Origin of the sequence: Glaesserella parasuis, from assembly GCF_002015085.1 — a bacterium.
GTDB classification, from domain to species: Bacteria; Pseudomonadota; Gammaproteobacteria; order Enterobacterales; family Pasteurellaceae; genus Glaesserella; species Glaesserella parasuis.
The window spans coordinates 57,672-155,894 of sequence record NZ_MUXW01000005.1 but is presented as its reverse complement, the minus strand read 5'-3'; the positions used below and the strand labels follow the sequence as shown (position 1 = coordinate 155,894).

The following is a 98,223-nucleotide window of genomic DNA, read 5'->3' as shown; positions in this document are numbered from 1 at the left end:
ATGACGGTCTTAGATGTGTAATCGTTACGTGCATTTTTACCTTTTCTAGGCTGATGTTTTTCATAACCAAGATGGTCGGTCAGTTCACCATTTAACGCAGCCTCGACGGTGATTTTCTTGAGCATCCGTGAAAATTGATTGAGGTCTTCTGGTGTTTTTAGGTTTTTGGCAAATTCCGCTGCCAAGGCGTGAAGTTGTTTTTCGTTCATAATAAAATACCTGTGTCTGAATGTATTATCTCAGAAACAGGTATTTACACAAATTGTGGGAGAGGCTCTTGCTAATATCTATTTTCTTTAAATATTAGCAACTCTTTTTATTAAAAAATCCTGTATAAACAACATCTTATGTTTTTTAGTTAATCCATTGTGATTATTTAATTTTCGCTTAAGTTCACTAAATAATCCTTCTAAGCGATTTGTCGTTTTTTCTATATTTAATTCAGAATGTTTTTCATAGGTAAAAATATAATCCATATAACGTATTAAACTGGCATAAACACTTCTTTCATTGCGATGTTTATAAGGAAAATAGCCTTTTTCATTGGCTTTATTACTCCTTTCTTTTAAAAACACTTGGTACTTTATGAACCAAGAATGTAATCGCCGATAAAATTCATTTTTTGAGCTTTTTGTGAGTGTTTTTGTAATTATTTTTAATTCTTTACCCACTTGTGATTGATGTTTTTTTCTTAATTTACGCATCACAATTGCCACCATATGAAATTGACACATCTGTACCGGCGTATTAAATAAATCTTTCATCAAACCTCGCCTACCATCGCAAGTAATTGATTGAATTATATAGCCTTTTTCTCTTAACCTATTCAGGGCAAGTTTGTAGTAAATATCTTTTTCGGTTCGCACAAAATAATGGGAAATCACATTATTTGAATTAGAATCCATTAGCACTAATACGCCAAAATAACGACAGAAAAACGTTGTATCCATAATGATGTTCAGGTATCTATTTGAAGTCGGTTTTAAAGCTGTTTTAGGCGCTTTATCAATATATCTTTGAATCGTTCTGACTGAACAATGATATTTAACAGCAAGTTGTTGATAGGTTTGTTTTCCGGATGTGTAATCAGTCCAAATTTTTATTGGATCTAATTTATTCTTAAGGGAAAATATTTTATGACACTTATGACAAAATATCGTTGAATATTATTTGATGTACCATGTTTCTTTATTTTCAGACTTTGGAAAAATGGGCAGTTTTTTGTTCACATTTCAAAAAGAGGGCCTAAAACCTTGTACTATAGGGCTTTAAGCCACTTTTTAGCAACAAATTTGTCTATTACACCAGTAAATATCGCACAGGACATTAAAGAAACTGCAACCTTATTGAGGAAAATTAATTATCCCTCTTATACAGTAATGATTTGATTTTTTAATGTCTGCTATTAACATCTCACGGTTAGAGCAATCTAACCGTGAGATGTTAATAGCTATACTCAGGAAGACTCTAAAATATAGGAGTTTTTAATATAGAAACTAAGATAGATGTTCTAAAAATGCTGGCAAATTTTGAGCCCCTACTTGTTGAGCTACGACTTCTCCATTTTTAAAAATCAATAAAAATGGAATACTACGAACACCAAATTCTGCTGGAATCTGCTGATTTTCATCAACATTCATCTTCACAATACGAGCCTTATTTCCAAGATTTATGGCTAAATCATCTAATACTGGACCAATTGCTCGGCAAGGACCACACCAAGGAGCCCAAAAATCTAATAATACTGGGACATCCGATTTTAATACATCTTGTTCAAAAGATGCGTCAGTTGTATGAATTACTGTACTCATAATTTTTCCTTAACTAAAATAAAAAAGAAACGCTTCTATAACATCTAAAGCGTTAAGACGTGCACAAGATAGTGCTTTATTCCTGACTTTTCAAGTAGGAATTAAGTATTAATGTAATTAATTTTACCTAGCGTGCTATGAAGTTTTATACTTAGGGAAATTTCCACTATGTATAAGAATACTAAACGGCAAATCCTCATATAGTTCAGTGAATAACTAACACATTGATACATTATATCTTATTTACAACATTTTTATGGGACATATCTGTTGATGCCTTTGTCTACCTTACAAATTTAGGAGAATATCCATAGGCTAAATACCCCCTCATACACCAATTTCCCCCCAAATAAAATAAACACTGCCCCAGCAAAATTATCTAGATAGCGGTTATATTTCGCATAAAAATGGCGAATAGCTGGTCGAGAAAATAGCAAAGCGACAAGCCAGAAATAAACCACTGCACTGCCCACTAAAATGGCAAGTACCGCAAGTAAGTCCGCTAATGCAGAGAGATTAGCAACGTAACCAGCTAACACACTGCTGAAAAATACCACAATTTTAGGGTTGGCAAGGTTAATCATTAATCCTTTTAGAATTTCTTTAACGGTTGAAGTTGCTTGTGATGTCGATGTTGCCGAGCCAATTTCCGCATTTTTCGTGATTTGCACCATTTGAATGCCGCTATAAGCAAGATAGCTTCCTCCACAAATCACCAGCACAAATTGAAATGAAGGGAAATGTTTATTGAGAAATGCCAAGCCAAACAAAGTGAGTAATGCCCAAAATGCAACACCGATAGAGATACCGATAGCACCTAAAATCGCATTTCGGCGAGTGTCTGCCATTGCTTTACGGCTGACATAGAAAAAATCAGGGCCGGGGCTAATTAAGCCGAGTAATTGTACGAAAAAAATTGTCCACATTTTAAATGCACCAAGAGATCAAATAGAGAGCAATAATGGAGTAGAGTGCCGCTAAAATATCATCAAACATAATGCCTAATCCGCCTTGCAGATGTTCATCAAAATAGCGGATCGGGTAGGGTTTGAGAATATCAAATATACGAAAAGTAACAAAGGTCAGCAGATAATAGAGCCAGTGATGTTCAGGTAGAAAACAGAAGATCACAAACACCGCAACAATCTCGTCCCAAACGATCCGCCCATCATCGTGTACGCCAAGATCGTGACTGGTTTTGTCACAGATATAGCACCCAGCAATAAAAGTGATCAAACTAAGTAACATAAAAAAGAGCCTGCTTTCTGTGATATGCCACAACAAGATCGCAACCCCTAAACCAGCTAAAGTTCCCCAAGTGCCTGGGGCAGGTTTGATCAGCCCTGAACCAAAGCCGAAAGCAAGAAAATGAATAGGATTTTTTAAATTTATCTTCATTGTTAATTAAAATGATCAAAGCCAATTTGATTAGGCTGTGGATAAACAGAGCCGTGTTTTAGTAAGGTCAAACGACCGCTTGTTTCGGTGATTTTACCAATGCAATGACAAGGAATGCCTAAATCAGCAACGGCTTGTTCCATTGCAGAGCGATTTTCTTCCGACACGGTAAAACAGAGTTCGTAATCTTCCCCACCCGTTAAAGCAAATTGTTCTGCCTGTTCTTGTGAATAAGTCTGTAACAGTGGTGCTGAAAGCGGTAACTTATCCACATTAATTTCCGCACCGCAACTACTTCGCTCTAAAATATGCCCTAAATCTGCCAACAATCCATCGGAAATATCAATGGCACATTGTGCGTAGTTGAGCAAACATTGTCCTAATGTCACTCTAGGTGTTGGGCGTAAATGGCGTTGAATTAAGTAGTGTTGAGCGTCGGTCAATGTGGCTGGCGGATTGAGCAACAGAGCTAACCCTGCCGAGCTATCGCCTAAGTGCCCTGAAACATAGATAAGATCGCCTACCTGTGCTTTATGACGGAATAACCCTTTGCCTTTGGGTAGAAAGCCTTGTGCGGTCAAAGTGATCGCTAAGTGACCTTTGGTGGTATCACCGCCGATTAAAGCGGTTTGATGATCGGCTAAAATAGCAAAAAGCGATTGACTAAAGCTATCAAGCCATTGATGATCAACTTCGGATAAGGTTAATGCCAAGGAAACCCAAGCTGGTTTTGCTCCCATTGAAGCGAGATCGCTCAGATTGACCGCAACGGATTTATAAGCCAAATCAGCAGGGGAAATCGTAGGAAGAAAATGCGTACCAAGGACTAAGGTGTCCGTCGTAATGGCGAGTTGATGATCCGTTGGAACTTCGGTCACTGCACAATCATCGCCCACGGAAAGTAAAATATCCTGGCGATCTAACCGCTTGTCACGGCTAAAATAGTGCTTTATCAAATCAAACTCGCCCATTGTAATCCTTATTTGCGGTTCAACGCAGGGGCTAATTTATCTAATACGCCATTGACATATTTGTGGCTATCGTCAGAACCGAATATTTTTGCCACTTCAATTGCTTCATTAATTGCCACTTTGTAAGGCACGTCTAATTCAAATTTTAGTTCATAGCCGGCTAAACGTAAGATCGTACGTTCAATCGGATCTAGTTCATTATCCGCACGATCTAAATATGGACGAAGAATATCATCAATAGCATCTACATTTTCTACTGTACCGCGTAATAATTTACGGAAATAAGGCATATCTACGCCTTGCATATCTTGATCGGTCACAAAGGCTAATTCAACTTGTTCAATGTTATTTTGCGAAATGTACCACGAATAAAGTGCTTGTACCGCACATTCTCTCGCTCGACGACGGGGAGAAACTTTCATAAAACCTCAATTTATCGAAATGAAAATAGTCGACAATTCTAGCACATTGTAGCCTTTTCCCGCAAAATAAAGGTGAAGTTATTTCTGCTTTTCCGCTCCTATTTTTTCAGATTTTACAATATAAGGCGTAACAAAAATCACTAATTCTCGTTTAGAGATTCTATCTCGATTTTGGCTAAATAAGCGTTTAATCACGGGGATACTGCCTAACAGCGGTACTTTATCTTCGCCTTTGGCGATCAGATGTTGAAAAATACCGCCTAATACGATGGTTTCACCGTGTTTAGCTAGAACTTGCGTTTTGATTTCCTGTTTATCAATTGTCACCATTGTATTATTTATTTGGTTATTGGGCGAATTTTGGCTGATAGCGAGGTCTAACAAAATCTGATTTTGTTTAGAAATATGTGGCGTGACCTCTAACCCCAAAACGGCTTCACGAAATTCAATATCGGTGATTTCCTCTTTCTTACTGTACATTGCATAAGGAATTTCTGTACCTTGTTTGATACTCGCTGTTTTTTATCTGTTGTGAGTAAGCGAGGGCTTGCAATGATCTCTATGTTATTTTCGCTTTCTAATGCAGTAAGTTCTAAATCAAGTACACGGCTGTTGATTGCAGCAATTTGTAAGGCAACAGAAGCGGACGGATTTACTGGAAAATTTACGTTTAAGTTGTTGGTAGTTAATCCGTTGCCTTCTAAATTGCCTGCCAATTTGTAGTGATTTTCGTTAGGGGAAAATAAGCCCCAACGCACGCCAAGTTGTTGTAAATGTTCACTGCTGATAGTGACAATTCGGGCTTCAATTGCAATTTGTTCCGTTGGTTTATCTAGGCTTTCGATAAGTTGAGTAAAGTTTTTAACTGAGGCGGCACTGTCTTTGACGATAATGCTATTACTGCGATCATCAAAGTGAAGATAACCACTTTCTGATAGTAAATTGCCTTGCCCTTTTGTTAAAGACTCTATAACTTCAGAGGCTTTGGAATAGTGTAACTTGATTGTTTTGGTGATTAATTTAGGCAGAGCATTAACTAATTGTGCCGTAGTATGTTGTTTATGTTCTTGGGCTTGATGAATATAGTAAATGCCATTTTCTTTTTTTAAATTTAATTGATGTGTTTTGATTAAACTATTTAATATCTCATCAAAATGGCTTTTTTCTACTCTGAAATTTTTTGTATCTTTAATTTCATCCGAAATTGTAATATTCTTTCCCGTTTCCTCCGCCAAATAACTAATAATCTCTGCCGTTGGGGCATTTCTTATCGAAAGTGAAATTTGTTGGTTTGCTAATACAGGAAAAGTAGCAAAGAAGAGCAGAAATAAATAACGCATAAGATACTCCTAAAATTTTGAAGTAAACAATTTAGGAGATTGGCAATTTTCTGTTTTTTGCCAATCAATATAACTAACAGATTTAAAATTAATTTCTTTAATTTGAATAAAAGAATGGCTTAAATAGTCGTCAGGATATAAATCTATAAGCTGTTTTTTATCATCTAAAAAAATGGCTCGGATTTTATCGTCGATCTGAATAATACCGATAAGCTGTAATTTATCAAAATCCGTGGTGAGATTAATTTCATTCACCTTGTCCGTTGGCATACAAGCGGTCGTTTTGTTTTGATCTTTTGCCGTGTGTGGCTGATCTTGGGCGTTATCCTTAGCATAAAAAGGATCTGCCATAGTGACAGCACTTAGAAAGATAAAATAGAAAAAGCATAATCGCATTAGGGTTCTCCTGTGTCAGCTTGAAAAAGTAAAGTGGCATTGAGTTGAATATGTTTCTGTTTTGTTTTTTTAGTTAAATGGATTTCCTGAAATTTAACCGTGGTTAATTGATTAAGATCAGCAATCACATTAAGTACCTTTTGCGTAGATTGGCTGATTAATAAATAGATTTTTCTTTCTTCCATATTCCATTGAATACTGTCAATTTCTACGCTGTTTTTATCCAAGATTTTTTGAATTTGTTGATTTATTTGGGTTAATAATTCACTTTTATCTTGAGCAAGTTGATAACGTTGTTGTAATAATTTTAATTGTTGCTGTTTATGTTCGTTAATCTGTTTAAATTCAGTGAGCTGTTTTTGTTGTTGAGCTATTTGCTGATTAAGATAAAGATAATTCCCTATTGGAAATACCATAATTAACAAAAACATTCCCGATAGAATAAATATTTTATTTTGGTTTAAATAATATAAACCACGATATAATGGATGTTGTGGCATTAAATAATACTTGGCTAAGGACAATTTCATTCTTTTTCCTTTAAATCAATATGTAGGCTAAATTCAATCTCGCTTTTTTCACGCGTTTCAAATTGTTCTATTTGATAAATGTAATTCATTGCTTTTAATTGTTGTTCAAGCTCGCTAAATTGAGTAGGGCTAGACACTTTGCCTTTGAGTTTAAAAACGGTATTTTCTGCTTGGTATAGTTGGGCTATCTCAATAATTCCTGATAATTGAATGCCTAACAGATAATTCAAAAATGCGGTAATCTGCCTATTTTCTAGGCTTTGTGTGCTTTTATTTTGTGATTGCAAAGTCAGTTGTTCAATCTGCTGGCTTAATGCGGTTTGTTGCTCTTGGCTTTGTTGTCGCTGTTGAGCCAAAGTGTGAAATTGATGTTGTTGCTGTTGATTTTGCCAACTGATAAGTAACGCCAGTAGTGTGCTAACCACAAGACAAGCGGTGAGATGCTTGAGGTTTTTTTGCGACTGTTTCAACCATTGCTGTTGGCGGTAGCCATTTAGATTGATGCCTTGCCATTCCATAAACTTGCTCCTAATGCAATGAGATAAGGATAAAAGTGGGGAAGATGTTGAGCTTGGGGCAAGCCGTCCACTTCAATGATTGGTTTGGTGCTATTATTCTGCTTTTCGACGATAATTCGTTGATTTTGAAAGTGAATAAATTTGTCTTGAATGTGGAAACTGTGTTCAAGAATTTGCGTTTCCGTCATTTTTGTCAGAAATCCTACCGCTCGTAGCAGGCAGTAGAGTTCGCAATCTAAAATAGCTGTTGGGTCAAAGCTGTTGCTTTTTCTTAGAGCATATAGATTAAGCTGGCAAAGGTGGCTTTCGGCTAAAGGGGTAATGTGGTAATCAATGTTTACTTCAGATAAAGCTAAAGGTAGGCTCTGTTTGAGTACACGAATGATTTGCTCAGCTTGTTTTAAATGGGAATGTAGCTCCGGCAGTATCAAGGTTTTTCGCCAAATATGCTGATGAGAAATGCCTTGAATAAGCTGATAGTTAAAGGGAAATTGTTGTAGGAAACTATCCGCTTCTACTTTGCTTGAAAAGTAAAAGGTGTGAGGTTGTTCTTGCTCAAAATAGACGATACAAGCGGTATTTTCTTGCCAGAAAAAACCAACTTGAATAGGTTTGAGTTGCGGTGTTGTACGAAATTGAAAGAATTTACCCATATTTCCCTCGAATAAAAAATAGATTATGAGGTCAATTAAAACTATAATTACTCGTTTCTACCTCACTGATGTATAAGCAGAGGGCAGTTTTCGGATTTAGGTTATCTTGACCTAGAATTATCCTTTCGTCATTTAGCAAAAGAGAATTTTTCGATGAAGATCGTAAAAATCATATTTAGTGCTTTACTTACACTAATAATTGTGAGTCTAGTTGCTGTAGGTTTTCTTTATGTTCATTTAAAAGAAGATTTACCTGATGTAGCAAGCCTAAAAACCGTTGAACTTCAACAACCTATGCAGATTTTTACCGCTGACGGTAAACTCATTGGGGAAGTCGGGGAGCAACGCCGTATTCCTGTGAAACTTGCCGATATTCCGCAAACCTTAATTGATGCGATTATTGCGACAGAAGATACCCGTTTTTATGAACATAAGGGGATCGATCCTAAAGGTATTATGCGTGCCGTTTGGCGTTCAAGCCAAGGAGATACGCAAGGGGCGAGTACCATTACACAACAGTTAGCACGCAACTTTTTCCTTTCGCCAGAACGCAAACTTGAGCGTAAATTAAAAGAAGTGATTTTGGCGTTAGAAATTGAAGAAAATCTGTCTAAGAATGAGATTTTAGAGTTATATCTCAATAAAATTTACTTGGGGTATCGCTCTTATGGGGTGGCGGCTGCGGCTAAAACCTATTTTGGTAAAAAGCTAGAAGAATTAACGCTATCGGAAATGGCGATCATTGCAGGGCTACCAAAAGCCCCTTCCACGATGAACCCTCTTTTCTCGCTTAAACGAGCAGAAGCTCGTCGTAATGTAGTGCTTGGGCGTATGTTAGAAGTCGGAAAAATCACCAAAGCACAGTATGAACAGGCTAAAGCAGAACCGATTAAAGCCAAATATTACGGCGCTGCATTAGAATTTCGCGCCGACTATGTGACAGAAATGATCCGTCAAGAAATGGTAAAACGTTATGGTGAAGAAGTCGCTTACACCAAAGGTTTCCAAGTGTTTGCAACAGTGTTATCAGCTGACCAAAAAGAAGCACAAGATGCACTACGCAATAACTTGATTGACTACGACCGCCGTCACGGCTGGCGTGGAGCTGAGAAACTGTGGAACCCTAAAGAGAATGCGTGGGACGAAGAAAAGATCATCGATCACTTAAGCAAATTGCCAAGCTCTGAGCCATTTACAAGTGCGGCAGTATTGGCAATTTCAAAAGATAAAGCGAATGTGATGTTGCCAACAGGGGAACGTGTTGAGCTTAAGATGTCTGGAATGCGTTGGGCAAGAAAATTTATCAATGACTCCGCCCAAGGCAAAACACCTACTCAAGTAAAAGACGTGATCAATGTTGGTGAACAAATTTGGGTGCATCAAAATAGTAAGGGTGAATGGGAATTAGGGCAAATTCCAGATGTAAACTCTGCACTGGTTTCACTAAATAGTGATAATGGGGCGATAGAAGCGATTGTGGGCGGTTTCAGTTTTGAACAAAGCCGTTTTAATCGTGCAACACAATCTTTAGTGCAAGTGGGTTCTTCGATTAAACCTTTTATCTATGCTGCAGCATTAAATAAAGGGTTGAGCCTTTCAACCACTCTAAGCGACACGCCTATTACTATTACAAAAGCAGGACAAAAACCGTGGACACCGAAAAATTCACCGAATGTGTATGAAGGTTCGTTACGTTTGCGAGTAGGCTTGGGTAAGTCGAAAAATGTAATGATGGTGCGTACAGTTCAGATGGCTGGCGTAGAGTATGTAGCGGATTACTTACAACGCTTTGGCTTCCAAAAAGATCAATATCAAGCGACAGAAGCATTGGCATTAGGGGCAGCATCCTTCACGCCGTTAGAAATGGCTAGGGGATATGCCGTGTTTGATAATGGTGGCTATTTAATTGAACCTTATATCATTGACCGTATTTTAGATAGTGCAGGCAATGAACTCTTTAAAGCAAACCCTGCAATTGCCTGTTTAGAATGTGATGATAAGCCAGTCATTTATCCAGAGCCAACCTATTTTGATTTTGTCAAAGTAAAGGAAACCACAGAAGAAACTGTAATTCCTAAAGATGATGAAAGTGATGTTATTCCTGAACTGGATATTGCCACTAAAACCAAACAGAATGCCCCAAGCTTGATGGCAGATGCCATAGCTGTTAATCGAGAAGTGCATTATGCCCCAAGGGTTATCAGTGGGGAAATTGCGTTCTTAATGCGAAGTGCATTAAAAACAGCCATTACAGGTGAAGCTAGTCAAGGCTGGAAAGGGACAAGCTGGCGTGTGGCAAATGAGATCAAGCGCAGTGATATTGGAGGAAAAACAGGGACTACAAATAACGCAAAAATCGCTTGGTACGCAGGCTTTGGTTCAAACCTCGTGACGACAGTTTATGTTGGTTTTGATGATAATAAACGTGAATTGGGACGTGGTGAGGCTGGCGCTCAAACAGCGTTGCCGGCGTGGATTAAGTATATGAAAGTGGCTCTTTCGGATAAAGAAGAGCGAAAAGAACAGTTACCACCTAATATCATAGAATTACAAATTGAGCCTACAAGCGGTCTATTAGGGGGAAATATGAACGAATACTTCATTAAAGGAACTGAACCTAAGAAACGTTATATTGTAGAGAAGGCACTTGAACAACCTCTAGGTACAAATCCTGAAGGAACTGAAAAAATCAGTAAAGAATTATTCTAAAATTCGATAATTCTCTTTGTTCCAGTTGAAAAGTAGGGCGATTTATTGAGATAATATCGCCCATCTTTATTTTGGGCGATTTGTGGTAAATTTATAAGATAAGTGTTTTAATTTTAATCACTTTTACAAAATTCAACATAAAACAGACCGCTTGTATGTGCAAGCGGTCTGTTTTTTCTAAAAATTCACAAATCAATTTTTCACTCTATTTTTATTTATAGAACAAATAATGGCAGAAAAACGTAATATCTTTCTAATTGGCCCTATGGGTGCAGGTAAAAGCACGATTGGTCGTCAATTAGCACAAATGTTAAATATGGATTTTTTAGACTCAGACGCTGTGATTGAAGAGCGTGCTGGGGCAGATATTGATTGGATCTTCGATATTGAAGGTGAAGCTGGTTTCCGTAAGCGTGAAGAGCGTATCATTAATGAGTTGACACAATCTCAAGGTCTTGTGCTTTCGACGGGCGGTGGTTCGGTGTTGTCTAAAGATAACCGCAATGTGCTTTCAGCTCGTGGTATTGTGGTTTATCTTGAAACTACGGTGGATAAACAGTTTGAGCGTACTCAACGTGATAAAAAACGTCCGTTATTACAAACGGAAGATCCATATCAAACGTTAGTTGAATTGGCGAAAATTCGTAATCCGCTTTACGAAGAAATTGCGGACATTATTTTGCAAACTGATGAACAAAGTGCAAAAGTAGTCGCAACGCAAATCATTGATATGATTGATAATTTACAGTAATCAGGGAAGTCTATATGTTGCAAGTTAATGTGGAATTAAAAGAACGTCGCTATCCTATCGCAATAGGGGCAGGGTTATTAACGGATCCGATGAGTTATCACCCGTTAAAATCAGGGGATAAGGTGATGATCGTGTCTAATCCAACGGTTGCTTCCCATTATCTTGCAACAGTAGAACAAACGCTAACAGCTATCGGTTGTAAAGTTGATTCGGTTTTAATTCCCGATGGCGAGCAATATAAAAACCTTGACTCACTCAATCTTATTTTTACCGCATTACTTGAAAAAAATCACAATCGTGATTCGGTATTAATTGCGTTAGGTGGTGGTGTAATTGGCGATGTGGCTGGCTATGCTGCTGCGTCTTATCAACGTGGTATCCGTTTTATTCAAATTCCAACCACCTTATTAGCTCAAGTGGACTCTTCCGTTGGGGGAAAAACGGCGGTAAACCACCCGCTTGGCAAAAATATGATTGGAGCGTTTTATCAGCCGATTTCAGTCATTGTTGATACAAATACCTTAAAAACCTTGCCTAAACGTGAAGTGAGTGCAGGCTTAGCGGAAGTGATCAAATATGGTGCAATTTTTGATATTCAATTTTTTGAATGGCTTGAACAGCATATTGACGATCTCGTTGCCCTTGAACAGTCTGCATTAGAGTATTGTATTCAACGTTGTTGCCAACTGAAAGCCGATGTAGTGGCTCGCGATGAAACAGAAAAAGGCGACCGTGCTTTGTTAAATTTAGGTCACACCTTTGGGCACGCGATTGAAGCATATCTTGGCTACGGTAACTGGTTACACGGGGAAGCGGTTGCAGTCGGTATGCTTGAAGCAGCTGCCTTGTCGCATATTCTAGGCGATCTTACAGAACAAGATGTGGCTCGTTTAGAAAAATTGATTGCTCGTGCAACCTTGCCAACCATTTCACCAGATGGAATGATGCCTGAAGAATATCTACCTTATATGTGGCGAGATAAAAAAGTACTAAGCGGTCAGTTGCGTCTGATTTTATTAAAATCACTTGGCACAGCTTATGTCACCGCTCAAGCGACCGAAACTCAAGTGTTAGATGCTATCCGTCGATTTACTCAATCCTAAGTTTTAACAATGAAACAGCGAGCCTTTTTAAAATGGGCAGGTGGGAAATTTCGCCTGACCGATGAAATTAATCGGCACCTACCCCAAAAGGCTTGCCTAGTAGAGCCTTTTGTTGGGGCTGGCTCAGTTTTTCTTAATACACATTTTGAACGCTATATTCTTGCTGACATTAACCCTGATCTGATTAATCTCTTTAATGTGATTAAAGCTGATGTGGAAAGCTATATCCAGCAATCGCAAGCCTTGTTTAATGATCCACAAGCAAATACGGCAAAATTTTATTATGAGCGACGTAAGGAATTTAATGCTTGCCAAGATCTGCTACGTCGTTCAGCACTGTTTCTTTATCTCAACCGTTTTGGTTTTAATGGTTTATGTCGCTATAACCAAAAAAATGAGTTCAACGTGCCATTTGGCGATTATAAAACCCATTATTTCCCTGAAAAAGAGTTACGCTTTTTTGCGGAAAAAGCTCAGAAAGCGGTATTTATCTGTGCCGATTTTCATCAAGTCTTTCAATATCTATTAGATAATCCTGATGATTATGCGGTCTATTGCGATCCGCCTTATGCCCCGTTGAAGCAAGAAACGAATTTTACCCATTATGCTGGGGGCGGTTTTTCCCTTGAGCAACAAATTGCTTTAGCAGACAGAGCAAAACAAGCTCAACAGGCGAAAATCCCTGTCTTAATTTCAAATCACGATACCGAGTTTACTCGGCAAATCTACCGTGGAGCAAAAATCAAAAAACTGAAAGTTCAGCGTCACATCGGTCAATCCATTGACTCTCGAATTAAAGTCGATGAACTTTTTGCTCTGTTCTCTTAACTTCCTTTTGTATGCAGTAGGAAAAAATATGAATATACAACCCCAAGAACGCCAATCGTGGTCAAATCGATTGGCATATATTATGACCGTAGCAGGTGCAACCGTTGGTTTTGGTGCAACGTGGCGTTTCCCTTATTTAGTCGGTGAAAATGGTGGCGGAGCTTATGTCGCGCTATTTTGTATCGCAATGATCGTGATCGGTATTCCGATGATCTTGGTTGAAAATGTGATTGGTCGCCGTATGCGAGTAAATGCCATTGATGCCTTTACGGGAAAAGCGAATGGTAAAGCCATTCACCCTGCGTGGAAAATTTTGGGTTATATGGGATTATTAGGATCTTTTGGTATCCTTGCTTACTATATGGTGCTTGGTGGTTGGGTATTAAACTATATCGGCAGTCTTGTAACGGGCGGTTTAGATCTATCATCACCTGTTACCGTAGAAACTACATCTACTTATTTTAAAGAGAGTATTTTTAACAGCCCAGTTACCATTTTGGCTTATACTGGCTTGTTTGTATTAGTAAACTACTTCATCTTAGTCAAAGGCATTGTTGATGGCATTGAGCGTTCAGTTAAATATCTTATGCCGATACTCTTTATCTTCTTGATTATTATGGTGATCCGTAATGTCACTTTACCAGGGGCAGCGGAAGGGATTAAATTCTATTTAATGCCTGATTTCTCAAAAATTACACCGCAATTGTTTGTCTTTGTATTAGGGCAAGTCTTCTTTGCACTTAGCTTAGGTTTCGGCGTATTAATTACCCTTTCTAGCTACTTAGATAAAAAAGAAAATCTAGTGAGAACTGCGACAATCACAGGGGTACTAAATACGGTAATTGCAGTCATGGCAGGCTTTATGATCTTCCCATCACTCTTTAGCTTTGGCATTGCCCCAAATTCAGGCCCAACACTCGTCTTCCAAAGCCTACCGATTGTCTTCTCTAATATGTGGGGCGGTACGATCTTTGCTATTATTTTCTTTGGATTATTAGTGGTCGCAGCATTGACGACCTCATTAACCATCTATGAAGTGATCATCACCGCTTTACAAGAAAAAACTAAAATGAGCCGTAAAGCAGCGATTTTCTGGACACTTACCCTGATTTTCATTTTTGGTAATGTACCATCTGTTTTAGGTGATAATGTATGGAAAGATATCACCATTATAGGCAAAAGTATTTTTGATGCCTTTGACTATATCAGTGGTAATATTTTATTTATTCTCACTGCTCTCGGCAGTGCGATTTTCGTTGGTTTTGTCTTAAAAGATGAAGCGAAGGAAGAGTTAGGGGCAGGGAAAACATTAACGAATTTGTGGTTTAACTATGTTAAATATGTGATACCGCTTTTGATTTTAGTGGTATTTTTTAGCTCGCTTTAATTTAAACTGACTTAACAAGTGAGCATTTACATAATAAAATTCACAACTCAAGCAGTAATCAATAGGGTTACTAATCTACTCCACTATTTTTATTTTAAGAGGTCTTACTATGAAAATTATCTTATTAGGAGCACCTGGTGCAGGCAAAGGTACACAAGCCCAATTTATGATGAATAAATTTGGTATTCCACAAATTTCAACAGGGGATATGTTCCGAGCTGCCATTAAGGAAGGAACAGAGTTAGGTAAACAAGCCAAAGCATTAATGGACGAGGGAAAATTAGTTCCAGATGAATTAACCGTTGCCTTAGTTAAAGACCGAATTTCTCAACCAGATTGTGCAAATGGTTTCCTGCTAGACGGTTTTCCTCGCACTATTCCACAAGCAGATGCACTAAAAGAAGCTGGTGTAAAAATCGACTTTGTATTAGAGTTTGATGTGGCCGATGAAGTAATCGTTGATCGTATGAGTGGACGTCGAGTTCATCAGCCATCTGGTCGCACATATCATGTTGTATATAATCCACCGAAAGTAGAAGGTAAAGATGATATAACTGGCGAAGACCTAATTATTCGTCAGGATGATAAACCAGAAACTGTACTAGAACGTTTAGCGATTTATCATAAACAGACTAAACCATTGATAGCGTACTATACTACGGAAGCTGAAGCAGGAAATACTCAATACTACCGTTTAGATGGTACTCAATCTGTAGAATCTATAAGCGATGAACTCAATAAAATTTTAGGGTAATTTCCTTTCTACATATAGAATCAAAAATAGTTGCTAAGAACCAATACGATCTTAGCAACTATTTATCTCAACGTTTTATTATTTAATATGTCTTTCTTTATACCCCGTATAAATTTGTCTTGGACGGACAATTTTGAGGCTCTCTTCGCACATTTCTTTCCAATTTGCAATCCACCCGACTGTTCTGCCTAAGGCAAAAATAACAGTAAACATGGAAGTTGGAATGCCTATGGATTGTAAAATAATACCTGAGTAGAAATCAACATTAGGATAAAGTTTGCGTTCAATGAAATAAGGATCGCTTAAGGCAATGCGTTCTAGTTCCATTGCAACTTCAAGTAATGGTGTTGTTATTCCTAATTCTGCAAGGACTTCATGGCAGGTTTCCCGCATAACTTTTGCCCTTGGATCGTAGTTTTTATATACTCGGTGACCAAATCCCATTAGACGAAATGGATCATTTTTGTCTTTGGCTCTTGCGATAAATTCAGGAATACGGTCAACCGTGCCGATCTCCTGTAGCATTTTGATACAGGCTTCGTTTGCTCCGCCATGAGCTGGCCCCCCACAGTGATGCAATCCCTGCCGCAATACAAGCAAATGGGTTTGGCCCAGAGGAAGCAACGCCTCTTACTGTTGATGTTGAAGCGTTTTGTTCGTGGTCTGCGTGAAGTGTGAAGATGCGATCCATAGCTCGTTCTAGTACAGGGTTAACCACATAAGGTTCACAAGGTGTTGCAAACATCATGTGTAGGAAGTTGCCTGCGTAGGATAAGTGGTACTGCGGATACATAAATGGGCGGCCGATGTTGTATTTGTAACACATGGCTGCAAGGGTTGGCATTTTGGCTAAGAGGCGAATGGCGGTTTTTTCTCGATGTGCTTCGTCATCACTGTCTAGCATGTCATTGTAGAATGCGGCTAAAGCACTACTTGCTGCACACATAACCGCCATTGGGTGCGAATCTCGGCGGAAACCTTGAAACAAGCGGGTAAATTGTTCATTTACCATGTAATGTGAACAGATCTCTTTTTTGAACTCAGCCAATTCTTCTTCTGTAGGCAGTTCTCCATTTAGAAGAAGATAGGCGATATCAAGATAGGTTTTATTTAAAGCAAGCTCGTCAATCGGATAGCCACGGTGCAGTAAGACACCTTGTTCGCCGTCAATGTAGGTGATACTGGATTGGCATAGGGCAGTAGATGTTAGCCCTTGATCGTAGGTAAAGAGTTGGTGCTTTTGCAATGCCTCAACGCCAATTGCATCAAAACCTAAGTTACTCTGATAAACGGGCAATGGAATTTTACGCCCATCATTAAGGTGAAGTTCTGCAGTTAAAGTCGGGTGTAGTTTAGGCATTTTGTCCTCCCTGTTATCGTAAATTTTATGCAAAATCAAACCGCTGTTTGAAAAATGAGGTTATCTGCTTTTTGGGTATAACGTTGAATTTGGTCAAAATTCATGTAGCGGTATGTATCCGTTTTATCTGCCTCTAGGCGTTGTACATAATCTAAATACTCTTTCCATGTGGGAATGCGTCCTAGTAATGCACAGACTGCCGCAAGCTCTGCAGAAGCAAGATAGACAAAAGAGCCTTTACCCATGCGATTTGGGAAATTGCGTGTAGAGGTTGAAACAACGGTTGAGCCGTCGGCTACACGAGCTTGATTTCCCATACAAAGTGAACAACCTGGTATTTCAATTCTTGCTCCACTTTTGCCATAAATGCTGTAATAGCCCTCTTCACTAAGTAGTGTTGCATCCATTTTAGTTGGTGGAGCAATCCATAAACGTGTTGGGATCATGCCTTGATGCTGGTTAAGCAATTTACCTGCGGCACGGAAATGACCTATGTTCGTCATACAAGAGCCAATAAAGACTTCATCGACTTGTTGACCTTGCACTTCGGAAAGTGTTCTAGCATCATCAGGGTCATTTGGGGCACAAAGAATAGGCTCTTTGATGTCATTTAAATCAATTTCAATGATAGCGGCATATTCAGCATCACTGTCTGCTTCTAATAATTGTGGGACAGCCAGCCACTCTTCCATGGCTTTAATTCTGCGTTCAAGGGTTCGTTTGTCGCCGTAACCCTCAGCAATCATGTATTTTAGTAAGATGATATTAGACTGAAGATATTCGATGATCGGTTCTTGATTTAATTTGATGGTACAAGCAGCAGCAGAACGTTCGGCTGAGGCATCTGAAAGTTCAAAAGCCTGTTCAACTTTAAGGTGCTCTAATCCCTCAATTTCTAAAATGCGACCTGAGAAGATATTTTTCTTACCCGCTTTTTCTACCGTCAATAACCCTTGTTTAATGGCATAATAGGGAATTGCATGTACGAGATCTCGTAAGGTAATGCCTGGTTGCAATTCGCCTTTAAAACGGACTAAAACAGACTCTGGCATATCTAATGGCATTACTCCTGTTGCAGCCGCAAAGGCAACTAAGCCTGAACCTGCAGGAAATGAGATGCCAATCGGAAAACGTGTATGTGAGTCGCCACCTGTACCTACGGTGTCGGGCAATAGCATTCGATTAAGCCAAGAGTGAATAACACCATCACCTGGACGTAGTGAAATACCGCCTCGGTTCATAATGAAATCAGGTAAGGTATGATGTGTCACAACATCTACAGGTTTAGGGTACGCGGCCGTGTGGCAAAATGATTGCATCACTAAATCAGCTGAGAAACCTAAACAAGCGAGATCTTTAAGCTCATCACGGGTCATTGGACCTGTGGTATCCTGTGAGCCAACACTTGTCATTCGAGGTTCGCAATACTGCCCTGGGCGTATGCCCTCCACGCCACAAGCTCGCCCAACCATTTTTTGTGCAAGTGTGTAGCCGACTGTTGTTTTAGCCTGTATTTGAGGTTTAACAAACACTTCACTTTCTGGCAATCCTAGTGCCATGCGTGCTTTATGTGTCAAACCTCGACCAATAATCAATGGAATACGTCCGCCTGCACGAACTTCATCAAGAAGCACATTCGTTTTAAGACTAAACTGGGCTAATACTTCGTCACTGCCATGCTTACAAATTTTGCACTCATAGGGATAGAGGTCGATTACATCGCCCATATTTAATTGGCTTACATCCACTTCAATGGGTAATGAGCCTGCATCTTCCATCGTATTGAAAAAAATAGGAGCAATCTTACCGCCTAATACCACACCTCCAGCTCTTTTATTAGGAATGTAAGGAATGTCATTTCCCATGAGCCATAAGACCGAATTTGTAGCCGATTTACGTGAAGAACCTGTTCCTACAACATCGCCAACATAAACAAGTGGAAAACCTTTTTGTTTAAGGGCTTCAATCTGTTTCATTGGACCAACTACACCAGCTTGGTCAGGTTCAATACCCTCCCGTTCATTTTTAAGCATAGCCAGTGCGTGCAATGGAATATCTGGGCGTGACCAAGCATCTTGTGCAGGCGAAAGATCATCTGTATTGGTTTCTCCTGTCACTTTAAACACGGTCAGTGTGAGTTTTTCGGCTAATTTTGGACGAGATAAAAACCAATCAGCATTGGCCCAAGAGGTTAATACTTCTTTAGCAAAGCGGTTTCCTTGCTTCGCTTTTTCTGCCACATCATGAAAACTGTCAAATACCAAGAGCGTATGAGAGAGTGCTTTGACGGCAATAGGAGCAAGGCTTGGATCATCAAGTGCTTCAACAAGCGGTTCAATGTTGTACCCCCCTTGCATTGTGCCTAGCAAGCTGACGGCTTGTTGTGGGGAAATGAGCGGCGAAACTGCTTCCCCTTTTACTAAGGCTGCTAAAAAGCTGGCTTTAACATAGGCTGCTTCATCAACCCCTGCTGGTATTCGATTTTCAAAGAGGTGCAAGAGTAATGCTTTATCTGCATCAGCAGGTTCTTTAAGTAATTCAATAAGCTCTGCTGTTTGCGCTGAATTTAATGGCAGTGGCACAATACCTTGTGCAGCTCGTTCAAAAACATGTGTTTGGTATTCAGTTAAGAAAGACATAATGATGATCCCCACTTCAATATAGATAAAAAATGAGCGATGAGATAATCATAACAGAGAGAGTAAAAACGACAAGCAATAAATTTAACAAATTTTACATTTTGTTAACAAGATCACAAAATTGCATGATTATCTCTATGTGTATAAGCGGTTACATATTGGCGACAATATCTTGGGCAAATTCCGAAGTTGTACGGAGTGTTGCTCCCTCTAATGTTTCCGCAAAATCAAAGGTCACTGTCTTATTTGAGATGGTTTTGGATACTGCGTTTACCACTAAATCTGCCGCTTCAGTCCAACCTAAATGGCGTAGCATCATTTCGCCACTGAGTATGATCGAGCCTGGATTTGCTTTGTTTTGACCTGCGATTTTAGGCGCTGTACCATGCGTTGCTTCAAAAATAGCCGCCTCTTCCCCTATGTTTGCACCAGGTGCAATACCAATACCGCCAACTTGTGCCGCAAGTGCATCGGATATGTAGTCACCATTAAGATTAAGCGTTGCAATCACATCGTAATCACTTGGATGTAATAAAATTTCTTGTAAAAAAGCATCAGCAATGCAATCTTTGATGATGATCTCTCGTCCTGTATTTGGATTTTTTAAACGATGCCAAGAGCCATTATCTATTGGCTCTGCACCAAAGTCTTTGGCAACTTGGTATCCCCACTCTTTAAATGCCCCCTCGGTAAATTTCATGATGTTGCCTTTATGCACTAAAGTGAGTGATTTACGATCATTATCAATCGCGTACTGTAATGCAGCCCGCACTAAACGCTGAGTCCCTTCTTGTGAAACGGGCTTAATACCAATGCCACATTCTTCCGTGAAGCGAATTTTTTTCACGCCCATTTCCTGCTGTAAAAAAGCGATTACTTTTTCAGCTTCATAGGAACCTGGCGCCCATTCTACCCCAGCATAAATATCCTCTGAATTTTCACGAAAGATCACCATATCCACTAATTCTGGATATTTCACAGGACTTGGCGTACCGTGGTAGTAACGGATTGGACGCAAGCAATTATAGAGATCTAACTCTTGACGCATTGCTACGTTTAAAGAACGAATCCCCTTGCCGACAGGGGTCATTAATGGACCTTTGATCGCAATATGATACTGTTTAATTGATGCTAATGTTTCTTCGGGTAGCCATGTGTTTTCACCGTAAAGTCGGTTAGCTTTTTCCCCTGCATAAATCTCTAACCAGTCAATTTTTCGTTGACCTTGATAGGCTTTTTCTACCGCAGCATCAATTACAAAACGCATAGCTGGTGTGACATCAACGCCAATTCCGTCTCCCTCAATAAAAGGAATAATTGGGTAATTTGGAACAGACAATGAACCATCATGATTTAGTTGAATAGCTTGCCCTTTTGGTGTAGTGAGTTGAGATAGCATTATTTCCCCCTTAAATGCGACCTGATACCGCTTAATTGAGTTTGAAAATAAAAACAGCAGATGTTGTATTTTTTACAAGCAACGGGATAATACCATCAGATAACAAATTTAACAAAAAATTTACATTTAAAAATTTTCATCATTATCTGCAAGTTACATAAATTAAATTCATGAAATAATGAAAATAATTTTATTGACATCATATCGCTGGCATTTTAAAGTTTTAGCCATCTAAACGTCTAAAAAAGACAGCAGTATGCAAACTAAACATTATATAAATAACAGCAATAGAAGCTCGATAGAGGTGTTGAATGAGTTATGCAAAAGAGATTGATCTTTTAAATCAAAGTGTTGCCGACTTAAATGGCAAAATTAATGTGTCTTTTGAATTTTTTCCGCCTAAAAATGAAAAGATGGAAACGTTGCTATGGGACTCTATTCACCGTTTGAAAGTGCTTAAACCGAAGTTTGTTTCTGTGACTTATGGTGCAAACTCTGGGGAACGTAATCGCACGCACTCTATCGTAAAAACCATTCAACAAGAAACAGGGATTGTCGCTGCTCCACATTTAACAGGTATTGATGCAACCCCTGACGAACTTCGTGCTATTGCAAAAGATTATTGGGACAGTGGCATTCGTCACATTGTGGCTTTGCGTGGCGATGAGCCTACTGGCTATGCGAAGAAACCTTTTTATGCGTCGGATTTAGTAAAACTGTTAAAAGAGGTTGCCGATTTTGAGATTTCTGTTGCCGCTTACCCTGAGGTTCACCCTGAAGCAAAATCAGCCCAATCTGATTTGCTCTATTTGAAACAGAAAATTGACGCAGGTGCAAGCCGTGCTATTACTCAGTTTTTCTTTGATATTGATAGCTATCTTCGCTTCCGTGATCGTTGTGCAACGGTGGGGATTGATGTTGAAATCGTGCCTGGCATTTTACCTGTGTCGAACTTCAAACAGTTAGAAAAGATGGCAAAAATTACCAATGTAAAAATCCCTAGCTGGATGGCGAAAATGTATCAAGGTTTAGACGATGATCAAACTACGCGTAACCTTGTAGGGGCAAGTATTGCAATGGATATGGTGAAAATCCTCTCTAAAGAGGGAGTAAAAGATTTCCACTTTTATACCTTAAACCGTTCAGAATTAAGTTATGCTATTTGTCATACTTTAGGGGTAAGACCTGAATAAGCTATTCACTATAGACCAACCCGATCTTCGCAGATCGGGTTTTCTCTATTTGGATGCTTATCTTTCTGTATTCAAAAACGTAACTTTCTTGTAAAATCCAACCGCTTATCACAACATTTTATAGAGGATTTATAGTGACATTAAAAATTGGCGTTGTCGGTGCTGGTGGCAGAATGGGTCGTCAGTTGATCCAAGCCGTAAATAACGCAGAGGGCGTGGAATTAGGTGCAGCATTTGAACGTAAAGGATCATCATTAGTCGGGGCTGATGCTGGCGAGTTGGCTGGTATTGGGCATTTAGGCGTGACTGTCACGGACGATTTAGCTTCACAGGTCAATCATTTTGATCTGTTGATTGATTTTACTCGCCCTGAAGGGACGTTGGAACACATCGCTTTTTGTGTCGCACATAATAAAAAAATGGTGATCGGTACAACTGGTTTTGATGATGCGGGCAAACAGGCGATTAAATCTGCATCAGAGAAAATCAGTATTGTCTTTGCTTCCAATTACAGCGTTGGGGTGAACTTAGTATTTAAACTGTTAGAAAAAGCGGCAAAAGTGATGGGCGATTATTGCGATATTGAGGTGATTGAAGCTCACCACCGCCATAAAGTTGATGCGCCATCTGGCACAGCGCTTTCAATGGGCGAACATATTGCCAAAACCTTAGGTCGTGATTTAAAAACGCACGGCGTATTTGCGCGCGAAGGGATCACAGGGGAACGTAAGCGTGATGAAATCGGTTTTGCCACGATCCGTGCAGGTGATGTAGTCGGTGAACACAGTGTTTGGTTTGCCGATGAAGGCGAACGTGTTGAAATTGCCCATAAAGCTTCAAGCCGAATGACGTTTGCTAACGGTGCTGTGCGTGCAGCAAAATGGCTTCAAACCAAACAAAACGGTCTTTTTGATATGACCGATGTGTTGGATTTAAACAATTTATAATAAAGAAAAGCGGTCAGATTTAATCAAAATTTTGCAAAAGGATAGATATGAAATATAACAACATTGAAAGTACTTTAGTCCAACTGGGTAATCGTACTGATGAGCGTACCGGTGCGGTGGCGACCCCGATTTTCCTTTCGACTGCCTATGGACATATGGGGATCGGCGAGTCTACTGGATTTGACTATACTCGTACCAAAAACCCAACTCGTAGTGTACTTGAGCAAGGCATTGCGGACTTAGAGGGCGGCGATGCAGGTTTTGCGTTAGCCTCAGGTATGGCGGCAATTCAACTGGTGATGTCGCTCTTTACTGCCCCTGACGAGTGGATTATTTCTAGCGATGTTTATGGCGGAACTTACCGCTTGTTAGATTTTAGCTATAAAAATAACAATACTGTGAAGCCTGTTTATGTGAACACGGCAGATCTTGATGCTATTGAGAAAGCGATTAATCCAAATACTAAAGCGATTTTTGTTGAAACACCGTCTAATCCATTGATGGAAGAGTGTGATGTCGCAGCGATTGCGAAAATTGCTAAAAAGCACAATTTACTGCTGATTGTCGATAATACTTTCTTAACACCAGTATTATTCCGCCCGATTGAACTTGGGGCAGACATTGTTATTCACAGTGCAACCAAATATTTGGCAGGACATAATGATGTGTTAGCTGGCTTAGTGGTAGCAAAAGGGCAAGCGTTATGTGACCGCTTGTTCTATTTGCAAAATGGTGCTGGGGCAGTGCTTTCACCGTTTGACGCTTATATGATTATTCGTGGCTTAAAAACCCTTGCGTTGCGTGTTGAGCGTCACCAACAAAATGCGACTGAACTCGCTAAATTCTTAGCGGAACAACCGCAAGTGCAAGATGTGCTTTATTCTGGTAAAAGCGGTATGTTATCTTTCCGCTTGAAAGATGAAAACTGGGTTAATCCATTCTTAAAAGCGATCAAGATGATTACCTTTGCGGAAAGTTTAGGCGGTACAGAAAGTTTTATTACTTACCCTGCAACCCAAACCCATATGGATATTCCTGAAGCAGAACGTATCGCTCGTGGTGTGTGTAATAAGCTCTTGCGTTTTTCGGTGGGGCTTGAACACGTTGAGGATATTAAAGCAGACTTGCTACAAGCCTTTGCTCAGTTGAAGTAAATTGGTGTAATAGACAAATTTGTTGCTAAAAAGTGGCTTAAAGCCTTATAGTACAAGGCTTTAAGCCACTTTTTTTGAAATATAAACAAAAACTACCCATTTTGCCAAAGTCCGAAAATAAAGAAACATGGTATACAAAATAATACTCAACCTTACTTTTGTAATGAATGTCATAAAACGTTTATCTTAAAAAATGAATTTTATTAGCGATTACGTCCTTAGTTTATAAAACACCAAACGTTTTTAAAAGAACGAAGTGATAAAGCCAATAAAAAAGACCATTTCCCTTATAAACGTCGTAATGCAAGAAGTGCTTATACCAGGCTTAAAGCGTTATATGGATTTTATTTTTACCTATGAGAAATATTCTGAATTAAATATAGAAAATACAATAAATCGCTTAGAGGAATTATTTAGCGAGCTTAAGCAAAAATTAAATAATCATAACTGATTAACAAAAAGGCGTAATATGTTGTTTATACAAGATTTTTTAAATAAAAAGAGTTGCTAAGAATAATTAAAAATACCCATTAGCAAGTATTTTATCTATTATCCCTATCAGTTAGACAATCTGTTTTTTTGTAATGCGCGATGTTTTACTTGATGTACAATATTTGTAATCACCCCAGCGATATTGACGTCACTCCACTCTTTAATACGTAAATTAGGTTCTGAGGTGTCTAAAGAAAATAAAATTTTCTCTCCATTAATCTCACTGAAAAATTGGTAGAACTTATACTCTTGATTTTTCTCTAATACCAAAAGATCGTTAATTTCAGCAGATTGATTATTCTCTACAATTAACAAATCATCTAATTCGATCCCCCATGCAATTAAATTAGGGTTTTTCACATGAACCAGAAAGGTTTCAGAAGGACGACGAACATAAAGAGAATAGAGATCCAGTTTGATTGGGTGCTTTATATTAGAATCTCGATAAAGGGGTAAAGGCTGATGGGATTGTGCCAATGTTAGTGATCTAAGATACGCCATAAAAATCCTCTAAAATAAATCTGTGTGTTTATACAGTTATTTTACTGTTTAAACACACAGTGTCAATAGAAATTTTGCGTTTTAGTGTAAATTTTTACAGGTAAATCATCAATCAATATTTTTTAGCTGTTCTTCAGATAATGTTTCTTGCTCACTATTTTCTGTTTTACCATCTTTTACTTTAAACTCTAAATTTTGAAAATAGGCTTCTCGGAAAGTAATGTAAGGATCTTGAGATTGCTTCAATAACGCTTCTTGTCCTATAAGCTGTGCACGGGAATCTACTCCTTGTACGACATATTTTGTGATACTCCAAGGTGTAGCGAGTAAAGATAAAACTGGATAACTAGTATCTACTAATCGACCTAAATCTTGACGAGGCGTTGCGGGTCCATACATTGGTAACATCACATAAGGTCCTGTAGGCACATTATACGCGCCTAGAGTATCTCCAAATTCTCTACGTTTATCAATTTTAAGATCATTGGTCATACTCGCGAAGTCAATTAACCCGCCTAATCCAAAAATAGAGTTAAACCAAAAGCGAGTAAAGTGTACCATTGCTTTTTGTCCTTCCCCTTCAATTAATCGGTTTACAAAGCTGGCAGGTTCATCGAGGTTATTTGCCACATTGACTAAACCTGTTTTAATTGGGCTTGGCATATAATCTCGCCAGCCCTTTGCTACAGGTTTAAGAATATAAGGATCGAGATATTCGTAATTGACTTTCCACATTGCTCGGTTAAATCCTTCCAATGGATCTGAACGGGTGCCAGTTTCAGGATCAATAGAAGAGGTGCAAGCGGTTAGAAAAGCGGTACTGAGTACTAAAAATAGAAGTTTAATTTTTTTCATATGACTACTTTAAAAATGGGTTATGTTGTTTTTCACGTCCTACTGTGGTATGAGATCCGTGTCCAGGAATAATGATAAAATCATCTTCTAAATCAAATAGTTGTGTTTTTATTGTATAAATGAGCTGCTCAAAATTACCTTGGTATAAATCGGTTCTTCCAATACTATCTTTGAAAAGCACATCGCCACTAAAGGCAATTTTATTCTCAAAATCAAAAAAGCCGATATGACCTGGTGAATGGCCTGGTAAATGGCGAATATGGAATGTTAAAGCTCCAATTTGAATTTTATCACCTGCATTTAGCCAGTGATCCGGTAAGAAAGCGGGCGATGAAGGAAGCCCGTAGCTCTGACAAATATTAGGAAGTTGTTCAAAAAGAGGTTGATCGTTTTGATGAGAGCCAAAGACATCAACATTAAAATGTTTTCTCAATTGATCAACAGCCATAATATGATCAAGATGACCGTGAGTAATCAATAGCTTCTGAACATTTAATTGTTGTTCTTCTACAAACCGAATTATTTTGTCTGCATCATCTCCAGCATCAATAATTGCTGCATTTTTTTCGTTATCCCAAACAACAGAACAATTTTGTTGGAAAACACTTACAGGGATAATTTGCAAATTAAACATAAAATCAAACCGCTTATGAACCGCGCCAAGTACGAACAGGGCCAGTGTCGACGTGGACAAAATTACTGTGAGGATAATAACCAACCCCCCCGTTATTCAGGCTTTCTGCTGCCGCTTTTATGCGGGCAAGAGGAACACCTTCAATACGGAAATCAATGGCTTTACCTAAAATATGGTAGCTATTGCTAGCAACGCCTCGACTACGACGGCGTAATCTAGCATTTGTTTGAGCAGAACGATATCCGCTTACAATAAGAATTTCAGATTTACGAAGACCCAAGCGAGCTTGAATTTGAGTTAATTTTACGAATAGTTTTGGGTCAATTCGCTTAATTCTGTTGATATGCACATCGCGCATAATATGATTTAATCTGTTAAGATCCTTTGTAACAAATCCGTTAGTGTGATAATTAGCCGATAAGGTCTCGCCTGTACTTAAGCGTTTTAAACGTAGAATAAGAGGTTTTGGAGTTGACGTTACCGCATGAACTAAATTAGGTAACAAGGTTGCACCCAAAACTATTCCGCCTAATGCAAGCCATCTTCGGCGTTGTAAATTTGTTTGTTCCATTTTATCCTCGCATTTGGGTTATTTACCGACAATCTCTCCTTTAATCTCTTAAAGGTAAATATATTCAGCCTGACTTCGACATTTTATCAAAAAGAAAGTTCTAAAAAATAGCTTATCTCTTTCGGAAATTTTTTATTTTGTGGACTAGATCACACTTTTTACTTTTTCCCAATCTAAGTTGATTTTAGGTAATGATTTATCAAATTGATAAATATCAGGTAAGGTGTATATTTTACCGCCTTCAACCCAGGATGTTACATAATATAAATAAACAGGATTATCTGAACGAATAGGTGCAGATATTGTTTTTTTACTTGCAAGAACCTCCTGTTTTCTCTGTGATGACCACCCAGCTTCTGCCAATAATAACGTAGCTAGTTCATCTGCTTTAGCTACACGAACACAGCCAGAGCTTAACGCACGATTTTTTTTACTAAATAACCCTCTATTTGGTGTATCGTGCAAATAGATTGCATCGGAACTTGGCATATTAAATTTATAACGCCCTAAAGCACTATCATCTCCCGCTTTTTGACGGATATGATACGGGAAATTATTTTTTCCTTCATAAGCTGCCCAGTTGATACTATGAGCACTAAATTTATTGCCTTTCCCATCTAAAATTTCATAGCCTAATTTATCAGCAAGGCTTGGATCTTTACGAAGTTTTGGTACTAAATCTTTATTCTTAATTGTTGATGGAACATTCCAAGGCGGATTGACGACAACGTTGCTCAGTTTGCTGTACATGACAGGTGTTTTGCGATCATTTCTTCCCACGATTACTTTAGACTGTAAAACAAGTTTGCCCTCTCTGAAATAATAGAGCTGATAGCTTGGGATGTTGACAAAAATTCCATTATTAAAACTTGGAATAAGACGTAAACGCTGCGCATTAAGTGCTAATTGAGTAAATGAAGGCGTGTTTACACTACCTTTATTCTCTTTTGTAGATTTTGCTGATTTATTACCACCCTGATTGAGAGCATCATTAGATGATATTTCAAATAATTTTTGTACGGTTTCTTGGTAAATATGGTTTTTAGGTATTAGATCCGTGACAAACTGAGCGTGGCGATCTTGTTTCATCGCTTCCAACCAAGTAGCAATACGATATTCTGTTGGTGTTTTAGTTGAATAGCTTCCTAAATGATATAACCACTGATTTGAAAATTGATCAACATTTTCTGTGTAATAGAGATAATCTAAGAAACTATCTGTGAGTAGAATATCGCGAGCAAATCCCTCATTCATATTTAGAATTTGTTGTAACGCATTAGCTGATTTAGGCGAAACGCCGCTTACGGCGAATACTGCATATTCTTTTAAAAACTGTTTTTCTGCCACTTTATCTTTCCACAAAGGGGCAAACTCATTATTGAGATATACTTTTGCTGTCGTATTGGATAATAGTAAATGATAGCCTAATGTTTCTTGTTGAATACGTTGCTCGGCATGAATTAATTTTTCGGCTTCAACGCGTTTTCTTTCAGCCAATTGAAATTGATATTCTGCATTTTGTGTCAGTTCAGCAATACGGACTAATTGCGCTTTAAAACTTAACTGAGGCAAAATTTGCTCATCAGGAACAGATGTTGCAGCATTATGCTGAGAACTAACATTCAACGCACTTCCATTTTCAGCAACCACAGCACTAGAAAACAATATTACTGACAAAAAAGTTAAACTTTTCATTCAATTTAATCCATTAGGAAAATGAGTAATAAATCAGACCGCTTAAACAGCGGCCTGATAAACTTCCACATTATAAACGTATTTATTATTTTTTATCAAATTGTAACCAATCAACCATCATCTGCTCCGTTTCTTTTAAGAAGAAATCTGGGGCTTCATAGTCTTTTGGTAACTGTTCAAGATCTTTGATCTGTTTTTTACCTTCACGTTTAAAGCGAGCATTTAAATCTTTCAAACGACGAGCTTCATCAGCTTTACTCTCTTCTTGACGAGAAGCTAAATTAAGTGAGGTAAATTTACGATCATCTCTTTCCTTATTAATTGCGATAGTTTCATTTAAAGCAATAAATTCAGGATTTTTAGCAATACGTTTTTCGTGATTTTCAGTGAGTTGTGCAACTACATCTCTAGCTTTTGCGACTTCTGAATAAGTTGCTGCAGGAATTTTATCCCAAGGCAAAGCATTATCTTCAAATCCTTCCCCTGTTTTTTCTGCATTGATAATTTCAGGGAAACGAATATCTGCTTCAACCCCTTTAATTTGGGTGCTGCCACCATTAATTCGATAGAATTTTTGGATTGTATATTGGATAAAACCTAACGGCTCTTGATCCAAATCATAAACCATATTTAAAGAACGGTTTTGTTGAACAGTACCTTTACCAAAACTTTGCTGCCCGATAATAATCGCACGATTGTAATCTTGCATTGCAGCCGCAAAAATTTCAGAAGCCGAAGCACTATGACGGTTAATCATCACTAAAATGTTGCCATCATATAATGTTGTACTATCGGTATCTTCGTGAACACGAATACGATTAAAAGCATCTCTAACCTGAACAACAGGACCATCTTTAATAAATAATCCCGTTAATTCCACTACCTCAGGCAAAGAACCGCCACCATTTTCACGCAGGTCAATAATCAACCCATCTGCTTTTTTGGTTTTCATCTGTTCGAGAAGTTTACGCACATCTGCAGTCAAACCAATATAGAAACTTGGAATTTTGATCACAGCAATATTTTTTCCGTCTACTTTATCAACAGTTAATTTCGCCGCACTGTCTTCAAGACGAATTTTATCCCGAACTAAACTAATAATCTTGGTTTTGCCGCCTTTAGCAGGTTCAATTTCAAGATAAACCGTCGAACCTTTTTTACCTTTGATATTATCGACAACATCATCTAAACGCCAGCCAATCACATCTTCGATTTTATCTTTTGATTGCCCCACACCAACAATTTTGTCACCTGCTGCAATTTTTTTACTACGCGCTGCTGGCGCACCAGGCACCAAAGATTTGATGATCGTAATATCATCTTCCATTGAAAGCGTCGCACCAATGCCTTCTAAAGACAAGTTCATACTCTCTTGGAAACGTTTAGCTGCACGAGGTGAAAGATAACTTGTATGCGGATCAATTTCTCTTGCAAAAGCGTTGAGATAAGTTTGCAGAATATCATCGGCTTTATTTTGTGTTAAACGACGAATTGCCAAGTTATAACGTTTAGTCAGTGTTTTCTTGATTTCAGGCCATTTCTTATCTTTCAAATAAAGATTAATAATATCGTTTTTTACTCGTTGCAACCAAAGCTCATCAGCTTCTGTGGTAGTTTTCGGGAACGGTGCTTTTTCACGATCATTTTCAATTTGATCCTGCCCTTTTAAATCAGGCTCTTTATCTAACAAAGACAAAGCATATTTATAACGTTCATAACGACGTTTTGTCATTAACTCATACATTTCAAAGGCAATATCTAGTTTGCCTTCATAGAGTTCTTCATCTAACTTGGTTGCATACTTAGCGCGCAATTCATCAATATCAGACTGTAAAAAGGTATTGTGAGAACCATCAAGCCAATCAATATAACGATTAAAAATTTTCTCAGAAAAAGCATCATCTAGTTGAAACTTATGATAATGCGATTGTGTTAAGCGAGCCGTAACACGTTTAGTTGAAGTAATATGTTGATTTGATGGTTCTGGGATAACCAGCTCACTCTCTTTTATTTGTGGCTCGACGGCAAAAGCATTAATGCCCATCACCCCCAAGCACATTCCTACAAATGTAGTGAATTTAGTATATTTCATATCTATCCTATTAATAGCAATGGTTATTTTTTGCCTTTGGCAAATTTGCTTTCTAATGCGACTAAACTCTCTAAAGATGCTTTTGGCATTTCTTGTTTTTTCGTTTCAGCCCGTTTTTTGGCATGCGCTTCACGTGCTTTTTGTTTAAAGAAAGTTTTACGCTCTTCCTTGCGTTTCTCTTTTAATTGCTGAGCTTTACGTTCTGCATAAGCTGCTTTAGCTTCGGCTAAAGATTGTGCTGCATGTTCTGCTTGTGCAGCTTCAACAACTCCCGCTTCTTCTCCTTGAAGACCGACACGTACAGCACCTTCTTTACATGCGTGTAAGTAACGCCAGTTCATTGTATAAACACGTAATGCTTGACGAAGCCCCGTTTTACTGATTTTTTCATCATCACTCAACGCTTCAACTAAATCTTGGAAAAGTCCAATTTTTAGAGGTTTAGCTTCGCCTTCTAAATTAAAGCAAAACGGAAATTTTTCAGCCAAATAAGCAATGATTTCTTTTGTAGATAAAGCGGTTTTTAGGTTTTGAATGGTATTAAGTTGTTGTTCAGACATAAAATGTTCCAATCTAAAAAATGAATGTTAGGTAAGCGAATAAAAATGCTGCCTACTATATTTTATTTAGTTACAGTAGTCCATAGACTTTCCAATAAGTTCCTTATTCTTTAGTAAAAATTTTATTTTTTAAAATAATATTTGCCTTATACAGTGATAAATGTTGTAATGCTGCCCGTTGAAATTTTCAACCATTTTTAGGGGCTGACGTAGATTAGCCCTAAATTTCACACCATTTTCTCAACGTTTTAAGTTGCTCTTTTGGTGTTCCAAAGTTAAACCGAAATTCACATTCTTTCAAGAATAAAGGGAAACTTTTTCGGTCAATCCCATTATATTTTCGGAGTATCCGCTTGGCTTGATTCCAAAAATTTTCAATGTCGTTGATGTGATTTTGTTTCACTGCAAACAATTCCGAATGGTTAATGCGTTCGTGGTGAAATTCGCTTACATCAAGGGCATCATAACTACGATAAGTATCGGTATAAACCCAGCTATCAGGCTTGATTTTCCTTGCTATAACAGGCATTAGCGTTGTTGTCTTCGTATCATTGACGACCACAGTAAATACTTTTCCTTGCCGTTTCAATATCCCAAAAACAGCCACTTTTCCTGCTGCTCCACGACCTCGTTTTCCTTTACGAGGTCCACCAAAATAGCTTTCATCCAACTCAATTTGTCCGTCAAATACTTCATCTGCTTCAAGGGCTAAATGATTACTGATGACCTCACGGATTTTTCGGTAAAACAGGATCGCTGAATTGGGCTGAATACCTAGCAAATCTGCGACTGATCGAGCTGTTACTTCTAACACAAAAAATTCAAGGAGTTTCTTCTGTATAGATTTCTTTAATTTACAATGAGTTATCTTCATTTTTGTAGGTTAGCATACTAGCTAATCTACGTCAGCCCCTAAATCTTTCATCAAACCACATCTACCATCACAGGTAATCGATTGAATGATATAGCCTTTTTCTCTTAACCTATTCAGGGCAAGTTTGTAGTAAATATCTTTTTCGGTTCGCACAAAGTAATGGGAAATCACATTATTTGAATTAGAATCCATTAGCACTAATACGCCAAAATAACGACAGAAAAACGTTGTATCCATAATGATGTTTAGGTATCGATTTGAAGGTGGTTTTAAAGCTGTTTTAGGGGCTTTATCAATATATCTTTGAATAGTTCTAACCGAACAATGATATTTTTCGGCAAGTTGTTGATAGGTTTGTTTTCCAGATGTGTAATCAGTCCAAATTTTAATTGGATCTAATTTAGATTTTAAGATAAACGTTTTATAACATTCATTACAAAAATAACGTTGAGTATTATTTTGTATACAATGTTTCTTTATTTTCAGACTTTGGCAAAATGGGCAGTTTTTTGTTCATATTTCAAAAAGAAGGCTTAAAGCCTTGTACTATAAGGCTTTAAGCCACCTTTTACCAACACTTTTGTCCACTATGTCGTTAATCCCTAGTATAAGATAGGAATTTTTTCCTACTCCGCCAACCCCTGATCCCACTCTAATGCTTCTTCAGGTAATTTACGTTGTAATAAAAATCTGCGATTAGCTTCTGCCTGAGGTTGAACAACCTTACTTGATGGAGTTGAGAAGCTAATTCCACCGTTAAATAATTGGGACATTGTGCCTGAGTTCAGGCTGACACCATTGAGGCTGATATCCATTGTGTAGCCTGAGGAAGCCCAGAACTCGCTATTTTTACGGACAAGGTGTTTATATTGATTGGCTATGCGTAAATGGATCAGCACTCGATCACCGAGTTCGCTTAAACTGAGTTGTTGTACCATACCCACTTGCATTCCTCGATACATTACAGGGGCTTGTAGGGTGATGCCATTTGCGTCGCTGGTTTCCACAATGATTGGGAAGCCGTTACCATATTGTGTATCTGCGGTGTCTGTTGCCCCTAATTTGAACTGCGTTTTTCGTTTGCCATTGCCTGCTTCTACGCTGATGTAGTTTTGAATAGCAGCATCAAGATTTTTGAAGCCTGTTGTGTCAATTTCAGGGGAAACAGCATTAAATTTGCTACCTGCTTTGGCGACAATGGCATAATATTGTCCTTCGATGTAAGCGGTGGCTTTCACCTGTTTTCTTGCATTGTCTAGCTGTAGCGTTTCAACATTGCCGATAGTTAATCCCATATACTTAATCGGCATTCCTTTGCTTAATTTAGAGGCATCTTGAGCAATCAAGGTAATATAAGTATTACCAGAAATCGCTTTCGTGTAACTGCTATACAAGGTCTTGCTATCTTTAGTTCCCTGATTATCAAAGCTAATCGCCCCTTTGAGTGTTCGCATTAGTGAACCCATTTTGAGATTAACACCGTTGGTCGATACGTTTACCTCTACCGCTGGTTCAACCCAGAAACGACTAGTTTCCGTCAGTAGATGGCGATATTTAGGTTCAATAAATAGATCAACTTCAAACTTCGTTTTTTGTGGGCGAATGTTAAGCACCTCACCTATCGGGAAGTTGCGATAAAGCACTTGTGAGCCTTTATCAATACTGGATAATTCTGTAGCAGATAAACTCAGCGTTGCTTTTTTCTCACTACCTACAATACCAGCTTCTGCACTCTCAATATCTTTGAATAATGGGTATTGTTTTTTCGCTTCCCCTTGAGCTTTATCTGAGAGGATACGAACACCGCCAGCAAGCCATTCTGATGGAGAAGCGGATTGCACTCTTAGACCATCTAAGCCAACGGCTACATCTAAATGCGAGATCGCCACAAATTTACTGTTCCCCGCGACAAGGGTACGATAAGGCGGATAGATGATGCCTTGAAATTCTACGCCGTTAAGCGATAACTGGCGTTTCACAATTTCGCCAATTTGTATATCGTTATAATAAATGCCCTGCCCTTCGCTTACACCATAAGATTGTGGCGATGAAAGGGTAATTGCCAGCACATTAGGGCGAGTGAGTAAATAATCAGTTTCTTTTTGTACATTAAAGGTTAATTGAGGTTCGCCTTCTCCCTTTTCGATTTCAAAATAAGCACCTCTCAATAGCTCACCCACTTTACTCAATTGTTCTTTATTGAGTGCAAATTTAGGTTCTTTCAGTAAAATTTGACTGCCAGAACGTAATAGATCCGTGTGTGCAGGGTCGATCAATAATTTACCTTGAATAGTCGCTTTGGTTGGTTTGCTTTTGAAGTAATCTTGTTCAATTTCATTCAGCTCAAGGTGTGAAAGTACGCCAACTTGCAGGTTTTGGTAATAAACAGGCGTTTCATTTACTTTTAAATTCGACATCATTGGCAAGGTGATGTTTACTTCTGTTCCTCGTTGAGCCAATTTTAAGTTATCGAAAAGTTGAAAACGTTCGCCCTGTTCGGCATTGGTTGCCATATCAGGCGAGTCAAAAGCAACTGCCCCTTGCACCATAGAAGCAAGACTATCCACATTGAGATTGACCCCAGTGAGATTTGCATTAAATTGAATACCGCTGATATTCCAAAAGCGACTTTCTTTTTTGACAAGATTGGCGTACTTTTTATCAATAACTACGTCTATTTCGACATTTTTTTGATCTTGGGTAAAGCGGTAATCAGCAATGCTTCCTACTGGCACTTTTCGATAATAAACGCTTGCCCCCACAGTCATTGAGCCTAAATCTGAAGCAACTAATTTCACCAATAAATCACCATCAGCAACGGTCACTGCAGGTGGTTCATCTTCAGCCACAAATTCATCTTGACTAGAGGCATCTTCATCATCATTTGGCAATAAAGTGATGTAGTTACCTGAAACAAGCGCATCTAACCCTGACACTCCGGCTAAAGAGGCACTCGGTTTGACTAGCCAGAACTTTGTCCCTTCTTTTAATACCGATTTCGCTTCGGGATTAACTTCTGCTTCTACCTCAATCTCTTTTAATTCATTGATGAAATAGACTTTTTTTACTTGACCAATTTGCAAGCCTTGATAACGAATAGCAGTTTTTCCTGCGGTAATCCCATCGCCCTTACTAAAACGAATGGTAATTTTCTGTCCCTGCTCTTGAAGAATTTGGAAAAAAAGCAAACAGCCGATCACAAAAGCAACAATCGGCAATAACCAAAATGGCGAAATTTTGCGAAGTTGCCGTACTTTAGCTGGAACAGTATTGGGAATATTTTCAGACATCGTTTTACCACTTTTAAATACACGCAAGCGGCGAGATGTTGCAAAAGGTTTGCGAAATCTCACCGCTTGTTCTTATTAACTTATTGAAAAAGAAGAATTATTTTTTATCTTTTTCATCACATTTTTGAATATTGCTACATTTACCATACAAATATAAGCTATGGTTTGCAAGCTCAATTCCGTGTTGTTGGCTGATTTCACGCTGACGGCGTTCAATTTCAGAGTCTTTAAATTCAAACACTTTACCACAATCCATACAGATAATATGGTCGTGTTGGTGGTTCATATTTAATTCATAGACAGCTTTATTCGAATCAAAATTATGGCGAGTTAAAATGCCAACTTCTTCAAATTGATTTAATACGCGATAAACTGTTGCTAACCCGATTTCAGACTGACGTTCTAGCAATAATTTATAAATGTCCTCAGCAGAAAAATGCTGCATACTATCACGGGTGATTTGCATTAACTCAAGGATTGTTAAACGTGGTTCAGTAACTTTTAAACCCACTTTTTTCAACAGTTTCACATTTTCTTCAGACATATATCCTCCAATAGATATATTAAGCTAATTCCGCTAAATACATTTCATCAAAAATTTGTTTACACCAACGGTTTACACGTTCTTCGGTGAGTTCTGGCTGGCGATCTTCATCAATACATAAGCCAACAAAGGTTTCATCATCAACTAATGCTTGTGAAGCCTCAAAAGTATAACCTTCCGTTGACCAATGACCGACAATAGTCCCACCGTTAGGTTCAATAACATCACGCACAGTTCCCATTGCATCGCAGAAATATTCTGCATAGTCTTCTTGGTCACCACAACCAAAGATACCCACGATTTTTCCTGTAAAATCAATTTCTTTTAACGTCGGCATAAAATCGTCCCAATCTGCTTGAGATTCACCGTAATACCACGTTGGAATACCAATTAATAAGAAATCGTAGGCTTCAATATCTTCCTTCGTACTTTTTGCAATATCACGAATATCCACTAGGTTTGCACCTAGTTGTTTTTGAATCATTTTAGAAATATTTTCTGTGTTTCCAGTATCACTACCGTAAAATAAACCGACAACTGCCATTTGAAATACCTATTTACTTAATTCAATGGAATCCCCATTGAGATAATCGTTTAAAATGAGTTCAATTAACTGCCCTCTAGACAGTCCTTTTACCGCTGCTTCTTGTTCCAATGCCACCACTAAATCCGAATGCAATTTAAGCTCAATCCGTCTTAATCCTGACGAACGATCTCGCCTGAGTTGATTACGTTTATTAATTCTAACTTGTTGCTCTCGGCTTAGAGGATTTGTGCGAGGTCGCCCAACCTTTGGCATATTTTCAAACAGATCAAGCGTAATACAATCCGAATCTTGCTTTGCCATTACTACAATTTTTGGGCTGAGTGCTTCTTACTCAGATGAGAATGAGAAGCTAATTATTAAAGTGCGAACTATAGCACAATATAGAATTATTGGAAACGCCCTATCAAAATATTCATTATAAATTGAGATTACCTAAAACATAATTAGCTATTATTCTGCTGCCATATAACTAAATAAAAAATGTAAACTAATTTTATTTAGTCATTACTTAACCTATGTCGGTAATAAGCCACAGCCATAATCACCAATCCCCCGATAATCATCGGCAATGAAAGCAACTGCCCTCGTGTAATTAAATCTGCTGCCGTATTAACATTCGGATCGAACTCTCGGAAGTATTCAACGATAAAACGGAAAACCCCATAGCCAACTAAGAACAATCCAGCTACAGATCCCACTGGACGAGGTTTACGGATATAGCCATTGAGGATAAAGAACAGCACCAAACCTTCTAAAACTGCTTCATAAAGCTGAGAAGGGTGACGAGGCAAATAACCGCCACTAGGAAACATTATCGCCCAAGGCACATCGGTCACACGTCCCCAAAGTTCATCATTAATAAAGTTACCAATACGTCCTAATCCTAAACCAAAAGGAATAAGCGGTGCGATAAAGTCAGCGGTTTGCCAAAAGTTGCGATTTTGACGGCGAGAGGTCCAAAGCATTGCGACAATCACACCAAGTAAACCGCCGTGGAACGACATTCCCCCTTCCCAAATACGAAATAAATAGAGAGGATCTTGTAGGAAACGGTCAAAGCTATAAAAGAACACATCACCAATTCTTCCCCCTAGAACAACGCCCCAGAAGCCATTAAACAGCAGTTGATCGACCTGTTCGACACTCCATACTCCATTAGAATTTTTCGCACGTTTGGTACCAAGCCAATAGGCAAAACCAAAACCAAGCAGGTACATAATGCCGTACCAGTGCAAAGAAACTGGACCTAGCTGTAACGCAACTGGATCGATATTAGGAAAAGTTAAAAACTGTTCAGACATAAATTTCCTTTATTTTAAAAACATATTCACGGCAATACACATCAAGAAAACGGCAAAAGCACGTTTTAAAATTGGCACTGGCAATTTGTTCGCTGCCGTTGCCCCTAATTTTGAGGTAAAAATAGAGGTCAGCGTAATCCCCACCAACGCAGGTAAATACACATAACCGACCGCATATTGTGGCAAATTAGGATTATCCCAACCACTAATCACAAAGCTAATGGCCCCAGCTAATCCTAACAAACCACCACAAAAAGAAGAAGTACCAATCGCTTTTTTCAGCTCAATCCCTCTGCTATTTAAAAATGGCACAATAAAAGCACCGCCTGCAATGCCAGCAAAACTGGATAATATCCCGATTATCCCCCCAGCAATCACAGTAGATTGAGTAGTCAAAGACTTAGGCTCTGCCTGCTTTGGTTTGAGAGATAAAAACATCTTCAGCGAAAGATACAGGATCATTACAGCAAAGATTTTTGTCATCACATTTTTCGGCAAATCACTCACAATCAAGCCTGAAATAAACACCGCCACCATCAACGCAGGCACAAAAAACTTCACAACTGACCATTGCACATTGCCTAACTTATGATGACGTTGTGCCGCTGAAAAAGTGGTTAGCACAATCGTTGAAAAAGATGTACCCAATGCAATCGACATCAACAAATCATCTGGCACACCAATTTGAGGCAACAAATACACAAGGGTTGGAACAATAATCATACCGCCACCGATACCAAACAACCCTGCTAAAAAACCAGCAACTGAGCCTAAAATCAAGCAACAGACAAACATTTCCACCATTATTTTTTCTCCTTAAACGCCCGATATGGTTTACGAAGCTCACGTTTTGGTTGAGTACGAAACTCTTTTCTCTCGTGGCTAAATTCTTTGGTATCTCGATTTTTCTCGCTTTCGACTTTTTTCTGCTTACCCATCAACACCTGAGCAAACTCTTTCATCACCTTGCGGTACACATCACGTTTAAACGACACCACCTGTCGCACAGGATACCAAAAGCTCACCCACCGCCAGCCATCAAACTCTGGCGTTTTACTGGTTTTAAGATTAATTACCCCTTCATCTGCCACTAATTGCAACAGAAACCAACGCTGTTTTTGACCAATACATACAGGTTGAGTTTGCTCATTACGAACTAACCGTTTTGGTAATTTATATCTCAGCCAATACTTCGATGCCCAAAGTAATCGCACATCCTTTTTCGTTAAGCCGACTTCTTCATAAAGCTCACGGTACATTGCTTGCTCAATGTTTTCCCCCTTATTAATCCCCCCTTGAGGAAATTGCCAAGAGTTTTGACCAAACCGCTTCGCCCACAGAACCTGCCCTTGCTTATTACAGATAACGATACCAACATTCGGGCGGTAACCATCGAAATCGATCAATTTAGACCGCCTTATTTAATCAATTTGAAAATGGTGTGATTGTTTCATACTTCGGCTATTTGAACAACTAGCAAGGCGAAAACAAGCGGTAAGATAACCAAATTTTTTCACAACGGTGGATAACTCTGTGGATAACTTGGAAATTTGTTGATAACTTTTTTGGGATAAACGATCTAACCGCTTGATCTCTCTTTAGATCTTATTTCCTGTTCTCGATCATTTTTGATCCCTTTTCACTGTATAAGCACACATTTGATCGCTCATTTTGTTTGCTTTCTAGAATAACTTAGCCATTTTTCAGACTAAATTGCCATTCTATTCACATTTGATATGCTTTTATCCCCATTCCCTGTGGATAAAATTGTGATAGATCGGGATAATGATCGTGTATAACCTAAAATTAGCCCAGATATTTTGATTTTTCCCTTTAAAAAACAATATGTTATTTTATTCTTCTTATCAGAAAAAACAAGTGCTCATTTATTAAACATAATATAAACATTAACAACTATCAAAATAGTGAATTTGTGGGAAAATCATGTTTAATGTTAGAATCCAGCCCGTTTTTCTAATTGTTCTACAAAATTTTCGTTTAAATTTAGCTTCTCGGCTAAGTGGGATAAAAATACGATCTCTTTTCTAGAGAGCTCTTGACAGACCAAGCGTGCAGCGAGGTAAACTTGTGCCGCTAAAGCGGTGTCGTTTCCGACAGTTTTTGCAATTTCATTCACGGATACTGGCTCGTGCATTTCATGCAGTAACCATTGTTGTAATTCAGGGTCATTACCGCCCTCTTTTAAGATTAAAGCTTCTTCGTTCTCATCCAGCTCACCGTCTGCTAATGCAGCTGCAAGCATTGTACGTAAAATAATTGCTCCCTTCTCTTCAGAGCTGTCCGCTTCAAAAGCCGCTTGGCTCAGCTCTGTGGTTTGAATTGTCGCTTGGTTCTTTTGGTAATCTTGATAGGCTTTGTAAGCCAGTCCGCCAAGTGCGGCTAAAGATCCGAGTTTAGTCAAATTAGCCCCGCCGTTTCTGCCTAACACCATCGATAGAATACCGACCAATGCGGCACCGCCGCCAACTTTGGTAATAGTATCTACGTTGCCCGATTTGATCTCACCGGCAGTATTTTTGGCAGAACCCAATACAGAGCTTAATACGTTACCTAAGTCCGATTTACTTTGATTAGCGGTGTTGCCGACAGATTTTAAAACGCCGTTTAAAATGCTATTAAAATTCATATTGCTTTCCTTTTGGTTAATTTGGTTAATAAAAAATAATAAAGAGTAGACATTATGTTATCAAAATAATTCAATTTTTTTCTGCAATAAATTTCTTTGCCAACGCCGACAGTGCATCGATCACATAAACTAACAGCAAATAACAGAGCAGATAAAGGGTAATTTCAGAGTAATGGAAAAAACTCATCGCCAGCTTGAACTGCATACCTAAGCCACTTGCCCCGACAAAACCGACAATCAATGTCGCCCGAATAATGTTTTCCATACGATAAAGAATGTAATTGAGAAAAGCACGCATCACCGCAGGATAAATCCCGTAAAACAGAATTTGGTTTTGCGAAGCTCCGTTTTGCATTAAATGGTGTATCGGTTTTTCATCCATATCTTCAACCACTTCGCTGCACAGTTTGCCTAATACACCGAAATTGTGAATGGCTAATGCTAATGCACCTGGAATGATCCCTGGTTTGAAGATAAAGACTAAAATCATCGCCCACATTAATTCGGGTACGGATCGACTAAACAGAAATAACCCCCGACTGAGATAATAGGCGGCACGGTGATACCAGTATGTTCTGTGGCGAAAGTGTCCTTGTGCCACGTTGCGAGCGGACGGCAGAACCAAAAGGAACATTGTCATGCCTGCAATCCCTGTTGCCAGAATACTCATCACAAAGGTTTCCCACGAGAGCCATAGGGCTTTTTGCCACATTTCAGGGTCAAGATAGGCTGGAAGATCTTCACCTATGCCAGCCATTCCAGCTAAAAATTCCGTGAGATAATCCCAATTTTCCGCTCGAAACAGTTCACTCAGTGCAGTGGGTTGATCTTTAAGAATATAGCCCCACGACAGCCCGATAAGTCCTAACACAGCCCAAAATGAATAGCGGATAAAATAGCGGTCGATATGTTTTCTCATTTTACTCGGCTCCTGATGGCATAGCTCCAGCGGTCAACCAGAACGATTAACCCGATAAGGAAGATCAAGAATGTCCAAACCTGATCATATTTCAGATCTTGTAAAGAAAGCTGAATTTGCATACCGATCCCCCCTAAACCGACAAAAGAAAGTACCGACGAAGAACGAATAGCACATTCAAGGCGATACATGGTATAGCTCAACATCGTCGGCAAGGCTTGGGGTAGATAGCCATAAATCAAACATTGCATCGGCGTTGCCCCTGCTTCTTTTAACGCAAAAATAGGTTTGGAAGGCACCGCTTGTAACGTATCTGCATAGATTTTGCCTAAGTAGCCAGAATAAGGAATAGCAAGGGCAAACACTGCACCTATCGGATTTAACCCGACAGCCGCAACAAAGAACCATGCCCAAATCAATTCGTGAATAGCACGTAGAAAGCCCAATATCGCACGGGCAGCCCCCTGCAAAATGAGTGAACGAAACAGCACACCAGAAGCAAAAATGCTTAAGCAAAATCCACCAAACATAGACAAAGAGAGTGTAATCAAGGCATAAGCAAAAGTGAGCCAAGTGGATTGCAAGGCGAGTTTCAGTAAATCAGCAGAAAAGTCAGGGGACAATAAGCTGGAAAATAGTCGAGTAAGCGTTGCCCAACCACCAGAATGCATCAACCCTTTGTCGTTATCGACGGCAAATAGGCTCAACAAAAATGCAAGCAACAACATACCCGTAAGCAAATTTCGCCGTTCATTTAGTCCAAGCGGTCGGTTATGTTTCATTTTTTACCAATCCGTATAAGACATTAAGTTGCTCTTGAGTGACTTGCTCTGTTTGCAAATCAAACACAATTTTTCCCTGTTTAATGCCGATCATACGATCAAAATAGGCTTTGGCATATTCCACCGAATGCATACTGGCAATCAATGTTTTCCCCTGCTCTCTCACCAGCCCTGTCAATAATGCCAAGACATTTTGTGCATTAACAGGATCGAGTGCGGACACTGGTTCATCAGCTAAAATCAATTTAGGGTTTTGTACTAACAGACGAGCTATTGCAACACGCTGCTGCTCACCACCTGACAGCTCGGCAGTTGGCTGATCGATTTTATCCAGTAGCCCAACGGCAGCAAGTGCTTGCTCGGCAAGATGTCTTTCTTGCGGTTTAACCAAAGAGAATAAGGATTGCCAAAATCCCCACTGGTTCAGCCTGCCAGCCAAGACATTGTGGATAACTTCCAGTTGTTTGACTAAATCATACTGTTGATGAAGCATACCGACTTGTTGAGCAAACTGTTTGTTATCTGGGTAATCTTGAATATTGCAATTTTCCAGCCAAATCTCACCGCTTGTTAAAGGCACGGAACGCATAATGCTATTCATTAATGTCGATTTCCCCGAACCGCTCGGCCCAACTAATGCCACGATTTCACCTGAATGAATGGTTAAACAGATGTCGTCTAAAACGGCTTGCTTGCCGAAATGTTTGGTGGTGTGGTGGAATGATAAGAGAGATTGCATACAGGAATTATTGTCTATGTTGCTTACAGGTCAATATTGTAGGGTGGGGCTTGACCCACCACATGAATGTGATTTTAAATGGTGGGTCAAGACCCACCCTACAAAATAACATTATTTAATCAACTTCAGCTCTTTCGCCACTTTCTCAATATCTTGATAGTTGCTGTTTTGCGTTGGGATAAACTTCTCGGCAGAGAGTAAATTCATCACCTGCGAGCTTGACGCATCGGCTTTTAATAATGCAGCTTTGACTTTCTCTTTGGTACCGTCACCAAATTTTTTATCAACAAGATTAATGGTCCAGTTGTAATCATAGTAATCTGGTGTGGTGTAAAAAAGCTCGACTTTATCGTGATTAACCTTGCCTTCTTTTGCCATTTTATCCCAGTACTGCTTATTTACTGCACCGATTTGCACTGAACCTGCTTCTACTAAGCCGTAGGTTTTATCGTGCGAACCACTGTAAGTCGGTTGAGCGTCTAAGTCTTTTTCAGGGTTAATTCCAGCTTCCGTTAAGAAAAAGCGAGGCATTAAATGACCTGATGTCGAACTTTCGCTACCAAAAGCAAGGGTGTGACCTTTAACATCTTTAATCTCTTTCACATTATCTAAGCCTTTTTGCTTGATAAAGACGGACTTAAATTTCTCATCTTGCGGACGTTGTGCGATAGCTTCAGCACCTTGCACTTTGGCACGAGCTTGTACCCCCGTTAAACCACCGAACCAGACTAAATCAATTTCACCACGACGGAATGCGGTGACTACGGCAGCATAATCGGTGACAGGTACGTATTGCACCTTTAACCCTGTTTCTTTGCCTAAATACTCAGCAAAACTGTCGAATGAACGGGTCATTTCGGCAGCGTTATAGTCAGGAATAGCACTGATTTTAAAGGTTTTATCGGAAGGTGATGCGATAGCAACTGAGCTAAACAGCACGCTGAGAGCGGTGAAAGCAGTTGCAAAACTTGCAAAAAGCGGTTTCATGGTGTTCTCCAAAAGAAATGTAAATAAATTGTAATGTTCAAAATGAACGTGCAAAAGATACGCTATTTTTTATAAAAAACAAGAGATTTCTGCAACAGATAGAAATTATAGAAAAAGTTGGCAAATGGCGACAGTTTCTCTATAATCCGCAGAGTTATACTTTGTATAATTTTAAAGGAACCTATATGCAAGTGGCTGTCAAAAAATGGGGAAATAGCGTAGGCATTCGCATTCCTGCTTTATTATCTAATTCATTGAAATTACAGGCAGAGAGTTTAGTCGATATTCAAGAAGTTGATGGTCGCCTAATTATTGAGCCGATTAAACCTAAATATAATTTAGAGCAACTTCTTTCAGGTATTACTGAAGATAATTTGCACAATGAAGTCGATTTTGGCAAGCCTGTTGGCAAGGAAATGCTATGACTACTCAAGAGTATATCCCTGACGTTGGTGATATTATTTGGCTTGATTTTGATCCGCAAGCAGGACATGAACAAGCTGGCCATCGTCCAGCATTAGTGTTAACGCCCACGATTTATAATCGTCAAACAGGGTTGTTAATTTGCTGCCCGCTCACAACAAAAGTAAAAGGCTATCCTTTCGAAGTCAATATTGCAGGTACCCCCCAAAATGTTGTGCTTTCCGATCAAATTAAAAGCCTTGACTGGCGTATTCGTCACGCTAAATTTAAAGGTAAAATTAACCATCATCAGTTAAGCGAAGTAAAAGCTAAAATTGCGACTTTGCTACAAATCAGTGAATAATTTCTATGGCATTAATCGAATACAATCCCCCTGTTGAACCTTGGCTTGACGAAGTTTATTGTGATAATCATATTTTAGTGATTAATAAACCAAGTGGCTTACTTTCTGTTCCTGGAAATCGCCCTGAATATCAAGACAGTGCGATGGTGCGTGTACAACAGAAATATGGTTTTACTGAGCCTGCTCACCGTTTAGATATGGCGACAAGCGGTATTTTGTTGTTTGCATTAAGCAAACAGGCGGAAAAAGAACTCAAACGTCAATTTCGTGAACGTGAGCCGAAAAAGCACTATCAAGCGTTAGTTTGGGGCAAATTAGGCGAAAAAGTTGGCGATACGGGGACAATGAATTTTCCGTTAATTTGCGACTGGGAAAATCGTCCACGCCAAAAAATTTGCTACGAACGGGGCAAACAAGCGGTTACTTTCTATGAAATTCTTGCACATTATCCCAATAACACCACAAGGGTGACATTAACCCCTTATACTGGGCGTTCACACCAATTACGCGTACACTGTTTAGCCTTAGGTCATCCAATTGTAGGGGATAAATTTTATGCAAATCCGTTGGCAAAAAGTCTATCGCCAAGGCTCTGTTTACACGCAGAAGCATTAACCATTACGCACCCAGTTACGCAAGAACTGATGACATTTGAAGCGAAACCTGAATTTTAAAAGGTAGATAGAATGAACTTTCAATGGCAGAAATATCCTGAAAATACGCAAAAATTATTCAAACTTTCGATCCCGATTTTCATCTCTCAATTAGCTGCTTCGGGAATGGGACTGGCGGATATTATTATGGCTGGGTTAGTCAGCGATGATGATGTGTCGGCGATAGCGGTCAGTAATTCGATCTACTTTCCCTTGTTTTTATTTGTGTTGGGGATATTAAATGCGATTACTCCAACGGTTTCTTATCTAAACGGTTCGAGCCAACGTTCCTTGATTGCACATCAAATCCGTCAAGGCGTTTGGATTGTGTTGATGCTCAGCCTGCCGTTAATTTTTATCTATCTCAATGCCCATTTGATTTTAGATCTGATGGATACCCCAAAAGTCTTTTCAGGAAAAGCACAAGATTATCTTACCGCTTTAAGTGTCGGGATTATTCCAGCCTTGCTTGCGGTGAACTTACGCTGTTTTAACGACGGACTATCCAACCCTAAACCAGCGATGTACATCACCTTTTTGGGCTTAATTTTAAATATTCCACTCAACTATATTTTTATTTTCGGCAAACTGGGTATGCCTGAATTAGGGGCGGTCGGTTGTGGTGTGGCAACGGCAATCGTAAACTGGGTAATGTTTGGGCTGATTTTACACTATTGTTATACCAACCCAGCACAAAAGGATATTCGTCTATTTGAAAAATGGATCGAAAAACCCTGTAAAGCAACCTTAAGCAAACTGTTCAAACTTGGTACACCGATAGGGTTTGCACTGTTTACCGAAGTGATGCTGTTTGCGGCATCTTCCTTGATTATCTCACCGCTTGGCTCACAAGTGGTGGCAAGCCATCAGGTTGCCTTACAAACCAGCTCGCTCTTTTTTATGATCCCACTCTCATTTAGCATTGCCACAACCATTTTAGTTGGGCAAACGTTGGGAGAAAAGCGTGTTGCAGAAACAAAATATCTGACTTATCACGCCATTTTTACGGGTGCAATGGTCGCAATGGGACTGGCAATGGTGATTTTACTGCTCAAAGATCTGATCCCCTATGCCTTTACCAGCGATCCGACTTCTATTGCAATCGCATCTAGTTTATTGATTTTTGCAGCGATCTATCAAATCCCCGACTCTATCCAAGCGGTATGCAATGGCATTTTGCGTGGTTATAAAAATACCAAACCTATTTTGCTGACAACCTTAATTTGCTACTGGTTAATCGGAATGCCACTAGGCACTATTTTGGCTCGCACCGATTGGATCGTTCAGCCGATGGCGGCAACAGGATTTTGGCTGACATTCTGTGTCTGCTTAAGTTTAGCCGCAGGGCTATTTTTCTACTTTATGCGGAAAATTCAGGCTATGCCAGAAGAGATTTTAATTAAAAAACTAGAGTCTATTAAATAGCACTTAAAGTTATGTCTATCCTTTATTGTACCAGATAGGGATAGACACAACTTTACTCATGTCATTTTATATTAGGTATTCATATATAGCTGAATTATCCAGCTTATCTCTTTATCATTTATCCGATACCCCTCTTTCAAATTCGGCCCACAAGAGTTCGAACCAATACCACTCATTTTATAATCGACACACAGAATGTGATACGGCGATTTTTCTAGCTCGTAATGATGTTTTTTCAGGGTCAATTCTTCCTGTGTATAAGGGGAAAAATTGAAGCTGAACGGCTGTGGTGCGGTAATCTCGAGATCTTGGGTGTGAAGATATTCACAACCGTAGTGACTGCCGTTTTCCTGTGGTTTGACGTAGTCTTGATGATTTTGCTCGGCAGTGGTTTGGTATAGACCTAGTCGGCTTGCGTGGTGTTTGTCGATGTAACTTTCACTCTCGCCATAGCCGAAATACTCTAGCTGACTATTGTCCTTTTCAAGGAAAAAACGTAAGCCGAAACGGGGTAAATAGGGCAAATGGGGGTTGCGTTTGCCTTGCACCTGAAGAGTAATGTTGCCGTCAGCCGTTAGGTGATATTTCACCTGTAAGCGAACAATCGGCTCTTTTGCCGTAGCGACTATTGCGCAATCTGCGGTGACAATAACACTTTCTTCTTGTCTATCGACTTGCATTTGGTAAGCTCGGCTATATGCCTTGTCGTAACCTGCATTTTCCCAAAATGTTCGAATTAGGCAGTCGTTGTCTGTCGGCGCTCGCCATACATTAAAATCAAGGGGGTGAGCAATGATGCTTTTACCTTGATAGATAATGTTAGACAAAATCCCTTTACTGCAATCAAAACGATACTCAACGGTGTCATTTTTGACGATGATATGCCGTGTCGTCTGTTCAATAACAAGCGATGAGTTTATCGCTTTAGTTTGCAAAAGGTGGTCTGGTTGAAAGGCGTTGTTAAACAATTTGATCTGATCAAAGCCCAGAATATGCCCTTGTTCAACAAAGGTTGTGGCGTGATTTTGACGGTAATTGAGTTCAAGTAGCCATAATTTGCCGTTATCTTGCGGTAATTCGATAGGTAAGCAAGCGGTCTGTTTTGGCGGACAATTTACCGATATTTCCCCTTCGTTGATCGTTTTGCCATTTTCACTTAGGCGGTAGGAAATGGTGAGATGATCGGCAAGATCGGTAAAGTCTAAGTAGTTTTTGATATAGACTTTTCCTTGCTCAAGGCTGGCACGAACAGGGCGATTAACATTTTTTAGTTCGAGTAGATTACTGTGGGGCTGACGAGTTGGTGATACTAAGCCGTCCATACAGAAATTGCTGTCGTGTGGGTATTCACCAAAATCACCGCCATAGCCGAAATGCCCTGAGCCGTCTGGAAGGTATGGGGCGTGATCGCACCATTCCCAGATAAAGCCACCACAAGCCCCTGCATATTTTTCAAAGGTTTGGAAATAATCTTCTAAATCACCGTTAGAGTTTCCCATTGCGTGTGAGTATTCACAGAGTAGGAATGGCTTGGTTTGTGGCTGTTCAAAATAGCGATCCATATCTTCGGTGCTAGCGTACATTTCGCTATGAAAATCTAACGGGGTAAGATCATTTTGATGTTCAGAATGTTGATAAATGGCACTTTCATAGTGAACCAGACGGCTTGGATCTCGCTGTTTGATCCATTTTGCACTGGCTTCAAAATTTTCCCCATAACCTGCTTCATTACCTAGCGACCAGATCAGTACTGATGGGCGATTTTTATCTCGTTCTACATTGGCGTAGGTACGGTCTAAGATCGCTTGTTTGTAGTCTGGGTGTCGGGCGAAATAGCAGAAATTGTCTATCGTTTGTTGCTGAATACGTTTGTTATCATCTTGTTTTGCTACATTCAACAAAATGCTGTGTTCAGGCGTTGGAACGTATTGCATACTGGCACCGTGACTTTCGATGTCACTTTCGCTAATCAGGTAGAAGCCGTAGCGGTCGCATAACTCGCTAAACCAAGGGGCATTTGGGTAATGGGCGGTACGAATAGCGTTGATGTTATGTTGTTTCATCAGTCTAAAGTCCTGCTCTGCTTGTTCACGGCTGATAACATAACCTGTTAGGGGATCGCTGTCGTGGCGGTTTACCCCACGGAATTTGATCGGGTGGTTATTGAGTAATAGTATGCCGTCTTTGACTTCTATGCGACGAAATCCGACCGCTTGTTCAATCACTTCGTTTCCATAGGAAAGGCGTAAGGTGTAAAATTGTGGCTGTTCGGCATTCCAGAGCTGTGGTTTGTCAATTTTTACCTTGAAGTGATCGCTTGTCTGTTCGGCGATTAGGCGATGTTGTGGATCAAACAGTTGGAAAGTGAGCTGTTGTGGAGATTGCACAAAGGTACATTCGACCGATAAATCCGCTTGATCTAATGCTTCGGACAGGCTGGTTTTGATAAAGAAATCTTGTAGATAATTTTGTTCACGTTCCAGCAGATAAACATCTCGGAAAATCCCTGACATACGGAATTTGTCCTGATCTTCCAAATAGCTACCATCACACCATTTAAGCACCACGACATTGAGCTGATTTTCTCCAGAGATTAAAAAGTCAGTGACATCAAATTCGTTCGTACAATGACTGACTTGCCCATAGCCAACAAATTGTTGATTGAGATAGAGATAAAGACAAGCGTCCACCCCTTCAAAATTCAGTAAATAGCGTTTTGTCGATTTAGGCTCGTAGTGGAATGTCCGTTGATATACACCGCAAGGATTGTCGTGTGGCACATAAGGCGGATCGAAAGGAAATGGGTAGTTGATATTGGTATATTGATGTTGATCGAAGCCTTGTGTCTGCCAGTTTGATGGCACTGGAATGCGATGCTCAAAAGGCTGAGAAAGAAAATTTTCAGGTAAATCCATCACACTTGTAAAATAGTTAAATTGCCATTCCCCATTGAGCAGGGTAAATAGGCTAGATTGTTCACGCTCAAGGGGATAGACCTTATCTTGTGTCGCAAAGGGGATGAAATAGGCGTGACGGGGTGTGGTGTTAATGTGAAGTAAAGTGGGATCTTGGTGATAATTTGGTAACGGCATAACATCAATTCCATTGCTTAGAAATGGCAAAATGCTATCACTCGCAATCCCTGACTTCAATCTATTGCAATGTAACATTTTAGAAATGTGATGAAGCTCACAATTATTTTTATGTTCATTTCTAAAGTTATAGTTTACAACCACATTTTACCAATTCTTAAACTCATATATACAACTGCTTTCAATACAAAAAACCATTAATTTCTTAATATTTGGTGATCACAATCTCACTGCTTGCAAAACTGACTTTAAGTGTATTACTGCGACATTCTACCTTAAATATCTGTTCATTTTGGCGGATTTCGTTTTCACAGGGCTTCCCTGCCATTAGTAACGCAATCTGATTTTCGGCAATTTGTAGGGCTTGCTGTTGCTGAAAAATAAGCGCGCTTTGCTTATTTTGCGTATGTTGCCAACGGCTATAAGCTAAATATATCACTGAAAAAATCAACATAACGACCATTAATGATGTCAGGCTTTCTGCTTTAATGAGCTTATTCATTTGCTAATATGTTCCGTGAATAAGGCAAATAGTGCCAAGATGAAAATTTATTTTCCAGATGTTGAATAACTTCTTTTTTATAACTGAGATTTCTTTCTTCTCGTAAATTATCATAGGTGGAATAAAGTGTGCCATACATTCTTTTTCTTCCTGTAAGATCAAATAAATAATCGGTAATGACAATACCGTAAAAATCTTTTTCTAACTTTTCATTAATATCTTGTAATGCAATCACAATTTTTGGATTCTCTAGACTACTTTCTGGCAACTCCGCTAAATGATTGATTTTATATATTTCCGATTGATAAGGTAATAAATTCAACCAGTTTTCAATTTTATCCACTTGAATATATTTTTCTTTGGTTGGTTTAAAAGGATCAAAAATAGATGAAAATTGACAATGAAAACTGTATTTCATTACCTTAAACTCAAAAATAACATTAGTCTGTTTCTGATTTTGGCATTCTATTTCAGGATCTATTGCTAACTTTTCAATAAGTTGATATTTATCGGTAAGATATTGCTGATAATAGAATAGGCTCACTTTTTCTTGTTTTAATAAGCTATCTTTATTGAGAAAAATGACTGCAAACAGACCGCTTAATAATATCAAGGTAATTAATAAACTACTGGCTGAATAATAACGTTTCATTTATCACTTCCATTTAATAGGTAACTATAAGCTGTAGCTTTATATCTTAGTTGGTTATCTTTGCTAGACGAGAGAGCCAGTTCTATTTTCAATAATCTATTCTGCTCAAGCCACTCAAAAGATAAATTTTCGACATTATAATCAGACATATCTGACATTTTTCGCCAGTTGCCTTTTTGGCAATTTGTTAGAATTTTTTCACAGTCTGCTTGGTAACAGAACTGAATTTGACTATCTTCATAAATAAAAATCGCTTTTTTCTCAAATTTAAAACCAAAAAATTCTTGGCTCACATCTTTGGTATTATTTACACCATTTGTTTCGCAAGATTGTTTCTTATTTCGATTACCTACACAGCCATCACTGCTTAAATCATAGAAAAACATTAGACAATTTGGATTGTTCAGGGAATAACGCTTATGATTATTTTCAAATAAATGATAATTTGTTTCTTTTCTATTTTGTCCTTGATAATTAAAATGTTGAATATGTTGTTGAAAATATTCAAGTAATTGATGAGTATGTTTTTGCAAATTCAATAATTCCCGTTGTTTGATTTGATTTCGATAGCTATCACTATAAAAAGAAGATAAACTCCATAAAATAATGCAACCTAGAAATAATGATAATAATATTTCAACCAAACTAAATGCGTGATTAACAACTGGTGCGTTTGCCTTTTTGAATAACATTAATCACTCCATTTTGTTCCACTTGTAATATTTCATAGATTTTATTTACCGTAACCCTTAAGCACTTCGACTCTAATCGCCCAGACTTTCCATCAACATTAATAAAAACTTTAGGATATAAACTATTATTTTTGACTACGGCGTTTTCTGTTTGATAGAGATAATAGCTTTTTTGAATATCACAACTTGCGATATTTAAACAGTTACAAGCGATCTGTTTATCACTGACTTTTTCAATTGCGACCATACACCATTTTTTATCTGCTAAATTCTGGCTGATAGAAATAGAATAATTATGTTTTTGATAACGTGCTTTAGCTTGAATTTGATAAATAAAAGACTTTATCTGATCGATTTCATTATTTAAAACGATATGATCTTGTAAATAAAATAAGGTGGGGGAAAAGAAATAGAGTGCGATTGCCATTATGCTCATCGCAAATAAAGTTTCAATAATAGTGATCGCACGAAACATAATATCTCTCCCAAAGTGAGAGAGATATTAGATGTTGAAAGGATTTTGTAAATCGGCAATTTTTATTTTTTCGACATAGATCGAAAAATTAGAAAGATGTTGTATCTTGGAATAGACCTACTTTTAAGTCTGTGGCAGTATAGATAATTCTGCCATCAACTTCGACTTCGCCATCAGCCAGCCCCATCACGAGCTTACGGTTGATCACTCGTTTCATATTGATACGATAAATCACTTTTTTGGCAGTCGGTAGAATTTGCCCCGTAAATTTCACTTCGCCAACCCCTAAGGCTCTGCCCTTGCCTTTACCGCCGACCCAGCCTAAGTAAAAGCCAACCAGTTGCCACATTGCATCTAAGCCTAAGCAACCAGGCATTACAGGATCGCCGATAAAGTGACAGCCAAAGAAAGGCAGATCTTGGTTAATATCTAATTCCGCTTCAATATACCCTTTCTCAAACAGACCTTCTTTGTCGGTGATTTTGGTAATTCTGTCCATCATCAACATTGACGGTGCTGGCAGTTGTGGACCTTCGCTACCAAAAAGTTCGCCTCGTCCTGACGCTAAAAGATCGTTGTAATCATAACTTGATTTGATGTTAGGTGTACAAGTGTTCATTATTTTGTTCCTGTAATAAAGTAGAAAAGTCCGTTATTGACGGTTTATGTTACGTTTGCTTGATAAACACATCTTAACAGACTTTTAAAATAGCGAACAGTTGTAAGCTGACTTGTCGGATCAGTGACCCTTTAACAGTTTGCGAATTTTGTGGAAAATCGAACCGCTTGCGTCTTCATTTTCATTCTGTTCGATCCCTTGATGAACTAACGCGAAAAGTGATTTTTTCTCACTATTTTCAGGTAGATCTTCATCATAAAACGGATGCTGTAACAGAATTTGTAAGGCTTCAAAGACATCTTCGACCGCCCAAATATGAAATTTTCCTGCTTCAATCGCCGATAATACTGCAAGTTTTAAGCTCAAATGGGAAACGCATACCGCAGGAATAATCACCCCTTGTTTCCCTGTTAATTCCCTTGCTTCACAAACATTGAAGAAGCCTTCAATTTTCTGATTAACACCGCCCACGCTTAACACATTTCCAAATTGGTCAATCGCCCCTGTCACCGCAAGGGATTGTGGCAACGGCAACTTGGTTAAGGCACTGATAAGCACGCAGAAAATGGCTAACGATGAACTATCACCATCAATTTCACCATAAGATTGCTCAAAGGCAACGGACGCTGAAAACGGAAGCTGTGTCGGTAATTCCAGTAAATTTGCCAAACAAGATTGAGCGATAATAATCCCTTTAGAGTGAATATTGCCCCCCAGTTCCACTTTGCGTTCAATATCGTGAATTTCTCCATCACCATATTGCACGTTACAGCTAATGCGTAATGGCTCACCAAAACTATGGGGAACGCCATCAAACTCGACCACAGATAAGCCGTTAATTTGCCCGATGGTTTCTTCTTCCGTTTCAATATAAAGCTGATGATTTAAAATATCATTTAAAACAAATTTATTTAATACGCCAGATTGTTTTTCTAAATAATCAAAATAATCTTGAATATGGTTAAATTGAGTTTGTTTTGGATAAAAATGTTGTAAGCCTAATAAATGTTTTTTTAATAATGTCGGTGAAATAGAAATTAATGTCTGGTTTTCACTTTCACGAATATAATAATGTAAAAGTTGATTTAAGCCTTTTTTAGAAAAGGTTCTATTGAGATATTTTTTAGCTGAAGATTGGATATAGCTACCCCATTGTTCGCTATTTTCTTCATCAATATTCAAATACGACTCGATTTCAGCATATTGGCAAAATTGATATAAATCTTCATCATAATTATGCAAAGTCGCAATATCATCTCGACTACCCACTAATATCAATTTGAATTGAGATTGAATAGGCATAATTGCTTCAGGTAATTTTCCCGCAATAATCGGGTCAAACTGCCCAAATAAAAGAGCTTGTTTTAATTTATCCCATTGCACAATATCTAATAATAATGCACTCACATTTAAAATTAGAATACCCTTATGAGCTTGCTCAATTGCCCCTGCCACCGTTTTAATTTGGTTTTCCTTTTCTAAATAAAGGCTATATCCAAATAAACTTTGGTGATTAAATTCTGTTTTCAACACAGTTTGACAATGCAAATTTTCAAAATAGTCCGTGATTTCATTTAAAAATTCGGGAAATAATTCCGTTTTCAAAATGAGTGCCGAACCAAATTCACTCAGGGCAAATTGTTGCATTGCCTGCTGTGTATTTGGTTGAAAATCCAAAAATCTCACCGCTTGATCGGTCTGTTTGAAAGGATAGTGAACGCTTAATGATTGCAACGATAATGGAGATACTTGCACAAATTTGCCTCTTTATAGAAATTTGCTTCATTATACCTATAATTACGCTATACTTCACAAATAATTCGGAGGCAAAATGCGATACCAAAAACTTGAAATTCAAGAAGCAAGTTGGAAATGGAAATACTTGCTGAAAAAATATCGTGAAGGCGAAAATATCACCAAATACGACGAACAGAGCTTGATCGAATTGAAAGTTCAATTATTAACCACCTTACAAAACTCGCCCGAAGAGATCGAGCAATGGATTAAGGCGGAAATGACATCTGAGCAACGCAAGAAAATGCGTCAATCTATTCGAGCAAGACGCAAGCGTTTTTTCAATGCCGAAAAGCAATCTACCCGTAAAAAATCTATCGATTTAGAATACGCCAGCTGGCAACGCCTGTCCAAGCAAGCCAAAGAAATGGATCTGACCTTGTCTGAAACCATTCATTATTTGATCGATGAATTAGAGAAGAAACAGATTTATGCAGAGCAAGTGGATAAGATGAAAGCAAATTTGAAGGCGTTGTTGGGATAGCGTCATTTAAAACATAGGGAGTAACAGGCAAAATGGCCCCTAAAAAGTAGCCTTGAATTGTGCTTTGTGTAATTACTTCCCTTTCACCTCAATAATCATCACTTCCGACTGTGAACCTAGTCGCATCGGTATCCCCCAAAATCCGTATCCCGAAGTAACAAAAAAATGTCCATTACCGATTTTTTCATAACCGTGAGCAAGTCGGTAAATAAAGTGAGTAATGATATTCGCTGGGAAAATTTGCCCATTATGGGTATGGCCCGACACTTGAATATCAATAGGCAGTTGAGCATGTTGCTCAATTTGTGTTGGGCGGTGATCCATTAGGAAAACGGGTAAATTTTTATCTACCAGAGCCAATAACTCTGCTGTTTCAGGGCGATTTTTCACTAATTCATCATTACGACCGATGATCGTAAATTTTCCGTCTAAAGTAACCGCTTGATCCCATAGCACAGTAATGCCAGCTTTAGTGATTTCTTGATAAATTTCAGCTTCAGCCCCAAAAAAATCGTGGTTTCCCATTGTAGCATATACCCCAAGCGGTGCTTTTAACTTTGCCAAATGCGGTTGCATATTTTCCGCCAAATAGGCTTCAACATTATCGTCCATAATGTCGCCAGGGAGCAAAATTAGATCAACTTGTTCTTGATTAAAGATGGTTGCTAACTTATCTAGCTGTTTCCCCCCGAAAAATTTCCCTAAGTGGAAATCGCTGGCGACGCCAATTTTAAGTGGCTGTATAGGTTTATCTAATGTGACTTGATAATGCACCACTTTGGTTGAATAGGCGTTGTAAATAGTCAGCCCAATTAACCCGAATAAAACAGGGATATAGCTTATTTTAAGCCAGTGATTAAGGCTATTCGGCGAGAATATCTGTTTGCCGACAGTATAAATCCCCCAAAAACAGAAGCTGATGAAGAAGATAAATAAAAGTAATGTGAGTATTAAAGCAATTAAGCGGAAGTTTGGCAAAATGCGTGTAACGTGCAATATCATCAACAGATTTGCAACGATATAGATAGAAAATGTAACGATCTTACGACTTCTATTTGATAAATCGCCTAACCAAGTTGCTGTTTTAGAAAAGCAAAAGAGCAGAAATTGAAGAGCGATAACTGAAACGGCTGTGATAATGTAATAGCGGTATTCCATATTTATTCTTTCCAAGAAAAAAGCCCAACAAAAACGGTTGGGCTTAAAGTATAGCAAATACAAGTGTAAGGAGAAAATAAGTCTTTAATTAGCTTATTTTGCTAATTTTTGACGAATCGCATTTGCTAATTCTGTGCTAACTTTTTCAAAGTGAGCCATTTGTCTTTCCACGATTTCAGGAATAGTTACACCTGATAAACCTGCTGCAAAGTTACCTGCTAAGCGATCTTTTTCTTCCGCTGTGAACAAGTTGTAAAGTGCGGCTGGTTGTGAGCAGTAATCTTCATCGTACTCACGGAAGTTAAAGTGTGCGGCTTCACGCTCAATTTGTAATGGTAATTGATCGTGGGTTGGCACATAAGTGTCAAAACGGTTCGGTGCATAGTTAGGGTGGTTGCCACCGTTTGCATCTACACGCATTGCACCATCACGGTGAGTCGTGTGGTATGGGCATTTTGGTGCATTTACAGGGATTTGGTGGTGGTTTACACCTAAACGGTAACGCTGTGCATCTTGGTAAGAGAACAGACGACCTTGTAACATACGGTCTGGCGAGAAGCCGATTCCCGGAACGATGTTAGATGGTGCAAATGCCGCTTGTTCTACTTCTGCGAAGTAGTTTTGTGGGTTGCGGTTTAATTCTAATACACCCACTTCGATCACTGGGTAATCTGCGTGTGGCCATACTTTAGTTAAGTCAAAGGCATAGTTATGTTTGTGAGCATCTGCTTCTGGCATAATCTGCACTTGAACAGTCCAACGTGGGAATTCACCACGCTCAATCGCTTCATATAAATCTTTTTGGCTAGACTCACGATCTTCACCTACAACTTTAGCTGCTTCTTCGTTAGTGAAGAATTTGTGACCTTGTTGTGTTTTGAAGTGGAATTTCACCCAGAAACGCTCGTTGTTTGCGTTTACAAAGCTATAAGTGTGGCTACCGTAACCGTTCATGTGACGTAAAGTCGCTGGAATACCACGATCTGAGAACAATGTCATAATTTGGTGCATTGATTCAGGGTGACGTGACCAGAAATCCCACGCTGCATTTGCATCACGCAAGTTATTTTGAGGGTTACGTTTTTGTGTATGAATAAAATCTGGGAATTTTAATGGATCACGGATAAAGAATACTGGTGTATTGTTACCCACTAAGTCCCAGTTACCTTGTTCGGTATAGAATTTTAATGAGAAACCACGCACATCACGCTCTGCATCGGCAGCCCCACGCTCGCCAGCAACAGTTGAGAAACGTAATAATACTTCAGTTTGTGCACCTGGTTTAAATACCGCAGCTTTCGTGTATTTAGTAATATCTGCAGTTACAGTAAATGTACCGTAAGCTGCTGAACCTTTAGCGTGAACCACACGCTCAGGAATACGCTCACGAGCAAAGTGTGCTAATTTCTCTTGAAACCAAACATCTTGTAAAAGAAGTGGACCGCGTGGGCCAGCTGACATTGTGTTGTCATTATCAACAACTGGCGCACCTGCTGCCGTTGTTAAGGTTTTTGATCCGTGATCAAATGGACATTTAGACATAGTGAATTTTCTCCAAAAATGGCTTATTAATAGGTTACGAGTATTATCATTGATAGTTATAAGTTTGTAAAACTATTGAATTAATAAAAAAATACTATTAATTTTCAACGCCAATCTTTATTTGGTTTATTTATAAATCCGCCTCATCACCACGATCTTGTAACCATTGTTTGCGATCTTCAGCTCGTTTTTTAGCAAGCAACATATCCATTAATTCAAAGGTTGAAACCTCTTCATCATCGCTATTATCTTCTAAGGTTAGCTGAACTAGACGTCGTGTATTTGGATCCATTGTCGTTTCACGCAATTGACTTGGGTTCATCTCACCTAAACCTTTAAAACGTTGAACATTTGGTTTTCCTTTTTTCTTCGCGAGACGAGTTAAAATAGCCTCTTTTTCAGATTCATCTAATGCGTAATGCACCTCATCTTTACCAATATCAATACGGTAAAGTGGCGGCATTGCAACATAAACGTGGCCATTTTTTACTAATGTTGGGAAATGGCGGAGGAACAAGGCACACAATAATGTGGCAATGTGCAAACCATCTGAATCCGCATCAGCAAGAATACAAACTTTACCGTAACGTAGTTGGCTTAGATCTTCATTGTCAGGATCAATGCCTAATGCGACAGCAATGTCGTGCACTTCTGTAGACGCGAGAACTTGATCAGGTGATACTTCCCAAGTGTTGAGAATCTTACCTCTAAGTGGCAAAATCGCTTGAAACTCTTTATCTCTCGCTTGTTTTGCAGAACCGCCCGCAGAATCTCCCTCTACAAGGAATAGCTCAGTACGTGTTAAATCTTGTGAGATACAATCGGCCAATTTTCCAGGTAAGGCAGGCCCACTAACCAATTTTTTTCGTACGACTTTTTTTTCAGCTCTAAGGCGATTTTGTGCAGAACTGATTGCCATTTCAGCCAGTTGTTCGGCAACTTGTACGTTTTGATTTAGCCATAAACTAAAAGCATCTTTTACACTATTTTCAACATAACTCGCCGCTTGTCGTGATGATAAACGCTCTTTGGTTTGCCCTGCAAACTGTGGTTCTTGCATTTTAAGCGATAGCACATAGCAACAACGTCCCCAAACATCGTCGGCAGTTAATTTGACACCTTTAGGCAACAGATTTCTAAAATCACAAAATTCAGCCATCGCCTTAAATAAACCTTGGCGCAAACCATTGACGTGTGTGCCGCCAAGTGCAGTTGGAATCAAGTTTACATAGCTTTCATTAATCTGCTCGCCACCCTCTGTGAGCCAGCTTAATGCCCAACTCACAGCTTCAGTTTCCCCAATCACTTCACCAACAAAAAGAGGATTTGGCAGATATTCATATTCTTTCAATGCATCTGTTAAATAATCACGCAAGCCATCTTCGTAGTACCACGTTTCTTGGGTATTATTGATATGGTCGGTAAAATTGATCGTTAATTTCGGACAAAGTACCGCTTTGGCTCGCAATAGATGACGTAGGCGACTAACCGAAAACTTCGGCGAATCAAAATATTTTGGATTTGGATAAAAGCGAACCGTTGTGCCTGTTTGGCGTTTTGGACAAGAACCGATCACTTTCAGCTCTTCCACTTTAACGCCATTTGCAAAAGCAATGGTATAAATCTCGCCATTACGTTTAATGGTGATCTCAACACTTTCAGAAAGGGCATTTACAACCGAAATCCCTACACCGTGCAAACCGCCTGAAAAGGTGTAATTTTTATTAGAGAACTTACCGCCTGCGTGCAGTTTTGTTAGGATAAGTTCCACCCCTGAAATTTTTTCAGTCGAGTGAATATCCACAGGCATACCCCGTCCATTATCAACGACTTCAAGGGAATTATCGCTATGTAAGATAACATCAATTTGATTAGCAAAACCTGATAACGCTTCATCGACACTGTTATCAATTACTTCTTGCCCTAAGTGATTTGGACGAGTGGTATCAGTGTACATACCTGGGCGAAGTTGCACAGGTTCAAGATCTTTGAGAACGGTAATTTCATCAGCACCGTAGCGTTTTTCTGACATAAGTATCTCTTTACAGCCTATAGGAAAACAGAGAAATCACTCTAGTAAGTTTGAGCGATTAGATTCAATGAAAAGATTCTTTATATTGATTAAATGAAAGAAGATATATATGGAAAATCAATCACGAAAATTATTAAATTGAAGAGGCTGCCCTAATTCAGCATTTTTCACAAGCTGTATTGTCGATTGTAAATCATCACGGGATTTTCCTGTTATGCGTATGGAATCTCCTTGAATTTGAGCTTGTACCTTGATTTTAGAGTCTTTAATAAGTTTAACAAGCTGCTTAGCCATATCGGACTTAATCCCTTGTTTTAATTTAATTTCTTTTGTGTAAAGTTTACCATGATGTTCACTTTCAGAAGGAATATCTAGGGAAGTATGTTCAATACCACGTTTAATACAGCATCCTATTAAAATTTCAATTAACTGTTCAAGTTGAAAATCAGATTCTGTAGTAACCCGTATAAGTTCATTTTTTTCATTAAGTTCTATTGTGGCATCAACTCCTCGAAAATCATAACGTGTACTTAATACCCTATTTGCATTTTCTACTGCATTGCGTACTTCATGTATGGTAAGTTCAGAAACAATATCAAAAGATGGCATCTTATTCTCCTTCTATGAAATCAAATCAGAGTTTTTTCGCAATTCTACCACAGCATTCCACAAACTATGAAATTAATTCTTATAAGATTTCTTGATGTATTTTATTAGATTGAAGAATTGTTGACGTTCAAGTCTTTAAAGACGAAGGCTCCAACTAGCTCCGATTGATTGTTATAGGCTACCCTCGGTGAGCTCTTTCTGCTGAACACTTATTATCAAGTAATCACAAACTTAACAAGATTGAAATAACTTACGCTATTTGTACCTTATATCTCCGCCCGAAAGGGTAAGTTTTATGGCACATAGCTAATAAAAGCCACCTCAATTTCTCAAGGTGGCTATATTCAATAAATCAACGCAAATTACGCTTGACCTTTCACTTCTTTACGACCATTGAAAGGTGCTGGTGTACCTGCTGCTGCCAATGCTTCTTCGATACGGATTAATTGGTTGTATTTCGCAACACGGTCTGAACGGCTCATTGAACCCGTTTTGATTTGACCTGCTGCTGTACCCACTGCTAAATCAGCGATAGTTGCATCTTCAGTTTCGCCAGAACGGTGTGAGATAACCGCTGTGTAACCTGCATCTTTAGCCATTTTGATTGCTGCTAAAGTTTCAGTTAATGAACCGATTTGGTTGAATTTGATTAAGATTGAGTTTGCGATACCATTTTCGATACCACGGCTTAAGATCTTAGTATTGGTTACGAATAAGTCGTCACCTACTAATTGAACTTTGTCACCTAATACTTTAGTTTGGTACGCAAAACCTTCCCAGTCTGACTCATCTTGACCATCTTCGATAGACACGATTGGGTACTCTTTGCATAAGCCTTCTAAGTAGTGAGTAAATTCTTGAGAAGTGAATGATTTACCTTCACCTTTCATTTCGTATAAACCGTTGTCTTTGTTGTAGAACTCAGAAGACGCACAGTCCATCGCTAAAGTTACATCTTTACCTAAAACATAACCTGCTTTTTCTACTGCTTCTTTGATACAAGCTAATGCATCTGCGTTAGAAGCAAGGTTTGGTGCGAAACCACCCTCGTCACCCACAGCAGTATTTAAGCCTTTCGCTTTTAATACTTTAGCAAGGTTGTGGAATACTTCAGCACCGATACGAAGTGCTTCTTTTAATGTTGATGCACCCACTGGTTGGATCATAAACTCTTGGATATCAACGTTGTTGTCTGCGTGCTCACCACCGTTGATGATGTTCATCATTGGTAATGGCATAGAGTACACGCCTGGAGTACCGTTAAGCTCTGCAATGTGAGCATAAAGTGGTAAACCTTTTGATGCTGCAGCCGCTTTTGCGTTTGCTAAAGAAACCGCTAAAATTGCGTTTGCACCAAATTTAGATTTGTTATCTGTACCATCTAAGTCGATCATAATTTGGTCGATTTCAGCTTGGTTAGATGCATCTTTACCTACGATTGCATTAGCAATTTCGTTGTTTACTGCAGAAACAGCTTTTAATACACCTTTGCCTAAGAAACGTGCTTTGTCGCCATCACGCAATTCTAATGCTTCGCGTGAACCTGTTGATGCACCTGATGGCGCTGCTGCTAAACCAACAAAACCACCTTCAAGGTGAACTTCTGCTTCAACAGTTGGGTTACCACGTGAGTCAATGATTTCACGACCAATTACTTTAACGATTTTTGCCATTGTTAATATCCTCTATGAGAGTTAATAGTTAATGTTGAAAAGACTTGCATATGGTAATGGGATTTTACAAATTTGTCTTGTAAAAAAGTGATGAGCTTCACAAAAATTTAAAGGATATTTGATCGAAAAGGGATTTTTCTAAATTAAGACCAATTATATATTCGAGTATTAAATACCGATATAGACTTTTTTCTATCATCATTAATATGGACTAAGCTATATAACATCTAATCTACTTTTACGATCACTGGCACAAATTCTTCCTTACGTAAGAAATTTTGTTCTCTAAAGTTAATCGGAAAATGGCAGGCAAATTCGTGTTGGCGGAATTTGCGTAGCGGTGGTTTAACGACACATTTTTTCTGCGCAAAAGGGCAACGAGGCCCAAGACGGCAACCAATAGGCATATCTTGTAACATTGGAACTGAGCCTTTAAGGGTATTCAAGCGACCTTTAAAAGGCAAAGGTTTAGAAAAATCGGGTACGCTATGCAATAGTACTGCGGTATAAGGGTGATAAGGGGTTTCCATAATGGTTTCTTTCTCTGCAATTTCAACGGTTTGCCCGCAGTACAAAACGTTAAATGAATCTACCCACTTGTAAATACTGAGCATATCGTTACTCACTAGAATAATAGACGTACCAAGATTTTTGTTCATACTGGAAAGCAAGCGATAAATTTGTAGCTGTGTGGTTGATTCCATTGTATTGGTTGGTTCGTCAGCCACGAGCAAGCGAGGCTGATTTGCCACTGCCATTGCAATCATCACTTTTTGTGCTTCACCTTCGGTAATATCCGTTGGATAGCTTTGCATAATATCTTTATGATCTTTTATCCCCACTTTGTGTAGTAATTCAATGGCTTTTTTCTTTTTCCAGCCAAAACGTTCCCACCACTTGCCTTTAAAGCGGATAGTTTCGATTAATTGTTTACCAATACGTTCGCTTGGGTCTAAGCAAGAGAGTGGATCTTGGAAAATCATTGAAATCTGATCACTAACCAGTTTTCGGCGCTGATAGGGGGAAAGTTTCAGTAATTCAATATCGTTAAAGCGAAAGCGGTCGGCAGTAATGATCCACTCGTCTTTGACTAATCCGCAGATCACTTTAGCAATTAAACTTTTTCCTGACCCTGATTCGCCAACTAAACCACATATCTCACCGCTATCAAGGGTAAGATTGATATTATCTACCATTTTTATACGCCCGTTTGGCGTATCAATTTCGATACTTAAATGTCTAATATCCAGTAATGCCATTGTTTCCCTTCCCTAATAACGATATTTTTCAAGCACCCGTACAATGCTGTTTCCAAGCATTGTAATGATAAGTAGAGTAAAAATGATAGCAAATCCAGGAAGAATGACCGTCCGAGGGGCAACATAAATTAATTCAAGAGAATCGCGGATCATCGCTCCCCATTCTGGCGTTGGGCTCGTTGCCCCCAGTGAAATAAAGCTCAATGCACTGATGTCTAACACGGCAATAACAAAAATATGCGCAAGTTCTTTGACGGCAATCACAGTTAAATTAGGTAAGATCACTTCACGGATTAAATCTCGTTTTCTTGCACCCTCTAATTTTAAAGTGATGACATATTCTCTCGCCAGCTCCCGTTGGGTCATTTGATAAATTTTATGGATAAAGTGAGGCAACATAGCAAGAAAAATGGCCAACATTGCATTAATGAGAGAGACCTCCATTAAAGTTGCAATGATGATGGCAATCAGCAAAATCGGCGTAAATAAAAAGGTATCAAAAAGATGACTGAGAATAAAAATAGATCCACTCCGTTTTGTCCCTGCAATCACGCCAAGAATGCCACCTAAAATACCGATAGCAATGGTAATGACCAATGCTGAACCAACGGTGTAGTAGAAGCCGTAGAGGACGCGACTGAAAATATCTCTTCCTAGATCGTCTGTGCCAAAAAAATGGCTAATCTGGCCGCTATCACTCCACGATGGTGGCATTAATTCCATTCCGCTAAATTGCCGATCGGCTGCATAAGGGGCAAGTAAATAGCCAAAAAAAACCAATCCCATCAGAAGAATAAAGAGATTAAGGCTGATGAGTGCAAAGGTGTCTTTCCTCAACTCTATCCAAAATTGGCGTAAATACGCAGATTCTCGAAACTGTTCGGGGTCTTGTGCGAGTAGCATTCTTTATTACCTTTTTACTAATACTGAATATAACAATAACATCTTTTACTCTTAATTCATTGTTTGATAGACAGTATAGCATTCTATTCTTGTTCTAACATCGCCAACAAATGTTGTTTCAACATCGCCTGTTCTTCCTCCGCCAAAGCCCCATTTTGCTGATTGCTCACCACAAAAAAATCCTCCACCCGTTCACCAATGGTCGTAATTTTAGCGTTAATCAAATTCAACTTAAGCTGCCCGAAAATATACCCAATTTGAGCCAACAACCCCTCTCGGTCTAAGGTAAATAGCTCAAAAGCGGTCTGATTTGGCTGGGAATTTGCTAAAAAACGGATCTTGGTTTTTCGCTTAAACGCCTGATGTTTAACGGATTTTTTACTTGGATTAAACACTTTCTCCGTATTCGCAAGCAAAGTTTTAACCAATGCCGACTGAATTTGTTCACTTCGCTCATCATCGAGTGGCTCGCCGTTCATTTCCGTAATAATAAAACTATCCAACACCAAACCATGATCGCTCGTAAGGATTTGAGCATCGTGGATACTCACTTTCTTCTGACTTAACGTCTGTGCAATTCTCGCAAAAAGCTGGGCTTGGTCTTGGCAATGCACAAAAATTTCTGTCGCTCCCCGTGCATACTGATTGCTAATCAACACCATCGGCAACGCAGGATCTTTTAAATAATGCAAGGCGTGCCAATAAAGCTGTGTCGGGCTGTTTCGCACAAAATAGCTTTCAGGACAGGATTGCCAAAATTGCAACAGCCGTGTTTTTTGTTCAGCCGAAAGTAACGCCTCAAGTTGTACATAGGCTTGCTGTTGATGGGCTTGGCTCAGTTGCTGATGATTAATCGTTTCCTCACTGCCTAACTGCAACTGCTGTTCGGTAAATTGAAAAAGTTTAAGGAAAAGCGACCGCTTCCAATCATTCCAAAGGGTTTCATTCGTCGCACAAATATCCGCAACGGTTAAACAGGTTAAAGCAGCTAAAGCGGTCGGATTTTTCACCACATTTGCAAAAGTTTTCACCACATCGGGATCGTGAATATCCCGACGTTGTGCCGTAATTGACATCGTCAAATGCTCTGCCACCAACCACGCCATATAATCACTTTGCTCTTGAGAAAAGCCGTGTTGTTGAGCAAAAGCACGCATATCTTCCGCCCCAACTTTAGCGTGATCGCCCTCTCTGCCTTTAGCAATATCGTGGAACAAGGCTGACAAATAGAGCAACGGACGGTCTGCCAGTGTCGGAAACAGACGACAACAAAGCGGATGTTTTTCGGCATTTTCCTGTTGCAGAAAACTTTCTAATTTAAGCATCACCTGAACCGTATGCTCGTCCACCGTATAAATATGAAAAAGATCAAACTGCATCAAGCCTTGAATACCAACCCATTGCGGTAAGTAAGCGGTTAAAACGCCCAACTGATGCATTGGCATAATGGCTCTTTTAACCACATCAGGCTGAGAAAACAGCCGAATAAAGCGATGTCGAGCTTGAGGCAGTTCACACAACGGCTGGTTTAAGGTCTGTAACGCCAGCCGAAGTTGTCGCAACGTCGTACTGGCTACACACACCTGCGTATGCTGAGTGAGATAGAAGAAAAGATCCAAAATCCGCTCAGGTTGTTGCTTAAAAATCAAAGTGTTACTACAAATTAGCTGTTCCCCTTGCAAATAAAAATAGTCATCAAGCGGCTGTTTTTGCTGTACATTTTGCAAAGCCTGTAGCACCTCTTGATGAAAATGATTGAGCAACAATTGCGTTAATTGCGAAATAGATTGCGTCGCCTGAAAGAAATCTTTCATCATCGCTTCCACAGGCTGATTACCCTCGCCCTGATAGCCTAACTGCTCACTCAGTTGTAACTGGCGATCAAACCGCAAGCGATTATCGTAACGCTTTAATTGCAAATGCAAGGCAAACCGCATTCTAAATAACGTATGTTGAGCCTGCTGAAGCTCAATAAATTCTTCAGGATAGAGCAAACCCCGACTAAACAAACTCTCTAGGCTATACAGCCCATAATGGCGTAACATAATCCAAGAGAGCAAGTGCAAATCCCGTAGCCCCCCCCCCGGACTATGTTTTAAATCAGGCTCAAGGTTATAACTGGTATTATGATAACGGGCATAACGTTCATTTTTTTCCGCCATTTTTGCCTCAAAAAAGGCTTGGATAGACCAAAACTCCGCGTGGAACAGCTTGCTCATCAGCTGTTGCCACAAGGCTTCATTGCCAAGCAAAAAACGGCTCTCAAACATATTCGTTGCCACAGAAATTTCCGCTCTGCCCACCTCAACACACTCCGCCAAGGTTCGCACACTCGCCCCCAGCTGAAATTTGCAATCCCACAAGAGGTTAAATAGTTGATTTAATTGATTTTGCGTCTGTTCATCTAAAGGCTGTTCACTCAACACCAAAATATCCAAATCAGACAGCGGAAACATCTCCCTCCGCCCATATCCCCCGACTGCCACTAAAGCCAAGTCCTGCCGCTCCATCAACCCAAATTGTTGCCAGAGCGTTGTCAGTAAATCATCATAAAAATGGCTACGTTGTTCGAGTAAATTTTTGATATCTTCAGTACTAAAAAGGGATTTTTGTGTGCTATTAAATTGCTGAAGTTCTGTTTTTAAAGTTTGTGTATCAATCATAGCGGTGAGTTTTAGCATTATTTTACGAAGAATTGTAATGGATTTCTGAGCGTCCACCAAAGAGGATTTTTAAAGTAAATTGTATGAATAACAAAATTTCTTTTTAGGCTGAAATTCCCAAAATCTCACCACTTATTCTATGTTAGAATTCTAGCAAATTTTCAGACAAGGATTTTCAATGAGCAAACAGGGTAAACCATTTATTTTACATTCCCCCTTCAAACCCTCAGGCGACCAACCGACTGCGATTGCCAAATTAATCGAGGGATTGAATGATGGCTTGGCACATCAAACCTTGCTAGGTGTAACAGGATCGGGCAAAACCTTTACCATTGCCAATGTGATTGCGACTTTAAACCGTCCAGCAATGGTACTTGCCCCGAACAAAACCCTTGCGGCACAACTTTATGCCGAGATGAAAGCCTTTTTCCCTGAAAATGCGGTGGAGTATTTCGTTTCCTACTACGATTACTATCAGCCCGAAGCCTATGTGCCTGCTAGCGATACTTTTATTGAAAAAGATGCTTCTATTAATGAGCAGATCGAACAGATGCGACTGTCTGCCACCAAATCTTTTTTAGAAAGACGGGATACGATTGTAGTCGCATCGGTGTCGGCAATTTACGGCTTGGGGGATGTTGATGCCTATATGCAGATGATGTTACATCTGCAAGTGGGGGAAATGATCGACCAACGCAAAATTCTCTCTCGCCTTGCTGAATTACAATATACTCGTAACGATCAAGCCTTTCAGCGGGCGACTTTCCGTGTGCGTGGTGAAGTGATTGATATTTTCCCTGCCGAATCGGACGGTGTCGCTCTGCGTGTGGAACTGTTTGATGATGAAATCGAAAATCTGTCCTTATTCGATCCGCTTACAGGGCATAATTTAGGGCGAGTTCCCCGTTATACGATCTACCCAAAAACTCACTACGTTACGCCGAGAGATCGGATTTTAGAAGCGATTGAGCAGATCAAAAAAGAACTTGCCGAGCGTCGAACTTACTTTATCAAAGAGAATAAATTACTCGAAGAACAGCGGATTGCCCAGCGTACCCAGTTTGATATTGAGATGATGAACGAGTTGGGCTACTGCTCAGGCATTGAAAACTACTCACGTTATTTATCGGGCAGAAAAGAGGGTGAACCGCCACCGACCTTGTTTGATTATATGCCGTCTAATGGCTTGCTGATTATTGATGAGTCCCACGTTACCGTGCCACAAATCGGCGGTATGTTTAGGGGCGACCGAGCAAGAAAAGAAACTTTGGTGCAATACGGTTTCCGTTTGCCATCTGCTTTAGACAACCGTCCGTTGCGTTTTGAAGAGTTTGAACGCTTATCGCCACAGACAATCTATGTATCGGCAACCCCTGGACCTTACGAATTAGAGAAAAATCCTGATGTAATCGACCAAGTGGTTCGTCCGACTGGCTTGTTAGATCCAATTATCGAAGTTCGCCCTGTGGCAACGCAAGTGGACGATTTATTATCGGAAATTCATAAGCGTGTAGCAGTGGACGAACGAGTGCTAGTCACAACGCTGACCAAAAAAATGGCGGAAGATTTAACCGACTACCTCGATGAACATGGCGTGCGAGTGCGTTATCTACACAGCGACATCGACACAGTCGAGCGGGTCGAAATTATCCACGATTTACGAATGGGAATGTTTGATGTGTTAGTCGGGATCAACTTGTTGCGAGAAGGCTTGGACATGCCAGAAGTGTCGCTGGTGGCGATTTTAGATGCCGACAAAGAAGGCTTTTTGCGTTCCGAACGTTCTTTAATCCAAACTATCGGACGTGCCGCCCGAAATCTCAACGGCAAAGCAATTTTATACGGCGACCGCATCACTAACTCAATGCAAAAAGCGATCACAGAAACCGAACGCCGCCGAGAGAAACAACAAAAATACAACGAAGAACACGGCATTGTGCCACAAGCGTTGAACAAAAAAGTCGGCGAGTTGTTGGATATTGGGCAGACAGATAAACCAAAACGCAGTAAAAAATCTGCAAAATCAAGCGATGATCAGACCGCTTACATTCCAAAATCTCGTAAAGAGTTAGAAAAAGAATTGAAAGTGCTTGAACAACAGATGCGAGATTTTGCTAAAGATCTAGAGTTTGAAAAAGCGGCAGCGGTGAGGGATAAGATTAGGGAGTTGAAGGCGTATTTGTTAGAACTTTAAAAGTAATTTAAATTACTTCATAAAGAATACTAACCATATTGAGATTTATACAGTATCAATCACAAACTCAAACCAATCAATCACATCTTTTTCGTGAATGCCGTTGGGGATTAACACCCCTGCTCTTTTTACTGAATTGGGATCTTGTGAAATCAGTGGGTGCCAATCAAACAACGGCTTGCCCTCATAAATCAGTCGATAGGCACAGGTTTTCGGCAACCAGCCAAAATCGGGTAGGTTCTTTTTGGTGAGCTTGGTACAATCTTTTTCGATTTTGAAACGCTCAGCATAGTTAGTACAACGTCCTGTATTCACATCAAGCAAATTACAGGCGACGGACGTGTAATACAGTCGTTCCCGTTTGCCTCTGCCTTGAATATATTTGCGATAACAACATTTACCACAGCCGTCACACAGCGCTTCCCACTCTGCTTCATTCATTTCAAGCAGAGTTTTGGTTTGCCAAAAAAGCGGTGTGATTTGAAGATTTTTTTGCAACATTAACTAATCACAACCGCTGAGCCAGTCGCAACTACAATAAACATACCTTTGTCACCGCCCATCGATTGATATTCCATGGACACACCGACAACTGCGTTTGCGCCAACTTTTTTCGCTTCTTTTTCTAATTCTTGTAAAGCTTCTTTTCTCGCACTATTTAATTTGCTTTCATAAGCGCCTGAACGTCCGCCAATGACATCTGTGGTACCTGCTAAAAAATCACGGATAAAGTTTGCACCTGACACGACTTCACCAAAAACTAAGCCTTTGTACTCAACGATTTGATGGTTTTCAATATTTGGGGTTGTGGTAATAATCATAATGTTCCTATTTCAATTGTTGTTTAAGGGATTGTAATGCAATCGCTCTATGGGAGATTTTTTTCTTCTCGACGGTTTCGAGTTCTGCAAAGGTACAGTTTTTAGGTGGGTAGAAAAAGAGTGGATCGTAGCCAAAACCGTTTGAACCACGTTCTTCACACAAAATTTGTCCGTAACATTCGCCTATCGCAATTTTTGGAGTCGGATCAGTCGGGTGCTGTAACATCACAACGCAACTGACAAATTTTGCAATGCGATCTTCATCGGCAACATTTGCCATTTCAGCGAGTAATCTTTGGCGATTGGCTTGATCGTTCCCTTCTTCACCTGCATAACGAGCAGAATAAAGCCCCGGCTCACCGCCCAATGCTTCTACCGCTAAACCTGAGTCATCGGCAATCGCAGGTAACCCTGTCATTTGTGACGCATAACGAGCTTTAATCAGTGCATTTTCCACAAAGGTTAAACCAGTTTCTTCTGGACTTTGAATGCCAAATTCACTTTGGGCAATCACTTCAAAGCCAAATTCAGCTAATACATCAGCCATTTCTTTCACTTTGCCTTGATTGCCTGTGGCAAGGACAATTTTGGTTTTGTTCACTATCTCTTTCCTCATATTAAAATTTCTAAAACTATGTGCATTCACAAATACAGCAGGGACACACTGAGTGTGTCCGTTATCAATATTTTTCGACATATTATTGATTTAATTAACGCCCTGCGGACACACGCAGTGTGTCCCTACCTTGAAAAATTGTTTGCTAGGACGCCAAGCGTGGCGACCTTACTAGGTTTAATGTCGGCGGTTTAATACAAACTCGGATCGCTCTCATTCGGTCGGGTTTTAAAACGGCGATGTAGCCACATATATTGGCTCTGAGCTTGCATAATCTCGCCTTCTACGACCTTATTCATCAAAGTTGCGGTATCAACGTCATTTTCACACTGGCTAAAATCAACTGGCGGGCTGATTTTGACGGTATAGCCTGAAAAATCCTCGTTTCGCATTGGAGTAAACGGCACAACGATACTATTTGAAGCAGAACGTAATAACATTCTCGTACCAGCTGTCGTACAGGCTTCTTTTACGGCAAAAAACGGCACAAAGACGCTGTTTTTGCGTCCGTAATCGTGATCGGGGGCATACCAAATGGTTTCGCCTGCACGAAGAGCTTTAATCATACCGCGTAAATCTTTGCGATCTAACATTGCTTTGTTAGAACGTACTCGCCCACGAAATTGAATCCAATCCAACAGCGGATTATCATTAGGACGATAAACACCGATGCCTTGACGCTGTAGTCCAATCATTCTTGCACCAAACTCAAGCGTCAGAAAGTGAACACCAACTAAAATAACTCCTTTACCCTCTGGCTGATTTTTCAGATGTTCTGCCCCCTCCACTTTACATAGTTTAAGAATACGTTCATCTGACCAAAACCATGCCATACCTGTTTCAATAATTGCCATACCAACGGATTCAGCGTTTTTAGCTAAAATCTCATCAATTTGACTAGTGGTATAATCAGGAAAACAAAGTTCCAAATTCCGTTTGGCAATTCGCATACGGCGTTTACCAAAACCTAAGCGAGTAAACAGTTTGCCTAAGCCCTTACCGACTTTTACTAACATAGGGTAAGGTAAGCATAAAATCAGTTTAAAAATTCCTAATCCGAACCATAAACCCCAATACTTTGGGTGTAAAAAAGCTCGTTGAAAAGGGGGAAGTTGTTTATCTATCATTATATTGTTTCCATTGATTTCACTGACAAGCGAATCCACTCTAATGCGATTTTTCGATGAGCAATGAATAAATTATACACGGCATCTTCACTTAATAGGCATCGAATCATCTCTGAGGGAATTTCCCCTCGTTCATCTGCATTATAATCTTCTTGCCACTGTTCAGAATAATAATTTTCTAGTTCTCGGATTTTAGGTAAAAGAACTGTCCACGACTGCTGAAGCTGTTCCATTTTATTCATTAAGCTACTTGCTTCATTTAAAATCTGTTCCATTTCACGAATTTTCGCCAAGCGAGCTTCTGATAACATCATACCTCCAAAAAATATCGTTAGAATTATAGTCAAAAAAACCAAAAAAGTGTTAAGTAGATCAAATTTTTGAAAATTGTTTAAATTTAGGGGTTGAAATTTTAGGGGGAAAGGCATAATTTGAAGCTATCCATTCAACGACCAACAAGGTCATAACAAAGAGGTAAATGCTATGACAATCAATATTTCAAGCAAACAAATGGAAGTGACTCCTGCAATTCGTACGCACATTGAGGAGCGTTTGGCTAAACTGAATAAATGGCAAACTCAGTTAATTAACCCTCACTTTATTATCCACAAATTACCAAATGGTTACGAAGTTGAGGCTTCTATTGGAACCCCTGTTGGCGATTTATTTGCAAAAGCACACGATGAAGATCTCTATAAAGCTATCAACGAAGTAGAATCAAAACTTGAAACCCAGCTAAATAAACAAAAACATAAAGGTGAAGCACGCAGAGCAGATGATAGTATTAAAAAAGCGAATGAAGCGTTATAGATGGCGTAAATATTTATATCTGAGATAGCATATCCAAGCACTGTTATTTGTACATCTATCTCTAATTCTAAGTATCTTCATTTTAAACTTATGGTGGTCGCTTAGACGATCACCAAAATCAATAAGCTGGCTGTTTCTAGTTTAGAGTTAGCATGCTTCATTTTTGCCACCTCATTAATTGCGGCAAGTAGGCAAATTTGTTTGCTGATCTGCCAAAAACTATTCTATTTAAGGGGCTGTCCTAGATAACTAACTTAAGCTACCCTTAACTAATTGTTTTAAAATGGAAATTTGAGATTTTAAGTTACTGTGATTAAAACGCCATTCGCATTCCTTCAAATACAACTCAAAATGTGCTTTGGGAATACCGTTAAACTTGCGTAAATGATGTTTAGCTTGGTTCCAAAAATTCTCAATTCCGTTTATATGATTTTGTTTTTCTGCGAAATGAGTACTGTGATTGATACGAAAATGATTAAACTCACTCAGATCAAGAACATCATAGCTTCGATAAAAATCGGTGTAAACAATGCTGTCAGGCTTCACCTTTTCTCGAATAATCGGTAAAAGTGTCGCAGATTGAATATTCGGTACAACGACGGTATACACCTTACCATCACGCTTTAAAAGCCCGAATACAGCGGTTTTACCCACAGCTCCACGACCTCGTTTACCTTTGTGAGTGCCGCCAAAATAGCTTTCATCGGCTTCAATTTCACCTTCAAACATCTCCATATGTGGGCTGTTTTGATAGATAAGCAATCGCAGACGATAGAAGTAATAGGCTGCTGTCGTTTTATTTACATTTACCAACTCAGCCGCTGTTCGAGCAGTGACACCTACCACAAACAGCTCAATGAGTTTATTTTGTTTATGCTGACTTAGGCGACTTTTTCTCATTTGGTTATTTTAACCTAAAATAGAGCTTTTAGTCGTTATCTAGGACAGCCCCCTATTTAAAATGTCACATCATCAATTGGAAATACATTTCTTTCCTTAATTACTCGACGGATTACATCACCTAGAGATTCAATAACACTTGTCGTATAATATGCCGAATTCCTGCTCACCTATAAAAATACCTGTATCTAGATGTATTATCACAGAAACAGGTATTTACACAAATTTATTCTATGCTCTATAGAAAGTTAGAACTTCATCTCTACTGAAAGGACATAATTTCTACCAGGGGCTGCATATCTTGCGTAATCTTTCACATTAGTGTGCTGGTGAATGGCGTTAAGCGAAGATTGACGTACGGATTCCCAAGTGGTGTAACGGTAATTCATCAGGTTATATACGCCAGCTCGTACCGTTATGTGTTTCCAAGGGGTGATATATCCCGTTAAGTCAAAGGTATGCCAAGAACGTGTTCTTTTCTTCGTGGCAGTTCGTTCATAATTGGCAAAACCGACTTGTTCATTACCTCTTAACTCATCTGGATTTTTTCCACTAGAGTGTGTCATTGTCAAATTCACGCCCCATTTTTCATCTGGCTGATCGTATCCCACACCTACAACATAGCGAGCAGGCTGAATGGTGTCTAACAATGGAGTGCGAATGTTCATATACCCAGGATAATTTTTCACCTCTTTTACTCGCATTTTGCTATAAGCTAATGTTGTGTAAATGCCCTCAAGAATTTTATCAAATACCCCATTCCAATCTAGCTTACCAATAAGATTAATGCCGTCCAATTTAATATCTTGCACATTAAAATAGTTAATCATTGATTGAGTTTGGTGCATTCTTTCTGCTGGAGCAATCAACTGCTTATAGTCATTTTTGAAATAACTGACTTCAACGATACCAAAATCACCTTTGAAAGTCGCAGCAACCTCTTGGTTTAAGGATTTTTCAGGAGATAACTTCTCTGTTTTTTGGTAAGCATCGCTGGAGCCTGCTCTTGCACCATCATAGCGTAAGCCAAATAGCTCTTGGAAACTTGGCACTCTAAAGCCTGATGATGCTCGATAAGAGAGCGATAGGAATGACGTTGGTTTTGCAACTATGCCAATATTCCACGCACTGTTTTTATAATCGCCTTGATTCGCCCAGCGATGAGTGCTACGGAATTTATGCTTATCGAAACGGTAACCCAAACCAATATCCAAATACTTGGTTATGGCAAAATTATCTCTCAGAGCGATGTAGTGATTATGTCCTTTGATTTTGCTTGTAGCACAATCAGCCCTGCCTGCAATAGTGCCAGTATAGTCACAGACATTTTGAGCATAAATCTTCTGATCTTTTAGCTCATAGATGTAAGGATTATTTTGATAACCGTTACCACTGATACGATGCCAAGTTCCCACGGAAAACTCACTCAAAATTTCGTGGCGTTTTAAAGTGGAATTAAAACGGTCTGAACCTAATAACATATTTAATTGATGTTTGCCCAATCCGGTTTGTATGGTTTTATCTAACGATAGCTGAATGGTGTCGTGTTTTTCTTCATAAGAACTTTGCTCATTTTTAGTGGAAGACCAAAGTTTATCAAGGGTTGCACGGCAATTCTTATCTACGGTTGGATATTCGGAACAGTTGTTCTCTCTCAAGCGGGTAGATAAATCAATTTTTTGCTGATCGAAACTCAAAGATAGACTATCAATCAGGCGATTTTCATCTTGATTGGTATAACGATATAAAGCACCTAAGCGATCACGAGTGTGCCACTCATCAATAAAACGAGCTTTTGCCCAACGTAAACCTTTTGATGATTTCACAACACCGTCCGTAAAGTAGTTAATAGCAACACCATCTAAAGCATTATCACGATATAACCCTTTAGCATTATCCATTGAATACCACGTATCACTATTTTTTAAATCTGATAGCTGCCAATAAGCAGGATAGGTCATATCGCGAGTATCATAGCGTTGCTTGCTATGCTCATAAACACCAGCCACATAATGTTTTGGTGAAAGGCTATAACCTAATTTAACCAACCAAGAATCAGATTTATATTTCACTGGATCAGGCAAAGCTCGTTCTTCACCTGTATATTCTTTACCACTGAGTTGCTCTGTTATATACTTCTGACCATCATAAGACACTCCAACCTGCTGGCGTGGCTCGCAGTTCAAACTTGGACAATCATTCTTAACTTTAAACCAATTGCTACCTTGAGGATTATTATCTGCGAGAGCCACTCTCTGAATACTCTTAGAACGGCTTTCTGCATCCTTATGAGCTTTCGTTTCCTTACCATCACGGTGAGTGTAAATCACAAGAGCATCAAAGCCATTGTGACTACCCGCAAAAGCAAGTGAGTTTAGCCATTGTTGATTTTTACTACTGTAAGCACTTTTGGTATCTAATCCCCAAGATTGCCCTGGCTTAATAATGTCGCTTACCTCTTTGGTACGGAATTGCACCGAACCGCCTAGCGAGCCACTACCAAACTCAGAAGAACTAGCCCCTTTACTAATTTGGATCGAACGCAGATTTTCGTATTCTATTTCATTAATAGCACCGCTTGAGGAACGTGAATATTGACTTACATAGGATTGAATCTGTGGCAAACCGTCTAATGCCAAGCCCACACGATTACGATCTACCCCGCGAATTGAGTAGCCTGTCGTTGCACCTCGTCCCTGTTCTACCACAGAAATACCTGGATCGTAGCGAGTCAGATCTCGCATTCCTAATACTTGCTCCTTACTAAGAGAATCTGATGTTTTCACTACTTTCCCTAAGCCTGTCACTTCGTTCTCTTTTTTATGTGCTTTCTTTTTGGTACCTGTGACATAAACATCGTTTAATTGTACCGCTTGTTCTGCATAGCTTTGTACGGCAAAGAGGCTAAGAAGAGCAAGGCTAATCAGATTTAATTTATTTTTCATTGCAAATTCCTTATTATTTTTTTACTTGTTGTTTTGCACCAAAGACAGCACCTACACTGCCATTGTCTGATTTATGGAAGAATTGTCCGCCAAGCTCTGCTGCCGTTGGACCATAGAAGCCACCATTAACTGCTACATCGCTAAATTTCACATTGTCATAACGTGAACTACCTGAGTCTAGAGCGAAGCCAGCATCTGAGGTTTTAGCTTTTCCGGTAAAACCATTACCATTAATTTTTGCATCTACGGTAAATACAGGATTTACACCGTTTTTATCAAATAACTTACCGCTTAAATTTTTGTTGCCAAAATCAACATCAAATTCTGTGCGATAGCCAGCCTTTCTATCATCATCTGCTGTAGCAACCCAGTTATTTTCTTTTGAAACCTGAGCATCCCAAGTACCAATATATTTATAGTTTCCGCCTTTTGGCATCTTATCCGTTGTAGTACGTTCACCTTGTAGGAATAAACTATTATCTTTGGCTGTTTCACCCTCTTTTTGCCATAATTGACCAAATTTCATATATTCCAAATTACTACAGCAAGCTACAGCTACCATTGTTTTACCGTTGATCTCAATCGTTTTACTGTTTTTAAAATCGGTACCTGCCAGATCCATTTTTTTCCCATCAATAATTAAAACGGAAGCATCGCCAAAATTGGTAAGTTCTGAAGAATTAAAATGAGTTAAATCAATTTTTGAGGCATCAATAATACGAACGGTGTCAACATTAGAGCCATTGTGTTTTGCTGAAAAAACGGCAAAAAGAGATTTGTCATTTGTGATAAATTTTCCTGCAAGTTCTTCTGCCTTAGGTCCATAGAAACCACCTTCAAGATAATCAGAAGACTTACCTAAAATTGCATCACTAGTGTCTTTGGCTATTGCTTTACCTCTAAAACGATTTCCTTTAAGTTCTGCTTCAATACTGTAACGCTCTAATGATTCTGCATTTGCTGTTTTGCTATTTAATTTTCCTTTTAATTTTTTTGTTGAAAAATCAACTTCAAATTCAGATGTATAGGTTCTACCTTTAGCATTTGCAGATGTTGTTGCAATTCTCTGCCCTGGACCATACCCATTAAATTCAGGGTTACTATTAGGTCTTTTGGCATCTAAATTAGCATCCGAGGTAAAATCCCATTCACCTTGATAGGTAAGGACTGGTCCCTGCGGTAATTCTTTTGAGGGAGTGATGCCTTTATAAAACACATAACCTTTATCACGAGTACCATAATGATCTACATCAATTGCATAACCAGAACGAACATACTTCATCGTTTTATCTGCTGTTTTATCTACTACCCAGCCATAATTTTGATCAGCTACACTTTTGATAGTCTCGTGATTTGGTATTTTATTAAGATCTTCATCAGTAATTGCTTCTGGATTTGAGATTTCCGTTCTTCTTGCTCCACTTTGACTCACCGGAACCTTTACAACATACCCCAAAGCAGGTTCCATCAATTCCCCTAACTGTTCTTTTACTTTCTTATCGGTTTCCACATCCTGATACTCTTCTTTAGACACGCCCGTTGTCTTATTAGGCTGAACATCTTCTAAATCAAAACTTCCTTTTCCGCCAGAGCAGGCAACAAGAAACAGAGAAGTAAACGCTAACGCACAGGGATTAAGTTTAAAATGCATATTTGCCTCCGATATAAAACACTGCATTTATTTTGTAGGTTGGGTTATAAAGCCAATTTTGGTTAGCCCAACATTTTGAGCTAATTCAAGGACTTTCACGATATGTTGATATTCCACGGAAATATCCGCAGAAATAGCAATAACGGTATTTTTATTTTCCTGAAATTTTGTCAGAAAAGATTGTTTTAATTCTTCTTCATTCACTAGCTTTTCGCCTAAATAAATGCCAGTAGGATTAATCGCCACCCTGAAAATATCTTTTGCTTCATCTTTTTTCTCAACATTGGCGGTTGGTAGTTCAAGCGGGATAGATTGCGTTAATATAGGCATTGTGATCATAAAAACAATTAATAACACCAACATTACATCTACTAATGGCGTGACATTAATTTCTGACATTACCGAATTTTCATTTTTATCAAAACTTCCAAATGCCATTATTTATTTTCTCCATAGTGATGTAATAAATAGATAAATAACTCGTTTGCGTAATGATCTAAATCTTGAGAAAGATTACGATTAAGGCGAGTAATTAAGTTATAAGCAAGCACCGCAGGAATGGCGACAAATAATCCCATTGCCGTTGCAACTAAAGCCTCACCTATAGGGGCAGATACGGTTGCAATACTGACTTGCCCTTGCTGACTAATATCCATAAGTGCATTAAAAATTCCCCAGACTGTGCCAAATAATCCAATAAACGGCGCAACTGCACCAATAGAAGCGAGTGCAACTAAACCGCCATCATATTTACGCAACGATTGAGTGATGGCATTTCGCAAATGCAATGTCAGGAAATCTTTAAATGGAAGTTGATGAGATAAATGGTTCTTTTCTTTAGCTTGATATAATTCACATTGTTTAAAAGTTAGCTGTAAAATATCTGCAATTTCAGACCGCTTGTTTTGAATATATTGCTCTGCTTGAGTAAGATTTTCAGCAGATTTGACTAATTTAAAACTTTGTTGGTTATTTTTTCTTATACCAATCATTTTAATTAAACGAATTAAAATAATAGTCCAAGATAAAATACTCATTACAACTAAAATTCCAAAGGAAATGGAAAGTACAATATCTTGTTGTTGAAGAAGTTGAATTAAATTCATAAATTACCTCAAATAATTTAGGCTGCTGCCCCACATTTAAAATGAATACTAAAAATCACACTGCCTACCACTGCACTATTATTTATTTTGGCAGGCTGGTAGGTGTGTCCCGATGCCATTCTGCTTGCTTGATTATCCAAACGTTTAATACCTGAAGAAGATAAAATCTCTACATTTGTCGCTTTACCATTCGTTCCTATTGTTACCTTTAATTTCACACTGCCTACATCATCAGATTCATCAGAAATATCTGAACAACGCCCTCGCATTGCATTGCCATAACCCGCACCAAGAGAAGCATCTACTTTGGCGTTTCCAGTGACAGACTTACTCCCTTCAACACCATTTTGATTTCCTTGTTGATGATTTTGGGCAACTTGGCTTGTGTTTGTTTTTTCATCTGAGTGTGCTTTAGGCGATAACACTTTCTTTTTCTCTACTTTTTTGGTGAGCTTTTCTGGGGATTTTTTTATCTCTTTTTTCACTTTTACTTCAGGTTTCTCCTCTTTTTTAACGAGATCTGCTTGTGAAACATCTGCTACTTCTGTACTGAGTATTTGCTCTGGCTCTTGTGTCACCTCTGGCTCACTTTCACTTTTCACTTCAATGGGTTCTTCGCTTCCTAAATTTACTTCAACCATTTGTAAATTTTCTAAGTCCCCAAAATGATTGAGATCTCTATCCCAAGATAGTTGTGAAATCATATATGCCAACCCGATATGAACAAGAGTTACAGATAAAAAAATCGAAATGTTATAAAACCTGTTATAAAACCATTGCAACATAATATATGAGTATATTAGAATAAATCCAGTAATCAAATAAAAATCATTATCAATATGATATCTGATAAGTTTGACAATTACAACATTAATTCAAACAATGTAAGCGCCAGTTAAGTTATTGTTAATAAAAATCAACAGTCTTGACATTGCTTCATGCTTTTATAGGAACGTTATGAATCACTCGTTTATTAGTGCAACACTTTTATTAGTCTTAGCTAACTACTCTATAGCAAAACTATCTCAGGATAGTATTACTGAACATCTAAATGATAATAGAGTCCAAGCAGAAAAAGCCGATATCCTCATTCACAGCCATCAATTTAAGGTTCATCAAATCGCTAAGGAGGAAACGGATAAGAGTAGTATTACAATGACTTCAAAAGAGTTGGTAAAATATCCAGATTTAGTGATAAGAGCATTATTGCCTGCGGTAATGCAAGGTAATATTGACAATGTCGAATTGCTTTATCCCATTTACCAACAGCTTCCTGCACAATTTCACGATCCAATTCTCACCAAATGGGCATCGGCAATTGTGGCAAAGAAAAATCAGCAATATACGGAAGCGATCAAGTTATATCGTCAGATCCTTGCCGAACAAGCAGATATTCAGCCTGTTCGTTTACAACTTGCGGTAGCCCTATTTGAAAATAACGAATTAGAGGCTTCAGAAGATCAGTTTAAAAAACTGCGTTCTGAACCGCTTATCCCCGAAATTACCCAACTTATCGATCAATATCTTAATGCGATAAACCAACGAGATCGTTGGACGTTTTCGGGTGGCGTGACTTATCTTAACGATCCTAATATCAATAATGCACCGAAAGCAGGAACAACCTACGGCAACTGGCACGCACCAAAACGAAAATCGGCAGAAGGTGTCGGTTTTAATTTCGATCTCGGTAAAAAATGGTCGTGGGGAAATGGTTTCTTTAATGAACTACGTCTTGCTACCAACGGCAAATACTACTGGGATAATAAAAAATACAACGAAATGAGCTTACGAGGCAGTGTGGGGCTAGGTTTTCAAAATGCAAAATATAACCTGAGGCTGTTGCCATTTATGGAACAAACACTTTATGCAGGTGGCTCTAATCAAAGTGATACATTAAGACGTTTTTCTAAATCAGGCGGTTTAACCCTTGAAACAAACTATTGGTTATCACCTAAATGGCAACTCAACACTAACTATGAATATGCCGAACAACGCTATGCAAGTCGCTTGCACCTCAATGGCAATTATCACTTTATCTCTGGTGGGCTAGTTTATTTAGCCAATGCAAACCAATATTGGTTTGCAAATTTAAACTACAATCGCACCGCTACTCGTGATAAAGATGATAGCTTTTTCCGTCGGGGAATTAGTTTAGGTTGGGGACAAGAATGGGGCAAAGGGTTTTCTACTCGCCTTTCCGTAAGTGTAGCTCAAAAACGCTATAAAAAAGAGGCGATTTTCCGCATTATTCAACGTAATAAAGAATATGGCTTCAATGCATCAATTTGGCATCGTGCCGTGCATTTATGGGGGATCACTCCTCGTTTAACCTACAATTTTACTAAAACGCAAAGTAACCACGTTCTTTATAGCTATGATAAACATAGGGTGTTTATTGAGTTGAGCAAACAAATTTAAACTTATTGTTTGTTATACCTCTGCACCTCACTCTGCAAATCTAATCCTTTCAACCACGCCATTTTTTCTTTGATCTGCTTTTCCATTCCACGTTCGGTTGGGAAGTAGAATTGGGTGTCTTTCAGTTCAGGGGGGAAGTAGTTTTCCCCTGCGGCGTAGGCGTTAGGTTCGTCGTGGGCGTAGCGGTATTCTTCGCCGTAACCTAAGGATTTCATTAAGTTAGTCGGTGCGTTACGCAGATGTTCGGGAACGTCGTAATCCTTGCCTTCTTGAGCTAGGCGTTTGGCTTGTTTGAATGCGGTGTAAACGGCATTACTTTTTGGGGCAACGGCAAGGTAAATCACCGCTTGAGCGATAGCCCGTTCGCCTTCGTAAGCCCCTACTCTGGTATAACAATCCCACGCTGCAAGGGCGACTTGCATTGCCCTTGGGTCGGCATTGCCTATATCTTCTGAGGCTATCGCAAGTAGTCGGCGAGCAACATACAGTGGATCGCCTCCAGCGGTTAAAATACGAGCATACCAGTACAATGCACCGTCAGGAGAAGATCCTCGAATGGATTTGTGTAACGCAGAAATCAGGTCGTAATAGCGGTCGCCACCTTTGTCGAAACGGGCTTGGCGTTCGCCTAATACTTCGGTGAGCAAGGCTTTATCCAGTAATTTTCCTTGTGGTAATTGCTCTGCCATATCGCACATTAATTCAAGGCAGTTGAGAGAAAAACGCCCGTCACCATTGACATAATCCGCCAGCAGTTGAAGCACATCATCTTGAATAATGAGTTTTTCATTACCTAGTCCACGCTCTTTGTCTGCAATGGCATTTTGCAAAATTTTTAGAATATCGACCGCTTGTAGTGGCTTGAGAATGTAAATTCTTGCCCGTGACAGCAAGGCGTTATTCAGTTCAAAGGACGGATTTTCAGTGGTTGCACCGATAAAAATAATGGTGCCGTCTTCAATGTGGGGTAAAAAGGCATCTTGTTGGCTTTTGTTAAAACGATGAACTTCATCAACAAAGAGTAAAGTACGTCTGCCGGATTGTCGGTTGAGTTTGGCTTTTTCGATGGCATCTCGGATCTCTTTGATACCGCTGGTGACGGCGGATAGGCGTTCAACTTCGGCATCAAGTTCGTTTGCGATAATTTCTGCAAGGGTGGTTTTGCCTGTTCCTGGGGGACCCCAGAAAATCATTGAGTGGCTATGCCCAGCTTCAATCGCTCGGCGTAGGGGCTTACCTTCGCCGATCAGGTGTGATTGTCCGACATATTCAGCTAAAGTGCGTGGTCGCATTCGAGCGGAAAGGGGACGAAAATCTGCAGAAAAATCGAAAGATAAGCTGTTCATTAGCGTAAATGTAGTCCTCGGCGTATGTGTCGCATCAGTAAGAAAATCCACGGCCATAAGATGCCGCTTATGATCGCCCCGATGATTTCTTGGGTGTTAAATTCTGCACTATGTAGCACTAGTTCGATAAAGAAGATAAAGAAACGAATAAGTGTGATATATGCCATCACAAGTAAGCTCTGTAACCATAACGAGAGATTACGCAAGATAAGATGATATTTGGCAACAAAATAGATCGCAATTGACAATACTAACGCGTGAATGCCTAAAATTGAGCCTAAGATCAGATCCCAAACAATTCCTGCTAAAAAAGCGGTGCCGACACTAACTTTATCAGGCAGAGCTAATACCCAGTAGATAAGCACTAATACAACCCAAGTTGGGCGTAATCCTTGTAAATCCACAGGCCAAGGCATAATCTCTAGGACAAAAGCGATGACGAAAATGAAGGTCAGCACTAACATTTGGAAGATCATATTTTCACGCATTATTCTGCCCCTTGCTCTGTGCTGTGATTAATACCGTTATCGACTTCTGGCTGTGTTGCTGGATTTACAGTTTCTTCAGGTTCGACAGTTTCTTCTTTTTGTTCATCACTACTTACTTGTTCTTTTTTACTATTTTTCAAGCGGTCTAATGGGTTTAGACTTTTACGTCTTTCTTCCACAGCATCACGCACATCTTGCGGTGAAAGGCTTGATGCATTGCGGATTTCTTCGCTTGTTGGCCATAACAGTAATAAATAACGCAGGCGATCAAGTGAGGCGAGCGGTCTAGCCGTTGCTCTGGCAAAATGGTTTGAACCATCATTTTGTACGGTTTCAATTACGGCAACGGGATAGCCTTCAGGGAAACGTCCGCCTAAGCCAGAGGTGACAAGCACATCACCTTTGCCAATATCCACGGTTCTTGGTAAGTTATCCAAAATCAATTCATTGCTGTGTCCGTTGCCATTGGCTATTGCTCGAACATCGTTACGCAAAATTTGTACGGGAATGGCGTGAGTGACATCGGTTAAAAGTAATACTCGACTACTGTTTTTCCCGACAGAAATCACTTGCCCCACAACGCCTCGTTCATCAATTACGGGCTGACCAACAAAAGCACCGTCACTTTGTCCCTGATTTATTACTACTTGTTGGCGGTAAGCGTCCATTTCTGCGGTCAGCACTTCAGCTACTTTTTTATATTCATCTTGGCGTAAAGGGGAACTAAGTAGTAAACGTAAACGTTGGTTTTCCACTTTGAGTTGATCGAGTAGCAATAAGTCTGCGTTCTTTTCACGCAGTTGTTCTTTTAATACTCGGTTTTCAACTTGCAGTTTTTGACTGTCGATAAAGTTGTTACTTACACCGTCTAATACGGTGCGAGGGGTATTTGCAAAATAATACAAGCCGCTGACCGCTGTTTCGAGGACATTACGCATTTGGATCATTGCACTGCTTCTACCATCAAGTAAAATCAGGCTGATAGAGATCGCAATTGCAAAGAATAGTCTTACGCCTATAGGTGGTGCTTTCGCAAAAATTGGTTTCATATTTCAGTTATATTTAATGGATCTTGTTAAATGCAAAATGGACAATAGCCGTTGATATTGTCCATTTTTATGCTAATAACTCAAGGTTGAATTAGTTGTCGTCACTAAAGAGATCGCCACCGTGCATATCGATCATCTCAAGTGCTTTACCGCCACCACGAGCTACACAAGTTAATGGATCTTCGGCAACGATAACAGGCACGCCCGTTGCTTCTGAAAGTAATACATCAAGATTTTGTAATAAAGCACCGCCACCTGTTAATACCATTCCACGTTCAAAAATATCGGCAGCCAACTCTGGTGGACATTGCTCTAGAACCCCTTTTACTGCATCAACAATGCCTGTTAAAGGTTGTTCAATCGCTTCTAACACTTCTTTTGAGCTTAACACGAATGTACGAGGCGCACCTTCTGCAAGATTGTGACCGTGAACTTCCATTGTGCGAATTTCATCTTGATTTTGAATATAAGCTGTTGCTATCTCTTTTTTGATACGCTCTGCAGTTGTTTCACCAATCGCAGAACCATAGTGACGGCGAACGTAAGCGATGATTGCTTCATCTAATTTATCACCACCAATACGCACCGAAGCAGAATGAACGATACCGTTTAATGAAAGTACCGCAACTTCTGTTGTACCACCGCCAATATCAATTACCATTGAACCAGCAGCTTCTGCTACAGGTAAGCCTGCACCAATCGCAGCAGCCATAGGCTCTTCAATTAAATAAACTTCACGAGCACCAGCACCAATCGCCGACTCTTTAATTGCCTTACGCTCTACTTGAGTTGCCCCTGCTGGTACACACACTAACACTCGAGGACTTGGACGCATAAAGTTATTGCTATGCACTTGTTTGATAAAATGCTGTAACATTTTTTCTGTCACATAGAAATCAGCAATCACCCCGTCTTTCATCGGACGAATAGCCAAAATGCTTTTTGGTGTACGACCTAGCATTGATTTTGCATTACTACCTACTGCTGCAATACTTTTTGATGAACCAGCACGATCTTGACGTACCGCAACTACCGACGGCTCATCAAGCACGATACCCTGCCCTTTTACATAAATTAACGTGTTTGCAGTACCAAGGTCAATTGAAAGGTCGTTTGAAAATAATCCTAGAAATTTCTTAAACATAAAAGGGATCCATTAAATTTAGTTAAAAGCGAAATAAGCCCATAGACTTAGGGCAAAAAATTGGGCATAAATATAGCAAAAAAGTCCTAATAACTCCAACGAATAATTTATCTTTTGCAAGTTTTATTACGAAATCCTCCGCTTGTAAAAAATCGGTTAAATGATTTTAAGATTTCTTCAAAATAAACGTGAAAAAAATCCCCCAAAAAGTTAAATAAATGGTACATTTGCAACGTTTTAATTCATTATTATTTTAACCAACCTACAGGAGTCTTTATGCTTATTGGTGTACCAAGAGAGCTGTTAGACGGTGAAACTCGTGTGGCAGCAACGCCAAAAACCGTAGAACAGATTAAGAAACTTGGTTTTGAAGTCATCATTGAAGAAAATGCTGGCTTTAAAGCAAGTTTTGAAGACGATGCTTTCGCTCAAGCAGGTGCGACTATCGGCAACGCACAAGCCGTTTGGAATGCAGACATTATTTTTAAAGTCAATGCACCAACCGATGCCGAAATTGCATTAATCAAGGAAGGGGCAACGCTTGTGAGCTTTATTTGGCCTGCTCAAAATCCTGAATTAATGCAAAAACTTTCTGCAAAGAAAATCAATGTGTTAGCTATGGACGCTGTGCCGCGTATTTCTCGTGCGCAAGCCCTAGATGCTTTAAGTTCTATGGCGAACATTGCTGGTTATCGTGCCGTTGTTGAAGCCGCTCACGAATTTGGTAGCTTCTTTACAGGTCAAATTACCGCCGCAGGTAAAGTGCCACCTGCGAAAGTACTTGTGATCGGTGCAGGCGTTGCAGGTTTAGCCGCAATTGGTGCAGCAAACAGCCTTGGTGCCATCGTGCGTGCGTTCGACTCTCGTCCTGAAGTAAAAGAACAAGTACAATCAATGGGTGCAAGTTTCCTTGAAATTGATTTTAAAGAGGAAGGTGGCAGCGGTGATGGCTATGCAAAAGTGATGTCGGAAGAATTTAACCGCCGTGCATTAGCACTCTATGCTGAACAAGCAAAAGAAGTGGATATTATTATTACCACCGCACTTATCCCAGGCAAACCAGCCCCACGCTTAATTACCAAAGAGATGGTTGCCACAATGAAACCAGGTTCGGTGATTGTGGATTTAGCGGCTGCAACGGGCGGTAACTGCGAATTAACCCAAGCAGGTAAAGTGGTTACCACAGAAAACCAAGTAAAAATTATCGGTTATACTGATTTACCAGGTCGTTTACCAACTCAATCATCTCAACTTTACGGCACCAACTTAGTCAATCTCTTGAAATTACTCTGCAAAGAGAAAGATGGCAACATCAATATCGACTTTGAAGATGTAGTATTGCGTGGCGTTACCGTAATCCGTGATGGCGAAGTCACTTGGCCAGCACCACCAATTCAAGTATCTGCACAGCCACAACAAAAATCGGCAGCAAAACCTGCGGAGAAAAAAGAAGAAAAACCGGCAGATCCACGCATTAAATATGGCTTGTTAGCCTTAGCGGTGATCGCATTCTTGTGGTTAGCTTCTGTTGCACCTGCAGCATTCTTATCTCACTTCACCGTCTTCGTTCTCTCTTGCGTAGTGGGTTACTATGTAGTTTGGAACATCAGCCACGCATTACATACGCCATTAATGGCAGTAACCAATGCGATTTCAGGTATTATCATTGTCGGTGCGTTACTACAAATCTCTCAAGGCAGCTTCTTTATCAGCGTACTTGCCTTTATTGCGATTTTAGTGGCGAGTATCAACATCTTCGGTGGCTTCAAAGTTACCCAAAGAATGCTAGCAATGTTTAGAAAAGGTTAAGGAGAAAGAGTATGTCTTTAGGTTTAGTACAAGCGGCATATATTGTCGCAGCCGTTCTCTTTATTATGAGCCTTGCAGGGCTTTCTAAACACGAAACGGCAAAAGCAGGTTGTTGGTACGGCATTGTGGGTATGACCATTGCCCTTATCGCAACTATTTTTGGGCCACAATCACAAGGAACCATTTGGATTTTAATCGCAATGGCAATCGGTGGTGCTATCGGTATTCGTCAAGCATTAAAAGTGGAAATGACCGAAATGCCTGAGCTTGTGGCAATTCTTCACAGCTTCGTAGGTTTAGCGGCGGTATTAGTCGGCTTTAACAGCTACGGTCTTGCACACGAAACAGATCCAGTGCTACAAAATATCCACAATGTTGAGGTATTCCTTGGTATCTTCATCGGTGCGGTCACTTTCACAGGTTCAGTGGTTGCTTTCGGTAAATTACGAGGCATTATCAATTCAAAAGCATTAATGTTGCCACACCGCCACAAATTAAACCTTGCGGCACTTGTGGTTTCTGCACTATTAATGGTTGCCTTCTTAAATAATCCTGAGAACATTTTCCCTGTATTAGTGATGACTGCAATCGCTTTAGCTTTCGGTTGGCACTTAGTGGCTTCTATCGGCGGTGCGGATATGCCAGTGGTTGTTTCTATGCTTAACTCTTATTCAGGTTGGGCAGCCGCAGCAGCAGGCTTTATGTTAAGCAATGACTTGCTAATCGTCACAGGGGCATTAGTCGGTTCTTCAGGTGCGATCCTTTCTTACATTATGTGTAAAGCAATGAACCGCTCGTTCATCAGCGTTATCGCAGGCGGCTTTGGTAACGATGTTCAAGTCAGCTCAGATGAAGAACAAGGCGAACACCGTGAAACCACCGCAGAAGAAGTGGCAGAATTACTTAAAAATGCAAGCTCTGTGATCATCACCCCAGGATACGGTATGGCGGTGGCACAAGCACAATATCCTGTTGCTGAAATCACACAGAAACTACGTGATCGTGGCGTCAATGTTCGCTTTGGTATTCACCCGGTTGCAGGACGTTTACCAGGCCATATGAACGTATTACTTGCTGAAGCGAAAGTGCCTTACGATGTCGTATTAGAAATGGACGAAATCAATGATGATTTCTCAGATACTGACGTAGTCTTGGTTATCGGTGCAAACGACACAGTAAACCCAGCGGCAATGGACGATCCAAATAGCCCGATTGCAGGTATGCCAGTACTTGAAGTTTGGAAAGCCCAAAACGTTATCGTGTTCAAACGCTCAATGGCAGTGGGCTATGCAGGCGTACAAAACCCACTGTTCTTCAAAGAAAACACTCAAATGTTATTTGGTGATGCGAAAGAACGTGTGGACGATATTTTAAAAGCCTTATAAGTAGCAAAAAATAACCGCAACTTATAACAATAAGGTGCGGTTATTTCTACCTATATTTATGTTCAAAAACGAGCAGTCCTTGCTTCTCTCTATGTTTGGCATCCCCTAAAGTACACAAGTAACATCGAAAGAGGCAGTATAATTTCTTGGAAACCTTTCATATTGAGATGTAATGAGTTCTGCCTTGCTTATAAACACTCCTATCTCTCTAAGTAATAAACTATATGTTGCCCAAAATTATCTGTTAGAATGGCTCCAAACGACCCAACTTGTGGGATTTTTGTGTAGTAAATTAAGTTATACTAAGCTCTATATCATTTATTTCTTGGACTTTAGGATCAACCGTACCTAATCAAATACATTCTCAATTAGAGAATGTTTGACCATTTCCTGTCTTAGGGTAGACATGATTTTTATATACTAAAGAATAAAATAATCGAATATTTAACGATTCTTATCAGATTTTTTGTTAGGATAGCACTTTAATTTTTCTATTTGTTTTTTGAGTGATTACAACGAGGTTTTTATGAACCCAAGACGCAAATCTAGACTGAAAGTGGTGATGGCAGTGTTAAGTGGGCTTGCCGTTGCTGTTGGTTTAACCTTATATGCGTTAAGCCAAAACATTGACTTATTCTATACGCCATCAGAGATTATCTATGGTAAAAATAATGATCCAGAAACCAAGCCTGAAGTTGGGCAACGTATTCGTGTAGGGGGTATGGTGGTTGATGGGTCGGTAAAACGTGATGACAAGACCCTTAAAGTGACCTTTGATCTCAATGATATTGGGCCTGCAATTCAGGTGGAATATGAAGGGATTTTACCTGACTTATTCCGTGAAGGGCAAGGGATTGTGGCACAAGGTACTTTAGTTGAGCCGACAAAACTGAAAGCAACCGAAGTGTTAGCTAAACACGATGAAAACTATATGCCACCTGAATTAGGCGATCAGATGAAAAAGCAACATCAGCCGATGGGGATTTCAGAAGCAGATCTCAAAGGAAAATCAGAACGTGATGCAACGCAGATCTCTCAGCCGTTTGGAGAAAATAAATGATTGCTGAATTAGGTAACTATACCCTTGCTCTTGCTCTCGCATTGGCAATTTTATTGGCGATCTTACCGCTTGTTGGTGCTTATAAACAAAATGCTAGTCTGATGGCATTGGCTCGTCCGATGACGTGGGCGGTTTTTTTAGCATTATCAATCTCGTTTGGCTCGCTTTTTTATCTGTTTGCGGTCAATGATTTCACTGTGCAGTATGTGGTGAATAACTCAAACAGTACGTTACCGTTAGAGTATCGCCTTTCCGCTGTTTGGGGTTCTCACGAAGGATCTTTGTTGCTTTGGATTTGGCTACTTTCCCTTTGGAGCGTTGCCGTTGCGACATTCAGCCGACAAATGCCTGAAGAAGCCATCGCTCGTGTATTGGGGGTAATGGGCTTGGTTAGCATTGGCTTTTTAGTCTTTATTCTGTTTACTTCTAACCCGTTTAACCGAACTTTCCCTGATTTTCCTGTTGATGGTCGAGAGCTTAATCCGATGTTGCAAGATGTTGGCTTAATCTTCCACCCTCCGTTACTGTATATGGGCTATGTGGGCTTTTCTGTTGCCTTTGCTTTTGCTATTGCGTCGTTGATGACAGGTCGTCTTGACACTGCTTGGGCGAGATGGTCACGTCCTTGGACTATGGCAGCGTGGGTATTTTTAACATTAGGTATCGTACTCGGCTCTTGGTGGGCATACTACGAGCTTGGCTGGGGCGGTTGGTGGTTCTGGGATCCTGTGGAAAATGCCTCGTTAATGCCGTGGATTGCAGGTACTGCATTAATTCACTCTTTAGCGGTTACGGAAAAACGTAGTACTTTCAAAGCGTGGACGGTCTTGCTAGCTATTCTTGCTTTTTCACTCTGCTTACTCGGCACATTCTTAGTGCGTTCAGGGATTTTGGTATCGGTTCACGCTTTTGCTTCTGATCCAACTCGAGGCTTATATATTTTGGCTTATCTCGTGGTGGTTATTGGCGGTTCGCTACTGCTTTACGCTTATCAAGGCAGTAAAATCAAGAGCTTAGACAATTCCGAACGTTACTCACGAGAGTCAATGTTATTACTCAATAATGTGCTATTAATGGCGTTCTTATCGGTGGTCTTTTTAGGCACGATTTTACCGTTAATTCATAAACAAATTGGTTTAGGGACAATTTCTATCGGGGCGCCTTTCTTCGATCAAATGTTTATGATCTTAATGGTGCCTTTTGCATTTTTATTGGGGATTGGACCGCTTGTAAAATGGCGTCGAGATCAGGTTTCTGCTATCCGTAAGCCAGTTCTCATTTCATTAGCCGTAATGATATTGCTTGGCTTTGGATTACCTTATCTTTTTGCCAGCAAAATTACTGTCAGCGTGGTATTAGGGACAATGATGTCCGTCATTATCGTGGCATTGAGTTTATATGAACTACATCAACGAGCAACGCATCGTCATAGTTTCTTGCAAGGCATTTTGAAACTTTCTCGTTCCCATTGGGGAATGGTGTTGGCTCATTTAGGGGTTGCAATGACTGTGTTTGGTATTGCCTTTAGCCAAAATTACAGTATCGAAAAAGATGTACGAATGAATGTAGGCGACAAAGTTGAAATTTTAGATTACAACTTTACCTTCAAGGGTATTCGTGACTCAAATGGGGCAAACTATATTGGTGGCACAGCGGATATTGAAATTCATCGAAATGGTAAATATGAAGCCACACTACACGCAGAAAAACGCTTTTACAATGTCAGTAAAATGGGTATGACTGAAGCTGCGATTGACTGGGGATTTAGTCGAGATCTCTATGCAGCCTTAGGTGAACGTTTAGAAGATGGCTCTTGGGGCGTACGTTTATACTACAAACCGTTTATCCGTTGGATTTGGTTCGGTGGATTGTTTATGACGATAGGTGGCATACTTTGTATGATGGATAGACGTTATCGCTTAAAACAGAATAATTAACTATGTTTATCGCTCTTCATAAGGAATAATCGGCATGGTAGACAAAATAGTTGCTAATGTTTATTTTCTCTAAATATTAGCAACTATTTTTATTTGAAAATCTTGTATAGACAACATATTACACCTTTTATTTACGAAGTAATTTATAAAACAGAGTAAGTAAGACTGTTGGCAATAATCTCGGTACCACTCGCATAGTAAAAGTGATAAAACCTGAAACGATATTCTGCATACCCACTTGGTGTTTTAATTTAAACAAGCGCCATTCTGCCTTAGCCTGAGCGATACCACGACGGCGACCAACCATACCATTTCCAATACGAGCATAAACCAAAACCTCAGGCAAATTCGCTACTTTTTTGCCTAATGCGACCAATTTAATCCAGAGATAATAATCTTCTTGTAAGTCTTGATAGCCACCACATTCAAGCACAGCATTTTTTTGGTAGGCGACCGTCATATGATTAAATGGGCAACGTTTCTGTGTAAACTCTACAATGGCTTTGGTTTCTGTTGGCACACGACGATAGCTGACAATATCATTAATATCTGAGCCAAATTCAGCAATTTGTCCGCCAAAAATAATGGTATCGGGATTTTGTTCAATAAACGCAATCTGTTTTTCAAAACGTTCTGGAATACAAATATCGTCCGTATCCATACGGAATACCCATTCATTTCTGCAGTGGGTTAAGCCGTGATTGAGTGCTTTTCCTAACCCTTGATTTTGCTCAAGTCTAACGATATTAAGCGGTAAGATCTCCGCAAAATTTTGCATAACTTGTTCTAATTCAGGGGTAATGGCTCCGTCAAATACAACAACAATTTCGTCCGCTTGAACCGTTTGATTTTTTAAACTTTCAAAACATTCGGTTAAATATTTTGATTTTTCCTTAAAATATAAGGACATTAATACGGAAAACTTCATTAGATAAACCTTTTCATATTGATTGCAAGTTTTGGTGAAATAAATGTGAGGGTAGCAATCACCAAATGTTTAATATTTTTACTTTGTAAGAACATCTGCCAATAATAACAAGCCGCTTTACGAGATAAATTCATTATATGTGGGTAAGAAAGCATATATAATGCATTAAAAGCAAAGTTTTTTTGTTGAATATCTGTTTTTACATATTTTTGTTTAATAGTTTCAATCGCTAATTCAGTATTTTGTGTATTTGTCGATACACTTGCTCGTTTAGTATGGAAAGTACAGGTTGTTAAGGCTTGAGAAACATGTTTTGGTTTAAATTCGTTATGCGAAATGACTTTCAAAATAAAATCATAGTCTTCTAGAGATTTTAAATCCGTTGATAATCCATTGACTGCAAAGAAAAATGATTTTTTAATCGCAATCATCGGCATTCCACCTACTTTATTTGCCAGTAAAATATTCTCTAAAGTGACCGCTTGTTCATTTTCATAGGGGCGAGTGATATAACTAAACCCTTCATTTACCATCACACATTCAGCAGGGTGATAAATAAAATTAATCGTCGGGTTTTCATTAATTGTTTTTGCCAGTATTTCACATTTTGGATGAGCAAAACGATCATCATCATCTAAAAAGAGTAGCCACTCGTTTTCAGCAAATCTTGCTCCTACATTACGACTTTCTGCTGCTCCTAAATTCTGTTCATTCCTAATCACATTGACAGGAAATGGGTAGAGATGTTTAATTTCTACTGGCTCAACAGAGTGATCATCGACAATAATCACTTCAAAATTATATTCCGTTTGATATTCCAAACTTGTTAATAATGCAGGAATTTCATTTTTTCGATTATAAGAAGGAATAATAATACTAAACATTTTCTGTCTTGTTATTTAAAAATAGAATTTTATTTTTACCTTCATTGCCAAATAAAGATAAAAACATTAATAACACTAACATAATGCCAGGGAAAGCATAGGCATCGGCTTTTACATTTAAAATGGAGAGAATAAGTAAGGTAGATAAGATAAAAATCCAACTACCGTCAAACCAATTTATTGCCACTTTTCGTACGAAGTAACACATAAATAAGAAGCAAACAGAGAGATAAATAAATCCGCCATATAATGTTTGGCGTAAAAAACCAGAGTCTGTTCTGCCGTAGTAGCCACCTTGAGGATAAAAATAACGTCCATCACCAATTAAAATCTGTTTTAATTCAGGGATATAAAGATGATTTTGAACTAGATTATCCGTAGATGAACTAACTAAACCATAGCCGTGAATAACATTGATTAAAGGCTCTAAAGCGTGTTGTACATATTTATTTTCTGCAAAATTAAAGGCTAAAAATAAACAGATAGTTCCAAAGAGCAAAATGGCTGGTATATATTTCCATCTAAAATAGACAAGAAAACTAATTGCAGAAATAAATAAAAAAGTACGTCCTGAAATTAAACCAATACATAATAATAAGAAGACAAATATCGGACTGATATTATTATATTTTGCATTATAAGCAAGTAAAAAATGCAATAAGAAAGCATAGAATAAACTAAGCTGGAAGAATACAGTAGAAGTTAAATTATATAAACGGTATTCTTGTTCTGAACCATAGAATTTAGGGAAAACCGCATTCGTTGAAATACCTAAATCAATCATAAAGGGAATACCTGCCAGTGCGGTAAAACCCACTACTGCTTGAACAATAATACCGATTTTTAAATCCCTAACCATCATTTCTTTTGCATTAGTTTTTTGATAATAGCAGAGATTATAAATGGCAACGCCACAGGTAAATAAAATTAAGCCTTTAATATACATTCCTACGGCATAAAATTCTTTAGTGCCGTGAGATAACATCGGAATAACCGCTACAATAATTAGGATAAAAATTGCGACAAAACTATCCAGTGGTAATGTAATTCCTTGTAAGCGTTGTTTGCGGTAGATTTGGTAAAGCAAATATAACATCGCTATTCCACCACAGAAAAATGCCATTCGGAAAAAATGGAATAACCACGGATCGTAAATATAAAATAGATTAATGAATGCTGACATTTTATTTTCCTAAATTACGTTTTATTGCCAGTAATTTTTTCAGTGGGTATTTTGCTAATTTTGCCCCAAAGCTGTGTGAAATAGATCCACGAATACTTTCTAAATTACTATTTAATTTTGGGTTTTCAATCACCATTAATGGACGAACCACTTTAATATCTAAATTAAAGGTGTTGCCAAACAAAATAAAATCATCTGCTAGCCAAAATGGTAGGTTTTGTTCTATCTGTTTTAAAAAAGTGCGAGTCGCTGATTTTTTAATTAGATATGCTACTGTTCCTGCAAAATAATTTTTATAAGGATAAACAACCGCAAAAGGACAAGCGGTAATTTTTGGCTGTAAAAATGCAAAGGTTGTTGGATAATTAATTTCTAATTCAACATCATTAAATGTCGCAATTTTAGATTGCCCCACTAAAATAATATCTGCGGATGGCTGTTTATTTAAAATACGGTTCAAATTTGCCTGAAAATCCTGATTAAACAGTGCATCATCTTCGCAAACTAAACTATATTCATCATCACCAATCGTTTCATCATCACAAATTTGCTGATAAACACCAAGATGGCTTAATGTACAACCAACTTCGCCTTTCGTCACTTTACGAGCGTAATGTTGCTCAAAATGAGCGAGATTAAAACGTGAAGATAAACTTTGTTCATCTTCATTCATCGTATTAAAGGCAGAAAAAACGCTAAAATCAGCGGTATCTTGCTGTGAAAAAAACAGTTCCCGTCTATGACTATCTTTATCTAAAGAGATTAAATATTTTTTCATTTTATTATCGAATATCAATAATGGTTACGCCTAATTTTTCAAAGAGTTGGTAAACTTGAATAAAGTCTGGATTTTCGACATTAATTCTTAATGCAACCACATCAATATTTGGGATTTTGTCTTTTATATTTAATACCGCACTACTAAAATAAGTATATATACGACATCTTTTATGTTTAAATTCCTGAGCTAAATAGTCTTCTAAAATTAGTGGCGTTTCAATATATTTTACTTGATTTAATTTATATTGTTCTCTTGGGTGTGGTAAATAAGCGTGAATATCAAACCACTTGATGACCTTTTCCGCTAATTCAATATTTTTCTGTTTATCTAAATAAACGGGCTGACCTAATAAAATATTTATGGTTTCACCTTCTGCTACATCACTTTCTGTTTGCGGAAAGAGTTCCAGATATTCAGTATTTTGAATAATGTTCGGCAAATCAGCATAAATCGTAAAATGTTTTTTGGATAACGCCTTTAATTTTGCCACGCTGTATTTATTGCAGAGTAACGTATTAATAAAACGGCGAATACGAGTTTTTGGCTCATCGACATAATACACACTATGGCTTACAATATTTGCTGTGCCATCATCAAATGTATAAAACTCATTAAATTGAATACTGCTTAGAATAAACTGAATTTGAATGTCATTAATGCTTGCGACAAATACTTTATCAAACTTCTTAAATGCAAATTTAAGACGCAAACTAATAATCTCTTTTAATAGATTAAAACGATCAATATGTTGATCCATCTGAAAGAAAGTATCACATTTTTTCGCTAAACGTTGCACATAATATTCAAATTTCTGATTTTTTGCCGAGCAGAGCATCACACCATAAAATTTTTCATTTGGATAAAGATTAATAATTCGCTCTGCAATCAAAACCTGCAAAGGCGTATAGCAAATGATCAAATTCATACGGTTTTCCCCACTTTAGATGTCATAAAATAAAGTATCAGGATCATCACAGCTGAACCAATAATACTTGCATAAGGTACAAATTCAATAGAAGTAAAGGTTAATCCGATTAAACTCAAAATATATATTACCGTTGAAGCCACTGAACAGATTGAGATTAATTTATTCTTACTGTGATAAAACAGGTAATTCACTAAAATAAAATAAGGAATAACAAGCGCGGTCGAAAGTAAGAATAAAATAATATAGTATTTTGTTCCAACAAATTGAACCCCTAATAACCAAACTATAAATTGCTCAGGAATAACCCACATAATTAATGAAGGTAACGGAACAATGGCTAAGGAATAAAATGCCCATTTTTGCGTTTGTTTTAAATTAATTCGACCTTGTTTTAATCCATCAAAAAAATAGGGAGTGAGTGCTTTATTTACTGCTTGTAAAATAATCATCAATATCGCAGCAATTTGAGCCCCCATCGCATATAAACCTAAATCAACTTGATTAAATTGATGATAAATAAATACACGATCTAACTGCCCTTTTAAGAAAAAACTCACATTATGCAAAATTAATGGCGTACCAAAAGCAAGCACATAAAAGAGTGCTGATTTATATTGCTTCCATTGATATTTTTTACTTACCGTCTTTTTGCTATAAACTAGATATGCCAATAAAAATACCAGTACATTGCCTAATAAAATCCCAAGTAACCTTTTTTCGACCAATTCTGTTTGATAAAGTTCGAGAAGTAATACCGTAAAAACAACAGTGCCTAAGCTAGAAGCAAATTGCAAAATGGCATAGGAAATCGCCTGTTTTTGACACTGTCGAATGCTCAGCTGAACACCTAATAAGGCTTGAAAAATAGCAGACAAGGCAACATAGGTAAGAATTTCTGATTGTAAAATCCAGCAACCCAGTAAAATTAAGCTACCTATCGCAAGGGTATAAGCATAGCCAGAAGTCACGACTAAGTTAAGGGAGCGTTTACCATAAACATAGAAGTAACGGGTTACCGCCCCTTCTTGACTTAAACCGACAATAATAAAGAAAAGCACAAGATAAGTTTGGTAATATGCAAGTTCCCCAAACCCTTCTACGCCTAATTTTCGAGATAAATAGGGCAATAGCAAAAATGGCATTGCCCGTGAAGTCAGTTCACCGATTAAATAAACTGCACTGTCTTTGATGGCTCTCATTGCATCTCTTTCTCAATCAAGCTATCCGCCAGTTGCAAATCTAATGTGGTATCAATATCGACTGAGCGATAGGTTGGCATTAAATAGAAACGCACAGGTGGAATAAAGAAGTATTTTTCTTGAAGTAGGCTGGCGACATCGTTGATATAAATCGCCCCATTCGCACGGTATGCTTTTGGTAATTGCTGACGTGGTGCTTCAAAATCTTTGATTTCATTCATCGGGAGA

The 98,223-nt window shown here is 39.0% G+C and carries 92 protein-coding genes and 3 pseudogenes (1 of these 95 cut by a window edge); 22 read left to right on the top strand and 73 right to left on the bottom strand.

Going from position 1 to position 98,223, the window contains the following annotated elements:
- From B0183_RS03410 to B0183_RS03355, 12 genes and pseudogenes are all read right to left on the bottom strand, one after another.
- A pseudogene (locus B0183_RS03410) lies at window positions 1-209 on the bottom strand (IS256 family transposase); the annotation flags it as partial.
- 87 nt (window positions 210-296) lie between these two features.
- A complete protein-coding gene (locus tag B0183_RS03405; RefSeq protein WP_062923923.1) occupies window positions 297-1,097 on the bottom strand; it encodes an IS256 family transposase, variant Zn-binding type in 801 nt (266 codons plus the stop codon).
- 399 nt (window positions 1,098-1,496) lie between these two features.
- The gene (gene trxA, locus B0183_RS03400) at window positions 1,497-1,811 is read right to left on the bottom strand and encodes a thioredoxin (protein WP_015940165.1); all 315 of its coding nucleotides are present in this window, start codon (window positions 1,809-1,811) and stop codon (window positions 1,497-1,499) included.
- Between the two features lie 296 nt (window positions 1,812-2,107).
- Window positions 2,108-2,737, bottom strand: coding sequence for a LysE family transporter (locus tag B0183_RS03395; RefSeq protein WP_078208322.1), 630 nt, complete (start codon window positions 2,735-2,737; stop codon window positions 2,108-2,110).
- Window position 2,738: 1 nt separating this feature from the next.
- A complete protein-coding gene (locus B0183_RS03390) occupies window positions 2,739-3,209 on the bottom strand; it encodes a phosphatidylglycerophosphatase A family protein (protein WP_021113432.1) in 471 nt (156 codons plus the stop codon).
- A 2-nt stretch (window positions 3,210-3,211) separates the two neighbouring features.
- Window positions 3,212-4,180 (bottom strand): thiamine-phosphate kinase, encoded by a 969-nt coding sequence (gene thiL / locus B0183_RS03385; protein ID WP_021112073.1) that lies wholly within the window; start codon window positions 4,178-4,180, stop codon window positions 3,212-3,214.
- Window positions 4,181-4,188: 8 nt separating this feature from the next.
- The gene (nusB, locus tag B0183_RS03380) at window positions 4,189-4,602 is read right to left on the bottom strand and encodes a transcription antitermination factor NusB (RefSeq protein ID WP_021116599.1); all 414 of its coding nucleotides are present in this window, start codon (window positions 4,600-4,602) and stop codon (window positions 4,189-4,191) included.
- 78 nt (window positions 4,603-4,680) lie between these two features.
- A pseudogene (pilQ, locus tag B0183_RS03375) lies at window positions 4,681-5,942 on the bottom strand (type IV pilus secretin PilQ).
- A gap of 9 nt (window positions 5,943-5,951) precedes the next feature.
- The gene (locus B0183_RS03370; RefSeq protein WP_021114623.1) at window positions 5,952-6,293 is read right to left on the bottom strand and encodes a pilus assembly , PilP family protein; all 342 of its coding nucleotides are present in this window, start codon (window positions 6,291-6,293) and stop codon (window positions 5,952-5,954) included.
- A 44-nt stretch (window positions 6,294-6,337) separates the two neighbouring features.
- Window positions 6,338-6,868: an ATPase gene (locus B0183_RS03365; RefSeq protein ID WP_078208321.1), complete on the bottom strand. Its 531-nt coding sequence runs from the start codon at window positions 6,866-6,868 to the stop codon at window positions 6,338-6,340.
- Window positions 6,865-7,386 (bottom strand): hypothetical protein, encoded by a 522-nt coding sequence (locus B0183_RS03360; RefSeq protein WP_021112068.1) that lies wholly within the window; start codon window positions 7,384-7,386, stop codon window positions 6,865-6,867. The genes B0183_RS03365 and B0183_RS03360 overlap by 4 nt, the downstream gene beginning before the upstream one ends.
- The gene (locus tag B0183_RS03355) at window positions 7,362-8,039 is read right to left on the bottom strand and encodes a type IV pilus biogenesis protein PilM (protein ID WP_021113429.1); all 678 of its coding nucleotides are present in this window, start codon (window positions 8,037-8,039) and stop codon (window positions 7,362-7,364) included. Before B0183_RS03355 ends, B0183_RS03360 begins: the two co-directional genes overlap by 25 nt.
- A 153-nt stretch (window positions 8,040-8,192) precedes the next feature.
- Here B0183_RS03355 and B0183_RS03350 point away from each other — a divergent pair, with 153 nt between their 5' ends.
- The 6 genes from B0183_RS03350 (at window position 8,193) to adk (ending at window position 15,571) form a co-directional block, all read left to right on the top strand.
- Window positions 8,193-10,748 (top strand): penicillin-binding protein 1A, encoded by a 2,556-nt coding sequence (locus B0183_RS03350; protein ID WP_078208320.1) that lies wholly within the window; start codon window positions 8,193-8,195, stop codon window positions 10,746-10,748.
- Between the two features lie 229 nt (window positions 10,749-10,977).
- On the top strand, window positions 10,978-11,499 hold the full coding sequence (aroK, locus tag B0183_RS03345; protein ID WP_015940157.1) for a shikimate kinase AroK: 522 nt from the start codon (window positions 10,978-10,980) through the stop codon (window positions 11,497-11,499).
- Between the two features lie 14 nt (window positions 11,500-11,513).
- Window positions 11,514-12,602 (top strand): 3-dehydroquinate synthase, encoded by a 1,089-nt coding sequence (gene aroB / locus B0183_RS03340; RefSeq protein ID WP_021110495.1) that lies wholly within the window; start codon window positions 11,514-11,516, stop codon window positions 12,600-12,602.
- Between the two features lie 9 nt (window positions 12,603-12,611).
- Window positions 12,612-13,430, top strand: coding sequence for a Dam family site-specific DNA-(adenine-N6)-methyltransferase (locus tag B0183_RS03335; RefSeq protein WP_021112063.1), 819 nt, complete (start codon window positions 12,612-12,614; stop codon window positions 13,428-13,430).
- Window positions 13,431-13,458: 28 nt separating this feature from the next.
- Window positions 13,459-14,817 carry a sodium-dependent transporter gene (locus tag B0183_RS03330; protein ID WP_078208319.1) on the top strand — a complete coding sequence of 453 codons (1,359 nt, stop codon included), beginning with the start codon at window positions 13,459-13,461 and terminating at the stop codon, window positions 14,815-14,817.
- Window positions 14,818-14,926: 109 nt separating this feature from the next.
- A complete protein-coding gene (adk, locus tag B0183_RS03325; protein ID WP_062923929.1) occupies window positions 14,927-15,571 on the top strand; it encodes an adenylate kinase in 645 nt (214 codons plus the stop codon).
- Between the two features lie 78 nt (window positions 15,572-15,649).
- On the opposite strand, the pseudogene B0183_RS03320 reads toward adk, so the two are convergent.
- The 3 genes and pseudogenes from B0183_RS03320 to icd all read right to left on the bottom strand — a co-directional run bounded on the left by B0183_RS03320 (window position 15,650) and on the right by icd (window position 20,969).
- Window positions 15,650-16,931: pseudogene (locus tag B0183_RS03320) on the bottom strand (citrate synthase).
- 35 nt (window positions 16,932-16,966) lie between these two features.
- Window positions 16,967-19,570: a bifunctional aconitate hydratase 2/2-methylisocitrate dehydratase gene (gene acnB / locus B0183_RS03315; protein WP_078208318.1), complete on the bottom strand. Its 2,604-nt coding sequence runs from the start codon at window positions 19,568-19,570 to the stop codon at window positions 16,967-16,969.
- A gap of 151 nt (window positions 19,571-19,721) precedes the next feature.
- Window positions 19,722-20,969 (bottom strand): NADP-dependent isocitrate dehydrogenase, encoded by a 1,248-nt coding sequence (icd, locus tag B0183_RS03310; protein ID WP_078208317.1) that lies wholly within the window; start codon window positions 20,967-20,969, stop codon window positions 19,722-19,724.
- A gap of 311 nt (window positions 20,970-21,280) precedes the next feature.
- On the opposite strand from icd, the gene metF reads away from it, so the two are divergent.
- From metF to B0183_RS13170, 4 genes are all read left to right on the top strand, one after another.
- Window positions 21,281-22,162 carry a methylenetetrahydrofolate reductase gene (gene metF / locus B0183_RS03305; RefSeq protein WP_021110489.1) on the top strand — a complete coding sequence of 294 codons (882 nt, stop codon included), beginning with the start codon at window positions 21,281-21,283 and terminating at the stop codon, window positions 22,160-22,162.
- 134 nt (window positions 22,163-22,296) lie between these two features.
- The gene (gene dapB / locus B0183_RS03300; RefSeq protein WP_021118729.1) at window positions 22,297-23,109 is read left to right on the top strand and encodes a 4-hydroxy-tetrahydrodipicolinate reductase; all 813 of its coding nucleotides are present in this window, start codon (window positions 22,297-22,299) and stop codon (window positions 23,107-23,109) included.
- Between the two features lie 47 nt (window positions 23,110-23,156).
- Complete coding sequence (locus B0183_RS03295) at window positions 23,157-24,263, top strand: methionine biosynthesis PLP-dependent protein (RefSeq protein WP_021112056.1); 1,107 nt, start codon at window positions 23,157-23,159, stop codon at window positions 24,261-24,263.
- A gap of 81 nt (window positions 24,264-24,344) precedes the next feature.
- Entirely contained in the window at window positions 24,345-24,470 is a 126-nt protein-coding gene (locus B0183_RS13170; protein ID WP_415578911.1) for an IS1/IS1595 family N-terminal zinc-binding domain-containing protein, read from the top strand.
- A 351-nt stretch (window positions 24,471-24,821) separates the two neighbouring features.
- Here the strand turns inward: B0183_RS13170 and B0183_RS03285 are convergent, their stop codons facing one another.
- From B0183_RS03285 to B0183_RS03185, 21 genes are all read right to left on the bottom strand, one after another.
- Window positions 24,822-25,256 (bottom strand): LexA family protein, encoded by a 435-nt coding sequence (locus tag B0183_RS03285; RefSeq protein ID WP_010785965.1) that lies wholly within the window; start codon window positions 25,254-25,256, stop codon window positions 24,822-24,824.
- A 108-nt stretch (window positions 25,257-25,364) separates the two neighbouring features.
- The gene (locus B0183_RS03280; protein WP_010785966.1) at window positions 25,365-26,111 is read right to left on the bottom strand and encodes an MlaA family lipoprotein; all 747 of its coding nucleotides are present in this window, start codon (window positions 26,109-26,111) and stop codon (window positions 25,365-25,367) included.
- A gap of 4 nt (window positions 26,112-26,115) precedes the next feature.
- Window positions 26,116-26,745: an MBL fold metallo-hydrolase gene (locus B0183_RS03275; protein WP_035497157.1), complete on the bottom strand. Its 630-nt coding sequence runs from the start codon at window positions 26,743-26,745 to the stop codon at window positions 26,116-26,118.
- 13 nt (window positions 26,746-26,758) lie between these two features.
- Entirely contained in the window at window positions 26,759-27,316 is a 558-nt protein-coding gene (locus B0183_RS03270; RefSeq protein ID WP_021112051.1) for a YcbK family protein, read from the bottom strand.
- Window positions 27,317-27,460: 144 nt separating this feature from the next.
- Entirely contained in the window at window positions 27,461-29,011 is a 1,551-nt protein-coding gene (locus tag B0183_RS03265; protein WP_078208316.1) for a L,D-transpeptidase family protein, read from the bottom strand.
- Window positions 29,012-29,096: 85 nt separating this feature from the next.
- Window positions 29,097-31,103, bottom strand: coding sequence for a carboxy terminal-processing peptidase (gene prc / locus B0183_RS03260; protein ID WP_035497160.1), 2,007 nt, complete (start codon window positions 31,101-31,103; stop codon window positions 29,097-29,099).
- Between the two features lie 23 nt (window positions 31,104-31,126).
- Complete coding sequence (gene proQ / locus B0183_RS03255; protein ID WP_021116583.1) at window positions 31,127-31,663, bottom strand: RNA chaperone ProQ; 537 nt, start codon at window positions 31,661-31,663, stop codon at window positions 31,127-31,129.
- A 220-nt stretch (window positions 31,664-31,883) separates the two neighbouring features.
- The gene (locus tag B0183_RS03250; RefSeq protein WP_043896482.1) at window positions 31,884-32,537 is read right to left on the bottom strand and encodes an IS1595 family transposase; all 654 of its coding nucleotides are present in this window, start codon (window positions 32,535-32,537) and stop codon (window positions 31,884-31,886) included.
- Window positions 32,538-32,558: 21 nt separating this feature from the next.
- Complete coding sequence (locus B0183_RS13165; protein ID WP_062923933.1) at window positions 32,559-32,774, bottom strand: hypothetical protein; 216 nt, start codon at window positions 32,772-32,774, stop codon at window positions 32,559-32,561.
- A 389-nt stretch (window positions 32,775-33,163) separates the two neighbouring features.
- Entirely contained in the window at window positions 33,164-35,827 is a 2,664-nt protein-coding gene (locus B0183_RS03240; protein ID WP_078208327.1) for a PqiB family protein, read from the bottom strand.
- 97 nt (window positions 35,828-35,924) lie between these two features.
- Window positions 35,925-36,371, bottom strand: coding sequence for a ferric iron uptake transcriptional regulator (fur, locus tag B0183_RS03235; RefSeq protein ID WP_021112035.1), 447 nt, complete (start codon window positions 36,369-36,371; stop codon window positions 35,925-35,927).
- Between the two features lie 19 nt (window positions 36,372-36,390).
- Window positions 36,391-36,915 (bottom strand): flavodoxin FldA, encoded by a 525-nt coding sequence (gene fldA, locus B0183_RS03230; RefSeq protein ID WP_021112034.1) that lies wholly within the window; start codon window positions 36,913-36,915, stop codon window positions 36,391-36,393.
- Between the two features lie 9 nt (window positions 36,916-36,924).
- Window positions 36,925-37,218 carry a LexA regulated protein gene (ybfE, locus tag B0183_RS03225; protein ID WP_021112033.1) on the bottom strand — a complete coding sequence of 98 codons (294 nt, stop codon included), beginning with the start codon at window positions 37,216-37,218 and terminating at the stop codon, window positions 36,925-36,927.
- A 197-nt stretch (window positions 37,219-37,415) separates the two neighbouring features.
- On the bottom strand, window positions 37,416-38,219 hold the full coding sequence (gene lgt / locus B0183_RS03220) for a prolipoprotein diacylglyceryl transferase (RefSeq protein ID WP_021118718.1): 804 nt from the start codon (window positions 38,217-38,219) through the stop codon (window positions 37,416-37,418).
- Between the two features lie 9 nt (window positions 38,220-38,228).
- Window positions 38,229-39,023, bottom strand: a complete 795-nt coding sequence (locus B0183_RS03215) for a sulfite exporter TauE/SafE family protein (RefSeq protein WP_021114599.1) — start codon at window positions 39,021-39,023, stop codon at window positions 38,229-38,231.
- Complete coding sequence (gene rppH, locus B0183_RS03210) at window positions 39,023-39,625, bottom strand: RNA pyrophosphohydrolase (protein WP_078208315.1); 603 nt, start codon at window positions 39,623-39,625, stop codon at window positions 39,023-39,025. Before rppH ends, B0183_RS03215 begins: the two co-directional genes overlap by 1 nt.
- 548 nt (window positions 39,626-40,173) lie before the next feature.
- Window positions 40,174-40,866 (bottom strand): tellurite resistance TerB family protein, encoded by a 693-nt coding sequence (locus tag B0183_RS03205; RefSeq protein WP_021114597.1) that lies wholly within the window; start codon window positions 40,864-40,866, stop codon window positions 40,174-40,176.
- Window positions 40,867-40,936: 70 nt separating this feature from the next.
- Window positions 40,937-41,785 (bottom strand): PhnE/PtxC family ABC transporter permease, encoded by an 849-nt coding sequence (locus B0183_RS03200; protein ID WP_075592852.1) that lies wholly within the window; start codon window positions 41,783-41,785, stop codon window positions 40,937-40,939.
- Window positions 41,782-42,567: a PhnE/PtxC family ABC transporter permease gene (locus B0183_RS03195; RefSeq protein ID WP_062923936.1), complete on the bottom strand. Its 786-nt coding sequence runs from the start codon at window positions 42,565-42,567 to the stop codon at window positions 41,782-41,784. The genes B0183_RS03200 and B0183_RS03195 overlap by 4 nt, the downstream gene beginning before the upstream one ends.
- Window positions 42,557-43,306, bottom strand: a complete 750-nt coding sequence (locus B0183_RS03190; protein ID WP_005710605.1) for a phosphonate ABC transporter ATP-binding protein — start codon at window positions 43,304-43,306, stop codon at window positions 42,557-42,559. The genes B0183_RS03195 and B0183_RS03190 overlap by 11 nt, the downstream gene beginning before the upstream one ends.
- A gap of 111 nt (window positions 43,307-43,417) precedes the next feature.
- On the bottom strand, window positions 43,418-44,293 hold the full coding sequence (locus tag B0183_RS03185) for a putative selenate ABC transporter substrate-binding protein (RefSeq protein WP_005710603.1): 876 nt from the start codon (window positions 44,291-44,293) through the stop codon (window positions 43,418-43,420).
- A gap of 185 nt (window positions 44,294-44,478) precedes the next feature.
- Between B0183_RS03185 and B0183_RS03180 the strand changes: the two genes are divergently transcribed.
- Genes B0183_RS03180 through B0183_RS03165 form a run of 4 tightly spaced genes read left to right on the top strand, consistent with a single transcriptional unit; the run spans window position 44,479 to window position 47,137 of the window.
- Window positions 44,479-44,718, top strand: coding sequence for an AbrB/MazE/SpoVT family DNA-binding domain-containing protein (locus B0183_RS03180; protein WP_005710601.1), 240 nt, complete (start codon window positions 44,479-44,481; stop codon window positions 44,716-44,718).
- On the top strand, window positions 44,715-45,059 hold the full coding sequence (gene mazF, locus B0183_RS03175) for an endoribonuclease MazF (RefSeq protein ID WP_005710599.1): 345 nt from the start codon (window positions 44,715-44,717) through the stop codon (window positions 45,057-45,059). The genes B0183_RS03180 and mazF overlap by 4 nt, the downstream gene beginning before the upstream one ends.
- A 5-nt stretch (window positions 45,060-45,064) precedes the next feature.
- Window positions 45,065-45,733: a bifunctional tRNA pseudouridine(32) synthase/23S rRNA pseudouridine(746) synthase RluA gene (rluA, locus tag B0183_RS03170; protein WP_005710597.1), complete on the top strand. Its 669-nt coding sequence runs from the start codon at window positions 45,065-45,067 to the stop codon at window positions 45,731-45,733.
- A gap of 12 nt (window positions 45,734-45,745) precedes the next feature.
- Window positions 45,746-47,137, top strand: coding sequence for an MATE family efflux transporter (locus B0183_RS03165; protein ID WP_005710595.1), 1,392 nt, complete (start codon window positions 45,746-45,748; stop codon window positions 47,135-47,137).
- Between the two features lie 71 nt (window positions 47,138-47,208).
- Here the strand turns inward: B0183_RS03165 and B0183_RS03160 are convergent, their stop codons facing one another.
- The 7 genes from B0183_RS03160 to B0183_RS03130 all read right to left on the bottom strand — a co-directional run bounded on the left by B0183_RS03160 (window position 47,209) and on the right by B0183_RS03130 (window position 54,924).
- Window positions 47,209-50,229, bottom strand: a complete 3,021-nt coding sequence (locus tag B0183_RS03160) for a glycoside hydrolase family 2 TIM barrel-domain containing protein (protein ID WP_078208314.1) — start codon at window positions 50,227-50,229, stop codon at window positions 47,209-47,211.
- A 205-nt stretch (window positions 50,230-50,434) separates the two neighbouring features.
- Window positions 50,435-50,731: a DUF5374 domain-containing protein gene (locus B0183_RS03155; protein WP_021116569.1), complete on the bottom strand. Its 297-nt coding sequence runs from the start codon at window positions 50,729-50,731 to the stop codon at window positions 50,435-50,437.
- Complete coding sequence (locus B0183_RS03150) at window positions 50,724-51,383, bottom strand: DUF2572 family protein (RefSeq protein ID WP_021113387.1); 660 nt, start codon at window positions 51,381-51,383, stop codon at window positions 50,724-50,726. The genes B0183_RS03155 and B0183_RS03150 overlap by 8 nt, the downstream gene beginning before the upstream one ends.
- The gene (locus B0183_RS03145) at window positions 51,380-52,075 is read right to left on the bottom strand and encodes a hypothetical protein (RefSeq protein WP_021117911.1); all 696 of its coding nucleotides are present in this window, start codon (window positions 52,073-52,075) and stop codon (window positions 51,380-51,382) included. Before B0183_RS03145 ends, B0183_RS03150 begins: the two co-directional genes overlap by 4 nt.
- The gene (locus tag B0183_RS03140) at window positions 52,041-52,550 is read right to left on the bottom strand and encodes a pilus assembly FimT family protein (RefSeq protein WP_005710586.1); all 510 of its coding nucleotides are present in this window, start codon (window positions 52,548-52,550) and stop codon (window positions 52,041-52,043) included. The genes B0183_RS03145 and B0183_RS03140 overlap by 35 nt, the downstream gene beginning before the upstream one ends.
- Before the next feature lie 88 nt (window positions 52,551-52,638).
- Window positions 52,639-53,169 (bottom strand): bifunctional 3-hydroxydecanoyl-ACP dehydratase/trans-2-decenoyl-ACP isomerase, encoded by a 531-nt coding sequence (gene fabA / locus B0183_RS03135; RefSeq protein WP_005710584.1) that lies wholly within the window; start codon window positions 53,167-53,169, stop codon window positions 52,639-52,641.
- Window positions 53,170-53,289: 120 nt separating this feature from the next.
- Window positions 53,290-54,924 (bottom strand): AAA family ATPase, encoded by a 1,635-nt coding sequence (locus B0183_RS03130; RefSeq protein WP_078208313.1) that lies wholly within the window; start codon window positions 54,922-54,924, stop codon window positions 53,290-53,292.
- A gap of 76 nt (window positions 54,925-55,000) precedes the next feature.
- Here B0183_RS03130 and matP point away from each other — a divergent pair, with 76 nt between their 5' ends.
- Window positions 55,001-55,447 (top strand): macrodomain Ter protein MatP, encoded by a 447-nt coding sequence (gene matP / locus B0183_RS03125; RefSeq protein ID WP_005710580.1) that lies wholly within the window; start codon window positions 55,001-55,003, stop codon window positions 55,445-55,447.
- 72 nt (window positions 55,448-55,519) lie between these two features.
- Here the strand turns inward: matP and B0183_RS03120 are convergent, their stop codons facing one another.
- From B0183_RS03120 to glnD, 8 genes are all read right to left on the bottom strand, one after another.
- The gene (locus tag B0183_RS03120; RefSeq protein ID WP_021118708.1) at window positions 55,520-56,605 is read right to left on the bottom strand and encodes a metallophosphoesterase; all 1,086 of its coding nucleotides are present in this window, start codon (window positions 56,603-56,605) and stop codon (window positions 55,520-55,522) included.
- A gap of 93 nt (window positions 56,606-56,698) precedes the next feature.
- On the bottom strand, window positions 56,699-58,147 hold the full coding sequence (locus tag B0183_RS03115) for a catalase (protein WP_078208312.1): 1,449 nt from the start codon (window positions 58,145-58,147) through the stop codon (window positions 56,699-56,701).
- Window positions 58,148-58,277: 130 nt separating this feature from the next.
- Entirely contained in the window at window positions 58,278-60,179 is a 1,902-nt protein-coding gene (gene parE / locus B0183_RS03110; RefSeq protein ID WP_021114589.1) for a DNA topoisomerase IV subunit B, read from the bottom strand.
- Between the two features lie 117 nt (window positions 60,180-60,296).
- Entirely contained in the window at window positions 60,297-60,788 is a 492-nt protein-coding gene (locus B0183_RS03105; RefSeq protein WP_021110466.1) for a YajQ family cyclic di-GMP-binding protein, read from the bottom strand.
- Window positions 60,789-61,150: 362 nt separating this feature from the next.
- Entirely contained in the window at window positions 61,151-62,461 is a 1,311-nt protein-coding gene (eno, locus tag B0183_RS03100; RefSeq protein WP_005710572.1) for a phosphopyruvate hydratase, read from the bottom strand.
- A 227-nt stretch (window positions 62,462-62,688) separates the two neighbouring features.
- Entirely contained in the window at window positions 62,689-63,720 is a 1,032-nt protein-coding gene (locus B0183_RS03095) for a peptide ABC transporter ATP-binding protein (RefSeq protein ID WP_021113358.1), read from the bottom strand.
- A 12-nt stretch (window positions 63,721-63,732) separates the two neighbouring features.
- On the bottom strand, window positions 63,733-64,623 hold the full coding sequence (locus B0183_RS03090) for an ABC transporter permease subunit (protein ID WP_078208311.1): 891 nt from the start codon (window positions 64,621-64,623) through the stop codon (window positions 63,733-63,735).
- 83 nt (window positions 64,624-64,706) lie between these two features.
- On the bottom strand, window positions 64,707-67,304 hold the full coding sequence (gene glnD, locus B0183_RS03085; protein ID WP_234802020.1) for a bifunctional uridylyltransferase/uridylyl-removing protein GlnD: 2,598 nt from the start codon (window positions 67,302-67,304) through the stop codon (window positions 64,707-64,709).
- Between the two features lie 160 nt (window positions 67,305-67,464).
- Here glnD and uvrB point away from each other — a divergent pair, with 160 nt between their 5' ends.
- A complete protein-coding gene (uvrB, locus tag B0183_RS03080; RefSeq protein WP_078208310.1) occupies window positions 67,465-69,480 on the top strand; it encodes an excinuclease ABC subunit UvrB in 2,016 nt (671 codons plus the stop codon).
- A gap of 45 nt (window positions 69,481-69,525) precedes the next feature.
- Here uvrB and B0183_RS03075 read toward each other — a convergent pair whose 3' ends face one another.
- From B0183_RS03075 to B0183_RS03055, 5 genes are all read right to left on the bottom strand, one after another.
- Window positions 69,526-69,981: a YcgN family cysteine cluster protein gene (locus B0183_RS03075; protein ID WP_035495355.1), complete on the bottom strand. Its 456-nt coding sequence runs from the start codon at window positions 69,979-69,981 to the stop codon at window positions 69,526-69,528.
- Window positions 69,981-70,301, bottom strand: coding sequence for a YbjQ family protein (locus B0183_RS03070; protein ID WP_035520469.1), 321 nt, complete (start codon window positions 70,299-70,301; stop codon window positions 69,981-69,983). Before B0183_RS03070 ends, B0183_RS03075 begins: the two co-directional genes overlap by 1 nt.
- 7 nt (window positions 70,302-70,308) lie before the next feature.
- A complete protein-coding gene (rdgB, locus tag B0183_RS03065; RefSeq protein ID WP_016528276.1) occupies window positions 70,309-70,902 on the bottom strand; it encodes an RdgB/HAM1 family non-canonical purine NTP pyrophosphatase in 594 nt (197 codons plus the stop codon).
- A gap of 206 nt (window positions 70,903-71,108) precedes the next feature.
- On the bottom strand, window positions 71,109-72,044 hold the full coding sequence (locus B0183_RS03060; protein ID WP_016528277.1) for a Kdo(2)-lipid IV(A) acyltransferase: 936 nt from the start codon (window positions 72,042-72,044) through the stop codon (window positions 71,109-71,111).
- Complete coding sequence (locus B0183_RS03055; protein WP_231401390.1) at window positions 72,044-72,358, bottom strand: DUF4298 domain-containing protein; 315 nt, start codon at window positions 72,356-72,358, stop codon at window positions 72,044-72,046. Before B0183_RS03055 ends, B0183_RS03060 begins: the two co-directional genes overlap by 1 nt.
- 169 nt (window positions 72,359-72,527) lie before the next feature.
- Here B0183_RS03055 and hpf point away from each other — a divergent pair, with 169 nt between their 5' ends.
- Window positions 72,528-72,854 (top strand): ribosome hibernation-promoting factor, HPF/YfiA family, encoded by a 327-nt coding sequence (gene hpf, locus B0183_RS03050; RefSeq protein WP_005710552.1) that lies wholly within the window; start codon window positions 72,528-72,530, stop codon window positions 72,852-72,854.
- 249 nt (window positions 72,855-73,103) lie between these two features.
- Here hpf and B0183_RS03045 read toward each other — a convergent pair whose 3' ends face one another.
- The 6 genes from B0183_RS03045 to B0183_RS03020 all read right to left on the bottom strand — a co-directional run bounded on the left by B0183_RS03045 (window position 73,104) and on the right by B0183_RS03020 (window position 80,160).
- On the bottom strand, window positions 73,104-73,754 hold the full coding sequence (locus B0183_RS03045) for an IS1595 family transposase (protein ID WP_078208309.1): 651 nt from the start codon (window positions 73,752-73,754) through the stop codon (window positions 73,104-73,106).
- Window positions 73,755-74,002: 248 nt separating this feature from the next.
- Window positions 74,003-76,699, bottom strand: coding sequence for a lactoferrin/transferrin family TonB-dependent receptor (locus B0183_RS03040; RefSeq protein WP_078208308.1), 2,697 nt, complete (start codon window positions 76,697-76,699; stop codon window positions 74,003-74,005).
- 13 nt (window positions 76,700-76,712) lie between these two features.
- Window positions 76,713-78,350: a transferrin-binding protein-like solute binding protein gene (locus B0183_RS03035; protein WP_078208307.1), complete on the bottom strand. Its 1,638-nt coding sequence runs from the start codon at window positions 78,348-78,350 to the stop codon at window positions 76,713-76,715.
- Window positions 78,351-78,377: 27 nt separating this feature from the next.
- A complete protein-coding gene (locus B0183_RS03030; protein ID WP_005710544.1) occupies window positions 78,378-78,788 on the bottom strand; it encodes an ExbD/TolR family protein in 411 nt (136 codons plus the stop codon).
- Window positions 78,788-79,456: a MotA/TolQ/ExbB proton channel family protein gene (locus tag B0183_RS03025; RefSeq protein ID WP_005710542.1), complete on the bottom strand. Its 669-nt coding sequence runs from the start codon at window positions 79,454-79,456 to the stop codon at window positions 78,788-78,790. Before B0183_RS03025 ends, B0183_RS03030 begins: the two co-directional genes overlap by 1 nt.
- Window positions 79,457-79,473: 17 nt before the next feature.
- Entirely contained in the window at window positions 79,474-80,160 is a 687-nt protein-coding gene (locus B0183_RS03020) for an energy transducer TonB (RefSeq protein WP_234802019.1), read from the bottom strand.
- A gap of 253 nt (window positions 80,161-80,413) precedes the next feature.
- Here B0183_RS03020 and B0183_RS03015 point away from each other — a divergent pair, with 253 nt between their 5' ends.
- Window positions 80,414-81,874, top strand: a complete 1,461-nt coding sequence (locus B0183_RS03015; RefSeq protein WP_021111748.1) for a porin family protein — start codon at window positions 80,414-80,416, stop codon at window positions 81,872-81,874.
- A gap of 2 nt (window positions 81,875-81,876) precedes the next feature.
- Here the strand turns inward: B0183_RS03015 and B0183_RS03010 are convergent, their stop codons facing one another.
- The 4 genes from B0183_RS03010 to B0183_RS02995 form a co-directional block, all read right to left on the bottom strand.
- Window positions 81,877-83,220, bottom strand: a complete 1,344-nt coding sequence (locus B0183_RS03010) for a replication-associated recombination protein A (protein ID WP_078208305.1) — start codon at window positions 83,218-83,220, stop codon at window positions 81,877-81,879.
- On the bottom strand, window positions 83,220-83,708 hold the full coding sequence (gene mreD, locus B0183_RS03005; protein WP_016528285.1) for a rod shape-determining protein MreD: 489 nt from the start codon (window positions 83,706-83,708) through the stop codon (window positions 83,220-83,222). The genes B0183_RS03010 and mreD overlap by 1 nt, the downstream gene beginning before the upstream one ends.
- Window positions 83,708-84,757 carry a rod shape-determining protein MreC gene (mreC, locus tag B0183_RS03000; protein ID WP_005710533.1) on the bottom strand — a complete coding sequence of 350 codons (1,050 nt, stop codon included), beginning with the start codon at window positions 84,755-84,757 and terminating at the stop codon, window positions 83,708-83,710. The genes mreD and mreC overlap by 1 nt, the downstream gene beginning before the upstream one ends.
- Window positions 84,758-84,848: 91 nt before the next feature.
- Complete coding sequence (locus tag B0183_RS02995) at window positions 84,849-85,901, bottom strand: rod shape-determining protein (RefSeq protein ID WP_005710531.1); 1,053 nt, start codon at window positions 85,899-85,901, stop codon at window positions 84,849-84,851.
- Between the two features lie 276 nt (window positions 85,902-86,177).
- On the opposite strand from B0183_RS02995, the gene pntA reads away from it, so the two are divergent.
- The 4 genes from pntA to B0183_RS02975 all read left to right on the top strand — a co-directional run bounded on the left by pntA (window position 86,178) and on the right by B0183_RS02975 (window position 92,092).
- Window positions 86,178-87,710 carry a Re/Si-specific NAD(P)(+) transhydrogenase subunit alpha gene (gene pntA / locus B0183_RS02990; protein WP_078208304.1) on the top strand — a complete coding sequence of 511 codons (1,533 nt, stop codon included), beginning with the start codon at window positions 86,178-86,180 and terminating at the stop codon, window positions 87,708-87,710.
- An 11-nt stretch (window positions 87,711-87,721) separates the two neighbouring features.
- Window positions 87,722-89,095: a Re/Si-specific NAD(P)(+) transhydrogenase subunit beta gene (gene pntB, locus B0183_RS02985; RefSeq protein WP_005710528.1), complete on the top strand. Its 1,374-nt coding sequence runs from the start codon at window positions 87,722-87,724 to the stop codon at window positions 89,093-89,095.
- Window positions 89,096-89,621: 526 nt separating this feature from the next.
- Window positions 89,622-90,155, top strand: a complete 534-nt coding sequence (gene ccmE, locus B0183_RS02980; RefSeq protein ID WP_005710526.1) for a cytochrome c maturation protein CcmE — start codon at window positions 89,622-89,624, stop codon at window positions 90,153-90,155.
- Entirely contained in the window at window positions 90,152-92,092 is a 1,941-nt protein-coding gene (locus B0183_RS02975; protein ID WP_078208303.1) for a heme lyase CcmF/NrfE family subunit, read from the top strand. The genes ccmE and B0183_RS02975 overlap by 4 nt, the downstream gene beginning before the upstream one ends.
- A gap of 127 nt (window positions 92,093-92,219) precedes the next feature.
- Here the strand turns inward: B0183_RS02975 and B0183_RS02970 are convergent, their stop codons facing one another.
- The 7 genes in view from B0183_RS02970 to B0183_RS02940 are tightly spaced (at most 4 nt apart) and all read right to left on the bottom strand, a layout consistent with a single transcriptional unit that may run on beyond the window.
- Window positions 92,220-93,020 (bottom strand): glycosyltransferase family 2 protein, encoded by an 801-nt coding sequence (locus B0183_RS02970; RefSeq protein WP_035524923.1) that lies wholly within the window; start codon window positions 93,018-93,020, stop codon window positions 92,220-92,222.
- Window positions 93,020-93,904, bottom strand: coding sequence for a glycosyltransferase family 2 protein (locus tag B0183_RS02965; protein WP_021111744.1), 885 nt, complete (start codon window positions 93,902-93,904; stop codon window positions 93,020-93,022). The genes B0183_RS02970 and B0183_RS02965 overlap by 1 nt, the downstream gene beginning before the upstream one ends.
- Window positions 93,897-95,087, bottom strand: a complete 1,191-nt coding sequence (locus B0183_RS02960) for a hypothetical protein (protein ID WP_035521975.1) — start codon at window positions 95,085-95,087, stop codon at window positions 93,897-93,899. The genes B0183_RS02965 and B0183_RS02960 overlap by 8 nt, the downstream gene beginning before the upstream one ends.
- 1 nt (window position 95,088) lies before the next feature.
- Window positions 95,089-95,865, bottom strand: coding sequence for a glycosyltransferase family 25 protein (locus B0183_RS02955; protein WP_021111742.1), 777 nt, complete (start codon window positions 95,863-95,865; stop codon window positions 95,089-95,091).
- Between the two features lie 4 nt (window positions 95,866-95,869).
- A complete protein-coding gene (locus B0183_RS02950) occupies window positions 95,870-96,793 on the bottom strand; it encodes a glycosyltransferase family 52 (protein ID WP_035521976.1) in 924 nt (307 codons plus the stop codon).
- Window positions 96,790-97,995: a flippase gene (locus tag B0183_RS02945; RefSeq protein ID WP_021111740.1), complete on the bottom strand. Its 1,206-nt coding sequence runs from the start codon at window positions 97,993-97,995 to the stop codon at window positions 96,790-96,792. Before B0183_RS02945 ends, B0183_RS02950 begins: the two co-directional genes overlap by 4 nt.
- A protein-coding gene (locus tag B0183_RS02940; RefSeq protein WP_021111739.1) for an acylneuraminate cytidylyltransferase family protein crosses the window boundary here: on the bottom strand, window positions 97,992-98,223 show its 3' portion. 446 nt of this gene lie beyond the right edge of the window; 232 of the gene's 678 nt are visible here — the last part of the coding sequence; its start codon lies beyond the right edge, outside the window — the gene reads right to left on this strand; it ends in the stop codon at window positions 97,992-97,994. Before B0183_RS02940 ends, B0183_RS02945 begins: the two co-directional genes overlap by 4 nt.

Coding starts and splice junctions, on each gene's coding strand:
- trxA (WP_015940165.1), bottom strand. CDS start 1,811: ATGAGTACAGTAATTCATACAACTGACGCATCTTTTGAACAAGATGTA.
- B0183_RS03395 (WP_078208322.1), bottom strand. CDS start 2,737: ATGTGGACAATTTTTTTCGTACAATTACTCGGCTTAATTAGCCCCGGC.
- B0183_RS03390 (WP_021113432.1), bottom strand. CDS start 3,209: ATGAAGATAAATTTAAAAAATCCTATTCATTTTCTTGCTTTCGGCTTT.
- thiL (WP_021112073.1), bottom strand. CDS start 4,180: ATGGGCGAGTTTGATTTGATAAAGCACTATTTTAGCCGTGACAAGCGG.
- nusB (WP_021116599.1), bottom strand. CDS start 4,602: ATGAAAGTTTCTCCCCGTCGTCGAGCGAGAGAATGTGCGGTACAAGCA.
- B0183_RS03370 (WP_021114623.1), bottom strand. CDS start 6,293: ATGGCAGATCCTTTTTATGCTAAGGATAACGCCCAAGATCAGCCACAC.
- B0183_RS03365 (WP_078208321.1), bottom strand. CDS start 6,868: ATGAAATTGTCCTTAGCCAAGTATTATTTAATGCCACAACATCCATTA.
- B0183_RS03360 (WP_021112068.1), bottom strand. CDS start 7,386: ATGGAATGGCAAGGCATCAATCTAAATGGCTACCGCCAACAGCAATGG.
- B0183_RS03355 (WP_021113429.1), bottom strand. CDS start 8,039: ATGGGTAAATTCTTTCAATTTCGTACAACACCGCAACTCAAACCTATT.
- B0183_RS03350 (WP_078208320.1), top strand. CDS start 8,193: ATGAAGATCGTAAAAATCATATTTAGTGCTTTACTTACACTAATAATT.
- aroK (WP_015940157.1), top strand. CDS start 10,978: ATGGCAGAAAAACGTAATATCTTTCTAATTGGCCCTATGGGTGCAGGT.
- aroB (WP_021110495.1), top strand. CDS start 11,514: ATGTTGCAAGTTAATGTGGAATTAAAAGAACGTCGCTATCCTATCGCA.
- B0183_RS03335 (WP_021112063.1), top strand. CDS start 12,612: ATGAAACAGCGAGCCTTTTTAAAATGGGCAGGTGGGAAATTTCGCCTG.
- B0183_RS03330 (WP_078208319.1), top strand. CDS start 13,459: ATGAATATACAACCCCAAGAACGCCAATCGTGGTCAAATCGATTGGCA.
- adk (WP_062923929.1), top strand. CDS start 14,927: ATGAAAATTATCTTATTAGGAGCACCTGGTGCAGGCAAAGGTACACAA.
- acnB (WP_078208318.1), bottom strand. CDS start 19,570: ATGTCTTTCTTAACTGAATACCAAACACATGTTTTTGAACGAGCTGCA.
- icd (WP_078208317.1), bottom strand. CDS start 20,969: ATGCTATCTCAACTCACTACACCAAAAGGGCAAGCTATTCAACTAAAT.
- metF (WP_021110489.1), top strand. CDS start 21,281: ATGAGTTATGCAAAAGAGATTGATCTTTTAAATCAAAGTGTTGCCGAC.
- B0183_RS03295 (WP_021112056.1), top strand. CDS start 23,157: ATGAAATATAACAACATTGAAAGTACTTTAGTCCAACTGGGTAATCGT.
- B0183_RS03285 (WP_010785965.1), bottom strand. CDS start 25,256: ATGGCGTATCTTAGATCACTAACATTGGCACAATCCCATCAGCCTTTA.
- B0183_RS03280 (WP_010785966.1), bottom strand. CDS start 26,111: ATGAAAAAAATTAAACTTCTATTTTTAGTACTCAGTACCGCTTTTCTA.
- B0183_RS03275 (WP_035497157.1), bottom strand. CDS start 26,745: ATGTTTAATTTGCAAATTATCCCTGTAAGTGTTTTCCAACAAAATTGT.
- B0183_RS03270 (WP_021112051.1), bottom strand. CDS start 27,316: ATGGAACAAACAAATTTACAACGCCGAAGATGGCTTGCATTAGGCGGA.
- B0183_RS03265 (WP_078208316.1), bottom strand. CDS start 29,011: ATGAAAAGTTTAACTTTTTTGTCAGTAATATTGTTTTCTAGTGCTGTG.
- prc (WP_035497160.1), bottom strand. CDS start 31,103: ATGAAATATACTAAATTCACTACATTTGTAGGAATGTGCTTGGGGGTG.
- proQ (WP_021116583.1), bottom strand. CDS start 31,663: ATGTCTGAACAACAACTTAATACCATTCAAAACCTAAAAACCGCTTTA.
- B0183_RS03250 (WP_043896482.1), bottom strand. CDS start 32,537: ATGAAGATAACTCATTGTAAATTAAAGAAATCTATACAGAAGAAACTC.
- B0183_RS13165 (WP_062923933.1), bottom strand. CDS start 32,774: ATGGATACAACGTTTTTCTGTCGTTATTTTGGCGTATTAGTGCTAATG.
- B0183_RS03240 (WP_078208327.1), bottom strand. CDS start 35,827: ATGTCTGAAAATATTCCCAATACTGTTCCAGCTAAAGTACGGCAACTT.
- fur (WP_021112035.1), bottom strand. CDS start 36,371: ATGTCTGAAGAAAATGTGAAACTGTTGAAAAAAGTGGGTTTAAAAGTT.
- fldA (WP_021112034.1), bottom strand. CDS start 36,915: ATGGCAGTTGTCGGTTTATTTTACGGTAGTGATACTGGAAACACAGAA.
- ybfE (WP_021112033.1), bottom strand. CDS start 37,218: ATGGCAAAGCAAGATTCGGATTGTATTACGCTTGATCTGTTTGAAAAT.
- lgt (WP_021118718.1), bottom strand. CDS start 38,219: ATGTCTGAACAGTTTTTAACTTTTCCTAATATCGATCCAGTTGCGTTA.
- B0183_RS03215 (WP_021114599.1), bottom strand. CDS start 39,023: ATGGTGGAAATGTTTGTCTGTTGCTTGATTTTAGGCTCAGTTGCTGGT.
- B0183_RS03205 (WP_021114597.1), bottom strand. CDS start 40,866: ATGAATTTTAATAGCATTTTAAACGGCGTTTTAAAATCTGTCGGCAAC.
- B0183_RS03200 (WP_075592852.1), bottom strand. CDS start 41,785: ATGAGAAAACATATCGACCGCTATTTTATCCGCTATTCATTTTGGGCT.
- B0183_RS03195 (WP_062923936.1), bottom strand. CDS start 42,567: ATGAAACATAACCGACCGCTTGGACTAAATGAACGGCGAAATTTGCTT.
- B0183_RS03190 (WP_005710605.1), bottom strand. CDS start 43,306: ATGCAATCTCTCTTATCATTCCACCACACCACCAAACATTTCGGCAAG.
- B0183_RS03185 (WP_005710603.1), bottom strand. CDS start 44,293: ATGAAACCGCTTTTTGCAAGTTTTGCAACTGCTTTCACCGCTCTCAGC.
- B0183_RS03180 (WP_005710601.1), top strand. CDS start 44,479: ATGCAAGTGGCTGTCAAAAAATGGGGAAATAGCGTAGGCATTCGCATT.
- mazF (WP_005710599.1), top strand. CDS start 44,715: ATGACTACTCAAGAGTATATCCCTGACGTTGGTGATATTATTTGGCTT.
- rluA (WP_005710597.1), top strand. CDS start 45,065: ATGGCATTAATCGAATACAATCCCCCTGTTGAACCTTGGCTTGACGAA.
- B0183_RS03165 (WP_005710595.1), top strand. CDS start 45,746: ATGAACTTTCAATGGCAGAAATATCCTGAAAATACGCAAAAATTATTC.
- B0183_RS03160 (WP_078208314.1), bottom strand. CDS start 50,229: ATGCCGTTACCAAATTATCACCAAGATCCCACTTTACTTCACATTAAC.
- B0183_RS03155 (WP_021116569.1), bottom strand. CDS start 50,731: ATGAATAAGCTCATTAAAGCAGAAAGCCTGACATCATTAATGGTCGTT.
- B0183_RS03150 (WP_021113387.1), bottom strand. CDS start 51,383: ATGAAACGTTATTATTCAGCCAGTAGTTTATTAATTACCTTGATATTA.
- B0183_RS03145 (WP_021117911.1), bottom strand. CDS start 52,075: ATGTTATTCAAAAAGGCAAACGCACCAGTTGTTAATCACGCATTTAGT.
- B0183_RS03140 (WP_005710586.1), bottom strand. CDS start 52,550: ATGTTTCGTGCGATCACTATTATTGAAACTTTATTTGCGATGAGCATA.
- fabA (WP_005710584.1), bottom strand. CDS start 53,169: ATGAACACTTGTACACCTAACATCAAATCAAGTTATGATTACAACGAT.
- matP (WP_005710580.1), top strand. CDS start 55,001: ATGCGATACCAAAAACTTGAAATTCAAGAAGCAAGTTGGAAATGGAAA.
- B0183_RS03120 (WP_021118708.1), bottom strand. CDS start 56,605: ATGGAATACCGCTATTACATTATCACAGCCGTTTCAGTTATCGCTCTT.
- B0183_RS03115 (WP_078208312.1), bottom strand. CDS start 58,147: ATGTCTAAATGTCCATTTGATCACGGATCAAAAACCTTAACAACGGCA.
- parE (WP_021114589.1), bottom strand. CDS start 60,179: ATGTCAGAAAAACGCTACGGTGCTGATGAAATTACCGTTCTCAAAGAT.
- B0183_RS03105 (WP_021110466.1), bottom strand. CDS start 60,788: ATGCCATCTTTTGATATTGTTTCTGAACTTACCATACATGAAGTACGC.
- eno (WP_005710572.1), bottom strand. CDS start 62,461: ATGGCAAAAATCGTTAAAGTAATTGGTCGTGAAATCATTGACTCACGT.
- B0183_RS03095 (WP_021113358.1), bottom strand. CDS start 63,720: ATGGCATTACTGGATATTAGACATTTAAGTATCGAAATTGATACGCCA.
- B0183_RS03090 (WP_078208311.1), bottom strand. CDS start 64,623: ATGCTACTCGCACAAGACCCCGAACAGTTTCGAGAATCTGCGTATTTA.
- glnD (WP_234802020.1), bottom strand. CDS start 67,304: ATGCTAAAACTCACCGCTATGATTGATACACAAACTTTAAAAACAGAA.
- uvrB (WP_078208310.1), top strand. CDS start 67,465: ATGAGCAAACAGGGTAAACCATTTATTTTACATTCCCCCTTCAAACCC.
- B0183_RS03075 (WP_035495355.1), bottom strand. CDS start 69,981: ATGTTGCAAAAAAATCTTCAAATCACACCGCTTTTTTGGCAAACCAAA.
- B0183_RS03070 (WP_035520469.1), bottom strand. CDS start 70,301: ATGATTATTACCACAACCCCAAATATTGAAAACCATCAAATCGTTGAG.
- B0183_RS03060 (WP_016528277.1), bottom strand. CDS start 72,044: ATGATAGATAAACAACTTCCCCCTTTTCAACGAGCTTTTTTACACCCA.
- B0183_RS03055 (WP_231401390.1), bottom strand. CDS start 72,358: ATGATGTTATCAGAAGCTCGCTTGGCGAAAATTCGTGAAATGGAACAG.
- hpf (WP_005710552.1), top strand. CDS start 72,528: ATGACAATCAATATTTCAAGCAAACAAATGGAAGTGACTCCTGCAATT.
- B0183_RS03045 (WP_078208309.1), bottom strand. CDS start 73,754: ATGAGAAAAAGTCGCCTAAGTCAGCATAAACAAAATAAACTCATTGAG.
- B0183_RS03040 (WP_078208308.1), bottom strand. CDS start 76,699: ATGAAAAATAAATTAAATCTGATTAGCCTTGCTCTTCTTAGCCTCTTT.
- B0183_RS03035 (WP_078208307.1), bottom strand. CDS start 78,350: ATGCATTTTAAACTTAATCCCTGTGCGTTAGCGTTTACTTCTCTGTTT.
- B0183_RS03030 (WP_005710544.1), bottom strand. CDS start 78,788: ATGGCATTTGGAAGTTTTGATAAAAATGAAAATTCGGTAATGTCAGAA.
- B0183_RS03025 (WP_005710542.1), bottom strand. CDS start 79,456: ATGAATTTAATTCAACTTCTTCAACAACAAGATATTGTACTTTCCATT.
- B0183_RS03020 (WP_234802019.1), bottom strand. CDS start 80,160: ATGATTTCACAACTATCTTGGGATAGAGATCTCAATCATTTTGGGGAC.
- B0183_RS03015 (WP_021111748.1), top strand. CDS start 80,414: ATGAATCACTCGTTTATTAGTGCAACACTTTTATTAGTCTTAGCTAAC.
- B0183_RS03010 (WP_078208305.1), bottom strand. CDS start 83,220: ATGAACAGCTTATCTTTCGATTTTTCTGCAGATTTTCGTCCCCTTTCC.
- mreD (WP_016528285.1), bottom strand. CDS start 83,708: ATGCGTGAAAATATGATCTTCCAAATGTTAGTGCTGACCTTCATTTTC.
- mreC (WP_005710533.1), bottom strand. CDS start 84,757: ATGAAACCAATTTTTGCGAAAGCACCACCTATAGGCGTAAGACTATTC.
- B0183_RS02995 (WP_005710531.1), bottom strand. CDS start 85,901: ATGTTTAAGAAATTTCTAGGATTATTTTCAAACGACCTTTCAATTGAC.
- pntA (WP_078208304.1), top strand. CDS start 86,178: ATGCTTATTGGTGTACCAAGAGAGCTGTTAGACGGTGAAACTCGTGTG.
- pntB (WP_005710528.1), top strand. CDS start 87,722: ATGTCTTTAGGTTTAGTACAAGCGGCATATATTGTCGCAGCCGTTCTC.
- ccmE (WP_005710526.1), top strand. CDS start 89,622: ATGAACCCAAGACGCAAATCTAGACTGAAAGTGGTGATGGCAGTGTTA.
- B0183_RS02975 (WP_078208303.1), top strand. CDS start 90,152: ATGATTGCTGAATTAGGTAACTATACCCTTGCTCTTGCTCTCGCATTG.
- B0183_RS02970 (WP_035524923.1), bottom strand. CDS start 93,020: ATGAAGTTTTCCGTATTAATGTCCTTATATTTTAAGGAAAAATCAAAA.
- B0183_RS02965 (WP_021111744.1), bottom strand. CDS start 93,904: ATGTTTAGTATTATTATTCCTTCTTATAATCGAAAAAATGAAATTCCT.
- B0183_RS02960 (WP_035521975.1), bottom strand. CDS start 95,087: ATGTCAGCATTCATTAATCTATTTTATATTTACGATCCGTGGTTATTC.
- B0183_RS02955 (WP_021111742.1), bottom strand. CDS start 95,865: ATGAAAAAATATTTAATCTCTTTAGATAAAGATAGTCATAGACGGGAA.
- B0183_RS02950 (WP_035521976.1), bottom strand. CDS start 96,793: ATGAATTTGATCATTTGCTATACGCCTTTGCAGGTTTTGATTGCAGAG.
- B0183_RS02945 (WP_021111740.1), bottom strand. CDS start 97,995: ATGAGAGCCATCAAAGACAGTGCAGTTTATTTAATCGGTGAACTGACT.